This window comes from Pseudomonas sp. GW821-FHT11G12, assembly GCF_058808055.1.
Window position 1 is genome coordinate 294426 of record NZ_JBXARH010000003.1, and the last position, 115343, is coordinate 409768.

The 115343-nt window shown below is 61.7% G+C and carries 102 protein-coding genes and 1 pseudogene (2 of these 103 cut by a window edge); 53 read left to right on the top strand and 50 right to left on the bottom strand.

Going from position 1 to position 115343, the window contains the following annotated elements:
* The 3 genes from mscK to trxC form a co-directional block, all read left to right on the top strand.
* Positions 1 to 54, top strand: the 3' portion of a protein-coding gene (mscK, locus tag AC1RR7_RS12595) for a mechanosensitive channel MscK (RefSeq protein ID WP_493157572.1). The gene continues 3300 nt to the left of window position 1, outside the view; the window shows 54 of its 3354 coding nt (coding positions 3301–3354); the start codon falls outside the window, past its left edge; it ends in the stop codon at positions 52 to 54.
* 48 nt (positions 55 to 102) lie between these two features.
* Positions 103 to 1566: a protein adenylyltransferase SelO gene (gene selO / locus AC1RR7_RS12600; protein WP_493157574.1), complete on the top strand. Its 1464-nt coding sequence runs from the start codon at positions 103 to 105 to the stop codon at positions 1564 to 1566.
* Between the two features lie 81 nt (positions 1567 to 1647).
* On the top strand, positions 1648 to 2082 hold the full coding sequence (gene trxC / locus AC1RR7_RS12605; RefSeq protein WP_064592954.1) for a thioredoxin TrxC: 435 nt from the start codon (positions 1648 to 1650) through the stop codon (positions 2080 to 2082).
* A 44-nt stretch (positions 2083 to 2126) separates the two neighbouring features.
* Here trxC and AC1RR7_RS12610 read toward each other — a convergent pair whose 3' ends face one another.
* Positions 2127 to 2897, bottom strand: coding sequence for a ParA family protein (locus AC1RR7_RS12610; RefSeq protein ID WP_096819891.1), 771 nt, complete (start codon positions 2895 to 2897; stop codon positions 2127 to 2129).
* A 370-nt stretch (positions 2898 to 3267) separates the two neighbouring features.
* Here AC1RR7_RS12610 and AC1RR7_RS12615 point away from each other — a divergent pair, with 370 nt between their 5' ends.
* From AC1RR7_RS12615 to AC1RR7_RS12715, 21 genes are read left to right on the top strand one after another with little or no spacing between them, the layout of a single operon-like run.
* On the top strand, positions 3268 to 3993 hold the full coding sequence (locus AC1RR7_RS12615; protein WP_493157576.1) for a beta-ketoacyl synthase chain length factor: 726 nt from the start codon (positions 3268 to 3270) through the stop codon (positions 3991 to 3993).
* Positions 3969 to 4778, top strand: a complete 810-nt coding sequence (locus AC1RR7_RS12620) for a lysophospholipid acyltransferase family protein (protein ID WP_096819893.1) — start codon at positions 3969 to 3971, stop codon at positions 4776 to 4778. The genes AC1RR7_RS12615 and AC1RR7_RS12620 overlap by 25 nt, the downstream gene beginning before the upstream one ends.
* Entirely contained in the window at positions 4759 to 5019 is a 261-nt protein-coding gene (locus tag AC1RR7_RS12625; RefSeq protein ID WP_085711082.1) for a phosphopantetheine-binding protein, read from the top strand. Before AC1RR7_RS12620 ends, AC1RR7_RS12625 begins: the two co-directional genes overlap by 20 nt.
* Positions 5020 to 5028: 9 nt before the next feature.
* Complete coding sequence (locus tag AC1RR7_RS12630; protein WP_007909503.1) at positions 5029 to 5283, top strand: acyl carrier protein; 255 nt, start codon at positions 5029 to 5031, stop codon at positions 5281 to 5283.
* Positions 5280 to 5825: a COG4648 family protein gene (locus AC1RR7_RS12635; protein ID WP_096819894.1), complete on the top strand. Its 546-nt coding sequence runs from the start codon at positions 5280 to 5282 to the stop codon at positions 5823 to 5825. Before AC1RR7_RS12630 ends, AC1RR7_RS12635 begins: the two co-directional genes overlap by 4 nt.
* The gene (locus tag AC1RR7_RS12640; protein ID WP_493157578.1) at positions 5822 to 7501 is read left to right on the top strand and encodes an ApeI family dehydratase; all 1680 of its coding nucleotides are present in this window, start codon (positions 5822 to 5824) and stop codon (positions 7499 to 7501) included. Before AC1RR7_RS12635 ends, AC1RR7_RS12640 begins: the two co-directional genes overlap by 4 nt.
* Positions 7494 to 8228 carry a glycosyltransferase family 2 protein gene (locus tag AC1RR7_RS12645; RefSeq protein ID WP_493157580.1) on the top strand — a complete coding sequence of 245 codons (735 nt, stop codon included), beginning with the start codon at positions 7494 to 7496 and terminating at the stop codon, positions 8226 to 8228. Before AC1RR7_RS12640 ends, AC1RR7_RS12645 begins: the two co-directional genes overlap by 8 nt.
* Positions 8225 to 9172 carry a lysophospholipid acyltransferase family protein gene (locus AC1RR7_RS12650; protein ID WP_493091262.1) on the top strand — a complete coding sequence of 316 codons (948 nt, stop codon included), beginning with the start codon at positions 8225 to 8227 and terminating at the stop codon, positions 9170 to 9172. Before AC1RR7_RS12645 ends, AC1RR7_RS12650 begins: the two co-directional genes overlap by 4 nt.
* Positions 9153 to 10697, top strand: coding sequence for an HAL/PAL/TAL family ammonia-lyase (locus AC1RR7_RS12655; protein WP_493157582.1), 1545 nt, complete (start codon positions 9153 to 9155; stop codon positions 10695 to 10697). The genes AC1RR7_RS12650 and AC1RR7_RS12655 overlap by 20 nt, the downstream gene beginning before the upstream one ends.
* On the top strand, positions 10690 to 11115 hold the full coding sequence (locus AC1RR7_RS12660; protein WP_011332100.1) for an acyl-CoA thioesterase: 426 nt from the start codon (positions 10690 to 10692) through the stop codon (positions 11113 to 11115). Before AC1RR7_RS12655 ends, AC1RR7_RS12660 begins: the two co-directional genes overlap by 8 nt.
* Positions 11112 to 11714: an outer membrane lipoprotein carrier protein LolA gene (locus tag AC1RR7_RS12665; protein WP_493157584.1), complete on the top strand. Its 603-nt coding sequence runs from the start codon at positions 11112 to 11114 to the stop codon at positions 11712 to 11714. Before AC1RR7_RS12660 ends, AC1RR7_RS12665 begins: the two co-directional genes overlap by 4 nt.
* Positions 11698 to 14037 carry an MMPL family transporter gene (locus AC1RR7_RS12670; protein WP_493157587.1) on the top strand — a complete coding sequence of 780 codons (2340 nt, stop codon included), beginning with the start codon at positions 11698 to 11700 and terminating at the stop codon, positions 14035 to 14037. The genes AC1RR7_RS12665 and AC1RR7_RS12670 overlap by 17 nt, the downstream gene beginning before the upstream one ends.
* The gene (locus AC1RR7_RS12675) at positions 14034 to 15194 is read left to right on the top strand and encodes a cation:proton antiporter (protein ID WP_493157589.1); all 1161 of its coding nucleotides are present in this window, start codon (positions 14034 to 14036) and stop codon (positions 15192 to 15194) included. The genes AC1RR7_RS12670 and AC1RR7_RS12675 overlap by 4 nt, the downstream gene beginning before the upstream one ends.
* On the top strand, positions 15181 to 16428 hold the full coding sequence (locus AC1RR7_RS12680; RefSeq protein ID WP_493157591.1) for an NAD(P)/FAD-dependent oxidoreductase: 1248 nt from the start codon (positions 15181 to 15183) through the stop codon (positions 16426 to 16428). Before AC1RR7_RS12675 ends, AC1RR7_RS12680 begins: the two co-directional genes overlap by 14 nt.
* Positions 16425 to 17150 (top strand): class I SAM-dependent methyltransferase, encoded by a 726-nt coding sequence (locus AC1RR7_RS12685; RefSeq protein WP_493157593.1) that lies wholly within the window; start codon positions 16425 to 16427, stop codon positions 17148 to 17150. The genes AC1RR7_RS12680 and AC1RR7_RS12685 overlap by 4 nt, the downstream gene beginning before the upstream one ends.
* On the top strand, positions 17150 to 17632 hold the full coding sequence (locus AC1RR7_RS12690; RefSeq protein WP_096819905.1) for a hypothetical protein: 483 nt from the start codon (positions 17150 to 17152) through the stop codon (positions 17630 to 17632). Before AC1RR7_RS12685 ends, AC1RR7_RS12690 begins: the two co-directional genes overlap by 1 nt.
* Entirely contained in the window at positions 17629 to 18825 is a 1197-nt protein-coding gene (locus AC1RR7_RS12695) for a beta-ketoacyl-[acyl-carrier-protein] synthase family protein (RefSeq protein ID WP_493157595.1), read from the top strand. Before AC1RR7_RS12690 ends, AC1RR7_RS12695 begins: the two co-directional genes overlap by 4 nt.
* A complete protein-coding gene (locus AC1RR7_RS12700; RefSeq protein WP_493157597.1) occupies positions 18822 to 19286 on the top strand; it encodes a hotdog family protein in 465 nt (154 codons plus the stop codon). Before AC1RR7_RS12695 ends, AC1RR7_RS12700 begins: the two co-directional genes overlap by 4 nt.
* Complete coding sequence (gene fabG / locus AC1RR7_RS12705; RefSeq protein ID WP_192559579.1) at positions 19279 to 20007, top strand: 3-oxoacyl-ACP reductase FabG; 729 nt, start codon at positions 19279 to 19281, stop codon at positions 20005 to 20007. The genes AC1RR7_RS12700 and fabG overlap by 8 nt, the downstream gene beginning before the upstream one ends.
* Positions 20007 to 21242, top strand: a complete 1236-nt coding sequence (locus AC1RR7_RS12710) for a beta-ketoacyl-ACP synthase (RefSeq protein WP_493157599.1) — start codon at positions 20007 to 20009, stop codon at positions 21240 to 21242. The genes fabG and AC1RR7_RS12710 overlap by 1 nt, the downstream gene beginning before the upstream one ends.
* A gap of 20 nt (positions 21243 to 21262) precedes the next feature.
* Complete coding sequence (locus AC1RR7_RS12715; RefSeq protein WP_493157601.1) at positions 21263 to 21706, top strand: excinuclease; 444 nt, start codon at positions 21263 to 21265, stop codon at positions 21704 to 21706.
* Between the two features lie 48 nt (positions 21707 to 21754).
* On the opposite strand, the gene AC1RR7_RS12720 is transcribed toward AC1RR7_RS12715, so the two are convergent.
* Both AC1RR7_RS12720 and AC1RR7_RS12725 read right to left on the bottom strand, forming a co-directional pair.
* Positions 21755 to 22042: an addiction module antidote protein gene (locus tag AC1RR7_RS12720; RefSeq protein WP_011332089.1), complete on the bottom strand. Its 288-nt coding sequence runs from the start codon at positions 22040 to 22042 to the stop codon at positions 21755 to 21757.
* On the bottom strand, positions 22039 to 22344 hold the full coding sequence (locus AC1RR7_RS12725; RefSeq protein WP_102620197.1) for a type II toxin-antitoxin system RelE/ParE family toxin: 306 nt from the start codon (positions 22342 to 22344) through the stop codon (positions 22039 to 22041). Before AC1RR7_RS12725 ends, AC1RR7_RS12720 begins: the two co-directional genes overlap by 4 nt.
* 118 nt (positions 22345 to 22462) lie before the next feature.
* Here AC1RR7_RS12725 and AC1RR7_RS12730 point away from each other — a divergent pair, with 118 nt between their 5' ends.
* Positions 22463 to 22900: an excinuclease gene (locus AC1RR7_RS12730; protein ID WP_096819910.1), complete on the top strand. Its 438-nt coding sequence runs from the start codon at positions 22463 to 22465 to the stop codon at positions 22898 to 22900.
* On the opposite strand, the gene AC1RR7_RS12735 is transcribed toward AC1RR7_RS12730, so the two are convergent.
* Positions 22901 to 23797: a LysR family transcriptional regulator gene (locus AC1RR7_RS12735; protein ID WP_493157603.1), complete on the bottom strand. Its 897-nt coding sequence runs from the start codon at positions 23795 to 23797 to the stop codon at positions 22901 to 22903.
* Positions 23798 to 23914: 117 nt separating this feature from the next.
* On the opposite strand from AC1RR7_RS12735, the gene AC1RR7_RS12740 reads away from it, so the two are divergent.
* Positions 23915 to 25189, top strand: coding sequence for an MFS transporter (locus tag AC1RR7_RS12740; protein ID WP_493157605.1), 1275 nt, complete (start codon positions 23915 to 23917; stop codon positions 25187 to 25189).
* A gap of 57 nt (positions 25190 to 25246) precedes the next feature.
* On the opposite strand, the gene hemE is transcribed toward AC1RR7_RS12740, so the two are convergent.
* The 11 genes from hemE to AC1RR7_RS12795 form a co-directional block, all read right to left on the bottom strand.
* The gene (gene hemE, locus AC1RR7_RS12745; RefSeq protein ID WP_007952372.1) at positions 25247 to 26314 is read right to left on the bottom strand and encodes a uroporphyrinogen decarboxylase; all 1068 of its coding nucleotides are present in this window, start codon (positions 26312 to 26314) and stop codon (positions 25247 to 25249) included.
* A gap of 190 nt (positions 26315 to 26504) precedes the next feature.
* Positions 26505 to 27923 (bottom strand): FAD-dependent oxidoreductase, encoded by a 1419-nt coding sequence (locus tag AC1RR7_RS12750; protein ID WP_007909438.1) that lies wholly within the window; start codon positions 27921 to 27923, stop codon positions 26505 to 26507.
* A gap of 33 nt (positions 27924 to 27956) precedes the next feature.
* Positions 27957 to 32402, bottom strand: coding sequence for a glutamate synthase large subunit (gene gltB / locus AC1RR7_RS12755; RefSeq protein ID WP_493065847.1), 4446 nt, complete (start codon positions 32400 to 32402; stop codon positions 27957 to 27959).
* Between the two features lie 350 nt (positions 32403 to 32752).
* Positions 32753 to 34351 carry an AAA family ATPase gene (locus AC1RR7_RS12760; protein WP_102620200.1) on the bottom strand — a complete coding sequence of 533 codons (1599 nt, stop codon included), beginning with the start codon at positions 34349 to 34351 and terminating at the stop codon, positions 32753 to 32755.
* 10 nt (positions 34352 to 34361) lie between these two features.
* Positions 34362 to 35462 (bottom strand): 3-dehydroquinate synthase, encoded by a 1101-nt coding sequence (gene aroB / locus AC1RR7_RS12765; protein ID WP_096819915.1) that lies wholly within the window; start codon positions 35460 to 35462, stop codon positions 34362 to 34364.
* A gap of 142 nt (positions 35463 to 35604) precedes the next feature.
* The gene (aroK, locus tag AC1RR7_RS12770; protein ID WP_045121685.1) at positions 35605 to 36123 is read right to left on the bottom strand and encodes a shikimate kinase AroK; all 519 of its coding nucleotides are present in this window, start codon (positions 36121 to 36123) and stop codon (positions 35605 to 35607) included.
* Positions 36124 to 36127: 4 nt separating this feature from the next.
* Positions 36128 to 38206, bottom strand: a complete 2079-nt coding sequence (locus tag AC1RR7_RS12775) for a type IV pilus secretin PilQ (RefSeq protein WP_493071402.1) — start codon at positions 38204 to 38206, stop codon at positions 36128 to 36130.
* Positions 38207 to 38219: 13 nt separating this feature from the next.
* Positions 38220 to 38744: a pilus assembly protein PilP gene (locus AC1RR7_RS12780; protein ID WP_096819917.1), complete on the bottom strand. Its 525-nt coding sequence runs from the start codon at positions 38742 to 38744 to the stop codon at positions 38220 to 38222.
* The gene (gene pilO, locus AC1RR7_RS12785) at positions 38741 to 39364 is read right to left on the bottom strand and encodes a type 4a pilus biogenesis protein PilO (protein ID WP_102620203.1); all 624 of its coding nucleotides are present in this window, start codon (positions 39362 to 39364) and stop codon (positions 38741 to 38743) included. The genes AC1RR7_RS12780 and pilO overlap by 4 nt, the downstream gene beginning before the upstream one ends.
* Positions 39361 to 39927 carry a PilN domain-containing protein gene (locus tag AC1RR7_RS12790; RefSeq protein ID WP_192559571.1) on the bottom strand — a complete coding sequence of 189 codons (567 nt, stop codon included), beginning with the start codon at positions 39925 to 39927 and terminating at the stop codon, positions 39361 to 39363. Before AC1RR7_RS12790 ends, pilO begins: the two co-directional genes overlap by 4 nt.
* Positions 39927 to 40991, bottom strand: a complete 1065-nt coding sequence (locus AC1RR7_RS12795; protein WP_096819920.1) for a pilus assembly protein PilM — start codon at positions 40989 to 40991, stop codon at positions 39927 to 39929. Before AC1RR7_RS12795 ends, AC1RR7_RS12790 begins: the two co-directional genes overlap by 1 nt.
* A gap of 219 nt (positions 40992 to 41210) precedes the next feature.
* Between AC1RR7_RS12795 and AC1RR7_RS12800 the strand changes: the two genes are divergently transcribed.
* Positions 41211 to 43655: a penicillin-binding protein 1A gene (locus tag AC1RR7_RS12800; RefSeq protein WP_493157770.1), complete on the top strand. Its 2445-nt coding sequence runs from the start codon at positions 41211 to 41213 to the stop codon at positions 43653 to 43655.
* A gap of 169 nt (positions 43656 to 43824) precedes the next feature.
* On the opposite strand, the gene AC1RR7_RS12805 is transcribed toward AC1RR7_RS12800, so the two are convergent.
* From AC1RR7_RS12805 to rpmE, 3 genes are all read right to left on the bottom strand, one after another.
* Positions 43825 to 45093 (bottom strand): malic enzyme-like NAD(P)-binding protein, encoded by a 1269-nt coding sequence (locus AC1RR7_RS12805; protein ID WP_096819922.1) that lies wholly within the window; start codon positions 45091 to 45093, stop codon positions 43825 to 43827.
* Between the two features lie 183 nt (positions 45094 to 45276).
* Positions 45277 to 46059, bottom strand: coding sequence for a thermonuclease family protein (locus AC1RR7_RS12810; protein WP_493065850.1), 783 nt, complete (start codon positions 46057 to 46059; stop codon positions 45277 to 45279).
* A gap of 41 nt (positions 46060 to 46100) precedes the next feature.
* Positions 46101 to 46319 carry a 50S ribosomal protein L31 gene (rpmE, locus tag AC1RR7_RS12815; RefSeq protein ID WP_007975586.1) on the bottom strand — a complete coding sequence of 73 codons (219 nt, stop codon included), beginning with the start codon at positions 46317 to 46319 and terminating at the stop codon, positions 46101 to 46103.
* A 169-nt stretch (positions 46320 to 46488) separates the two neighbouring features.
* Here rpmE and AC1RR7_RS12820 point away from each other — a divergent pair, with 169 nt between their 5' ends.
* The 10 genes from AC1RR7_RS12820 to AC1RR7_RS12865 all read left to right on the top strand — a co-directional run bounded on the left by AC1RR7_RS12820 (position 46489) and on the right by AC1RR7_RS12865 (position 59285).
* Positions 46489 to 48708, top strand: a complete 2220-nt coding sequence (locus AC1RR7_RS12820) for a primosomal protein N' (protein WP_096819924.1) — start codon at positions 46489 to 46491, stop codon at positions 48706 to 48708.
* A gap of 142 nt (positions 48709 to 48850) precedes the next feature.
* On the top strand, positions 48851 to 50587 hold the full coding sequence (gene argS / locus AC1RR7_RS12825) for an arginine--tRNA ligase (protein ID WP_096819925.1): 1737 nt from the start codon (positions 48851 to 48853) through the stop codon (positions 50585 to 50587).
* Position 50588: 1 nt separating this feature from the next.
* Positions 50589 to 51305, top strand: a complete 717-nt coding sequence (locus AC1RR7_RS12830) for an SPOR domain-containing protein (protein ID WP_096819926.1) — start codon at positions 50589 to 50591, stop codon at positions 51303 to 51305.
* Positions 51306 to 51563: 258 nt separating this feature from the next.
* Complete coding sequence (gene hslV / locus AC1RR7_RS12835) at positions 51564 to 52100, top strand: ATP-dependent protease subunit HslV (protein WP_003220875.1); 537 nt, start codon at positions 51564 to 51566, stop codon at positions 52098 to 52100.
* A gap of 48 nt (positions 52101 to 52148) precedes the next feature.
* On the top strand, positions 52149 to 53486 hold the full coding sequence (hslU, locus tag AC1RR7_RS12840) for an ATP-dependent protease ATPase subunit HslU (RefSeq protein WP_096819927.1): 1338 nt from the start codon (positions 52149 to 52151) through the stop codon (positions 53484 to 53486).
* 76 nt (positions 53487 to 53562) lie between these two features.
* Positions 53563 to 53940, top strand: coding sequence for a gamma-butyrobetaine hydroxylase family protein (locus AC1RR7_RS12845; RefSeq protein ID WP_102620210.1), 378 nt, complete (start codon positions 53563 to 53565; stop codon positions 53938 to 53940).
* Positions 53941 to 54198: 258 nt separating this feature from the next.
* Positions 54199 to 55878 (top strand): class II poly(R)-hydroxyalkanoic acid synthase, encoded by a 1680-nt coding sequence (gene phaC, locus AC1RR7_RS12850; protein ID WP_096819928.1) that lies wholly within the window; start codon positions 54199 to 54201, stop codon positions 55876 to 55878.
* Positions 55879 to 55946: 68 nt separating this feature from the next.
* Complete coding sequence (gene phaZ, locus AC1RR7_RS12855; protein WP_085732561.1) at positions 55947 to 56801, top strand: poly(3-hydroxyalkanoate) depolymerase; 855 nt, start codon at positions 55947 to 55949, stop codon at positions 56799 to 56801.
* A 150-nt stretch (positions 56802 to 56951) separates the two neighbouring features.
* Positions 56952 to 58634 carry a class II poly(R)-hydroxyalkanoic acid synthase gene (gene phaC / locus AC1RR7_RS12860; protein WP_102620212.1) on the top strand — a complete coding sequence of 561 codons (1683 nt, stop codon included), beginning with the start codon at positions 56952 to 56954 and terminating at the stop codon, positions 58632 to 58634.
* A gap of 30 nt (positions 58635 to 58664) precedes the next feature.
* A complete protein-coding gene (locus AC1RR7_RS12865; RefSeq protein WP_096819930.1) occupies positions 58665 to 59285 on the top strand; it encodes a TetR/AcrR family transcriptional regulator in 621 nt (206 codons plus the stop codon).
* 58 nt (positions 59286 to 59343) lie between these two features.
* Here AC1RR7_RS12865 and AC1RR7_RS12870 read toward each other — a convergent pair whose 3' ends face one another.
* From AC1RR7_RS12870 to AC1RR7_RS12880, 3 genes are all read right to left on the bottom strand, one after another.
* A complete protein-coding gene (locus AC1RR7_RS12870; RefSeq protein ID WP_273538711.1) occupies positions 59344 to 60183 on the bottom strand; it encodes a phasin family protein in 840 nt (279 codons plus the stop codon).
* A 10-nt stretch (positions 60184 to 60193) separates the two neighbouring features.
* Positions 60194 to 60616 (bottom strand): phasin family protein, encoded by a 423-nt coding sequence (locus AC1RR7_RS12875; protein WP_096819932.1) that lies wholly within the window; start codon positions 60614 to 60616, stop codon positions 60194 to 60196.
* A 161-nt stretch (positions 60617 to 60777) separates the two neighbouring features.
* A complete protein-coding gene (locus tag AC1RR7_RS12880; RefSeq protein ID WP_085711042.1) occupies positions 60778 to 61053 on the bottom strand; it encodes a polyhydroxyalkanoic acid system family protein in 276 nt (91 codons plus the stop codon).
* Positions 61054 to 61218: 165 nt separating this feature from the next.
* Between AC1RR7_RS12880 and ubiE the strand changes: the two genes are divergently transcribed.
* The 11 genes and pseudogenes from ubiE (at position 61219) to AC1RR7_RS12935 (ending at position 69565) form a co-directional block, all read left to right on the top strand.
* Complete coding sequence (gene ubiE / locus AC1RR7_RS12885) at positions 61219 to 61989, top strand: bifunctional demethylmenaquinone methyltransferase/2-methoxy-6-polyprenyl-1,4-benzoquinol methylase UbiE (protein WP_007952418.1); 771 nt, start codon at positions 61219 to 61221, stop codon at positions 61987 to 61989.
* Positions 61989 to 62612, top strand: a complete 624-nt coding sequence (locus AC1RR7_RS12890; RefSeq protein WP_007952419.1) for a ubiquinone biosynthesis accessory factor UbiJ — start codon at positions 61989 to 61991, stop codon at positions 62610 to 62612. Before ubiE ends, AC1RR7_RS12890 begins: the two co-directional genes overlap by 1 nt.
* Complete coding sequence (ubiB, locus tag AC1RR7_RS12895; protein ID WP_096819933.1) at positions 62609 to 64213, top strand: ubiquinone biosynthesis regulatory protein kinase UbiB; 1605 nt, start codon at positions 62609 to 62611, stop codon at positions 64211 to 64213. The genes AC1RR7_RS12890 and ubiB overlap by 4 nt, the downstream gene beginning before the upstream one ends.
* 80 nt (positions 64214 to 64293) lie before the next feature.
* Positions 64294 to 64695 carry a phosphoribosyl-AMP cyclohydrolase gene (gene hisI, locus AC1RR7_RS12900; RefSeq protein ID WP_007909357.1) on the top strand — a complete coding sequence of 134 codons (402 nt, stop codon included), beginning with the start codon at positions 64294 to 64296 and terminating at the stop codon, positions 64693 to 64695.
* A complete protein-coding gene (locus AC1RR7_RS12905) occupies positions 64688 to 65020 on the top strand; it encodes a phosphoribosyl-ATP diphosphatase (protein WP_007952422.1) in 333 nt (110 codons plus the stop codon). Before hisI ends, AC1RR7_RS12905 begins: the two co-directional genes overlap by 8 nt.
* A gap of 25 nt (positions 65021 to 65045) precedes the next feature.
* Positions 65046 to 65324, top strand: coding sequence for a twin-arginine translocase TatA/TatE family subunit (locus tag AC1RR7_RS12910; protein WP_493157608.1), 279 nt, complete (start codon positions 65046 to 65048; stop codon positions 65322 to 65324).
* Positions 65325 to 65334: 10 nt separating this feature from the next.
* Positions 65335 to 65787 (top strand): Sec-independent protein translocase protein TatB, encoded by a 453-nt coding sequence (gene tatB / locus AC1RR7_RS12915; protein ID WP_192559568.1) that lies wholly within the window; start codon positions 65335 to 65337, stop codon positions 65785 to 65787.
* A 256-nt stretch (positions 65788 to 66043) separates the two neighbouring features.
* Entirely contained in the window at positions 66044 to 66838 is a 795-nt protein-coding gene (gene tatC / locus AC1RR7_RS12920) for a twin-arginine translocase subunit TatC (RefSeq protein ID WP_493157611.1), read from the top strand.
* The gene (locus AC1RR7_RS12925) at positions 66835 to 67542 is read left to right on the top strand and encodes a 16S rRNA (uracil(1498)-N(3))-methyltransferase (protein WP_085711040.1); all 708 of its coding nucleotides are present in this window, start codon (positions 66835 to 66837) and stop codon (positions 67540 to 67542) included. Before tatC ends, AC1RR7_RS12925 begins: the two co-directional genes overlap by 4 nt.
* 223 nt (positions 67543 to 67765) lie before the next feature.
* Positions 67766 to 68710 (top strand): annotated as a pseudogene (locus tag AC1RR7_RS12930) (methyl-accepting chemotaxis protein); the annotation flags it as partial.
* A 141-nt stretch (positions 68711 to 68851) separates the two neighbouring features.
* Positions 68852 to 69565, top strand: a complete 714-nt coding sequence (locus AC1RR7_RS12935; protein ID WP_371858310.1) for a methyl-accepting chemotaxis protein — start codon at positions 68852 to 68854, stop codon at positions 69563 to 69565.
* Positions 69566 to 69640: 75 nt separating this feature from the next.
* Here the strand turns inward: AC1RR7_RS12935 and AC1RR7_RS12940 are convergent, their stop codons facing one another.
* The 20 genes from AC1RR7_RS12940 to hutC all read right to left on the bottom strand — a co-directional run bounded on the left by AC1RR7_RS12940 (position 69641) and on the right by hutC (position 94165).
* Positions 69641 to 70375 (bottom strand): amino acid ABC transporter ATP-binding protein, encoded by a 735-nt coding sequence (locus AC1RR7_RS12940; RefSeq protein ID WP_102620217.1) that lies wholly within the window; start codon positions 70373 to 70375, stop codon positions 69641 to 69643.
* Positions 70368 to 71327, bottom strand: a complete 960-nt coding sequence (locus tag AC1RR7_RS12945; protein WP_096819938.1) for an amino acid ABC transporter permease — start codon at positions 71325 to 71327, stop codon at positions 70368 to 70370. The genes AC1RR7_RS12940 and AC1RR7_RS12945 overlap by 8 nt, the downstream gene beginning before the upstream one ends.
* 156 nt (positions 71328 to 71483) lie before the next feature.
* Entirely contained in the window at positions 71484 to 72281 is a 798-nt protein-coding gene (locus AC1RR7_RS12950; RefSeq protein ID WP_085711037.1) for a transporter substrate-binding domain-containing protein, read from the bottom strand.
* Between the two features lie 207 nt (positions 72282 to 72488).
* On the bottom strand, positions 72489 to 75059 hold the full coding sequence (mdoH, locus tag AC1RR7_RS12955) for a glucans biosynthesis glucosyltransferase MdoH (RefSeq protein ID WP_096819939.1): 2571 nt from the start codon (positions 75057 to 75059) through the stop codon (positions 72489 to 72491).
* On the bottom strand, positions 75052 to 76866 hold the full coding sequence (locus tag AC1RR7_RS12960) for a glucan biosynthesis protein G (RefSeq protein WP_096819956.1): 1815 nt from the start codon (positions 76864 to 76866) through the stop codon (positions 75052 to 75054). The genes mdoH and AC1RR7_RS12960 overlap by 8 nt, the downstream gene beginning before the upstream one ends.
* 321 nt (positions 76867 to 77187) lie before the next feature.
* Positions 77188 to 77625 carry a D-aminoacyl-tRNA deacylase gene (dtd, locus tag AC1RR7_RS12965; protein WP_493157614.1) on the bottom strand — a complete coding sequence of 146 codons (438 nt, stop codon included), beginning with the start codon at positions 77623 to 77625 and terminating at the stop codon, positions 77188 to 77190.
* Positions 77622 to 78593 (bottom strand): prolyl aminopeptidase, encoded by a 972-nt coding sequence (gene pip, locus AC1RR7_RS12970; RefSeq protein ID WP_096819940.1) that lies wholly within the window; start codon positions 78591 to 78593, stop codon positions 77622 to 77624. The genes dtd and pip overlap by 4 nt, the downstream gene beginning before the upstream one ends.
* A 104-nt stretch (positions 78594 to 78697) precedes the next feature.
* Positions 78698 to 79603, bottom strand: a complete 906-nt coding sequence (locus AC1RR7_RS12975; protein WP_493157616.1) for an alpha/beta hydrolase — start codon at positions 79601 to 79603, stop codon at positions 78698 to 78700.
* The gene (locus AC1RR7_RS12980) at positions 79603 to 80550 is read right to left on the bottom strand and encodes a choline ABC transporter substrate-binding protein (RefSeq protein ID WP_493157618.1); all 948 of its coding nucleotides are present in this window, start codon (positions 80548 to 80550) and stop codon (positions 79603 to 79605) included. Before AC1RR7_RS12980 ends, AC1RR7_RS12975 begins: the two co-directional genes overlap by 1 nt.
* 193 nt (positions 80551 to 80743) lie before the next feature.
* A complete protein-coding gene (gene hutG / locus AC1RR7_RS12985) occupies positions 80744 to 81547 on the bottom strand; it encodes an N-formylglutamate deformylase (protein ID WP_493157620.1) in 804 nt (267 codons plus the stop codon).
* A 10-nt stretch (positions 81548 to 81557) separates the two neighbouring features.
* Entirely contained in the window at positions 81558 to 82763 is a 1206-nt protein-coding gene (hutI, locus tag AC1RR7_RS12990) for an imidazolonepropionase (protein ID WP_096819944.1), read from the bottom strand.
* Positions 82764 to 82975: 212 nt separating this feature from the next.
* A complete protein-coding gene (gene hutH / locus AC1RR7_RS12995) occupies positions 82976 to 84508 on the bottom strand; it encodes a histidine ammonia-lyase (protein ID WP_493157622.1) in 1533 nt (510 codons plus the stop codon).
* Positions 84509 to 84625: 117 nt separating this feature from the next.
* Positions 84626 to 86149, bottom strand: a complete 1524-nt coding sequence (gene hutH, locus AC1RR7_RS13000) for a histidine ammonia-lyase (RefSeq protein WP_273540738.1) — start codon at positions 86147 to 86149, stop codon at positions 84626 to 84628.
* 77 nt (positions 86150 to 86226) lie between these two features.
* Positions 86227 to 87057, bottom strand: coding sequence for a quaternary amine ABC transporter ATP-binding protein (locus AC1RR7_RS13005; protein WP_102622793.1), 831 nt, complete (start codon positions 87055 to 87057; stop codon positions 86227 to 86229).
* Positions 87054 to 87905: an ABC transporter permease gene (locus AC1RR7_RS13010; protein WP_096819948.1), complete on the bottom strand. Its 852-nt coding sequence runs from the start codon at positions 87903 to 87905 to the stop codon at positions 87054 to 87056. The genes AC1RR7_RS13005 and AC1RR7_RS13010 overlap by 4 nt, the downstream gene beginning before the upstream one ends.
* A 191-nt stretch (positions 87906 to 88096) precedes the next feature.
* Entirely contained in the window at positions 88097 to 89065 is a 969-nt protein-coding gene (locus tag AC1RR7_RS13015) for an ABC transporter substrate-binding protein (protein WP_493157625.1), read from the bottom strand.
* 70 nt (positions 89066 to 89135) lie between these two features.
* Positions 89136 to 90608, bottom strand: coding sequence for a purine-cytosine permease family protein (locus tag AC1RR7_RS13020; RefSeq protein WP_102622792.1), 1473 nt, complete (start codon positions 90606 to 90608; stop codon positions 89136 to 89138).
* A 77-nt stretch (positions 90609 to 90685) separates the two neighbouring features.
* A complete protein-coding gene (gene hutU / locus AC1RR7_RS13025; RefSeq protein WP_273538988.1) occupies positions 90686 to 92368 on the bottom strand; it encodes a urocanate hydratase in 1683 nt (560 codons plus the stop codon).
* Positions 92369 to 92862: 494 nt separating this feature from the next.
* On the bottom strand, positions 92863 to 93432 hold the full coding sequence (locus tag AC1RR7_RS13030) for a HutD/Ves family protein (RefSeq protein ID WP_096821981.1): 570 nt from the start codon (positions 93430 to 93432) through the stop codon (positions 92863 to 92865).
* 22 nt (positions 93433 to 93454) lie between these two features.
* Positions 93455 to 94165, bottom strand: a complete 711-nt coding sequence (hutC, locus tag AC1RR7_RS13035; RefSeq protein ID WP_173861404.1) for a histidine utilization transcriptional repressor HutC — start codon at positions 94163 to 94165, stop codon at positions 93455 to 93457.
* Positions 94166 to 94310: 145 nt separating this feature from the next.
* Here hutC and AC1RR7_RS13040 point away from each other — a divergent pair, with 145 nt between their 5' ends.
* Positions 94311 to 95675: a formimidoylglutamate deiminase gene (locus AC1RR7_RS13040; protein ID WP_493157627.1), complete on the top strand. Its 1365-nt coding sequence runs from the start codon at positions 94311 to 94313 to the stop codon at positions 95673 to 95675.
* A 48-nt stretch (positions 95676 to 95723) separates the two neighbouring features.
* Here the strand turns inward: AC1RR7_RS13040 and AC1RR7_RS13045 are convergent, their stop codons facing one another.
* Positions 95724 to 96293 carry a lipocalin family protein gene (locus AC1RR7_RS13045; RefSeq protein ID WP_102622652.1) on the bottom strand — a complete coding sequence of 190 codons (570 nt, stop codon included), beginning with the start codon at positions 96291 to 96293 and terminating at the stop codon, positions 95724 to 95726.
* A gap of 31 nt (positions 96294 to 96324) precedes the next feature.
* A complete protein-coding gene (locus AC1RR7_RS13050) occupies positions 96325 to 96579 on the bottom strand; it encodes a hypothetical protein (protein WP_007952486.1) in 255 nt (84 codons plus the stop codon).
* Between the two features lie 283 nt (positions 96580 to 96862).
* Between AC1RR7_RS13050 and AC1RR7_RS13055 the strand changes: the two genes are divergently transcribed.
* Positions 96863 to 98755 carry a methyl-accepting chemotaxis protein gene (locus tag AC1RR7_RS13055; protein ID WP_493071430.1) on the top strand — a complete coding sequence of 631 codons (1893 nt, stop codon included), beginning with the start codon at positions 96863 to 96865 and terminating at the stop codon, positions 98753 to 98755.
* Between the two features lie 62 nt (positions 98756 to 98817).
* On the opposite strand, the gene AC1RR7_RS13060 is transcribed toward AC1RR7_RS13055, so the two are convergent.
* From AC1RR7_RS13060 to AC1RR7_RS13080, 5 genes are all read right to left on the bottom strand, one after another.
* Positions 98818 to 99420, bottom strand: coding sequence for a DUF924 family protein (locus tag AC1RR7_RS13060; RefSeq protein WP_273538995.1), 603 nt, complete (start codon positions 99418 to 99420; stop codon positions 98818 to 98820).
* Positions 99421 to 99423: 3 nt separating this feature from the next.
* Positions 99424 to 100434 carry a class 1 fructose-bisphosphatase gene (locus AC1RR7_RS13065; protein WP_096821975.1) on the bottom strand — a complete coding sequence of 337 codons (1011 nt, stop codon included), beginning with the start codon at positions 100432 to 100434 and terminating at the stop codon, positions 99424 to 99426.
* 195 nt (positions 100435 to 100629) lie between these two features.
* Positions 100630 to 101994, bottom strand: coding sequence for a DUF3999 domain-containing protein (locus tag AC1RR7_RS13070; protein WP_493065861.1), 1365 nt, complete (start codon positions 101992 to 101994; stop codon positions 100630 to 100632).
* Positions 101991 to 105584: a DUF2339 domain-containing protein gene (locus tag AC1RR7_RS13075; RefSeq protein WP_493157630.1), complete on the bottom strand. Its 3594-nt coding sequence runs from the start codon at positions 105582 to 105584 to the stop codon at positions 101991 to 101993. The genes AC1RR7_RS13070 and AC1RR7_RS13075 overlap by 4 nt, the downstream gene beginning before the upstream one ends.
* A 103-nt stretch (positions 105585 to 105687) precedes the next feature.
* Complete coding sequence (locus tag AC1RR7_RS13080; RefSeq protein ID WP_096821972.1) at positions 105688 to 108138, bottom strand: glycogen/starch/alpha-glucan phosphorylase; 2451 nt, start codon at positions 108136 to 108138, stop codon at positions 105688 to 105690.
* Positions 108139 to 108396: 258 nt separating this feature from the next.
* Between AC1RR7_RS13080 and AC1RR7_RS13085 the strand changes: the two genes are divergently transcribed.
* The gene (locus AC1RR7_RS13085) at positions 108397 to 108834 is read left to right on the top strand and encodes a YkgJ family cysteine cluster protein (protein ID WP_025110918.1); all 438 of its coding nucleotides are present in this window, start codon (positions 108397 to 108399) and stop codon (positions 108832 to 108834) included.
* A 277-nt stretch (positions 108835 to 109111) separates the two neighbouring features.
* Here AC1RR7_RS13085 and typA read toward each other — a convergent pair whose 3' ends face one another.
* A complete protein-coding gene (gene typA / locus AC1RR7_RS13090) occupies positions 109112 to 110932 on the bottom strand; it encodes a translational GTPase TypA (protein ID WP_096821971.1) in 1821 nt (606 codons plus the stop codon).
* Between the two features lie 139 nt (positions 110933 to 111071).
* Positions 111072 to 112526: a tRNA uracil 4-sulfurtransferase ThiI gene (gene thiI / locus AC1RR7_RS13095; protein WP_096821970.1), complete on the bottom strand. Its 1455-nt coding sequence runs from the start codon at positions 112524 to 112526 to the stop codon at positions 111072 to 111074.
* A gap of 328 nt (positions 112527 to 112854) precedes the next feature.
* On the opposite strand from thiI, the gene glnA reads away from it, so the two are divergent.
* Both glnA and AC1RR7_RS13105 read left to right on the top strand, forming a co-directional pair.
* On the top strand, positions 112855 to 114261 hold the full coding sequence (gene glnA / locus AC1RR7_RS13100; protein ID WP_085712782.1) for a glutamate--ammonia ligase: 1407 nt from the start codon (positions 112855 to 112857) through the stop codon (positions 114259 to 114261).
* Positions 114262 to 114336: 75 nt separating this feature from the next.
* Positions 114337 to 115343: the 5' portion of a toxin-antitoxin system YwqK family antitoxin gene (locus tag AC1RR7_RS13105; protein ID WP_256580669.1), read on the top strand. Its footprint extends 337 nt past the window's final position; 1007 of the gene's 1344 nt are visible here — the first part of the coding sequence; its start codon is at positions 114337 to 114339; its stop codon lies off the right edge, out of view.

The following is a 115343-nucleotide window of genomic DNA, read 5'->3' on the forward strand; positions in this document are numbered from 1 at the left end:
GTCAGCGGCGAGCAAAAACCGCTGCAAGAGCCGCCGCCCGCCAAACTCGACTAACCCGACTAATCCCAGCAGAATGCTCGGACATTCTGCTGGAGCCGGCCCTTGAAAGCCCTCGACGAACTGACCTTCGACAACCGCTTCGCCCGCCTGGGCGACGCGTTCTCGGCCCATGTGCTGCCTGAACCAATCGACAACCCGCGACTGGTGGTCGCCAGCCCGGCGGCCCTGGCGCTGCTGGATCTGGATCCGGCGACGGCCGACACTCAGGAATTCGCTGAACTGTTCGGCGGCCACAAGTTGTGGGCCGATGCCGAGCCGCGGGCGATGGTCTATTCCGGGCATCAATTCGGCGGCTATACCCCGCAACTGGGCGATGGTCGCGGTCTGCTGCTGGGCGAGGTCTACAACGCGGCCGGCGAGCATTGGGACTTGCACCTCAAGGGCGCCGGGCAGACGCCGTTTTCGCGCATGGGCGACGGTCGTGCGGTGCTGCGTTCGTCGATTCGTGAGTTTCTCGCGTCCGAAGCGCTGTATGCGCTGAACATCCCGTCCTCACGCGCCGCGTGCGTGATCGGTTCCGACACCCCGGTGTGGCGCGAGAAACAGGAACGCGCCGCGATGGTCCTGCGCCTAGCGCCGAGCCACGTGCGTTTCGGCCACTTCGAATATTTCTATTACACCAAGCGTCCCGAGCAGCAGAAACTGCTCGGCGAACACGTGCTGGCGATGCACTTCCCCGAATGCCTGGAACAGCCGGAACCGTATCTGGCGATGTTCCGCGAAATTGTCGAGCGCAACGCCGAACTGATCGCCAAGTGGCAGGCCTACGGTTTCTGCCACGGGGTGATGAACACCGACAACATGTCGATCCTCGGCATCACCTTCGACTTCGGCCCGTTCGCCTTCCTCGACGACTTCGACGCGAACTTCATCTGCAACCACTCCGATGATCAGGGCCGCTACTCGTTCAGCAATCAGGTGCCCGTCGGCCAGTGGAACCTCAGCGCCCTGGCCCAGGCCCTGACGCCGTTCATCAGCGTCGAAGCCCTGCGCGAAACCCTTGGCCTGTACCTGCCGCTGTTCCAGGCCCATTACCTCGACCTGATGCGCCGCCGTCTGGGCTTCACCACCGCCGAGGACGAAGACCAGCAACTGCTGGAGCAACTGCTGCAATTGATGCAGAACAGCGGTGTCGACTACACCTTGTTCTTCCGTCGTCTGGGTGAGGAGTCTGCGGATCAGGCTGTCGCTCGTTTACGCGATGACTTCGTCGATATCCGAGGCTTCGATGCCTGGGGCGAGCGTTACGTCGACCGTGTCGCGCGCGATGGTGCTATTGACCAGGAACAGCGCCGCGCGCGGATGCACGCGGTGAATCCGCTGTACATCCTGCGCAATTACCTGGCGCAGAAGGCGATTGATGCGGCGGAACAGGGTGATTATTCAGAAGTGCGACGCTTGCATGCCGTGTTGAGCAATCCATTCGAGGAACAGCCTGGAATGGAGAGCTATGCCGAGCGACCGCCGGAGTGGGGCAAGCACTTGGAGATCAGTTGTTCGTCCTGAGCGGGAACGACTGAACCTTGATAATCGATCCGTACGGCTCCAGATCAGTCGTACGATCCCGTTTTGTTCATTGAGCCAATCATGACTGACCCACTCCTCATCCCCTGCCCCTCCTGCAACGGCCTCAACCGCATTCCCGCCGAGCGCCTCAACGACCACCCGAAATGCGGACGCTGCAAGTCAGAGGTGCTGTTGAACAAGCCGTTCGAACTCAAGCAAGGCGACTACGCCAGCCAGATCAAAGGCGATCTGCCGTTGCTGGTGGACGTGTGGGCGGACTGGTGCGGGCCGTGCAAGTCGTTTGCACCGGTGTTCGAGCAAGCCGCTGCGCAATTGGCAGGCAAGTGCCGGCTGGCCAAGCTGGACAGCGAGGCCAATCAGCAGTTGTCGGCGCAGTTGGGGATCCGCTCGATTCCGAGCCTGATTCTGTTCAGGAACGGTCGTGAGGTGGCGCGGCAAAGCGGGGCGTTTCCGCTGCCGCAACTGATGGCGTGGCTGCGCAGCCAGGGCATCTAAAACGACACCCTCCAATGTGGGAGCTTGCTCCCACATGGTTTTTTTCAGGCGTCTTCGAGCAGGTTGTGCAGTTCGACGAACTGCTGGGTCAACTTGTGTCGCGGGTCGAGATGGATCAGCGGCGTGCTGGCCTGATGCGATTCGCGCATGCGCACTGAGCTGGCAAGGTAAACCGGCAGCACCGGCAAACCCTCAGCGATCAATTCATCGAGAATCTGCTGCGGCAGGCTGGCCCGGGCCTGGAACTGGTTGACCACGATGCCTTCGACTTCCAGGCCTTCGTTATGGTCGTCCTTCAACTCTTCGATCTCCGACATCAGCCCGTACAGGGCCTGACGGGAAAAGCTATCGCAATCGAAGGGAATCAACACCCGATCAGCAGCAATCAGCGCCGAAACCGCATAGAAATTCAGGGCCGGCGGCGTATCGAGGTAGATGCGATCGTAGTCCTCGCTCAACTCATCGAGCAACTTCCGCAGTTTGTTGATCTTGTGCTTGGCCTCGAGCTTGGGCTGCAAGTCGGCCAGTTCCGCCGTGGCGGTGATGATGTGCAGGTTGTCGAACGGGGTTTCGTAGATATCCGCTTTGTTCTTCTTGGAGAACGGACCCGAAGACAGGGTCTGTTTGAAGAAGTCGGCGATGCCCATCGGAATGTCGTCACCGGTGAGCCCGGTCAGATACTGAGTGGAGTTGGCCTGGGCATCGAGGTCCACCAACAGCGTGCGATAACCCTCGCTGGCGCTGACCGCCGCCAGATTGCAGGCGATGCTGGATTTGCCCACGCCACCTTTCTGATTGAACACCACGCGCCGCATGACAAAACCTCCGTGTATCAAAGAATGACCGAGTGTAGTGGTGCCCGGCCCCGCTTCGCTACCTTCACGGACACGGACTACAGGGTCAGGCGCAAATATCTCAATGGGCACGGCGCAAATGCCGCCATTGACCGCCGATATGCCCGACAGACAATCCCGTCGCAATCCGGATAATGGCCAAGTGACATTTTTTGCCATGTACCCTTCGGTCCATTTCAGCGCGCAAAATGTAACCAGCATTTGCTACACACTCGTCGCACCGGGATAATGCGCGCCACCCGGCGCCAAGCGCCACGCCACTTTCGGCAAGGTCAGCACCTCTGTGGCTTTGGCAGAACCGCGTCAAAAACAGCCCGCAGGGGCGGGATGAATGTCCGTGATCAACTTCAACATCGCCCAATGGCGCGCCTGGGCTCCCGGGCTCGACAGTGTGGACGCCTGGCAAGCCTGGAGCCGACAGCCGGTCGTGCTCCCGAGCAGCGATGCCGCGCCCGATGTGTCGTTCCTTCCCGCCATGCAGCGCCGCCGTCTCAGTCGCCTGGCACGGATGGCCTTCAGTGTCGGCTGGCCACTGGCCGACGGTCGGGAAAACCTGCCGCTGGTCTTCGTGTCCCGCCACGGTGAAACCCCGCGTACGTTCGACATCCTCAGCGACCTGGCCAACGAACAACCGCTGTCACCGACCCAGTTCAGCCTCTCCGTGCACAACGCGATCATCGGCCTGTGGTCGATCATGCGCGGCGAAACCAGCGAGATGACCGCCCTCGCCGCCGCCGGCGACGGCCTCGAACACGGCATGCTGGAAGCCGCCGCCCTGCTGGACGAAGGCGCTCCAGCGGTACTGTTGGTGATCACCGAAGAACAACCGCCCGCCGCCTATTCGGCCTGGATCGATGACGTGCCGTTTCCGTATGCGGTGGGCTTGCTGCTGACCCCCGGTACCGACTGGCGGCTGACCCTGAACAGCGCCCCCGAAGCACTGTCCAAAGCGCAATGGCCCCACGCGCTGAATCTGCTGCAAACCCTGCTCGGCCAGCAAACCCTTTGCCAACATGCCTGGAAAAATCGTGTATGGACCTGGCAACGCAACCCGTAACCGAAAAAAACCGCGACGCCTACTACTGGCGTCTGCTGGCCACCGCCATCAGCTTCGCCCTGTTCGGGCTGGGCGGGCTGTGCCTGCGCCTGCTGGTGTTTCCGCTGCTGGGCTGCCTGCCGGGCGATGCGAAGACCCATCGGGAGCGGGCGCGGCAGACCGTCAGTCGGCTGTTCTGGTTTTTCGTCCGGTTCATGGCCCGCACCGGGGTGCTGACCTACGACATCCAGGGTGCCGAACGCCTTGGCCGTCCGGGGCAGATGATCATCGCCAACCACCCGTCGCTGATCGACGTGGTGTTCCTGATCGGTCTGGTGCGCCACGCCAATTGCGTGGTGAAGAAAAGCCTGTGGGAAAACCCTTTCACCCGTGGCCCGCTGCGCAGCACCGAATACATCAGCAACGACGGCAGCATGGACATGCTCGATGCCGCCGCCGATGCGCTGCGAGACGGGCAGACCCTGATCATTTTCCCGGAGGGCACCCGCACCCAGCCCGGACAGGCACCGGCCTTCCATCGGGGCGCGGCGGCCATCGCACTGCGGGGTGCGAAAATTCTCACCCCGGTGATCATCAAGGTCAGCCCGACTACGCTGACCAAGGCCGAGCCGTGGTATCGCATCCCCTGCCGCCGTGTTCACTTCAGTTTTCGCGTCGGGGCCGATATAGACCCACAGACCTTTGCCGCACAAGGCCCTGCACCGCAGGCCTCGCGCAAGCTCAACGACTTTCTGCACCATTTTTTTATCAAGGAGCTCGCCGAAGATGAGCGATCTGCACCGTGAGATAAAACTGCTGATCATCGACGCCCTGGGCCTCGAAGACATCAGCGTCGACGATATTGGCGACGACCAGACGCTGTTTGGCGAAGGCCTGGGCCTGGATTCGGTCGACGCCCTGGAACTTGGCCTGGCCATCCAGAAAAAGTACGGCATCAAGATCGATGCCGACGCCAAGGACACCCGCAACCATTTCACCAACGTGGCGAGCCTTGCGGCGTTCGTCACGGCAAAACAGGCAGCTTGAGACCGGACCATGCAAACTCGTGACGACATTTTCAACACCCTGCGCGATGCCCTGGTCGAGCTGTTCGAACTGGACCCGGCCCGTGTGAGCCTGGAATCGAACCTGTATCAGGACCTGGAAATCGACAGCATCGACGCGGTCGACCTGATCGACCACATCAAGCGTCAGACCGGCAAGAAAATCGCCGCCGAGGAATTCAAGTCGGTGCGCACCGTCGGCGACGTGGTCGAGGCGGTCTACCGTCTGGTTCAACCGGCCGCATGAGCCGACTGATCGGCCTCGGCCTGCTGCTGGCGGGCCTGTTGTACCCCTTTGCGGTGTATTTCGGCATGGAGCACTTTGCTCCGTGGCAGTTCGGCCTGCTGCTGGGCAGCCTGTGGCTGGCCCGTGCGCTGACCGGCGAGCGCAAGCCCGGCAGCCTGTGGATGGCCTGCGTGGCGATCGTGTTCTGCCTGCTGCTGGCGCTGTTCGACAGCCCGCTGTTACTGCGCTGGTACCCGGTGCTGATCAGCGGCTTCATGTTGATGCTGTTCAGCCTGAGCCTGAAATACGGCCCGCCGATGGTCGAGCGCCTGGCGCGCTTGCGTGAACCGCAGCTGCCACCCGAAGCGATCCGCTACACCCGCCAGGTCACCGTGGCCTGGAGCGTGTTCTTTTTCTGTAACGGCTTGTGCGCGGCCCTGCTGACCCTTTGGGCGCCGCTGCACTGGTGGATGTTGTACACCGGCCTGATCTCCTACGGATTGATCGGCCTGATGTTTGCCATTGAATGGCTGATACGACAACGGGTAAGAGGTCGCCCATGAACTGGATAAAACTTGAGCAACTGTTGCTCAAGGATCTGCCGCAGCGCGCCATCACCGTCGCGCCGGCACTCGATCACGCACACCTGCGCGAACAGGCCCTGAGCCTGGCTGCCGGCCTGCAAGCCAAAGGTGTGCAGCGAATGGCCGTGCACCTGGAAGATGCCGCAGAACTGGCCGTCGCCCTGCTCGGTGCCTGGCGCGCCGGCGTCAGCGTATTGCTGCCTTCGGATCTGCAAGCACAGACTCGCCAGCGCTGGTCGCATGAAGTCGACCTGTGGCTGACCGATCACGCGGACGACGCGCACCTGAGCGATTGGCAGCACACCGCACTGACCGGCGCCGAACTGGATCTCGACCAGTGCCGCCTGAGCCTGTGCACCTCCGGCTCCAGCGGCGAACCCAAGCGCATCGACAAATCCCTGCGGCAACTGGCCAACGAAGTCGAAGCCCTCGAGCAACTGTGGGGCGTGGATCTCGGTGAGGCCTGCATCATCGGCAGCGTCGCCACCCAACACATTTACGGTCTGCTGTTCCGTGTGCTGTGGCCGCTGTGTGCCGGACGCCCGTTTCTGCGCAAGCAACTGGCCTTTCCCGAAGACATGCAGCGCGCCAGTCGCGAGCACCCGGCCTTCGCCTGGGTCGCCAGCCCGGCGCTGCTCAAGCGCATGGGCGACAACCTCGACTGGCCGGCCCTGAGCGCCGTGCGCCGGGTGTTTTCCTCCGGTGGTGCGTTGCCGGCGGATGCCGCGCAAAGCCTGCACCAGCGTTTGCAACAGTGGCCGACGGAAATCCTCGGCAGCTCGGAGACCGGCGGTATCGCCTGGCGTCAGGGCGAGTCGCTGTGGCAGCCGTTCGCCGGGGTCGAGCTGAGCCAGGACGGCGACGGCGCGTTGCTGATCGCCTCGCCGTATTTGCCCTCCGGACATATCGAACACACCGCCGATGCCGCGCGCATCGAGGCCGATGGTCGTTTCGAACTGCTGGGGCGACTGGACCGGATCGTCAAACTGGAAGAAAAGCGTATCTCCCTGCCGATGCTGGAGCAGGCCTTGGTCGCCCACGACTGGGTCGCCGAAGCGCGACTCGGTGTGGTGCAGGAAAACCGTGCGTCTCTCGGTGCCTTGCTGGTGCTCAGCGAATCCGGTCTGTTTGCCCTGCGCGAACACGGCCGGCGCAGCCTCACCGAAACCCTGCGCCGTCACCTCGGCGAGCATTGCGAAGCCCTCGCCCTGCCCCGGCGCTGGCGCTTGCTGCGACAACTGCCGCTGAACACTCAAGGCAAGTTGCCTCAGGCTGACGTCGAAGCCTTGCTGCTGGCACCGCGTCCGAAGGCACCGGAAGTTCTGGAGCAGACCGAAACCGAGGGCGAATGGAGCCTGCAACTGAGCGTGCCGCCGGATCTTGCCTACTTCAGCGGTCACTTCCCCAAGGCCCCGGTATTGCCCGGTGTGGTGCAGGTCGAATGGGCGTTGAACCTCGGTCGGCACCTGTTAAACCTGTCCGGTGCATTCGCCGGGATGGAAGTGCTGAAGTTCCAGCAACTGGTGCGCCCCGGCGATGAAATCCAGTTGCACCTGCGCTTCGACGCCGAACGCGGCAAGCTGTATTTCGCCTATCGCAACGACACCGCGACCTGCTCCAGCGGCCGGATTCTGCTGGGGGCTGGCGATGCATAACCCTTGCGCGGTCATCCCGGTCTACAACCACGAAACCGCGATCACCACGGTGGTCGAGGCCCTGCTCGCCCAAGGCTTGCCGTGCATTCTGGTGGACGACGCCAGCAGCAAATCCTGCGCAGCCGTGCTGGATGTTCTGGCCGAATGCGAGCGGGTGTATCTGGTGCGACTCACCACCAATCAGGGCAAGGGCGGTGCGGTGATGACCGGACTGCGTGAAGCCGCGCGACTGGGTTTCACTCATGCCTTGCAGGTCGATGCCGACGGTCAGCACGACTTGCAGGACGTCAGCCGCTTCGTCGAAGAATCCCGCGCCCATCCGCGTGCGCTGATCTGCGGTTATCCGCTCTATGACGCCAGCGTGCCCAAGGGGCGCCTGTACGCCCGTTACCTCACTCACGTGATGGTGTGGATCAACAGCCTGTCGCTGCAGATCCGTGATTCGATGTGCGGTTTCCGTGTCTATCCGCTGGAGCCGACACTGGCACTGATCGACTCGGCGCGGATCGGCAAGCGCATGGATTTCGACTCGGACATCCTCGTGCGCCTGTCATGGCGCAACCAGCCAATGCGCTGGCTGCAAACCAGCGTGCACTACCCGCTGGACGGCGTGTCGCACTTTAGGATGTTCCACGACAACGTGTTGATTTCGAGCATGCACACGCGCCTGTTCTTCGGCATGTTGCTGCGCTCGCCCGCCATCCTCTGGCGACGGTGGCGCGCATGACGGTCGAGACCGACAAGAAGCACTGGGCCGACCGCGAAGAGCGCGGCAGCTTTCTGCTGATGAAATTTACCGCGTTCGCCGCCAAGGTTCTTGGCCGACGCCTGCTGAGCCCGTTGCTGTACGGCATCGTCCTGTACTTTTTCCTGTTCGGCCGCACAGCCCGGCGCAGTGCCTGGCAGTATCAGCAACGCCTCGCCGACTGGAGCGGCCGACACGAATTGCGCCCAAGCCTGTGGCGGGTGTTCGGCCAGTTCATGGCGTTCGCCGATTCGCTGCTCGACAAGCTCGACGTGTGGAACCGCAAGCTGCGCATCGAGCAGATCGAAATCATCGACCCGGCGCTGTTGCGCGATCAGTTGCGCGGCAGTCGCGGGCAAATGCTGGTGGGCGCGCATCTGGGCAACCTCGAAGTGTGCCGGGCGCTGGCGGAGATCGGCGAAAAGGTCACCATGAACGTTCTGGTGCACACCAAGCACGCCGAACAATTCAATCGCTTGCTGGGCGAGGCCGGGGCGACCAATCTGCGACTGATCCAGGTCAGCGAGCTGGACCCGGTGATCATGCTGCAACTGCACGAACGCCTGGAGCGCGGCGAATGGCTGGCGATTGCCGGCGACCGTGTACCGCTGCACGGCGGGCGCAGCGTAACCGTGGACTTCCTCGGCCATCCGGCGCGATTTCCGCAAGGCCCGTGGCTGCTGGCCGGCTTGCTGAAATGCCCAGTCAATCTGCTGATGTGCCTCAAGCAACCTGACGGACACTATCGCCTGACCCTCGAACCGTTCGCCGATGCCGTGACGTGGACGCGCCGCGAGCGCGAACAGGTCATTCATCAGTGGGCGACCCGCTATGCCGAACGCCTGAGTCACTATTGCCTCGAAGCCCCCAAGCAATGGTTCAACTTTTACCCTTTCTGGAAGACCGATGACGACGCCAACCCATGAGCCGGTAACCTTCGGCGAACGCCCTTTGCGCATCGAAGACGTGCTGGCCCTGGCCAACCGTCAGGCGCCCGTGCAGTTGCAGAGCGACGCCTACTACCGCGAACGCATCGCCAAAGGCGCGCGCTTCCTCGATTCGCTGCTGGACAAGGAAGGCGTGATCTACGGCGTGACCACCGGTTACGGCGACTCCTGCGTGGTCGCGGTGCCGCTGCATCACGTCGAGGCGCTGCCGCGTCATCTTTACACCTTCCACGGCTGCGGACTGGGCAAACTGCTCGACGCCCAGGCCACCCGCGCGGTGCTGGCGGCGCGTTTGCAGTCGCTGTGCCACGGCGTGTCCGGGGTGCGCATCGAACTGCTGGAACGTCTGCATGCCTTCCTCGAACACGACATCCTGCCGCTGATCCCCGAAGAGGGTTCGGTGGGCGCCAGCGGCGATCTGACGCCGCTGTCCTACGTCGCCGCGACCCTGTCCGGCGAGCGTGAAGTGATGTTCCGTGGCGAACGCCGCCAGTCCGCCGATGTGCATCGCGAACTCGGCTGGACGCCACTGGTGCTGCGCCCGAAAGAAGCGCTGGCACTGATGAACGGCACCGCCGTGATGACCGGTCTTGCCTGCCTGGCCTATGCCCGCGCCGATTACCTGCTGCAACTGGCCACCCGCATCACCGCGTTGAACGTGGTGGCGCTGCAAGGCAATCCGGAGCACTTCGACGAGCGCCTGTTCGCCGCCAAGCCACATCCGGGTCAGATGCAGGTTGCCGCGTGGCTGCGCAAGGATCTGGCGATCGACGCGCCGACCGCGCCGCTGCATCGCCTGCAGGATCGCTACTCGCTGCGTTGCGCTCCGCATGTGCTCGGCGTGCTGGCCGACAGCCTGAACTGGCTGCGCTCGTTCATCGAGACCGAACTCAACAGCGCCAACGACAACCCGATCATCGACGCCGAAGCCGAGCGCGTGCTGCACGGCGGGCACTTCTACGGCGGGCATATCGCGTTCGCCATGGACAGCCTGAAAAACCTCGTGGCCAACGTCGCCGACCTGCTCGACCGACAACTCGCGCTGCTGGTGGACGAGCGTTACAACCACGGTTTGCCGAGCAACCTGTCCGGCGCCAGCGCGGATCGGGCGATGCTCAACCACGGCTTCAAGGCTGTGCAGATCGGCGCCAGCGCCTGGACTGCCGAAGCGTTGAAAAACACCATGCCGGCCAGCGTCTTCTCGCGCTCCACCGAATGCCACAACCAGGACAAGGTGAGCATGGGCACCATCGCCGCCCGCGACGCCATTCGTGTGCTGGAGCTGACCGAACAGGTCGCCGCCGCCACGCTGCTCGCGGCCAATCAGGGCGTGTGGCTGCGCAGCCGTGATGAGGACGCGCGACCACTGCCGCCGTCGCTGGCCGCCATGCACGAGCAACTGGCCCAGGACTTCCCGCCGGTGATCGAAGACCGCGCTCTGGAAGGCGAACTGCGCCTGTGCCTGCAACGCATCGCCGAACAACACTGGAGGCTGCATGCGTAGCGCCGGAGTGCTTCACGCCGATACGGAAATCCTCGTGCCGTTCTTTGACGTCGACACCATGCACGTCGTCTGGCACGGCCATTACGTGAAATACCTGGAAGTGGCGCGCTGCGCGTTGCTCGACAAGATCGGCCACAACTACAACCAGATGGTCGACTCGGGCTACGCCTGGCCGGTGATCGACCTGCAATTGCGCTACGTGCGCGGCGCGGTGTTCGGTCAGCGGCTGAACGTGCGCGCCAGCCTGGTGGAATGGGAAAACCGCCTGAAGATTCACTACCTGATCACCGACGCCCAGACCGGCGAACGCCTGACCCGCGCAAGCTCGGTGCAGGTCGCCGTCGAGGTGAGCAGCCGCGAGATGCAACTGGCGTCGCCGAAGGTCTTCACCGATGCCGTGGAAAGGATGCTGCGATGAATGTGTTTCTGAAATCCCTCGGGGCCATGGCGTTGCTGGGGCTGTCGTCGCTGGCCAACGCCTTCGACCTGCAACAGTTGAGCGATCAACTGGCGAAACCGGACGTGATCCACGGCCTGTTCATCCAGGAAAAGCACCTGCGCGCCCTGCCCCAGCCGCTGATCAGCAAGGGCAGCTTTGTCCTCGCCAAAAACCACGGCCTGCTCTGGCTGCTGAAGTCCCCGCTGCAGCAGGACTACCGCATCAGCGCCAAAGGCATTGCCCGTCGTGACCTCAACGGTTGGCAACTGTTGCCCGGCAAGAGCGCCGGCGCCGAACAGAACCGTTTGTTCCTCGCCGTGCTGCAAGGCGACAGCAGCGGCCTGCAACGGGATTTCGAACTGGCCCTGAACGGCGACGCACAAAAGTGGCAACTGACGCTCACCCCGCGTTCGGTGCTGCTCAAGCAAGTGTTCAACCAGATCAATATCACCGGCGGCACACTGGTGAGTACCATCGAACTGCTGGAAACCCAGGGCGACAGCACTGTGCTGCGCATGCAGGACAGCACCGCCGGCCAACCGTTGAGCGACGCGGAGCAACATGACTTTGCCGAGTGAACGCAGGCTGCCCTGGCTGTTCCTGATCCTGCTGCTGGCCGTCGTCGCACTGGGCGCCTGGCAGTGGCGCAACGGCGCACCGCTGTCGGCGAACCTGATGGAGCTGGTGCCCGGCACCCACCCGGACGCCGTCGAACAGCGCGCCGAACAACGCATGCAGGAACCGCTCAATCGGGAAATGCTGGTGCTGGTCGGGCACACCGATCGCCAGCAAGCCGTGGCCATGGCCCAGACTTTGGGCGAGCAATGGCAGGCCAGCGGACTGTTCGAAAAAGTGCAGTGGAACCTGCAGGCCGATCTGCCCGCATTGCGCACGCAATTGCTGCAAGGGCGACTGGCGATGCTCTCGGCCGATGATCGACAGTTGCTGATCGAACACCCGGACGCCTTCATCCAGCAACGGGTGCAGGCGCTGTTCGATCCGTTCACCGGTTTCAGTCTGGTGCCGAGCCAGGACGACTGGCTGGGCCTGACCGGACGCATCCAGAACAACCAGCCGCAGCACGGCGCGGTACAACTGGACATCGGCAGCGGCGCGCTGATTGCCGATGCCGACGGCAAGAGCTGGGTACTGTTGCGCGCGCGCACCACCGGCAACGCCTTCGACATGAACCTGCCGCTGCAAGTCGCCGCGCTGCTGCAACACAGCCGCGAGCAAGCGGCGAAATCCGATGTGCAACTGCTGGCCGCCAGCGGATTGCTCTACGCGGCCAATGGTCAACAACAAGCCTCGCGGGAAATTTCCTGGGTTGGTGGCGGCGCCACCCTCGGCATTCTGTTGTTGCTGTTGCTCGCCTTTCGCCGCTGGCGGGTGTTGCTGGCGTTCATTCCGGTGCTGGTAGGCATGCTGTTCGGCGCGGTGGCTTGCGTGGCGTTGTTCGGGCACCTGCATGTCATGACGCTGGTGCTCGGTTCGAGCCTGATCGGCGTCGCGGTGGATTACCCGCTGCACTATCTGTCCAAGAGCTGGAGCCTCAAACCGTGGCGCAGCTGGCCGGCCTTGCGCCTGACCGTGTCGGGCCTGACCCTGAGCCTGATCACCAGCGCCATCGGCTATCTGGCGCTGGCCTGGACACCGTTCCCGGCCCTGACCCAGATCGCCGTGTTCTCCGCTGCTGGTCTGCTCGGCGCTTACCTGTCCGCGGTGTGCCTGCTGCCGGCGCTGTTGAGCAACGTCGAGTTGCGCCCGGCGCAGTGGCCGCTGCGTCTGGCCGAGCGCATGGTCAGTCTTCGGGAAACGCTGCTGGAACACGTGCGCACACCGATTCTGGCGGCACTGCTGATCGCGTTCTGCGCCGGCGGCCTGGTGCAACTGCAAAGCAAGAACGACATCCGCCAATGGGTCGGCGCGCCGCAGCACCTGACCGATGAGGCGCAGACCATCGCCCGCATCACCGGTTATCAGCCGACCAGCCAGTTCTTCCTTGTGCGCGCAGAAAACCAGCAGCAACTGCTGGAACGCCAGGCAGCCCTGAGCGAGCGGCTGGATCAACTGGTCAACCTCGACAAGTTGCAGGGTTATCTGGCGCTCAACCAATTGGTCAGCCCGCCGAGCCAGCAGCAACAGGTTCGCGAAGCGCTGAACAAATTGCCGCAGTTCTGGCAGCCGCTGCTTGAAGTCGGCGTACCACTGGCAGCGTTACAAACCGAACTGACGCAATTGCAGGCCCTGCCCGCTGAAGACATCGACGCCGCACTCGTCGGCCCGCTCGGCGAGCCCTACCGCACCTTGTGGCTCGGTCCGACCGAGGAAGGTGTGGCCGCGATGGTCAGCCTGCAAGGCCTGAACAATCCGGCGCTGCTGCGGGTGCAGGCACTGGATTTGCCCGGCGTGGAGCTGGTGGATCGCCTCGGTGACTTGAACCGGGTGTTTGCCGAAACCCAGATCAGCGCCGCCGAACTGAAACTCGCTTCCTGCGTGCTGATCGTGCTGGTGCTGATCCTGCCGTTCGGTCTCGGTGGCGCGTTGCGCATTGTTTCCCTGCCACTGCTCGCGGCGCTGTGCAGCCTGGCCAGCCTCGGCTGGCTCGGTCAGCCGCTGACCCTGTTCAGCCTGTTCGGCCTGCTGCTGGTGACGGCGATCAGCGTCGATTACGCGATTCTCATGCGCGAGCAGGTTGGCGGCGCGGCCGTGAGCCTGCTCGGCACTTTGTTGGCGGCGCTGACGACCTGGCTGTCGTTCGGCCTGCTGGCGGTGTCGAGTACGCCGGCGGTGAGCAACTTCGGGTTGTCGGTGAGCCTGGGGCTGGCGTTCAGTTTCATGCTGGCGCCGTGGGCCGGGCGTCATGCCCATGCGGTGACAGTCGCGGAGCCGGCAGCATGATGATCGTGATTTTCTGGCTGATGGCGCTGGCGTTGTTCGCCGTGGCCACCCGTGTCGGTCGATATTTCGGATTGATTCCGATCGTCAGCCAGTTGCTGCTGGCCAGTTTCGTGCTGCCGCTGTTGATGTACGTCTGGATCGAACCGGGCTGGCAGCTCAGCGGTGCCGAACTGATTGCGCCGAGCTGGCTGAAAAATCTCTACAGTCTGAGTTTCGCGCTGTTGCTCGGGCACATTCTCAGCGACGTGATCGACCTGCGCCTGGATCGCCAGAGCGTGAAAATTGCCCTGCCGAGTTTTGCCGTGCCGTTCGCCTGCGGGTTGGCGACGGCGTACTGGCTGCTGCCGGCGCAACCGTGGATCAACTCGCTGGCCATCGGTCTGGTGTTCGCCATCACCGCGATCCCGGTGCTGTACCTGTACCTGCGCCACATTGACTATCCGCCCGCCGCCACCCGGCGTCTGGTACAGACTGCGATCCTGATCGACCTGACCTGCTGGACCCTGTTCGGCCTCGCCCAGGGCAGCCTGCACCTGAGCAGTCTGCTGCTGCCGCTGGGGCTGGCCTGCGTGCCAGTGCTATTGCGCGTGTTCGGTATCCGCCGGCCACTGACTTACAGCCTGGGTTTCTTTGCGCTGTTGGTGCTGGCCGAACACTACAAACTCAATGCGCTGATTTTCGGCATCGGCTATCTGCTGTGCATGGCCGCGCTGAAGGTGCCGTTGGTGCTGCCGCTGCCGGCACGCTGGATGAACCGTTTGCAGACCTGGATCGCGATTCCGCTGATTCTCACCTTCGGCATCGTGCAGATCGATGTGCACAGCGCCCTCGCCAGCCTCGGCCCTGCGCAATGGGCAGCACTGCTGCTGTTGCCGGTCGCCAGCAAAATCGTGGGCAACTGGCTCGGCCTCGGCTGGGCCGGCGCATCGTTCGAAGGCGCCAGCCGCTGGCGCGAAAGTGTGCTGCTGAACATTCGCGGCTTGAGCGAAATCGTCTTCCTCAACTTGCTGTTGCAACAACAACTCATCAGCCCGGCGCTGTACTTTGCGCTGATGCTGATGGGCCTGATCGCGACGCTGCTGCCGGCCTTCATCGGCCTGCACCGGGCGTCACTGAACCCTATTGCCGTACCCAGGAGCTCGCGTGCCAATCGTTGAAATGGAATCCCGTCAGGTCGTGATCATCGGCGCCGGCCCGTCCGGCGCCATCGCCGCCGCGTTGCTCAAGCGCAAGGGCCACGACGTGCTGGTTATCGAGCGCCAGCATTTCCCACGGTTCTCCATCGGCGAAAGCCTGCTCAGCCATTGCCTGGATTTCGTCGAAGAAGCGGGGATGCTTAAAGCGGTGAACGCCGCCGGATTCCAGCGCAAGACCGGCGCGGCATTCGCCTGGGGTGAGCGCTACAGCGCGTTCGATTTCGGCGATACGTTCACCGGCGGCAAACCGACTACCTTCCAGGTACAACGCGCCGACTTCGACAAACTGCTGGCCGATCAAGCGGCGTTGCAAGGCGTGGAAATCCGTTATGGCGACGCCATTGTCAGCGTCGACTTCGAGCGTCCGCATCCGCAACTCGATGTGCGTCGCGAAGACGGCAGCGAATATCGCGTCGAAGCCGATTTCGTTCTCGATGCCAGCGGCTACGGCCGCGTGCTGTCACGCTTGCTGGACCTGGAGGCGCCGTCGAATTTCCCGGTGCGCCAGGCCGTGTTCACCCACGTCGAAGATCACATCGACCACCCGGCCTTCGACCGCGAGAAAATCCTCGTCACCACCCACCCGCAGCATCGCGACATCTGGTTCTGGACGATCCCGTTCAGCAACGGTCGCTGCTCGGTCGGCGTGGTCGCGGCAGCCGAACATTTCGCAGGGCGCGATGCCGACCTCGACGCCTGCCTGCGCGGTTTCATCGCCGAAACCCCGAGTCTGGCCAAGGTACTGAACAACGCCGTGTGGGATACCCCGGCGCGTACCCTCGGCGGTTATGCGGCCAACGTCAAAACCCTGCACGGTCCGGGGTTTGCGCTGCTGGGCAACGCGGCGGAATTTCTCGACCCGGTGTTCTCCTCGGGCGTGACCATCGCCATGCGCTCGGCAAGCATGGCCGCCGGCGTGCTGCACCGGCAGTTGCAGGGCGAAACCGTGGATTGGCAGAGCGAGTTCGCCGAACCGCTCAAGCGCGGCGTCGATACCTTCCGCTGCTATGTCGAGGGCTGGTACGCCGGCACCTTCCAGGACGTGATTTTCCACGAGCAAGGCTCCCCCGAAATCCGTCGCATGATCTGCTCGATCCTCGCCGGCTACGCCTGGGACGAACGCAACCCGTTCGTCAGCGAAGCGCGCCGCCGGCTGAAGACGATTTCCGAACTCTGTGCAAGGGACGACACATGAATTACTTGAGCGACAGCTACGTCGAGGAAACCCGTTTCGGCTTCTGGTTCCTGCGCAGCCACACCTGGCAGCACCATGTGTTGCGCGTGGCGATCAATGATTTGCGCGGCTTGTTCAGTGAAACGCTGCCGGCCAATCCGGTGCTGCTGGATGCAGGCTGCGGTCAGGGAAAATCCTTCGGCCATCTGCGCCAGACCTTCGCGCCACAGCGTTTGATCGGCGTCGATGCCGACCCGCACAGCCTGGAATTGAGCGCTGAGGAAGCGGCGCGCCAGGGCTTCGCCGTCGAGCTGATCGGCAGCGACTGCGCGACATTGAATGTCCCGGATGCGAGCGTCGATCTGCTGTTCTGTCACCAGACCTTCCATCATCTGGTGGAGCAGGAAAAAGCCCTGGCCGAGTTCTACCGGGTGCTCAAGCCGGGCGGTTATCTGCTGTTCGCCGAGTCCACCGAGGCTTACATTGATACATGGGTCATCCGTTGGTTGTTCCGCCATCCGATGCACGTGCAAAAGAGTGCGGCGCAGTATCTGGAGATGATTCGCCAGCAGGGATTCGAGTTCGCCGAGCGGAATGTTTCCTACCCGTATCTATGGTGGAGCCGCTCAAAGGATTTTGGTCTGCTGGAACGTTTTGGCCTGCGCAAACCCAAGCCGTTTGGCCAGCGTGAAGAAACCCTGGTCAACGTCGTGGCGCGCAAACCGCTGGAAGAGGCCGTCTGATGCTGCGTGTTCTGCTGCTCGCCTGCGTCCTGCTGCTGACCGCTTGCGCCAGCCAGGCGCCGCTGCCTGTGGATAACCCTACGCTGCCCTTGCCGCTGCAATTGCACATCGAGCGCCAGCAAGCCGAACAGCGTCAGGACTGGTTGCTGGTGATCCAGCGCGAGGGCCCGGGCATTCGCTGGTCGATGATGGATCCGCTGGGCATCCCCCAGGCCCGTCAGCAACTGATCGACGGACGCTGGCAGGCCGACGGCCTGCTGCCGCCGAATCCGGAAGCCCGGGAGTTGTTCGCCGCGCTACTGTTCGCCCTGACACCGTCCGGCGAACTGTCGCGCAATTACCCCACCGCGCAGCAACACGGCGGGCAACGTTCCTTGCCGGCGCGTTGGGACATCCGTTATGCACAACCGTTGAGCTTCGAATTGAACCTGCCCCAAGGCCCGCAGTATCGGGTTTCTCCTTTAGGTGAATCGACGCCATGACCGCCTACCTCAACGCCCTCGGCGTGATCTGCGCCCTGGGCCGTGACAAGCAAGAAGTCGCCAGTCACCTGTTCGCCGGCGATTGCTCGGGCATGCGCCACGAGTCGGGCTGGGTGCCGGAACGCGAGTTGCCGGTGGCCGCAGTGCACGGTGACCTGGCGCCTGTTCCGCCGCAGATGGCGGCGCACAAGAGCCGCAACAATCAGTTGCTGCTGGAAGCCGCGTTGCAGATTCGCGACGACATCGACGCCGCCATTCAGACCTATGGCCCCGACCGCGTCGGCGTGGTGCTCGGCACCAGCACTTCGGGCATCGACGAGGCCAGCCAGGGTCTGGCGCATTACATTCGCGAACAACAGTTCCCGGCCGATTACGACTATCGGCAACAGGAACTCGGCGCCCCGGCGACGTTCCTCGCCGACTGGCTGCAACTGAGCGGCCCGACCTACGTGATTTCCACCGCGTGCACCTCCAGCGCCCGGGCCCTGATGAGCGCCCGGCGCCTGCTGGATCTAGGGCTGTGCGACGCGGTGCTGTGCGGCGGTGTCGACAGCCTGTGCAAGCTGACCCTCAACGGTTTCTCGTCGCTGGAAGCGGTGTCCGACGAGCGCTGCAATCCGTTCTCGGCCAACCGCAACGGCATCAACATCGGCGAGGCCGCAGTGCTGTTCGTTATGAGCAAACAGCGCGGCGACGGCCCGGCCATTGCCCTGCTGGGCGCTGGCGCCAGCTCCGATGCGCACCATATTTCCGCGCCGGAGCCGTCCGGCCGTGGCGCGTTGCAAGCCATGCAACAGGCGCTGGATCGCGCGCAGCTGCAAGCCACGCAAATCAGTTATCTGAACCTGCACGGCACCGCCACCCAGCACAACGACGCCATGGAAAGCCTGGCCGTTTCCACGCTGTTCCCGCAGGGTGTGGCGTGTTCCTCGACCAAGCCGATGACCGGCCACACCCTCGGTGCTGCCGGCGCACTGGAAGCCGCGTTCTGCTGGCTGAGCCTGAGCGCCGACAACCCCGACCACGCCTTGCCGCCGCACGTCTGGGACGGCCAGGCCGATCCGGACCTGCCAGCGCTGAAGTGGGTGACCGCGAGCGAGCGCCTGGCGTCCATTGCACCCCGCTTCCTGATGAGCAACTCGTTTGCCTTCGGTGGCAATAACGTCAGCCTGATTATCGGAGACGCCCCATGAATGACTGGCCGCTCGCCGAATTGCTGCCCCACGCTGGCGACATGATTCTGATCGACCGGATCCTGAGCTTCGACGACGAGCAGATCCACACCACCCTGACGGTCAAACCCGATGGTTTGTTCAACCTGCCCGACGGCAGCCTGCCGGCGTGGGTCGGCGTCGAGTTGATGGCACAGAGCGTCGCTGCATTCGCTGGCTGCCATGCACGGCAGAAGGGCAATGCGGTGGAGCTGGGCTTTCTGCTCGGCACCCGCAAGTTCGAATGCAATGTCGAGGCGTTTCCGGTCGGTTGTGAACTGACTATCCATGGCATCCGCTCGCTGGAAGACGACAACGGCATGGGCGTGTTCGAATGCCACATCAATGCGCCCGGCATCGAAGCCAGCGCCCGGCTGAACGTGTTCCGCCCGCCGCACGCGGCGCAATATCTTGAACAATTGAAGGAGTCGAACCATGACTGAATTCGTACTGGTCACCGGCTCCAGTCGCGGTATCGGCCGCGCGATTGCCCTGCGTCTGGCCCAGGCTGGCCACGATATCGTCCTGCATTGCCGCAGCGGCGTGGCCGAGGCGCAAGCGGTGAAATCCGAAGTCGAAGCGCTCGGTCGCCATGCGCGCATCCTGCAATTCGACGTCGCCGACCGCGAAACCTGCAAAGCCATCCTCGAAGCCGATGTCGAAGCCCACGGCGCCTATTACGGCGTGGTGCTCAATGCCGGGCTGACCCGCGATGGCGCGTTTCCGGCCCTCAGCGATGACGACTGGGACGTGGTGCTGCGCACCAACCTCGACGGCTTCTACAACGTCCTGCACCCGGTGATGATGCCGATGATCCGCCGCCGCGCCGCCGGTCGCATCGTTTGCATCACCTCGGTCTCGGGGCTGATCGGCAACCGTGGCCAGGTCAACTACAGCGCCTCGAAAGCGGGTGTGATCGGTGCCGCAAAGGCGTTGGCGATCGAACTGGCCAAGCGCAAAATCACGGTGAACTGTGTTGCTCCCGGCCTGATCGATACGGCCATGCTCGATGAAAACGTGCCAGTGGAAGAACTGATGAAAATGATCCCGGCACAACGCATGGGCACGCCGGAAGAAGTGGCCGGTGCGGTGAATTTCCTGATGTCGGCGGAAGCGTCGTACATCACCCGCCAGGTGCTGGCAGTCAACGGAGGCTTGTGCTGATGAAGCGCGTTGTCGTCACCGGCATGGCCGGCATCACCTCGCTGGGCAGCGACTGGGACACCATCGCCGGCAACTTCGCCGCCAACCGCAGCGGTATCCGCCGGATGGACGAGTGGGATCGCTTCAGCGAACTCAACACCCGACTGGCCGGGCCAATCGACGATTTTCTGGTGCCGGCGCACTGGACCCGCAAACAACTGCGCAGCATGGGCCGGGTCTCGCGTCTGGCGGTCGGCGCGGCTGAAAAAGCCTTGGCCGATGCCGGCCTGCTCGGCGACGAAACGATCAAGGACGGCCGTATGGGCGTGGCCTGTGGCTCGTCCACCGGCAGCACCGACGAGATCAAGGCGTTCGGCAACATGCTGCTGAATTCGGTGGCCGAAGGCCTCAACGCCAACTCCTACGTGCGGATGATGCCGCACACCACGGCGGCGAACATCAGCATCTTCTTCGGCCTCACCGGTCGCCTGATCCCGACGTCCAGCGCCTGCACCAGTGGCAGCCAGGGCGTCGGTTATGCCTACGAGGCGATCAAATTCGGTCGTTTGCCGCTGATGCTCGCCGGTGGCGCCGAAGAACTCTGCCCGACCGAAGCCATGGTGTTCGACGCGTTGTACGCCACCAGTTTGAAAAACGATGCGCCGCAAACTTCGCCACGTCCGTATGACAAGGGCCGCGACGGTCTGGTGATCGGCGAAGGCGGCGGCATGCTGGTGCTTGAAGAACTGGAACACGCCCTGGCTCGCGGTGCGCGCATTCACGCCGAAATCGTCGGTTTCGGCAGCAACGCCGACGGCCAGCACACCACTCGTCCCGAGCAAGTCACCATGCGTCGTGCGATGGAGCTGGCACTGGAAGACGCGGGCCTGACGCCTGACGCCATCGGTTACGTGAACGGTCACGGCACGGCCACCGAGCAGGGCGACATCGCCGAAACCCTGGCCACCAGCAGCCTGTTCGGCGAGCGCATGCCGATCAGCTCGCAGAAGAGCTTCCTCGGCCACACCCTGGGTGCCTGCGGTGCGCTGGAGTCCTGGTTCAGCATCGAAATGCTCAACCGCGACTTGTACGTGCACACGCTCAACCTCGACGAAGTCGACCCGCACTGCGGCAAGCTCGATTACCTGCGCGGCGAATTCCGCCAGATGCACCACGATTACGTGATGAACAACAACTTCGCGTTTGGCGGGGTCAACACCTCGCTGATCTTCCGCCGCTGGACGCAACCGAATTAATTCAGGTCAAGGAGACCTCCATGCGTTTGAACAAACTCGCGGCCGCCACCCTGCTGCTCTGCGCCTTGCCCGCCGTCAGCCAGGCCCGTGACACAGCGGTGTACCTGCCGTTCGACAAGGCGGTCGCCGAGGCAACCCGCACCGGCAAGATCGACGGCAGCGTGAAGTTCTATCTGGCGGGCAACGCCCCGGCCGGCAAAGTCACCGTGGTCAGCAGCGGCGCGGTGACCAACAAGAAGACCAACGCCTTCAACAAGTCCGATGAAGTGGCCTGCGAATGGGTCGTGCAGTCAGCCATCATCAGCCTGCACCATGCCGCGAAAAACGCCGGCGCCAACGCCGTGACCAACATCGTCAGCTTCTACAAGAGCAACGAGCGCAAGGATGCGAAGAACTACGAGTGCCACGCGGGCGCGATCATGGCCGGCGTTGCCTTGAAGGGTGATCTGGCGACGGTTCAGTAATCACCAGAAACGACAAAGGGCGCCTTTCGGCGCCCTTTTCAGTTCAGATCATGTGCTGGCATGCAACTTCAGCCCCAGCGCCTTCATGACTTTGAGGATCGTCCCAAACTCAGGATTTACCTCGCCTGACAGTGCGCGATAAAGACTTTCCCTTGATAGCCCAGCATCGCGCGCAACCTGCGTCATGCCACGCGCCCGAGCGATAGTGCCAAGTGCCTTGGCAATAAAAGCCGGGTCGTCACCCGCCTCTTCCATACAGGCGTCCAGATAGTTGGCCATGTCCTCTTCTGTCTTGAGGTACTCGGCTGAGTCCCAACGAGTGAATTGTTCGGTCATGGGTTTTGCTCCTGCCAGGATTCCGCTATGAGCCTGGCTTGCTTGATGTCTCGAGATTGACTGCTCTTGTCTCCACCACAAAGGAGGATGACCAGCTGACGACCTTGCTGCATGAAATAGACCCGATATCCCGGGCCATAGTCAATTCGGGCTTCGCTGATCCCTTCGCCAATGGCTTTGACATCACCGAAATTCCCATCAGCCATGCGATCAATTCGCACCTGAATACGCATCCTGGCGCGACTATCAGCCAGCTTCACAAGCCAGCTCGAGAATGTGGAGCTTCGAAGTATCTCAGTCATGGCTGCAAGTGTAGCCGTTGAGCTACACGCACTCTACATGGACTTCTCTCTGTCCGATATACGGCGTCTACACTCGTCATACCCGTAATTTGCTGCGCGTTACGTCAAGGAGATGACCATGCAAGCAAAAGCCCTGATCGCCGCCGCCCTTTTCAGCCTGCTACCCAGCGCCAGCCATGCCACCAACCTGATGTACATGCCGTTCGAAACCGTGCTGTCGGATGCGATTCGTGCGGGGCGGCTGGATGGCAGTGTGAAGTTCTACCTGATCGGCAATGGACCACTGGGGACTCAACGGATGTTGCAACGCGGGGTGGTCAGCGATCTGAAGACCAACGGCTTCAACAAGAGCGATCACGATTCCTGCGAGTGGGTGTTGCAGTCGAATCTGATTGCGCTGCAGGCCCAGGCCAAGCGCGTCGGAGCCAACGCGGTGACCAATATCGTCAGCTACTACGACCAGCATGTGCGCAAGGATCTGAACACTTACGAATGTCGGGCCGGGGTGTTTGTGACGCGGGTGGCGTTGAAGGGGGATCTGGTGCGGCTGCCCTGATCAACCGGCTTCGACCTTGCGCGTGAGCAGCTCGACGAACGCCTTGGCCATCGGTGATTTCTGATCCTTGCGCTGCACCAGCCACACCGCCGTCACCGCCTCGGAATCCAGCAGCGGCCGATAGACCACGCCATCGATGCGCATCCGCTGATACGAGGCCGGCATGACCGACACGCCCAGGCCCGCCGCCACCAGGCCGATGATCGTCATCGCCTCCCCCGCCTCCTGTGCAAAGTGCGGGCTGAAACCGGCGTCACGGGCCAGGCTGATCAATTGGGAATACAAACCGCTGCCGTAGCTGCGCGGGAAGAACACGAACGGTTCTAGGGCCAGCGCCGAGAGGAACAGCCCCTCTTCAGAGCCCTGCGCCAGCGGATGTTTGGAACTAAGCACGGCCACCAATGGCTCGCGCATCAGCTCAACCACGCTCAGCGAATCCGGCAAACCCAGCGGGCGCATGATGCCGACCTCGATCGATTCGTCCACCAATGCGTCGGCCACCATGGTGCTACTCATCTCCCGCAGATTCAGGTGCACAGCCGGGAAGCGCTGGCGGAAGGAAAATATCGCCTGGGGAATGGTCGAGTTGAACGGCGCCGACGAGGTGAAGCCGATCTTCAGTTCCCCCAGCTCTCCGAGCTGCGCCCGCCGCGCCACGTCCGCCGCTTTGTCGACCTGGGCCAGCACCAACCGCGCCTCTTCCAGAAACAATCGTCCGGCCTCGCTGAGCTCGACCCGACGATTGGTACGCTCGAACAGCCGTGCGCCGACTTCCTGCTCCAGCGCCTGAATCTGCTGGCTCAGCGGTGGCTGGGAGATGCCCAGCACCTGTGCGGCGCGGCCGAAGTGCAGTTCTTCGGCGACGGCGATGAAGTAGCGCAAGTGACGCAATTCCATGGAAACCCCATTAGGTCGTGAAAGCTATCAAACAGGTCGAACAATATATTGGATAGAAACATTAGCCAGCTATATGATTTTTTCATTGCCTGCTGCCCGCGCCCTCCGAGGTCTGATGTGAAAACCGCCGTCGCTCCACTGGCCCATGAAGTCCCGCCCGCTGCGGCGGACGATGTGCTGACCGAACTGCAAGAGATCTACATCGAGAAAGGCACGCCCGCGTTCATGCGCACGGTGCTCGCGCTGTTCAGCGGCGGCTTCGCGACGTTTGCCCTGCTGTACTGCGTGCAGCCGATGATGCCGCTGCTGTCCCAGGAATATTCGATCAACGCGGCGCAGAGCAGCCTGATCCTGTCGGTGGCCACCGGCATGTTGGCCTTCGGTCTGCTGATCACCGGGCCGATTTCCGATCGGGTCGGGCGCAAACCGGTGATGGTCGCCGCACTGTTTGCCGCAGCCCTGTGCACCATCGCCAGTTCGATGATGCCGAGCTGGCACGGCGTGCTGATCATGCGGGCGCTGATCGGGTTGTCGTTGAGCGGTCTGGCGGCGGTTGCAATGACTTACCTCAGCGAGGAAATCCATCCGCAGCACATCGGTCTGGCGATGGGCCTGTACATCGGCGGCAACGCGATTGGCGGGATGAGCGGGCGCTTGATCACCGGCGTACTGATCGACTTCGTCAGCTGGCACACGGCGATGCTGGTGATCGGCGGCCTGGCACTGATTGCGGCAGCGGTGTTCTGGAAGGTCCTGCCGGAGTCGCGCAACTTCCGCTCCCGCTCGCTGCATCCGCGCAGCCTGCTCGACGGCTTCACCATGCACTTTCGCGATGCCGGCCTGCCGCTGCTGTTCCTTGAGGCGTTCGTGCTGATGGGTGCGTTCGTCACGTTGTTCAACTACATCGGCTACCGCCTGCTGGCCGAGCCGTATCACCTGGATCAGGTGTTTGTGGGGTTGTTGTCGGTGGTCTACCTGTCGGGCATCTACAGCTCGGCAAAAATCGGTTCACTGGCCGACAAACTGGGCCGCCGCAAAGTCCTGTGGGCAACCATCGCCCTGATGTTCGCCGGCCTCGCCCTGACGATGTTTACACCGCTGCCTCTGGTGATCATCGGCATGCTGATCTTCACCTTCGGCTTCTTCGCCGCACACTCGGTGGCCAGCAGCTGGATCGGCCGTCGGGCGCTCAAGGCCAAGGGCCAGGCGTCGTCGCTGTACCTGTTCAGCTATTACGCCGGCTCGAGCATCGCCGGGACGGCGGGCGGAGTGTTCTGGCACATGGCGGGATGGAACGGGATAGGCCTGTTCATTGGCGCATTGTTGCTGGTGGCGCTGCTGGTGGCGTTGAAGCTGGCGAAGTTGCCACCGCTGGGCGGCGTCAAAGCCTGATTCACGCCCATAAAAAAAACGCCCGGCATAAGCCGGGCGTTTTTTATTGAGGCACGATCACTCGTGGTACTGCGCCGACAACTCGTGCACCGCGCGCAGGAACGCGCCAGCGTGTTCCGGATCGACTTCAGGCGTGATGCCGTGGCCGAGGTTGAACACGTGGCCGCTACCCTTGCCGTAGCTGGCGAGGATGCGCCCGACTTCGGTGCGGATCGCTTCCGGCTTGGCGTACAGCACGGTCGGGTCCATGTTGCCTTGCAGTGCGACCTTGTCGCCAACGCGGGCGCGGGCGTTGCCGATGTCGCAGGTCCAGTCCAGGCCCAGTGCGTCGGCGCCAGCGTCGGCGATGCTTTCCAGCCACAGGCCGCCGTTCTTGGTGAACAGGATCACCGGCACCTTGCGACCGTCGTGCTCGCGGATCAGGCCGCTGACGATTTTCTTCATGTAGGCCAGGGAGAATTCCTGATACGCCGCCGCCGACAGGTTGCCGCCCCAGGTATCGAAGATCTGCACCGCTTGCGCACCGGCCTGGATCTGGCCGTTCAGGTACGAGGTCACCGACTGCGCCAGCTTGTCCAGCAACAGGTGCATGGCTTGCGGGTTGTCGTAGAGCATCGCCTTGGTCTTGCGGAAGTCTTTCGACGAGCCGCCTTCGACCATGTAAGTGGCGAGGGTCCATGGGCTGCCGGAGAAACCGATCAGCGGCACGCGGCCGTTCAGTTCGCGGCGGATGGTGCTGACCGCGTCCATCACGTACCCAAGGTCTTTGTGCGGATCCGGGATCGGCAGGGCTTCGATGTCGGCCAGGGTGCTGACGACTTTCTTGAAGCGCGGACCTTCACCGGTCTCGAAGTACAGGCCCTGGCCCATGGCATCGGGAATGGTGAGGATGTCGGAGAACAGGATCGCCGCGTCCAGTTGCGGATAGCGGTCGAGAGGTTGCAGCGTGACTTCGCAGGCGAATTCCGGATTCATGCACAGGCTCATGAAATCACCGGCCTGGGCGCGGCTGGCGCGGTATTCCGGCAGGTAGCGGCCGGCCTGGCGCATCATCCACACAGGGGTGACGTCTACGGGTTGCTTGAGCAGGGCGCGGAGGAAACGGTCGTTCTTCAGGGCAGTCATGTCGGCATCCGGAAAAAAAGTGCGGGCATTTTCTCAGAGCGCGACGCAAAAGGCACGGTTGCAGGTCAGCCTTTTGTCTATCGGGTCAATTTGTCGCAATGATTTCGCGGATTTCAGCAACACCCTGAAAACAATGTGGGAGCTGGCAAGCCAGCTCCCACAGGTATTGCGGTGCAGTTTCGAACCGGGTTTAGACGCCCAGGTAGTCGAGGATCCCTTCCGCCGCATTGCGGCCTTCGAAGATCGCCGTCACCACCAGGTCGGAACCGCGCACCATGTCGCCACCGGCGAAGATTTTCGGGTTGCTGGTCTGGTGCTTGTACTGACCTTGCTCAGGCGCAACGACGCGGCCCTGGCTGTCGGTCTGGATCTCGAACTGCTCGAACCACGGCGCCGGGCTCGGGCGGAAACCGAAAGCGATGACCACGGCGTCGGCCGGGATGATCTCTTCGGAGCCCGGGATCGGCTCGGGGCTGCGACGGCCACGGGCGTCCGGTTCGCCGAGACGGGTCTCGACCACTTTCACGCCTTCGACCTTGTCTTCGCCGACGATGGCGATCGGCTGGCGGTTGTAGAGGAATTTCACGCCTTCTTCCTTGGCGTTCTTCACCTCTTTGCGCGAGCCCGGCATGTTCGCTTCGTCACGACGATAAGCACAGGTTACCGACTTGGCGCCCTGGCGGATCGACGTGCGGTTGCAGTCCATCGCCGTGTCGCCACCGCCCAGAACCACAACCTTCTTGCCTTTCATGTCGACGAAATCTTCCGGCGACTTTTCAAAGCCCAGGTTGCGATTGACGTTGGCAATCAGGAAATCCAGCGCGTCATAAACGCCCGGCAGATCCTCACCGGCAAAACCGCCCTTCATGTAGGTGTAGGTGCCCATGCCCATGAACACGGCATCGTATTCGGCGAGCAGTTGCTCCATGGTCACGTCCTTGCCGACCTCGGTGTTGAGGCGGAACTCGATGCCCATGCCGGTGAAGACTTCGCGACGATTGCTCAGCACGGTCTTCTCAAGCTTGAACTCGGGGATGCCGAAGGTCAGCAGACCGCCGATTTCCGGGTTCTTGTCGAACACCACCGGAGTCACGCCGCCGCGCACCAGCACGTCGGCACAACCGAGGCCCGCCGGGCCTGCACCGATGATCGCAACACGTTTGCCGGTCGGTTTGACCTTGGACATGTCCGGGCGCCAGCCCATGGCGAACGCGGTGTCGGTGATGTACTTCTCGACCGAACCGATGGTCACCGCGCCGAAGCCGTCGTTGAGGGTGCAGGCACCCTCGCACAGACGATCCTGCGGGCACACCCGGCCGCAGACTTCCGGCAGGGTGTTGGTCTGGTGCGACAGCTCGGCGGCCTGGAGGATGTTGCCCTCGGCCACCAGTTTCAGCCAGTTCGGAATGAAGTTGTGCACCGGGCACTTCCATTCGCAATACGGGTTGCCGCAACCCAGGCAGCGGTGGGCCTGGTCGGCCGACTGCTGGGGTTTGAACGGTTCGTAGATTTCCACGAACTCTTTCTTGCGTTGACGCAACAGTTTCTTCTTCGGATCTTTGCGCCCGACGTCGATGAACTGGAAGTCGTTATTCAGACGTTCAGCCATTGTTAAAACCTCATCAAACTCTTCAGGCGCATATCACTGCGGGTTGGCACGGGTGCTGGAAAGCAACGACTTCAGGTTGGCAGCCTTCGGCTTGACCAGCCAGAAACGACGCAAGTAGTCATCGAGGTTCTCGGCGAGTTCACGACCCCACTCGCTGTCGGTTTCCGCGACGTACTCGTTCAGCACGTTCTGCAGGTGGCTGCGATAGGCTTCCATCGCCTCGCCGCTGATCCGCTGGATTTCCACCAGTTCGTGGTTGACCCGGTCAACGAAGGTGTTGTCCTGGTCGAGCACGTAGGCGAAACCGCCGGTCATGCCTGAGCCGAAGTTGTAACCGGTCTTGCCCAGGACGCAGACGAAACCACCGGTCATGTACTCGCAGCAGTGATCGCCAGTGCCTTCCACGACCGTGTGGGCACCGGAGTTGCGCACGGCGAAACGCTCGCCTGCGGTGCCGGCGGCGAACAGCTTGCCGCCCGTGGCGCCGTACAGGCAGGTGTTGCCGATGATGGCGCTGTTCTGAGTCTGATAAGCGCTGCCCTTCGGCGGCACGATGACCAGTTTGCCGCCGGTCATGCCTTTGCCGACGTAGTCGTTGGCGTCGCCTTCCAGGTACATGTTCAGACCGCCGGCGTTCCACACGCCGAAGCTCTGACCCGCAGTGCCCTTGAAGCGGAAGGTGACTGGCGCCTTGGCCATGCCCTGATTGCCATGCTTGCGGGCGATTTCGCCGGAGATCCGCGCGCCGATCGAACGGTCGCAGTTGCAGATGTCCAGTTCGAACTCGGCGCCGCTGAGGTCGTTGATCGCCGACGTCGCCATCTCGACCATTTTCTCGGCCAGCAGGCCCTGGTCGAATGGCGGGTTGCGCTCGACGCCGCAGAACTGAGGCTTGTCCGCCGGGATGTGATCGCTGCCCAGCAGCGGCGTCAGATCCAGGTGATGCTGCTTGGCGGTCTGGCCTTCGAGGACTTCCAGCAGATCGGTGCGGCCGATCAGTTCTTCGAGGGAACGCACGCCGAGCTTGGCCAGCCACTCACGGGTTTCTTCGGCGACGTAGGTGAAGAAGTTCACCACCATGTCGACGGTGCCGATGTAGTGATCCTTGCGCAGCTTCTCGTTCTGAGTCGCGACGCCAGTGGCGCAGTTGTTCAGGTGGCAGATCCGCAGGTATTTGCAGCCCAGCGCGATCATCGGCGCGGTACCGAAGCCGAAGCTTTCGGCGCCGAGGATGGCCGCTTTGATTACGTCGAGGCCGGTTTTCAGGCCGCCGTCGGTCTGCACCCGGACCTTGCCGCGCAGGTCGTTGCCGCGCAGGGTCTGGTGGGTTTCGGCCAGGCCGAGTTCCCACGGTGCGCCAGCGTATTTGATCGAGGTCAGCGGCGAAGCACCGGTGCCTCCGTCGTAGCCGGAGATGGTGATCAAGTCCGCATAGGCCTTGGCCACACCGGCGGCGATGGTACCGACGCCCGCTTCAGCCACGAGTTTCACCGAGACCAGCGCCTTCGGGTTGACCTGTTTCAGGTCGAAAATCAGCTGCGACAAGTCTTCGATCGAATAGATGTCGTGGTGCGGCGGTGGCGAAATCAGGGTCACGCCCGGCACTGCGTAACGCAGTTTGGCGATCAGCCCGTTCACTTTACCGCCCGGCAGTTGCCCGCCCTCGCCCGGCTTGGCGCCCTGGGCGACCTTGATCTGCAGCACTTCGGCATTGACCAGGTATTCCGGGGTCACGCCGAAACGACCGGTCGCAACCTGCTTGATTTTCGAGCTCTTGATGGTGCCGTAGCGTGCCGGGTCTTCGCCGCCTTCGCCGGAGTTGGAACGCGCACCCAGGCGGTTCATGGCTTCGGCCAGGGCTTCGTGAGCTTCCGGCGACAGGGCGCCCAGCGAGATACCGGCGGAGTCGAAGCGTTTGAGCACCGATTCCAGCGGCTCGACTTCGCTGATGTCCAGCGGTTTCTCGAGGGTCTTGACCTTGAACAGGTCACGGATCATCGACACCGGACGGTTGTCCACCAGCGAGGTGTATTCCTTGAACTTGGCGTAGTCGCCCTGCTGCACGGCGGCTTGCAGGGTGTTGACCACGTCCGGGTTGTACGCGTGGTATTCGCCACCGTGGACGAACTTCAGCAGACCGCCCTGCTGGATCGGCTTACGCGGACTCCAGGCTTCGGTGGCCAGTGCTTTCTGCTCGGCTTCGATGTCGACGAAACGCGCACCCTTGATGCGGCTCGGCACACCACGGAAGCTCAGCTCGCAAACTTCTTCGGACAGACCAATGGCTTCGAACAACTGCGCACCGCGATAGGACGCAATGGTCGAGATGCCCATCTTCGACAGGATCTTCAGCAGGCCTTTGGTGATGCCTTTGCGGTAGTTCTTGAACACCTCGTAGAGGTCGCCCAGCACTTCACCGGTACGGATCAGGTCGCCCAGCACTTCGTAGGCCAGGAACGGATAGACCGCCGAGGCGCCGAAACCGATCAGCACCGCGAAGTGGTGCGGATCGCGGGCGGTTGCGGTTTCAACGAGGATGTTGGAATCGCAGCGCAGGCCTTTTTCGGTCAGACGGTGGTGTACCGCGCCGGTGGCCATCGAGGCGTGGATCGGCAGTTTGCCCGGCGCGATATGGCGGTCGCTCAGAACGATCTGGGTACGACCGGCGCGCACGGCTTCTTCAGCCTGATCGGCGACGTTGCGGATCGCCGCTTCGAGGCCGACGCTTTCGTCGTAGTTGAGGTCGATGATCTGCCGCTCGAAACCCGGGCGGTCGAGGTTCATCAGCGAGCGCCACTTGGCCGGCGAGATCACTGGCGAGCTGAGGATCACGCGCGAAGCGTGTTCCGGCGATTCCTGGAAGATGTTGCGCTCGGCACCAAGGCAGATTTCCAGCGACATCACGATCGCTTCACGCAGCGGGTCGATCGGCGGGTTGGTCACCTGCGCGAACTGCTGACGGAAATAGTCATACGGCGTGCGCACTCGCTGGGACAGCACGGCCATCGGCGTGTCGTCGCCCATCGAGCCAACGGCCTCATAGCCTTGCTCGCCGAGCGGACGCAGTACCTGATCGCGCTCTTCGAACGTGACCTGATACATCTTCATGTATTGCTTGAGCTGATCGACGTCGTAGAAAGCCGAACCGTGATCGTTGTCTTCCATGGTCGCCTGAATGCGCAGGGCATTCTTGCGCAGCCATTGCTTGTACGGATGACGGGATTTCAGACGGTTGTCGATCGCGTCGGTGTCGAGGATCTGACCGGTTTCGGTGTCCACGGCGAGGATCTGCCCAGGACCGACACGGCCCTTGGCGATGACATCCTGCGGCTGGTAGTTCCAGACGCCGATTTCCGAAGCGACAGTGATGAAACCGTTGGTGGTGGTAACCCAACGCGCCGGACGCAGACCGTTACGGTCGAGCAGGCACACCGCGTAGCGACCATCGGTCATCACCACGCCGGCCGGGCCGTCCCACGGCTCCATGTGCATCGAGTTGTACTCGTAGAACGCACGTAGATCCGGGTCCATGGTTTCGACGTTCTGCCACGCAGGCGGAATGATCATCCGCACGCCACGGAACAGGTCGATGCCACCGGTGACCATCAGTTCGAGCATGTTGTCCATGCTCGAAGAGTCGGAGCCAACGCGGTTCACCAGCGGGCCGAGTTCTTCCAGATCCATCAGATCGTTGCTGAACTTGGTGCGACGGGCCTGGGCCCAGTTGCGGTTACCGGTGATGGTGTTGATCTCGCCGTTGTGAGCGAGGAAGCGGAATGGCTGAGCCAGCGGCCATTTCGGCAGGGTGTTGGTGGAGAAGCGCTGGTGGAACACGCAGATCGCGGTTTGCAGGCGCTGGTCACCCAGGTCCGGATAGAACGCGGCCAGGTCGGCCGGCATCATCAGGCCTTTATAGATGATGGTCTTGTGGGAAAAGCTGCAGATGTAGTGGTCGGTGTCAGCGGCGTTGGCCACAGACGAACGACGACGTGCGCTGAACAGCTTGACCGCCATGTCCTGATCGCTCAGGCCTTCGCCGCCGATGTACACCTGCTCGATCTGCGGCAGGCGCTCAAGGGCGAGGCGGCCGAGGACGCTGGTGTCGATGGGCACTTTGCGCCAGCCGATCAATTGCAGGCCTTCGGCCAGGATCTCGCGGTTCATGTTCTCGCGAGCGGCTTCGGCCTTGGCCGGATCCTGGTTGAAGAAGACCATGCCCACGGCATATTGCTTGGGCAGCTCGACGCTGAAGGCTTCCTGGGCAATCGCGCGCAGGAAGGCGTCAGGCTTTTGAATCAGCAGACCGCAACCGTCACCGGTCTTGCCGTCGGCATTAATCCCACCGCGGTGGGTCATGCAGGTCAGGGCCTCAATGGCCGTTTGCAATAGGGTATGACTGGGTTCGCCCTGCATATGGGCTATCAGGCCGAAACCGCAGTTATCCTTGAATTCATCTGGTTGGTACAGACCTGCTTTCATAGACACTTTCTCACCAGGCTGCCTCTTTTCGAGGCAAATTTCTTTTCAATTCAACCACTTGCATCTCGCGCCGAACGTACGCCGGCTTAGCGGGGGCAAAAGGGTGGTCATTGTACACAGCGACACAGAGGCTCACAAATTTGACGACGAAATGTCGCAAATTCATGTCGCATTTGTGAAAGGTTTAAAGCGATCTGCTGTGCTAGTCAAAACTTTTTTAATTTTGACCGCAACGACTCAAAGACTACTGTGACGCAGACACCACAAGGCACGCGGTCTGTAGAGACGGCGCGCACTTGTAGAGATTTTGAGGTGCTTGGAGAGGCGGCCTGGGTAAGGCCGCCGAATCTTCAGCGAGTTGTTGCCAGTTCCTGTTGGACGCTGGCGACAGTGCGAGGCCAAGGTTTACCAGCCTGAACCTTCGCTGGCAAGGCCTTGATGGCAGAAACGGCCGCATCACGATTGGCAAAGCTGCCATAGGTGATCACGTAGAGTGGCTTGCCGTTGAGGACTTTCTTGAAATAACGGTACTCGCCGCCCTGCTCCTTGACGAAGCTTTGTGCGGCGGCTTCAGAGCTGGTGCCGAGGATCTGCACCACGTAGTTGCCCGGCGCCTGGCCGGCGTACCAGCTGCCGCCAGCGGCTTTGGCGACGGTGACCGGCTTCTCGGCGGCTTTCTCGGCCGGTTTGGCCGCTGCTACAGGCTTGGCCGGCGCTGGAGCAGGCTTGGCGACTGGCGCGGCTGGAGCAGGCACTGGCTTGGCCGTGGCGACCTGAGTCGGTGCCGGTGTCGGTTTGGCCGCAGGGACCGGGACCGGCGTCGGCGCAGGACCGGCAGGCACACCGGCCGGTGGCGCGGTGGTGGTCACGGTTGGCGGCGTATTGCTGGAACCTTCCAGCGGCACACCGTCGTCACCCTCGGTAATCCCGCCCGCCGCTTCGGCCAATGGCTTGCGCATGACCGGTTGCGAATTGCCGACCAGCGGCAACGGCATCGGCTGGGTGTTACCGGCGAACTCCACGTTCGGTGCGCCACCCTGGCCCAATGGCAGCTGTGCCTGTTCATTGGCCGGTGCGCCGGTGGTTGGCGCCTTGTTGCGGCCAGGCATCAGCCAGGCGGCAGCGACCGCCACCACGACGACGGCGGAAATCGCCAATACGTGTTTCTTCGGCATGTTGAACCCCATACTTGGACGCTTGACCGCAGAGCGGCTGGCAATCATGACTTCGATCAGAGCATCGCGAGCGACCTGGTTGATGTTGCCCGGCCAACCCTCGGAGCTTTCGTGAATATCAGAGATCTGATCCGCGGTGAAAAGTTCGACGCCACGGCCCGCGCCTTCGAGCCGCTGGTCGAGATATTCGCGGGTTTCTTCTTCGGTGTACGGCTGCAATTCGATGACGTGGAAGCGCTCTTCCTCAAGGTGCAGCGCCTCAAGCTGAGCAATCAGCGACGACTCACCGAACAGGAACACATGCGGACGGCCTTCCGGTGCGCCGGCACCCAAAGCCATCAGGGCTTCGAGGGCGGACTCGTCGAGCTGCTCGGCATCGTCCACCAGCAGATAGACTTCCTGGCCGGTCAGCGCCAACTGTACGACCTGATCGAGGATCGCTCCGACATCGGCCTGGGCCACGTCCAGCGCCTGGGCGACCTGACGCAGCACACCGGCCGCATCGCCGGCGCCACGGGCGGAGACGACAACACTCTGAACCGACTGCTTGTTGGTGCTGGCAACCAGCGCCTGGCGCAGCAACGTCTTGCCGCTGCCCTGAGGGCCGGTGACCACCAGCAGCAACTGGCTGTAACGCGCCAGGTGGTGCAGTTGACCCAGCACCGGTTTGCGCTGGGCCGGGAAGAATTTGAAGCCCGGGACCCGTGGAGCGAAAGGGTCATGACTTAACTGGAAATGGCCGAGGAACGCCTCGTCGGCATGCAAACTAGTCATCGGAATCTTATTAACCTTTAAGCTGAGCCAGAGCGCGGTAATCCGCTCCCAGCGTGGCCTGTAGAACCTCTTTCGGATAATCGTCGGTCACTACCGCTTCGCCCATCCGGCGCAGCAGCACCAGGCGCAAACGACCGTCGATCACTTTTTTGTCAATTGCCATGTGTTCGAGAAAATCGGCTTCGCTCATTTCTTCAGGCGGCACCACCGGCAGGCCGGCACGCTGGAACAGACGAATCCCGCGATCGCGCTCCTGCTCGCTGATCCAGCCGAGGCGCGCGGACATTTCCATCGCCATTACCGTGCCAGCAGCGACCGCTTCACCGTGCAACCAGACACCATAGCCCATGTGGGTTTCGATAGCGTGGCCGAAGGTGTGGCCGAGGTTGAGCGTGGCGCGTACACCGGTCTCTTTCTCATCGGCGCCGACCACCGCAGCCTTGGCCGCGCAGGAGCGCTCGATGGCATAGGTCAGGGCTTTCTGATCCAGTGCGCGCAGGGCGTCGACATTGTCTTCGAGCCAGGTCAGGAACGGCTCGTCGCAGATCAGGCCGTACTTGATGACTTCGGCCAGACCTGCGGACAGCTCGCGCGCTGGCAGGGTTTTCAGGGACGCCGTATCGATCAGCACCACGTTCGGCTGATAGAAGGCGCCGACCATGTTCTTGCCGAGCGGGTGGTTGATCCCGGTCTTGCCGCCCACCGACGAATCGACCTGGGACAGCAGCGTGGTAGGAATCTGGATGAAATCGACGCCGCGCTGGTAGCAGGCGGCTGCAAAACCGGCCATGTCGCCGATCACACCGCCACCAAGGGCGATGACGGTGGTACGACGATCGTGCCGAGCAGTCAGCAGGCCGTCGAAGATCAGTTGCAGGGTTTCCCAGTTCTTGAAGGCTTCGCCGTCCGGCAGCACCACGGAAACCACCGAGAATTGCGCCAGGCTGCGGGTCAGACGCTCGAGATAGAGCGGCGCAACAGTCTCGTTGGAGATGATTGCCACTTGCCGCCCGTGGATGTGCGGAGCCAGCAATTCAGGCTGATCCAACAGTCCTTCGCCAATATGAATCGGGTAGCTGCGCTCGCCTAGATCGACCTTGAGTGTCTGCATGTGTCCCCACAGTGAAGATGGAAGCAGGCGTCCTGCCTTGAATTATCGGATGTCCCCGGTCTTGAGTGATGTGACGCCGCTTGCATGCGATCGGCCACAACCCTCGACAGGACGCCGAGGATAGCGCATTTCGGGCGGCGCTTTAACGGGGCGGAAGCTGCTGCAGGCGGTCGAGAATATCGAGCACGACCATGCGTGGTGGCCGCTCGTCGGTTTCCACCACCAGATCGGCGATTTCCCGATAAAGCGGATCACGGATCGCCAGCAGGTCGCGCAAGGTTTTCTCGGGATTGGCCGTGCGCAGCAGCGGCCGGTTGCGGTCGCGGGAGGTGCGGCCGACCTGCTGCTCGACGGAGGCGTGCAGATACACCACCCGTCCGCCCTCATGCAGGGCCTTGCGGTTGGCATCGCGCATCACCGCGCCGCCGCCCGTCGCCAGCACCACGCCGTCGAACGCGCACAGCTCGGCGATCATCGCCTGCTCACGATCACGAAAACCGGGCTCGCCTTCCTTGTCGAAGATCCACGGGATATTGGCGCCCGTACGCAGTTCAATTTCCTTGTCGGAATCCTTGAACGGCAGGCGCAGCTCTTTGGCCAGTAATCGGCCGATGGTGCTTTTTCCAGCCCCCATCGGTCCTACAAGAATCAAATTTCGCACAGAATCAACGACTCACAGCAATCGCCTGGTTATTCATGATACGCGGAGTGAGGAATACCAGCAGCTCGGATTTTTTCTCCGAAACCACATCACGCCGGAAAAGGCGGCCAAGATACGGCACATCGCCAAGAAATGGCACCTTATCTACGACCTTGCTTTGAGTATTTGAGAAAACCCCGCCAATCACGATGGTCTCGCCGTCGTTCACCAGCACCTTGGCATTGACCTCGTTTTTCTTGATCGGCGGTACATCCTGCACTTTATTCAGGTAGTCCGGTTCGTCCTTGGTGACCTTCACCTCCATAATGATGCGGTTGTCCGGAGTGATCTGCGGCGTGACCTCCAGCGACAGCGAGGCCTCCTTGAAAGACACCGACGTAGCGCCGCTGGAGCTGGCTTCCTGATACGGAATTTCGGTGCCCTTGAGGATCTTCGCGGTCTCCTTGTCGGAGGTCACGACCTTGGGCTGCGAGACGATTTCACCGTTGCCGGTCTTCTCCATCGCCGTCAACTCAAGGTCCAGCAAGACGTTGTCGGTGATGAACGCAATGCCGATCCCGGACGTGTTGTTGACCGTGCCCATGTCGACGAACGGTGAGTTGGTGCTGGTGCTCCCCGGTGTGCCGATGGTGGTCGACGAGCCGTTGCTGACCCCGGAAGTATTCCAGTTGCCCTTGTTCTGGATCGATCCGCCCCAGCGCACGCCCAGGCTTTTGTCGTAATCGACGTTGGCTTCGACGATCCGCGCCTCGATCATCACCTGACGCACCGGGATATCCAGTTGCGCCACGATCCGCCGCAGCTCGTCGAGGCGATCCTGGGTCTGGTAGGCGATGATGTTGTTGGTGCGCTCATCGACGGTGATCGAACCCCGTTCGTCGACTTTGGCCTCGGCGCTGGTGACCGACTGGAACAGCTTGGCGATGTCCGCAGCCTTGGCGTAATTCACTTGCAGCAGCTCGCGGCGCAGTGGTGCCAGCTCGGCGATCTGTTTCTGCGATTCCAGTTCCTGCCGCTCACGGGCGGCGATTTCATCTGCCGGCGCCACCAGCAACACGTTGCCGACCTTGCGCTTGTCCAGGCCTTTGGTCTTGAGCACCAGATCCAGCGCCTGGTCCCATGGCACGTTTTGCAGGCGCAAGGTGATCCCGCCCTGCACCGTGTCGCTGGCCACCAGGTTGAGGTTGGTGAAATCGGCGATCAGTTGCAGCACCGAACGCACATCGATGTCCTGGAAATTCAACGAAAGCTTTTCACCGCTGTAGCTGTTGCGGTCGGCGTTGCGCTTTTGCAGGTCATCGACGGTCAACGGCCGGATGCTCACGGTCAGCTTGTTGTCGGTCTGGTAAGTGGAATAGTCGAAGGTGCCGCTGGGCTCGACGGTGATGGTCGCGCGATCTCCGCTGACGCCGGCATTGACGAACTGCACCGGGGTGGCGAAATCCTTGACGTCGAGGCGCACCCGCAACGGCTCGGGCAATTGGGTGCGGGCAAAATTGAGGATAATCTTGCCGTCATGTTCCTGGATATCCGGCGCAATGGTCGGGTCGGACAGGTCGATGACGACATTGCCCTCACCCGCCGTGCCACGCTGGAAATCCACACCACGAATGGCCTTGGCCGTCGGCACAAACGTCCGGGCCGGGGCGGCCACCGGCGTGGCGCGCGGAGCCTTGGTGGCAGGTCGCGGCGCAGTAACTTTGCTGCCCTGCCCAACCACCACGAACAGCGTGTTCCCCTCGACCCGGGCGTCATACGGCGCCAGCTGCGTCAGGTTGATGATCAACCGGGTACGGTCGTTGGCCTCGACCACGGTGGCAGTGCGCGCATTTCCGCTACCGAGGTCGCGAGTCTTGCTCGCGAGCTGGCTGGCCACTCCCGGCAGATCCAGAGCAATCCGCGCAGGCGAATCGGTGGTGTAGCCCTTGGGCTGTGGCGGTGGGCCGTCGAACGACAGCTTCAACTCGACGCGATCGCCCGGCAGCGCCGCAACGTCCAGCGTCTTCAGATTGGCCGCTTGAACCATCGGCGACAGCAGCGCTATCCATAGCGAAAAACCGAGGGTGGAGAAAATCCTGTTCATTGTTCGACTTCCACTATGAGTGCTCTTTCAAAGGAATGGTGCGCGGCCGCTCCAGCCAGGCCCCTTCGCCATCGGGAACGATTTCGACCACATCGACCTGGGAGGCGCTGATCGCGACGATGCGCCCGTCGTTGCGCCCCAGGTAATCGCCGACTTTCAGCCGATGCACCCCGCCCGCCCCGCGCAGCAGCGCAAAGGAGCCGGAGGCATTGGCAATCGTGCCGACCATCTCGAATTGCTCGATGTTGAAACCTTCGAGGTACTGCTTGACCCGGTTCGGGTCCGGTTTGACGTTGCGCGAACCATGCTGCTGCCCGGCCAGATCAACCCGCACCTGACGCGAGAACGGGCTGCGCAGGCTGGCGGCGCTGTAGGTGAACGTCGGGTAGGAACGAAAGGTCGGCGTCGGCTCGATCTTGCCCGGCGGCCGCAGGCGCACTTCATTCATGTAGGCGTCGAGATCGCTGAAATCGTTGCCGCCGCAACCGCTCAAGCCCAGCGTCAAGGTCGACAATAGAAGGAAACGGATCGGGCTCATTTTTGCAGCCCCTTGTCGTTGTAGCGGTACGTCTTGGCGAGGATGCTCATGCGCAACTTCGTCCCGCCTTCCGGGTTGGCCGGCGCCAGCTCGAAGTCGTGCAGGGTCACGATCCGCGGCAATCCGGCCACGCCGCTGACGAAGGTGGCGAGGTCGTGATACGCGCCTGTGACGGTGATCTGGATCGGCAATTCGATGTAGAACTGCTGCGTCACCTCCGGCAACAGCTTGATCTCCTCGAATTCAAGACCGCTGCCCAGACCGGTGCGCGTGATGTCTTCCAGCAGCCCCGGCACTTCGGTGTCGCTGGGCAATTGCCGCAGCAGGACGCCGAACGAGTTCTCCATTTCCTTCATCTGCTGGGTGTACAGCTCGAGATTGGCCGCCAGGTGCGCCTTGCTGGTGAACTGCTCCTTGAGCGTGGCCTCCTCCGTACGCTTGAGCTCAAGCTGGTTTTCCATGTCACTGACGAAAAAGTTGTAGCCCAGCGCCAGGACCAGGATCATCAACAGCGCCCCGGCCAGGCCTTTGACGGCCGGCGGCCAGGAGCCGATGTTGCTGGTATCCAGGTCGTTGAAATCGATATTGCGCAGGCTTGCGAACCATTCGGACGGTTTCATTGATCGTCCTCCAGGTTCTTGGGCCGGGTTTGACGGACGGTCAGTTGAAAGACGTTGGCCTGATCCAGTTGCCCGGCCGTGGTCGCCTTGACCTCGTTCAGGCTCGGCGCATCGAACCAGTCGGATGCATCGAGATTGCGCATCAGGTCGGACACCCGATTGTTCGACTCCGCCGCACCGCTGATCGACAGGGTTTTGCCGACCATTTTCACGCTGGTGAAATACACCCCGTCAGGCAGGGTGCGCGCCAGTTGATCGAAAATCCGCCCGCTGACCTGCCGGTTGGCCTGCAGGTCCTGGATGATGCGCATCCGCTCCACCAATTGCTGGCGACGCGCCTTGAGCTCGCTGATCTGCTTGATCCGCTCATCGACCACGGCGATCTGTTTGCCGATGTAATCGTTGCGCGTCTGCTGCCGCTCAATGGCGGTGCTGAAGATCTGCGCAGCAATGAAGACCGCGCCGACCGAACCGACCACCACGCCCGTCAGGGCCAGCAGGAAGCGTTTGCGTCGTTCTTCGCGGCGCTCCTCACGCCAGGGTAAAAGGTTGATCCGCGCCATCAGTCGAAACTCCTGAGCGCGAGCCCGCAGGCAATCATCAGGGCCGGCGCATCACTGGCCAGGGCCCCGGCGTTGACCTTGCTGCTCAAGGCCATGTCGGAAAACGGGTTGGCGACCTGGGTCGGCGTGCCCAGGCGCTCTTCGATCAGCCGATCCAGCCCGGGCACCGACGCCGTACCACCGGCCAGCAGAATGTGGTCGACCGCGTTGTACTGGCCGGAGGCGAAGAAAAATTGCAGGGAACGCGAGACCTGTTGCACCAGCGCCTCGCGAAAGGGCTGCAGGACCTCGCTGACATAATCGTCCGGCAGACCGCCCTGCTTTTTGGCCAGCCCGGCCTGCTCAATGGTCAGGCCATAACGGCGCTGGATTTCCTCGGTCAGCTGGCGTCCGCCAAACAGTTGCTCGCGGGTGTAGATGATCCGGCCGTTGTGCAGGACGCTGAGGGTGGTCATGGTGGCGCCGATATCGACCACCGCAACGGTCAGGCGCTCCTGGGAAGCCGCCAGTTGCGTGGCCAGCAGGCCGAACGAGCGCTCAAGCGCATACGCCTCGACATCCACCACCCGCGCAGTCAGGCCGGCGAGGGCCAGTGCCGCCTCGCGGACTTCGACGTTTTCCTTGCGACAGGCAGCCAGCAGCACATTGACCCGTTCGGGGTTGCGCGGTGAAACGCCCTGGACTTCGAAGTCGATGGCAACTTCGTCCAGCGGATAGGGGATGTATTGATCGGCCTCGATCCTGAGCTGGTTTTCCAGCTCGTCGTCGGACAGCCCGGCGTCCATTTCGATGACCTTGGTGATCACCGCCGAGCCGGCCACCGCCACCGCCACGCTCTTGAGCCCGGTACGCGCCTTGACCAGCACCCGGGACAAGGCGTGCCCGACGCCTTCGAGTTCGGCGATATTCTTCTCGACCACGGCGTTGGCCGGCAACGGCTCCACCGCGTACGCCTCGACCCGGTAGCGCTCACCCTGACGGCTCAGCTCCAGCAGCTTCACCGAAGTGGAGCTGATGTCGATCCCCAGTAACGTGTTGGTCTTTTTGTTGAAGAGTCCTAGCACTACCAATTCCCTATGACTATCCGTGAGTTACGGACTCTGTAATGCGCATTGCGTTCCCTCGCCCCGTCTTGACAGAAGCGCAAATGACGCCCCCAGCGGAAAAGTGCTTATAATGCCCAGCGATTTTTTCCGCTTTTTACTGCCGGCGCGGGCCGTTCTGTGTGTTTCCGGAACCCTGTCGCCCAATTCATTCTTTGCCCTGGATGTCCAAAAGCCTTGATTCGTCTGCTGAAATTCTTCGGTTGGTCCATCGTCGCCGTTTTCTGCGGACTGCTTTTAGGTCTCAGCGGCGCGTTTCTTTACCTTAGTCCGGGTTTGCCATCTGTGGAGGCGCTGAGAAGCATTCAGTTGCAGATTCCGCTCCGGGTGTACAGCAGCGACAACAAGTTGATCGCAGAATTTGGCGAAATGCGCCGCACACCGATCCGTTTCGCCGACATTCCCCCCAATTTCATCAATGCGTTACTAAGTGCTGAAGACGACAACTTCGCCAACCACTATGGCGTCGATCCGAGCAGCCTGATGCGTGCCGCGACCCAACTGGTCAAAAGCGGACACATCCAGTCCGGCGGCAGCACCATCACCATGCAGGTGGCGAAGAACTTCTTCCTGACCAGCGAACGCAGCTTCTCGCGCAAGACCACGGAAATCCTCCTGGCCCTGCAGATCGAACGACAGCTGACCAAGGACGAGATCCTCGAGCTGTACGTGAACAAGATTTATCTGGGCAACCGCGCCTACGGCATCGAGGCGGCGGCGCAGGTGTATTACGGCAAGTCGATTCGCGAGGTCAGCCTGGCGCAGATGGCGATGATCGCCGGCCTGCCGAAAGCCCCTTCGCGCTTCAACCCGCTGGCCAACCCGGCGCGCAGCAAGGAGCGTCGTGACTGGATCCTCGGGCGCATGTACAAGCTCGGCAAGATCACCGAGGCCGACTACACCGCCGCCATCAACGAGCCGTTGAACGCCAGCTACCACGTGCCGACCCCGGAAGTGAACGCGCCGTACATCGCCGAGATGGCCCGCGCCGAAATGGTCGGCCGCTACGGCAGCGACGCCTATACCGAAGGTTTCCGCGTCACCACCACGGTGCCGAGCAACCTGCAGGAAATGGCCAACACCGCGCTGCACGAAGGTTTGATGACCTACGACCAGCGTCACGGCTACCGTGGCCCTGAATCGCGTCTGCCGGGCAAGACCCATGAAGCCTGGGCCACCGAGCTGACCAAGCAGCGCACCATCAGCAGCCTCGAGCCGGCCATCGTCACCCAGGTCGACAAGAACGGCCTGCAAGTGCTGACCCGCACCGGCGAAGAGCACGTGGCGTGGGACACCATGAAATGGGCCCGTCCGTTCCTCAATACCAACAGCATGGGTGCCGCGCCGCGTCAGCCATCGGATGTCGCGCAGGTCGGCGATCTGGTGCGCGTACAGCGCCAGCCGAACAATTCGCTGAAGTTCAGCCAGATTCCGCAGGCCCAGGGCGCGCTGGTGTCGCTGGATCCGCAGAACGGTGCGATCCGTTCGCTGGTCGGCGGTTTCGCCTTCGAGCAGAGCAACTACAACCGTGCAATGCAGGCCAAGCGTCAGCCGGGCTCGAGCTTCAAGCCGTTCGTCTACAGCGCCGCGCTGGATAACGGCTACACCGCCGCCAGCCTGGTCAACGACGCACCGATCGTGTTCGTCGACGAGTACCTGGACAAGGTCTGGCGTCCGAAGAACGACACCAACACCTTCCTCGGCCCGATCCGTCTGCGTGAGGCGCTGTACAAGTCGCGCAACCTGGTTTCGATCCGCTTGCTGCAGGCGATGGGCGTAGGCAAGACCATCGACTACATCACCCGCTTCGGCTTCAACAAACAGGACCTGCCGCCTAACCTGTCCCTGGCGCTGGGCACCGCGACCCTGACGCCAATGGAAATCGCCACCGGCTGGAGCACCTTCGCCAACGGCGGTTTCAAGATCACCCCGTACATCATCGACAAGATCGAAAGCCGCAATGGCGACACGCTGTTCGTCGCCAACCCGCCGACCGTACCGCAGGGCGGCGCAGCCACCGACGGCATCGCGGCACCGGCGACCCAATCGATCACCGTCAACGCAGCACCGACTCCGGGCGAAGCGCCGGGCAGTGCCGCAATGCCGCAAGTGCCGGCAGTCGCCGAGCGCATCGTCGATGGCCGCACCACCTACATCCTCAACAGCATGCTGCAGGACGTGATCAAGCTCGGCACCGGTCGTCGTGCACTGGCCATGGGTCGCAGCGACATCGCGGGTAAAACCGGTACCACCAACGAATCCAAGGATGCGTGGTTCTCCGGTTACAACGCCGATTACGTGACCACGGTCTGGACCGGTTTCGACCAGCCGGAAAGCCTTGGTCGCCGGGAGTTCGGCGGCACCGTGGCGCTGCCGATCTGGATGAACTACATGAGCGCCGCGCTCAAGGACAAGCCGCCGCATGTCCAGCCAGAGCCGGAAGGCATCCTGAGCCTGCGGGTGGATCCGGTCAGCGGCCGCGCGGCCACACCGAGCACACCGGGCGCCTACTTCGAGCTGTTCAAGGCCGAAGACACGCCGCCGCCGGTCAACGAGATCGGCAATGGCACCGCACCGGGCAGCCCGTTGCCGGCGGATGAACAGGCGCCGATAGACTTGTTCTGATCCCGATCCTGATCCGCCAAAAAGCCCCGCCTTCGTGAGAAGTGCGGGGCTTTTTATTGCCTTCAGGATTGGTGCTGGATGAACCGGCCACACCCGACACAAAACCCTCAGGCACAAAAAAGCCCCGACTCTCACGAGCCGGGGCTTTCGGTTGAAGCGCTACAACGACTTAGCCGTTGAACACGTCATCCACGCTTTTCAGCGGGTAGTGCTTCGGATACGGCAGGGTGGCCACACCGGTCTCGATCGCGGCCTTGGCCACGGCGTCGGAGATCAGGGTGATCAGGCGCTTGTCCATTGGCTTCGGAATGATGTACTCACGACCGAATTCCAGCTTGATACCGCCGTAGGCGTCGCACACTTCCTGTGGAACCGGCAGTTTGGCCAGTTCACGCAGGGCGTTGGCAGCAGCCACTTTCATTTCTTCGTTGATGCGCTTGGCGCGAACGTCCAGGGCACCACGGAAGATGAACGGGAAGCCCAGCACGTTGTTGACCTGGTTCGGGTAGTCCGAACGGCCGGTGGCCATGATCACGTCGTTACGGGTGGCGTGGGCCAGTTCCGGGGAGATTTCCGGATCCGGGTTGGAGCACGCGAAGACGATCGGGTTGGCCGCCATGCGCTTGAGTTGCTCGGCGCTCAGCAGGTTCGGGCCCGACAGGCCGACGAATACGTCAGCGCCTTCGATGGCGTCGTCCAGCGTGCGTTTCTCGGTAGCGTGAGCAAACACAGCCTTGTACTGGTTCAGGTCGTCACGGCCAGCGTGGATCACGCCGGTACGGTCGATCATGAAGATGTTCTCGACCTTGGCGCCCATGCTCACCAGCAATTTCATGCAGGAGATAGCGGCAGCGCCGGCGCCCAGGCAGACGATCTTGGCTTCGCCGAGGGTTTTGCCAGCGATTTCCAGGGCGTTGATCATGCCCGCAGCGGTCACGATCGCGGTGCCGTGCTGGTCATCGTGGAATACCGGAATGTCGCACTGCTCGATCAGAGCGCGTTCGATCTCAAAGCACTCAGGTGCCTTGATGTCTTCCAGGTTGATGCCACCGAAGGTGATGGAAATGCGTTTTACGGTGTCGATGAAGGCTTGCGGGCTTTCGGAATCGACTTCGATGTCGAACACGTCGATGCCGGCGAAGCGCTTGAACAGCACGCCTTTACCTTCCATCACTGGCTTGGAAGCCAGTGGGCCGAGGTTACCCAGGCCCAGAATCGCGGTGCCATCGGAAATGACTGCAACCAGGTTGCCCTTGCCGGTGTACTTGTAGGCCAGTTCAGGATCGCGAGCGATCTCGCGCACTGGTTCAGCTACGCCGGGGCTGTAGGCCAGCGACAGGTCGCGGGCGGTAGCAGTGGCCTTGGTGAGCTCGACACTCAGCTTTCCTGGACGAGGATGGGCGTGATATTCGAGAGCGGCAGTTTTCAGATCAGACATTTTGGCATTCCGCTTTTTACTGTTGGACAGACTGGTCAGCGAGGATACGCGCCTCGCAAAGTCCCCACAAGACTGCCCGGTCACCCCTGTCAAGCGCCCTGCCCTACGACTTTGGGCCAAGAGCCACGGCGCACAAGGGCTTGACTGTTCACAATCGACAGAAAAAATGTCTACAATTTTTCTTCAGCGAGACGATTGCAACATCGAAGGATCGGTCAGCGGCAACAACCAGCGGGCCTGACCCGGTTTCAATCCGCCCCGTCGCGAACGGTCGACCACCCAGCCTCGGGCCTCGATCTGCCTGCCCTTCAGCGCTAGCAACGAAGCGTCATCGAAACGATCCAGCAGATTGGGTGCAACGCGCAGTACAAGCTTGTCCTGCAATTCGATCCAGATTCCGCCGCGATTGCGCTGAACCTTGCTCACACGACCGCTGACCACCGCGAAACCCGATCGCTCGATCTGCTCCGCTTTCAGTACAGGTGAGCGCTTCCACAGGCCAAGACCGGCCTGCCGTGCACGTCGTTCGGCAGCCTGCTGGCAATCAACAAGATCGACATTCGGCGCCACCGCGACCTGGAAACCGAGGCCATCGGCGAGCATTTGCGCTTCGAGATTGTCTCCCTTGGCGCTGAAAACATGGGCCAGGGTCCGGCCGTAATGATCTTTGGACTCGGCGCCGAGCAGCAGGCCGACCCGACCGTCGCTCTCTGCGACCAATGCTTCGAGACGCTTGCGCGCCGCTACCGCGAATGGTTCGTCGCTGCGACCCTGCTTGCCGAGCTCAGGGGTGTTGAGCCCGATCATCCGCACGCTGCGCCCGTCGTTCAGGCGCAAGGTGTCGCCGTCGACCACGCGCTGCACGGAGACGCTGGTCAGGCCGGCGGGAGCCGGGCAGAAGGCCTGGGCGCCGGACAGCCAAATCGCGGACACAAAAAAGGCGCCCGCAAGGGACGCCTTTTTCATCAGACCGGAAAAACCGTTGAGGCTTTCCAGAATGAAGGGCCTTAGGCCTTTTTCGCGCCGAAAGCACCGAAACGGTCGGCGAACTTCTGAACGCGACCACCGGTGTCCAGAGTCTTCTGCTTACCGGTGTAGAACGGGTGGCACTCGTTGCAAACGTCGATCGCCAGGGCTTTGCCGAAGGTCGAACGGGTTTCGAACTTGTTGCCGCAGCTGCAGGTAACAGCAACTGCTGGGTATTCTGGATGGATATCAGCTTTCATGGTGTCTTCCTCAGGCTAGCGTGCCGCCACCCAACACTATTGTTGAATACCGCACGTAATTAGGCCGCGGATTCTACCAGACAATGCTAATCACGCAAGCTGTCACTGAGACCGACCGTCTGCTAGGCTCCCGCCCTTCTTCACCGCCCCGCCTATGAGAATCCTCCGCGTGCCCGACGCCATTCTGCGCCTCGCCCTGCCTTCGCCCCTGCGCCGCCTGTTCGACTATCGGGCCCCGGCCGGCGTGCTGCGTTCGCAGTTGCAACCGGGCATGCGCTTGCGGGTGCCGTTCGGCCGGAGGGAAATGATCGGGATTCTGGTGGAAGTCACTGACACCAGTGAAGTGCCGGTGGAGAAGCTCAAACCGGCGCTGGCCCTGCTCGATGCCACGGCGCCGCTGCCGCCAGCACTGTTCAAGCTGTGCCTGTGGACCGCCCAGTATTATCAGCACAGCCTCGGCGACACCTTGAGTTGGGCACTGCCGGTGCTGCTGCGCCAGGGCGAACTGGCCGAGGCCCGCCAGGAACGCTTCTGGTCCGCCGCCCCCGGCGCCAGCCTCGATGACCCGCGCATCGCCCGCGCGCCGCGCCAGCGTGAAGCCCTGGCGACTTTGGCCCAGCACCCTCACGGCGTCGCCCATCAGTTGCTGAGCAAACTGATGCTGAACAAGGACAGCCTCGATCTGCTGCTGGCCAAGGATCTGGTGCAGGTCGAAGTGCGTCGCCATGCCCCCGGCGCACGCCACGAGCACTGGCTGGCGCAGCCGGAGTTGCCGCTCAACAGCGAACAGCGCGCCGCGTATGAAGCGATTCGCGCCGGTTTCGACAGTTATCACGCGTTCCTGCTGGCCGGGGTTACCGGCAGCGGCAAGACCGAAGTCTATTTGCAGCTGATCCGCGAAACCCTCGAAGCCGGCAAGCAGGCGCTGGTGCTGATCCCGGAGATCAACCTCGGCCCGCAAACCCTGGCGCGCTTCGAACAACGCTTCAACGCACGCATCGCCCTGCTGCACTCGGCGGTCAACGACCGCGAGCGGCTCGACGCCTGGCTCGCCGCCCGCGATGGCGAGGCCGACATTATTATCGGCACCCGCTCGGCGCTGTTCACCCCGATGAAGAATCCGGGGCTGATCATCATCGACGAAGAACACGACGGTTCCTATAAACAGCAGGAAGGCCTGCGCTACCACGCACGGGATCTGGCGCTGGTGCGGGCGCGGCAGGAAAACATCCCGATCGTCCTCGGCTCCGCGACGCCATCGCTGGAAAGCCTGCACAACGCCTACACCGGTCGCTACGGACTCCTGCGCCTGAATGAACGGGCCGGCGGCGCCAAGCAGCCACGGTTCCTGCGCCTGGATGTGAAAAGTCGTCCGCTGGACAGCGGCATTTCCGGGCCGATGCAGCAGGCCATCGGCCAGACCCTCGCCGCCGGCCAACAAGTGCTGGTGTTCCTCAACCGCCGGGGTTTTGCGCCGACCCTGCTGTGCCACGATTGCGGCTGGATGTCCGAGTGCCAGCGCTGCGATGCGCGGATGACCGTGCACCAGCGCTATGGCGAACTGCGCTGCCACCACTGCGGTTATGTCGAGCGCGTGCCGCGCCAGTGCCCGAAGTGCAACAAGGTCGATCTGCGGCCGGTGGGCGCCGGCACCGAACGGGCCGAGGAACGGCTGGCGATTCTGTTCCCGGACTATCCGGTACTGCGCGTCGACCGCGACAGCACCTCGCGCAAAGACGCCATGAATCAGTTGTTCGCCACGATCCAGAAAGGCCAGCCATGCATTCTGGTCGGCACTCAAATGTTGGCCAAGGGTCACCACTTCCCCCGGGTCACCCTCGTGTCGATCCTCGACGCCGACGGCGGATTGTTTTCCGGTGACTTCCGCGCCAGCGAGCGCATGGCGCAGTTGATCGTGCAGGTCGCCGGCCGCGCCGGACGGGCGGAAGAACCGGGCAAGGTGATCATTCAGACGCACCTGGCCGACCATCCTTTATTGGTGCAACTGACCGAACAGGGCTACTTCGCCTTCGCCGAACAGGCCCTGAGCGAACGCCGCGCCGCCGGGCTGCCGCCGTTCTCGCATCTGGCGCTGTTGCGCGCCGAAGCCCACAAGCCGGGGCAGGCCGAAGGCTTTCTTGATGAAGCCTGCAGCGAAGCCGAGCGCTTGCTGGCTGAGCAGAACCTGAGTGGCATCGAACTGCTGGGACCGGTGCCGGCACCGATGGAACGTCGGGCCGGACGCTTCCGCGCGCAGCTGCTGTTGCAGGCCACGGCCCGGGCGCCGCTGCACCGGTTGCTGGCGAGCTGGCTGCTGGCGCTGGAGCAGATGCCGAGCGGCCGGGCGGTGCGCTGGTCGCTGGATGTCGATCCGGTGGATCTGTACTGACCGGGCAAAACCGCTCGAATTGTCACCACACATCCACATCCTGCCTGCTAAGGTTGGCAAGCCCGTCTTCGCAACGGATAATGCCCAGTTTTTCCACCCGCGCATCGATGCGCCGCCGCGCTTGCGGTCGAAAGAGAAGACCATGAAAGACACCATTCGCCAGCTGATCCAACAAGCCCTCACCCAACTCGTCAACGAAGGTGTGTTGCCTGAAGGCCTGACGCCGGCGATCCAGGTGGAGAACGCCCGGGACAAGACCCACGGCGACTTCGCCAGCAACATCGCGATGATGCTGGCCAAGCCTGCGGGCATGAAGCCCCGCGACCTGGCAGAGAAAATCATCGCCGCCCTGCCGGCTGACGAGAACGTCACCAAGGCCGAAATCGCCGGCCCCGGCTTCCTCAATTTCTTCCAGAACACTCAAGCGCTGGCCTCGCGCCTCGACGCCGCACTGGCCGACGCTCACGTTGGCGTGCGCAAGGCGGGCCCGGCGCAACGCACCGTGGTCGACCTGTCGGCGCCAAACCTGGCCAAAGAGATGCACGTCGGCCACTTGCGCTCGACCATCATCGGCGACGGCGTGGCCCGTGTGCTCGAATTCCTCGGCGATACCGTGATCCGTCAGAACCACGTTGGCGACTGGGGCACCCAGTTCGGCATGCTGATGGCGTACCTGCAGGAAAACCCGATCACCAGCGACGAGCTGTCGGACCTGGAAAACTTCTACCGCGCCGCCAAGCAGCGCTTCGACGAGTCCCCGGAATTCGCCGACCGCGCCCGTGGCCTGGTGGTCAAGCTGCAGGCCGGCGACGCGGAATGCCTGGCGCTGTGGACCAAGTTCAAGGACATCTCGCTGTCGCACTGCCAGAAGATCTACGAACTGCTCAACGTCAAACTGACCATGGCCGACGTGATGGGCGAAAGCGCCTACAACGACGACCTGATCAACGTGGTCAACGATCTGAAGGCCGCCGGCATGCTGGTCGAAAGCAACGGCGCCCAGTGCGTGTTCCTCGACGAGTTCAAGAACGCCGAAGGCGAGCCGCTGCCGGTGATCATCGTCAAGGCTGACGGCGGCTACCTGTACGCCACCACCGACCTGGCGGCCGTGCGCTACCGCAGCGGCAAACTGAAGGCCGACCGTGCGCTGTACTTCGTCGATCAGCGTCAGGCCCTGCACTTCCAGCAAGTGTTCGCCGTGGCGCGCAAGGCCGGTTTCGTGACCCATCCGATGGAAATGGAACACATGGGCTTCGGCACCATGAACGGCGCCGATGGCCGTCCGTTCAAGACCCGTGATGGTGGCACCGTGAAGCTGATCGATCTGCTGACCGAAGCTCAGGAACGCGCCTACACCCTGGTGAAGGACAAGAATCCGGAGCTGGCCGAAGACGAGCTGCGCAACATCGCCAAAGTCGTGGGCATCGGCGCGGTGAAGTACGCCGACCTGTCGAAGCACCGCACCAGCGACTACAGCTTCAACTTCGACCTGATGCTCAATTTCGAAGGCAACACCGCGCCGTACCTGCTGTACGCCTACACCCGCGTGGCCGGCGTGTTCCGCAAACTGGGCAAGGACTTCAGCGAAGTCGACGGCCAGATCGTTCTCGAAGCGGCGCACGAACAGGAACTGGCGGCCAAACTGGCGCAGTTCGGTGAAGTGCTGAACAACGTCGCGGAAAAGGGCACGCCACACACCCTGTGCACTTACCTGTACGACGTCGCCGGCCTGTTCTCCAGCTTCTACGAGAACTGCCCGATCCTCGCCGCCGACACCCCGGCACAAATGCAGAGCCGTCTGCGCCTTGCCGCGCTGACCGGCCGTACCCTCAAGCAAGGCCTGGAACTGCTCGGCCTGGAAACCCTGGAGCGTATGTAAGTTGGCTGCCAAGAAAAAACCTGCACCCAAGCGTGGCGCCAGCCGTTACCAAGCTCCTGCAAAGCAACCGATCCCGGGTTGGCTGTGGATGGCCATCGGCCTGACGGTCGGCGCGTTCATCGTGTTTCTGATGAAACTGGAGCCGGGCAAGGGCAGCGACACGGTCAAGCGCGAGAAGATCGAGCAACAGCAGCAACAGAAAGCCACCAAGATCGCCGAGGCCAACAAGACCCCGCCGAGCCCGACGCAACCGGTGAAGCCGAAGTACGACTTCTACACCCTGCTGCCGGAATCGGAAGTGATCGTGCCGCCTGACGCCGTGCCGGAGAAAACCCTGCCGACGCCACAGGTGCCGGCGATCCCGACCACGCCGGTGACCCCGGCCGAAGCGGCGAAGATCGACACGGCGCGCGCGCAGGCTGCACTGGCCGGGATTACCCCACCGCCAGCGCCGCCGGTGACCAAGGCTGCGCCGGTGACCAAGTTCTTCCTCCAGGCCGGTTCGTTCCGCAAAGAGGCCGATGCCGACAAGGTGCGCGCGCAGATCATTCTGCTCGGCCAGGCGGTAGCGGTTGAATCCGGGACGGTGAAGGATGAAACCTGGTATCGCGTACTGGTCGGCCCGTTCAGCAACCGCGAACAACTGACCACCGCCCAGAAACAACTGGCGGGCGCAGGGTTCAGCAACCTGTTGTTACAACAACGCCAGAGCCGCTGATACCTCCCCACCGATCGTTCCCACGCTCTGCGTGGGAATGCAGCCCGGGACGCTCCGCGTCCCTTGCCGCAGGGACGCGGAGCGTCCATTGAGGCATTCCCACGCGGAGCGTGGGAACGATCATGTCGTTCTGCGTGGGAACGATCATGTACAAAGCACCGCTCGTCCCCTCTCCCTTCCCGCAGTTGAAATCCTCTCCACCACCCCCATATGAATGGGCATAAGGCATTTTCGCCCCGCAGTGTGGAGACTCTTCCCTTGACCACCATCGTTTCAGTCCGCCGCCACGGCAAAGTCGTCATGGGCGGCGACGGCCAGGTTTCTCTCGGCAACACCGTGATGAAAGGCAACGCGAAGAAAGTTCGTCGCCTGTACCACGGCCAGGTCATCGCCGGTTTCGCCGGTGCCACCGCCGACGCCTTTACCCTGTTCGAACGTTTCGAAGGCCAGCTCGAGAAACATCAGGGCCACCTGATCCGCGCCGCCGTTGAACTCGCAAAAGAATGGCGCACCGACCGCTCCCTGAGCCGCCTCGAAGCCATGCTCGCGGTCGCCAACAAGGACGCCTCCCTGATCATCACCGGCAACGGTGACGTGGTCGAACCGGAAAACGGCCTGATCGCCATGGGTTCCGGTGGCGGTTACGCCCAGGCTGCTGCCAGCGCGCTGCTGAAAAAGACCGATCTGTCGGCCCGCGAAATCGTCGAGACCGCTCTCGGGATCGCCGCCGACATCTGTGTATTCACCAACCACACTCAGACCATTGAGGAGCAGGATCTCGCTGAAGAAGCCTGAGTCGGCCCTGTGCCACGGCTTGTTTCTGCTTGAGGACCGTCAATTATTATGTCCATGACTCCCCGCGAAATCGTCCACGAACTCAATCGCCATATCATCGGCCAGGACGATGCCAAGCGCGCCGTCGCGATTGCCCTGCGCAACCGCTGGCGCCGCATGCAGCTGCCTGAAGAGCTGCGTGTTGAAGTGACCCCGAAGAACATCCTGATGATCGGCCCGACCGGTGTCGGTAAAACCGAGATCGCCCGTCGCCTGGCCAAGCTGGCCAATGCGCCGTTCATCAAAGTCGAAGCGACCAAGTTCACCGAAGTCGGCTACGTCGGCCGCGACGTCGAATCGATCATCCGTGATCTGGCCGATGCCGCGATCAAAATGCTGCGCGAGCAGGAAATGACCCGCGTTCGCCACCGCGCCGAAGACGCTGCCGAGGACCGTATCCTCGACGCCCTGCTGCCGCCGGCACGCATGGGCTTCAGCAACGAAGAAGCGCCGAGCCCGGATTCCAACACCCGCCAGCTGTTCCGCAAGCGCCTGCGCGAAGGTCAGCTGGACGACAAGGAAATCGAGATCGAAGTCGCCGAAATGGCCGGCATCGAGATCGCCACGCCGCCGGGCATGGAAGAGATGACCAACCAGCTTCAGTCCCTGTTCGCCAACATGGGCAAGGGCAAGAAGAAGTCTCGCAAGCTCAAGGTCAAGGAAGCGCTGAAGCTGGTGCGCGATGAAGAAGCCGGTCGCCTGGTCAACGAAGAAGAGTTGAAGGCCAAGGCCCTGGAAGCGGTCGAGCAGCACGGCATCGTGTTCATCGACGAAATCGACAAGGTCGCCAAGCGCGGCAATGTCGGCGGCGCCGATGTGTCCCGTGAAGGCGTACAACGCGACCTGCTGCCGCTGATCGAAGGCTGCACCGTCAACACCAAGCTGGGCATGGTCAAGACCGACCACATCCTGTTCATCGCCTCCGGTGCGTTCCACCTGAGCAAGCCGAGCGACCTGGTGCCGGAGCTGCAAGGCCGTCTGCCGATCCGCGTCGAACTCAAGGCCCTGAGCCCGGAAGACTTCGAGCGCATCCTCAGCGAACCGCACGCCTCGCTCACCGAGCAATACTGCGCGCTGCTGAAGACCGAAGGCCTGAACATCCAGTTCCAGCCTGACGGCATCAAGCGTCTGGCGGAGATCGCCTGGCAGGTCAACGAGAAGACCGAGAACATCGGTGCCCGTCGCCTGCACACGCTGCTCGAGCGCCTGCTGGAAGAGGTGTCGTTCAGTGCCGGCGATCTGGCCAGCGCCCACGACGACAAGGCGATCCTGATCGACGCCGAGTACGTCAACAGCCACCTGGGTGAATTGGCGCAGAACGAAGATCTGTCTCGTTATATCCTGTAAGCCATACTGACAGTGGTCGTGAAACTGTGGGAGCCATCGGCTCCCACAATTTTTTTCACCTGACGGAACGCCGGCAATGACCCAACTCCCCACCGACATCAAACTGCACAAAGCCTCGAAAACCCTGTCGCTCAAATACGCGTCCGGCGAGGAGTACACCCTGCCCGCCGAATTCCTGCGCGTGCATTCGCCCTCCGCCGAGGTCCAGGGCCACGGCAAACCGATCCTGCAATTCGGCAAGCTGCACGTCGGCCTGTCCAAGGTAGAACCGGCCGGTCAGTACGCACTGAAACTGACCTTCGACGACGGTCACGACAGCGGCCTGTTCACCTGGGATTACCTCTACGAACTGGGGCGACGTTATGACGCACTCTGGGCGGATTATCTGGCCGAGCTCAAAGCCGCCGGCAAAACCCGCGACCCGGACGAGTCCGTCGTCAAGCTGATGCTCTAGTCCGCGCCTCGGACTGTTTAGAGGGCATTTTCTAAATTCATCTGTTTGAATGCTCCGCTAAAGCGGCCCGGGATCGGCTGCTTGCGAAAAAAATTAAACTCGGGTAACCAATGGAGCTGGCAAGTTCCCTGCAGTGCTCTACGACTGTAAAGCAGCTATGCAGAATCAACGGTCACCCGAGCAGTAGTACCTGGCATTGGCTGTGGAACTGCACAGCAGAAAACCGGGTACTCGTCTCAGGACAATGGAGCGTCGTAGATGAGTAACAAGAATAACGATGATTTGAAGTACCAAGCCTCGGAAAACACCCTGGGGCTGAATCCTGTCGTTGGGCTTCGCGGAAAGGATCTGCTGGCCTCTGCTCGAATGGTGCTGACCCAGGCCATCAAACAACCGATCCATAGTGTCAAACACGTCACTCATTTCGGCCTCGAATTGAAGAACGTGCTGTTCGGCAAATCAGAACTGCAACCGGCTGGCGATGACCGTCGCTTTGCCGATCCGGCGTGGAGTCAGAACCCGCTGTACAAGCGTTACCTGCAAACCTATCTGGCGTGGCGCAAGGAACTCCATGCCTGGATCGACGACAGCAGCCTCTCGCCCAAGGACATTGCGCGCGGCCACTTCGTGATCAACCTGATGACCGAAGCCATGGCGCCGACCAACACGGCGGCCAACCCGGCGGCGGTCAAACGTTTCTTCGAGACCGGCGGCAAGAGCCTGCTCGACGGCCTCTCGCATCTGGCCAAGGATCTGGTACACAACGGCGGCATGCCGAGCCAGGTCAACATGGGCGCGTTCGAGGTCGGCAAGACCCTGGGCGTGACCGAAGGCGCAGTGGTGTTTCGCAACGACGTGCTGGAGCTGATCCAGTACAAGCCGATCACCGAGCAGGTGCACGAGCGCCCGCTGCTGGTCGTACCGCCGCAGATCAACAAGTTCTATGTATTCGACCTGAGCCCGGACAAGAGCCTGGCGCGCTTCTGCCTGCGCAACAATGTGCAGACCTTCATCGTCAGCTGGCGCAACCCGACCAAGGAACAGCGCGAGTGGGGCCTTTCGACCTACATCGAAGCCCTGAAGGAAGCGGTCGACGTGGTCACCGCGATCACCGGCAGCAAGGACGTCAACATGCTCGGCGCCTGCTCTGGCGGCATCACGTGCACCGCCCTGCTCGGCCACTATGCCGCCACTGGCGAAAACAAGGTCAATGCCCTGACCCTGCTGGTCAGCGTGCTCGACACCACCCTGGACAGCGACGTCGCGCTGTTTGTCGACGAGCAGACCCTGGAAATGGCCAAGCGCCATTCGTATCAGGCCGGCGTGCTCGAAGGCAAAGACATGGCCAAGGTCTTCGCCTGGATGCGTCCCAACGATCTGATCTGGAACTACTGGGTCAACAACTACCTGCTCGGCAACGAGCCGCCGGTGTTCGACATTCTGTTCTGGAACAACGACACCACCCGGTTGCCGGCGGCGTTCCACGGCGACCTGATCGAGATGTTCAAAAACAACCCACTGATCCGCCCCGATGCACTGGAAGTGTGCGGCACGCCGATCGACCTCAAGCAGGTGACCGCCGACATATTCTCGCTGGCCGGCACCAACGACCACATCACCCCGTGGAAGTCCTGCTACAAGTCGGCGCAGCTGTTTGGCGGCAAGGTGGAATTCGTGCTGTCGAGCAGCGGGCATATCCAGAGCATTCTGAACCCGCCGGGCAACCCGAAATCGCGCTACATGACCAGCGACGAAATGACCGCCAATGCCGATGACTGGCAGGAAAACTCGACCAAGCATGCCGACTCCTGGTGGCTGCACTGGCAGGCGTGGCAAGCGGCGCGTTCGGGCGAGCTGAAAAAGGCACCGACGAAACTGGGCAACAAAGCGTATCCGGCAGGCGAAGCATCGCCGGGCACTTACGTACACGAGCGGTAACCGATACACCTCACTCCCTCCGGGGAGTGAGGTGAACACTGAGATTGCGACCCACAGGGCCTTGAAGCATGCCGCAACCGTTCATCTTTCGTACTGTCGAGCTGGATGGCCAGACCATCCGCACGGCGGTTCGCCCCGGCAAGCCTCACTTGACGCCCTTGCTGATTTTCAACGGCATCGGCGCCAACCTGGAGCTGGTGTTTCCTTTTGTCGCGGCGCTGGATCCGGACCTGGAAGTGATCGCCTTCGACGTGCCCGGTGTCGGGGGTTCTTCGACGCCGAGACGGCCGTATCGCTTTCCGGGACTGGCGAAGCTCACTGCACGGATGCTCGACTACCTCGACTACGGACAGGTCAACGTGATCGGCGTGTCCTGGGGTGGCGCGCTGGCGCAACAGTTTGCCTATGACTACCCAGAGCGCTGCAAGAAGCTGGTATTGGCAGCGACAGCGGCGGGCGCGGTGATGGTGCCGGGCAAGCCGAAGGTGCTGTGGATGATGGCCAGTCCACGGCGCTACATCCAGCCGTCCCATGTGATCCGCATCGCCCCGATGATCTACGGCGGCTCGTTCCGCCGCGACCCGACACTCGCCGCCAGCCATGCGGCCAAGGTGCGTTCGGCGGGCAAGCTCGGCTACTACTGGCAACTGTTCGCGGGCCTTGGCTGGACCAGCATTCACTGGCTGCACAAGATCCATCAGCCGACCCTGGTGCTGGCCGGTGACGACGATCCGCTGATCCCGCTGATCAACATGCGCATGCTGGCCTGGCGGATTCCCAACGCCCAGTTGCACATCATCGATGACGGTCATCTGTTCCTGATCACCCGGGCCGAAGCCGTGGCGCCGATCATCATGAAGTTCCTCCAGGAGGAACGTCTTCGTGCAGTGATGCACCCCCACCCGACACCGCTGGGCGGATAACCGGCCCGGTCCGGCTTTCTGGACAGCTCCTTGCAGAGCCTTTTCAAAGTGCGTGGCAGGACGCCGCGCAGGCAACAACCCGCAACAGCGTCTATGGTGTTCTGGTTCGGTGTGTTTGTTTTTGACCTGAAGACGAAGGAGTGTTGAGTCATGCGCGACAAACCAGCGACGGGCGTAGTGCCCAGTCCTGCCGTTTTCATCAATGCACAAAGTGCAATGACCGGCCTGCGTGGCCGCGACCTGATTTCGACGTTGCGCAGCGTAGCCGCCCACGGCCTGCGCAACCCGATTCACAGCGCGAGGCACGCGTTGAAACTCGGTGGCGCGCTCGGACGCGTGCTGCTCGGCGAAACCCTGCACCCGACCAACCCCAATGACAGCCGCTTCGCCGACCCGGCCTGGAGCCTAAACCCGTTCTACCGCCGGAGCCTGCAGGCTTATTTGAGCTGGCAGAAGCAGGTCAAGAGCTGGATCGACGACAGCAGCATGAGCGATGACGATCGCGCCCGTGCGCACTTCGCTTTTTCCCTGATCAACGACGCCGTCGCGCCCTCCAACACGCTGCTCAATCCGCTGGCGGTCAAGGAGCTGTTCAACTCCGGCGGCCACAGCCTGGTGCGTGGGCTGAGCCATCTGTTCGATGACCTGCTGCACAACGACGGCCTGCCGCGCCAGGTGACCAAGCAGGCTTTCGAAGTCGGCAAGACCGTCGCCACCACCACAGGCTCAGTGGTGTTTCGCAACGAAATGCTTGAGCTGATCCAGTACAAGCCGATGAGCGAAAAGCAGTATTCAAAACCGCTGCTGGTGGTGCCGCCACAAATCAACAAGTACTACATTTTCGACCTGAGCCCGAACAACAGCTTCGTCCAGTACGCCCTGAAGAACGGCTTGCAGACCTTCATGATCAGCTGGCGCAACCCGGACGTGCGCCATCGCGAATGGGGCCTGTCGACCTACGTCGAAGCCGTAGAAGAAGCGATGAACATCTGCCGGGCGATCACCGGCGCCCGCGAAGTCAACCTGATGGGCGCCTGCGCCGGAGGGCTGACGATCGCCGCGTTGCAGGGGCACTTGCAGGCCAAGCGGCAACTACGGCGGGTCTCCAGCGCAACCTATCTGGTGAGCCTGCTCGACAGCCAGATCGACTCTCCGGCCACACTGTTCGCCGATGAACAGACCCTCGAAGCGGCCAAGCGCCGCTCCTACCAGAAAGGCGTGCTGGACGGTCGCGACATGGCCAAGGTGTTCGCCTGGATGCGTCCCAACGATCTGATCTGGAGCTACTTCGTCAACAACTACCTGCTGGGCAAGGAGCCGCCGGCGTTCGACATCCTCTACTGGAACAACGACAGCACCCGTCTGCCCGCCGCGTTTCATGGCGATCTGCTGGATTTCTTCAAGCACAACCCGCTGATTCATTCGGGCGGCCTGGAAGTCTGCGGCACGCCGATCGACCTGCAGAAAGTCACGGTCGACAGTTTCAGCGTGGCCGGCATGAACGACCACATCACGCCATGGGACGCGGTGTATCGCTCGACCTTGCTGCTCGGTGGCGAGCGGCGCTTCGTGCTGTCCAACAGCGGCCATGTGCAGAGCATTCTCAACCCGCCGAGCAACCCCAAGGCCAACTTCGTCGAAAACGGCAAGATGAGCAGCGACCCGCGTGCCTGGTACTACGACGCGAAAAAAGTCGACGGCAGCTGGTGGCCGCAGTGGCTGGAATGGGTTCAGCAGCGCTCCGGCACCCTGCGCGAAACCCAGATGGCCCTTGGCAACGCGAACTATCCACCGATGGAGGCGGCGCCCGGCACTTACGTGCGTGTGCGTTGACCAGCCCCAAACGCCCTTTAAGAAGACTGGATGAAAACAAGCGAACGGATCCTCGAATGTGCCCTGCAGTTGTTCAACGAAAAGGGCGAGCCGAACGTCTCCACCATGGAGGTTGCCAATGAAATGGGGATCAGCCCCGGCAACCTCTACTACCACTTTCACGGCAAGGAGCCGCTGATCCTCGGGTTGTTCGAGCGCTTCCAGAACGAACTGGCGCCACTGCTCGACCCGCCCGCGGATGTAGAGCTGGCGCCGGGGGATTACTGGCTGTTCCTGCACTTGATCGTCGAGCGGCTGGCGCAGTACCGGTTCCTGTTCCAGGACCTGTCGAACCTGGCCGGACGCCTGCCGAAACTGGCCAAGGGCATCCGCAACTTTCTCAACGTCCTGAAGCGCACGCTGGCGTCATTGCTGGCGCGATTGAAGGCGTCCGGGCAGTTGGTCAGTGATACCCAGGCGCTGGGGCAACTGGTGGAGCAGATCACCATGACCTTGCTGTTCTCGCTGGACTATCAGCGGATTCTCGATCGCGAGGGGGAAGTGAGGCTGGTGGTGTACCAGATCATGATGCTGGTGGCACCGCACCTGTTGCCGCCGGTGAAAGTGGCGACGGAGCGGATGGCGCTGCAGTACCTCGAAGATCACGAGTGACCGCCCAAACAAAAACGCCCGACCTTCACAGGCCGGGCGTTTTCTTGAGCCCTGAAAATCAGGACTGACTGGTCGGCGTCGACGGAGTCGATGCAACAGTCGGAGCAGGCGCCGGGGTTGGAGCCGAAGCGGAGTTCGACGTACTTGCCAGTGCTGCCGGTGTGGTCACCGGTTTCGGCGCAGCGGCTTTCGGCGCGGCCGGTTTTTTCACTGCTGGTTTTTTCGCCGCAGCCGGTTTGGCGGCAGGCTTGGCAGCGGGTTTGGCGGCAGCAGTTTTCGCTGCTGGCTTGGCCGCTGGTTTTGCAGCAGGTTTCGCGGCGGCCTTGGCGGCAACCGGTTTGGCCGCGGCTTTCGCTGCGGGCTTGGCGGCTGCGGTTTTGGCCGCAGGTTTTGCTGCAGGTTTAGCAGCAGCCTTGGCCAATGGTTTGGCAGCAGGTTTTGCCGCCGGTTTGGCTGCAGCGGTTTTGGCCGCTACAGGCTGGGTCTTCAGGCCGGTGAGCTTTTCAATCTGCTTGGTCAGGGTGTCGACCTTCTTGTGCAGATCCTTCACCTCGTTGCGGCTCGGTACACCCAGGCGCGAAATCGCACTGTTCAGGCGCTTGTCGAAAGCCCCTTCCAGTTGATCCCACGTGCCCAGCGCGCGATCTTTCACGCCGCTGATGCGCGATTTGGCCGAGTTTGCAGAGTCCTTGGCAGCATCGACTGTCTTGCCGACTGCAGCCTTGGTGAGCTTCTCGGCTTTCTCGCCGTCTTTGACCAATGTATCGAAGAGCTTGCTGCCGTCAGTGTCGATCTTCGAGTACACGCCTAAACCAGCCAGCCAGATCTTGCGGGAGTAGTCTTCGACTTTCCCGATCCACGAGCTGCCTTCTTTATCGGTGTTCTTTTTACCAGCCATCCCGTTCTCCTTAAGATTTACGCGCGACGCGTTCGAGCAATGCCGTCAGCTCATCGAGCTTAGCAGAGAGTGCCTCAACGTCATGTTTAGACGGAATGCCGATACGATTCAAGGCACTGGCGACACGCGTGTCGAACGCCTTCTCGACCTTGTCGAGCTGAACTTCGACGCGGCCTTTGAAAGAGCTGACTTCGCTCTTGGCTTCGTCGATCTCGGCATTGGCCGCTTCGAGTTTTTCGGTGACGACTTTTTTGCCTTTCTTTTCAACAGTTTGACCAGCCTTGATCAACTCCTGAAAGTACTCGCTGCCCTCCTGACCGACCTTGGTGTAGGCACCCAGGCCTGCCAGCCAGATCTTGCGGGCATAGGATTTGACGTCGCTCAGAGCAGAAGTCGAGGCGTCGATTTTTTTCTTCAAAATAACTTTGGCCATGGTGCACCTCACGCGCAGAAGGTTTGAGGAACTGCCCGGACGTGTGTCGGGCTCAGGCACAAAGTAGGGAGAAAAATTAGAAACGGCACCCTAACAACTGACATAAAAGGCAGGTGCACCACAAAGAAAAAGAGCAGCCCGAAGCTCCCCCTCTGTTCTGTTCAGACCAGCGCCTTGTCCAGCGCCTTCTCGATCTCGGCTTTGATCATGCCGCTCATGGCCGACATCATCAGGCCCAGTTCCACGTCGACCCGGATCGAATCCTCGGCCACATGCACCGCGCCTTTCACGCCCGAACGCTTGAGGTTCAGGGTGTCACCCGCCCACTGCGGCTCGAGGCCATACTGATCGGACAGTTTCTGCGCCAGCTTGTCGGCTTTCTCGCGGGCAACTTCCTTGCCCAGGCTGTGGGCACGCTCAACACTGATATGGGCCATTGAATGACTCCTGCTTTTTGAATGGGGCTATGAATGCCTGCAACGAATCTTGACCGCCACTGCGGCAAATCGTCCCGAAGGTTGCCCATCTTACCTTTAGCCATTCCAAGACAAAGCATGGCTTGGGGATTAGAATGTCGCGCATTCTCTTTTGGTGACAGCGATATGACTGATCAGCGCAAAGGCAGCGATGCCGAACCCACCACTCACTTCGGCTTCAAAAACGTTCCGGAAAGCCAGAAAGCGGAAAAAGTCGCTGAGGTGTTCCACTCCGTAGCCGCCAAGTACGACCTGATGAACGACCTTCTGTCGGGCGGCATGCACCGTCTGTGGAAGCGCTTCGCAATCGAATTGTCGGGCGTGCGCGCAGGCAACCGCGTGCTGGACATCGCCGGCGGCACGGGCGACCTGACCAAGAAATTCTCGCACCTGGTCGGCCCGACCGGTCAGGTGGTTCTCGCAGACATCAACGAATCCATGCTCAAGGTCGGTCGTGACCGCCTGCTGGATGTCGGCGTGTCGGGCAACGTCGAATTCGTCCAGGCTGACGCTGAAAAACTGCCGTTCCCGGACAACCATTTCGACTGCGTGACCATCGCCTTCGGCCTGCGCAACGTGACGCACAAGGAAGACGCCCTGCGCTCCATGCTGCGCGTACTCAAGCCTGGCGGTCGCCTGCTGGTGCTGGAGTTCTCCAAGCCGACCAACGCGCTGATGTCCAAGGCCTACGACGCCTACTCGTTCGCCTTCATGCCGCTGATGGGCAAGCTGATCACCAACGACTCGGAAAGCTATCGCTATCTGGCCGAGTCGATCCGCATGCACCCAAATCAGGAAACCCTGAAGTCGATGATGGTCGACGCCGGTTTCGACCGTGTGACCTATCACAACATGACCGCAGGCATCGTTGCCCTGCACCGCGGCATCAAACCCTGATGCTGCTGACCGGGCTGCTGGCCAGCGTCGAACTCGGCCTGAACCGCGTGCTGCGTCTCGACAGCACGGCGCTGCCGCGACTGGCGCATCTGACCGGCAAAGTGATTGCCGTGGATTGCCGCAGCCCGGCGCTGCAACTGTTCATCCTGCCGAGCGACGAAGGCCTGATGCTGGCGTCCCACTGGGAAACCGGCGTCGACTGCACCTTGCGCGCCCCGGCCTCGAGCCTGGTGAAACTGGCCCTGAGCAAGGACAAGACGGCGGTGCTGCACGCACCGGAAGTCGAACTCGACGGCGACAGCGGCGTGCTGCTGGAACTGGCGGGCGTGCTGCAGGACCTTGAGCTGGACTGGGAGTACGAACTCTCGCGCTGGCTGGGACCGGTCGCCACGCAACTGGTCGGCGGTCACCTGCGCAGCCGCGCCCGCTGGTATCAACAAGGATTTGCCAGCCTCAACCAGAACCTCGCCGAATACCTGGCCGAAGAATCGCGCACCCTCGTCGGGCAACGCGAAGCCGAAGCCCGTTTCAGCGAACTGGACCGGATCAAACTCGATCTGGAACGTCTCGAGGCGCGCTTCGAGCGCCTTTCCCGATCCCTCGACCCAAGCGATAACGCATGAAGCTGCTCGCCGTCCGCCGTCTGTTGCGCATCCAGCGCGTCGTGATCCGCTACCGCCTCGATGACCTGCTGTTCGATCTGCCATTGCCGTGGTTCCTGCTGGCGCTGCGCTACGCCTTGCCGTGGCGCTGGTTCCCGCGCAAGCCGCTGGACCTGAGCCGTGGCGCACGCCTGCGCCTGGCGTTGCAGGACCTGGGGCCGATCTTCATCAAGTTCGGGCAGATCCTCTCGACCCGCCGCGACCTGCTGCCGGAAGACATCGCCGATGAACTGATGCTGTTGCAGGACCGCGTGCCGCCGTTCGATTCGCAGCTGTCGGTCAAGCTCATCGAAGAACAGCTGGGCAAGAAGATCAGCGAAGTGTTCAGCCGTTTCGACGTCGAGCCGCTGGCCTCGGCCTCGGTCGCGCAGGTGCATGCCGCGCAGTTGAAGACCGGCGAAGAGGTGGTGGTCAAGGTGATCCGCCCGGGCCTGAAGCCGATCATCGCGCAGGATCTGGCGTGGCTGTTCATCCTCGCCCGCGCGGCCGAAAAGGTCTCCGCCGACGCCCGTCTGCTGCACCCGGTGGAAGTGGTCAGCGACTACGAAAAAACCATCTACGACGAACTCGACCTGTTGCGCGAGGCGGCCAACGCCAGCCAGTTGAAGCGCAACTTCGAAGGCTCGCCGCTGCTGTACGTGCCACAAGTCTATTGGGACTGGTGCCGGCCGAAAGTGCTGGTGATGGAGCGTATCTACGGGATTCAGGTGACGGACCTGGCGACCCTCGCCGACCAGCGCACCGACATGAAAATGCTTGCCGAGCGTGGCGTGGAGATCTTCTTCACCCAGGTGTTCCGCGACAGTTTCTTCCACGCCGACATGCACCCGGGCAACATCTTCGTCAGCACCGTCAACCCGTGGAGCCCGCAGTACATTGCGATCGACTGCGGCATCGTCGGCAGCCTGACCCCGGAAGACCAGGATTATCTGGCGCGCAACCTGTTCGCCTTCTTCAAGCGCGACTACCGCCGCGTGGCGCAATTGCACATCGATTCGGGCTGGGTGCCGGCGGAAACCAAGCTCAACGAATTCGAAGCGGCGATCCGTACCGTGTGCGAGCCAATCTTCGAAAAACCGTTAAAAGATATTTCATTTGGCCAGGTGCTGATGCGCCTGTTCCAGACCGCACGCCGCTTCAACATGGAAGTGCAGCCACAGCTCGTATTGCTGCAAAAGACCTTGCTGAACATCGAAGGCCTGGGCCGTCAGCTGTACCCGGACCTGGATCTGTGGAACACCGCGCAGCCGTTCCTCGAACGCTGGATGCGCGAGCGCGTCAGCCCGAAAGCCTTGATCGGCAACGTCCAGAGCCAGTTCGAACAACTGCCGCACCTGGCCAACATGGCCCGCGACCTGCTCGAACGCATGTCCCAGCCCCACGCCAACGATCCACCGCCGCCGTGGCACAAACGCAAGGACGACTGGTTCCTGCGCCTGCTCGGCAGCGCGCATCTGGCAGGCGGCACGATCCTCGCCGCCGGCGGCCCGTTGCACGAACTGGGGCATTGGCCCGCCGGGATCATGGTGGCAGTCGGCTTGTATCTGGTCGTTCGCCGATAGCCAGTTCCGCGATCGGCTGGCACACTGTTTCAACGCCTGAACCCGACTATTGAAGTGTGGGTTCGCTGTCGGAGTCGAAGATGAAAAACTGGCTGGACGAGATCAAGTGGGACGCCGATGGCCTGGTGCCGGCGATTGCCCAGGATCACAAGACCGGACGCGTGCTGATGATGGCCTGGATGAACCGCGAAGCCCTGGAGCTGACCGCCGCGGAAAACCGTGCAATCTACTGGTCACGTTCCCGTGGCAAGCTGTGGCGCAAGGGCGAAGAGTCCGGCCATGTGCAGACCCTGCATGAAATGCGTCTGGACTGCGACGCCGACGTGATCATCCTGATGGTCGAACAGATTGGCGACATCGCTTGCCATACCGGCCGTCAGAGCTGCTTCTACCGCGTCTTCGAAAACGGCGACTGGAAAACGGTCGACCCGGTCCTGAAAGACCCGCACGCTATTTATTCCGCAGGACACAAACATGAGTGACACCCTGACCCGCCTCGCTCAGGTGCTTGAAGAGCGCAAGGGCGCTGCTGCCGACAGCTCGTATGTGGCCAGTCTGTATCACAAGGGCTTGAACAAGATTCTGGAAAAAGTCGGCGAAGAATCGGTCGAAACGATCATTGCCGCCAAGGACGCCGCCGTCAGTGGCGACTGCAGCGACGTGATCTACGAGACCGCCGACCTGTGGTTTCACAGCATGGTCATGCTCGCCCAACTGGGGCAGCATCCGCAGGCTGTACTCGACGAGCTGGATCGTCGCTTCGGTCTGTCCGGACACGTCGAGAAAGCCTCGCGTCCGTCCGCCTGAACAACTATTAGAGAGGAACAGCAACATGGGCATTTTTGACTGGAAACACTGGATCGTCATTCTGGTTGTCGTGGTGCTGGTGTTCGGCACCAAGAAACTGAAAAACCTCGGCACCGACGTCGGCGAGTCGATCAAGGGCTTTCGCAAAGCCATGAACGACGACGAAAAACCGGCCGATCCGACCGTCACGCCTGCGCAACCGGTGCCACCGGTTCAGCCGCAAGCCACCGCTCAGGTCAACCCGCCGCACACCATCGACGTGCAGGCGCAAAAAGTCGAAGAGCCGATCCGCAAAGACGTGTGAGCACTGACTAATGTTTGGTATCAGCTTCTCTGAACTGCTGCTCGTCGGCCTCGTTGCCCTGCTGGTGCTGGGCCCCGAGCGTTTGCCGGGTGCTGCGCGCACCGCCGGCCTGTGGGTCGGGCGGCTGAAGCGCAGCTTCAACGCGATCAAACAGGAAGTTGAACGTGAAATCGGTGCCGACGAAATCCGTCGGCAACTGCACAACGAACACATTCTGTCGCTGGAGCAGGAGGCGCGGAAGATTTTCACGCCTCCGGCTCAGCAGGAGCCGACACCGGTGCCGCCGGTTGCAGAGCAAACGCCAGTGGCTCCCGTTGCGGAACAACCGGCAAGCGTCGAGCACGTTTCTGCCGCCGCCGCTGAAGCTGCGCCGATCATGAAGCCGATTGAACCTGTTGCTCCAGCCGCCGCGCCAACCACGCCGGCCCCTCACGACCCAACATTGCCGCCGCGAGCCCCATGACAAGGGCCTGTCATCGGTCATTTCCTGTGTCGCGTTGTCGTCTGAAAGCGGGCCAGGCAAGGCGTAGTCCGCAGGGAATGTGTTTTACCTTTCCAAGGACTACAACGCGGCCTGGCCCGCTTTCAGGCACAACCCGAAGGGCCGGCCCGTATTTGCGCAGGGCTGCGTTACTCGTTGCTTATTTGAAACGCCAAACTACGCGCCTCGCGCCTTGCCCTGCGCAAATACGGGCTCGGCGCGACACAGGAAATGACCGATGACAGGCCCTAGCCTCCCCGAAAACGACCAGCACATGCCGCTGGTTTCGCACCTCACCGAGTTGCGCACCCGCCTGCTGCGCTGCGTCGCGGCGATCTTCATCATCTTCGCCGGGCTGTTCGCCTTCACCCAGCAGATCTACACCTTCGTCTCGACGCCGCTGCGCAGTTACTTGCCGGCCGGCGCGACGATGATCGCCACCGACGTGTCGTCGCCGTTCCTGACGCCGCTGAAGCTGACGATGATAGTGTCGCTGTTCCTCGCGATCCCGGTGATCCTGCATCAGATCTGGGGCTTCATCGCGCCGGGCCTGTACAAGCACGAGAAGCGTGTCGCAGTGCCATTGCTGATCTCCAGCATCCTGCTGTTCTACACCGGTATGGCATTCGCCTATTACTTCGTGTTCCCGCTGATCTTCAAGTTCTTCGCCTCGGCCACCCCGGCCGGCGTGGAAATGATGACCGACATCACCAGTTACCTCGATTTCGTCATGACGCTGTTCTTTGCCTTCGGCGTGGCGTTCGAAATCCCGGTGGCCGTGGTGCTGCTGGTGTGGATCGGCGTGGTCGACGTCAAATACCTGAAGAAGATCCGCCCGTACGTGATCATCGGCTGCTTCGTGGTCGGCATGATCCTGACTCCGCCGGACATCTTCTCCCAGACCCTGCTGGCCGTGCCGATGTGGATGCTGTTCGAAGTCGGCATCCTGTTCGGCAGCCTGGTCAGCAAGCGCGAGCGCCCGGAAGAAACCGCCGACGATCACAACGACCAGCCGCCAGCGACGCAGCCATGAACCTGCTGCTGCTCGAAGAGGCCGATTTCATTGCGGCCGACCGCGTCGTGCTGCGTGATCGGCGCCTGACCCACATGCAGGAAGTCCACCGCTCGGAAGTCGGCGACAGCCTGCGGGTCGGGCGCATCAACGGGTTGATGGGCTCGGCCGAGCTGCTGCGCCTGGAAGCGGGCGAAGCCGAACTGCGGGTCACCCTCGATCAGCCACCGCCGGCCAAGCTGCCGCTGACCCTGGTACTCGCCCTGCCACGCCCGAAGATGCTGCGTCGGGTGTTCCAGACCGTGGCGACCATGGGTGTGTCGAAGGTGATTCTGGTCAACAGCTATCGCGTCGAGAAGAGCTTCTGGCAAACGCCGTTTCTGGAGCCGGAAGCGATTCGCGAGAATTTGATCCTCGGCCTCGAACAGGCCCGCGATACCGTGCTGCCGGAAATCATCATCGAGAAGCGCTTCAAGCCGTTTGTCGAAGATCGTCTGCCGGCCATCACCGACGGCACCCTCGGCCTGGTCGGCCATCCGGGCAACTTCCCGCCCTGCCCGCGCGCCCTGAGCGAACCGGTGACCCTGGCCATCGGCCCCGAGGGTGGCTGGATTCCCTACGAGATCGACCTGCTGGGCAAATCCGGCCTGCAACCGGTGCAACTCGGCGATCGCATCCTGCGCGTCGAAACCGCCGTCACTGCCCTGCTCGCCCGCCTGTTCTGAACCGCTCTGGCGCCATTCGGCGCCAGACAAATTGCGTTACAGATTGCCATCACTCAGCCGATACAGTCTCCATAAGTCCAATTAGTGGTCCGAGGGGAGTCGTCGCATGTACCGTTGGTTAGCCGAGAATCTTGGAAACGTCAGCGTCAAACGCAAGCTGGGCATCGGTTTCGGCCTGGTGCTGCTGCTGACCCTGTTGATCACCTTCACCGGTTGGACCGGCATGAGCGGCATCATTAGCCGCGGTGACAAACTCGGTTTCATCTCGAGCCTCAACGAGCTGACCAAGGACCTGCGCCTGGCGCGTCTGGACTACGAAATGCGTCGTGGCGAACAAGGCCCGGGCACAGTCAACGACCTGCTCGGCAAACTCGACAGCGGCCTGCAAACCGCTCGCAGCCTGATCGAACAGTCAGCCGACGCGGCGATGGTCGATCAGCAACTGGCCGCCGTTGCCGAATACAAACGCGCCTTCGCCGACATGACCCAGGCCACCGCCCTGCGCGAAGACGCCCGCAGCAAACTCGGCGCCACCGCCGACAATGCCGTGGCCAAGGTTGCCGAAGTCGAGAAATCCATGCTGCAAGGCGACAGCGTTGCCCAGTTCAACGCGGTGATCGACCTCAGCAAGCTGATCCAGCAGGCCCGCTTCCAGGTCCGCGGCTACACCTACAGCGCCAAGGCCGAAGCCGAACAACCGGCCCTCGACGCCATCGACAACGCCCTGAAAAACCTCGAGACCCTGCCGGCCAAACTGCCGGAACAGCACATCGCCAACCTGCAACAGGCTACCGAGTCGCTGAAAGCCTATCGCGCTGCCGTCAGCCAGTTCCGTGATTCGCAGGTTGCCAGCGCCAAGGCGCTGGCCCGCATGTCGGCCCAGGGCGACCTGTTGATGGACATCAGCAAGAAGCTCACCGACTCCCAGACCATCGTGCGTGACACCGATGCCGCCAGCGCCAAGAACCAGTTGCTGATCGCCACCTTGCTGGCCGTGGCCTTCGGCCTGCTCGCCGCCTGGGCGATCACCCGGCAGATCATCATCCCGCTGGAGCAGACCCTGAAAGTCGCCGAGCGCGTGGCCGCTGGCGACCTGACCCACAACCTAATCTCCCAGCGCCGCGACGAACTCGGCCAGTTGCAGCGTTCGATGCAGAGCATGACTCAGGGCCTGCGCGACTTGATCGGCGGGATCAGTGACGGCGTCACTCAGATCGCCAGCGCCGCCGAAGAACTGTCGGCCGTGACCGAGCAGACCAGTGCCGGCGTGAACAATCAGAAAGTCGAGACCGATCAGGTCGCCACCGCCATGAACGAAATGGCTGCCACCGTGCAGGAAGTCGCGCGCAACGCCGAGGAAGCCTCAGAAGCGGCCGTCGCCGCTGACCAACAGGCCCGCGAAGGCGACAAAGTGGTTGGCGAAGCCATCGCCCAGATCGAACGCCTGGCCACTGAAGTCGGCCACTCCACCGAAGCCATGGGCGAACTCAAGCGCGAAAGCGACAAGATCGGCAGCGTCCTCGACGTGATCAAGTCCGTGGCCCAGCAAACCAACCTGCTGGCCCTCAACGCTGCCATCGAAGCGGCCCGCGCCGGTGAAGCCGGACGTGGTTTCGCGGTGGTTGCTGACGAAGTGCGCAGCCTCGCGCAACGCACCCAGAAGTCCACCGAAGAAATCGAAGAGCTGATCGTCGGCCTGCAGAACGGCACCCAGCAAGTGGCGACGATCATGGACAACAGCCGCACGCTGACCCAGAGCAGCGTGGAACTGACCCGTCGTGCCGGTGGCTCGCTGGAAAACATCACGCGCACCGTGTCGGCGATTCAGGCGATGAACCAGCAAATCGCAGCGGCGGCCGAGCAGCAGAGTGCCGTGGCCGAAGAGATCAACCGTAGCGTGCTCAACGTGCGGGATGTATCGGACCAGACGTCGGCGGCGAGTGAAGAGACGGCAGCGTCCAGCGTCGAGCTGGCGCGCCTGGGTACTCACCTGCAAACGTTGGTGGGACGCTTCAAGGTGTAAGTGGATGCCAGAGCGTGGGAACGATCGGTGACAAAAAAATCGCAGCCAATGGCTGCGATTTTTTTTGCCCCGCGCTTAGAGAACCTGGCGCAGGAAAGCCTGGGCCCGCGGATCCTTCGGCGCATCGAAGAACGCCGCCGGCGAGGCGTCTTCCAGCAGTTTGCCGTGATCGAAGAACAGCACCCGATCCGCCACTTCCCGGGCAAAGCCCATTTCGTGGGTCACGCAGACCATGGTCATGCCTTCCACGGCCAGGTTTTTCATCACATCCAGCACTTCACCGACCATCTCCGGGTCGAGGGCCGAGGTCGGCTCATCGAACAGCATGACCTTGGGGTCCATCGCCAGCGCCCGGGCAATCGCCACGCGCTGCTGCTGGCCGCCGGACAGGCGCGAAGGGTATTCGCGGGCCTTCTGAGCAATCCCGACCTTCTCCAGCAACGCCAGGGCCTTGGCCTCGCTTTCCTTCTGGCCACGCTTGCGCACGACTTTCTGCGCCAGGCACAGGTTTTCCAGCACGGTCATGTGCGGGAACAGGTTGAAGTGCTGGAACACCATGCCGACTTCGCGGCGGTAGGCGTTGACGTCGGTTTTCGGGTCGGCCAGTTGCAGGCCGTCGATGCTCACCGAGCCGGAATCGAATTCCTCAAGACCATTGAGGCAACGCAGGAAGGTCGACTTGCCGGAGCCGGACGGACCGATCACCACCAGCACCTCGCCCTTGGCGACGGAAGTGGTGACGTTATCCACAGCCCGGACCACTTGCCCACGGGTGTCGAAGACTTTTACCAGATCGCGGACTTCAATCACTTTGCGCGAGCCTCCGCTCAAGCCGGCTGGCGATTTTCGACAGCGGCAGGTTGATCAACAGGTACAGGCCGGCAACGCAGAACAGGATTTCGAACGGCGAAAACGAGGTGGTGATCACTTCACGACCGCTTTTCAGCAGCTCGGTGATGGCGATCACCGACACCAGCGAGGTGTCTTTCACCAGACTGATGAACTGCCCCGCCAGCGGTGGCAGCACGCGCTTGAAGGCTTGCGGCAACACTACGTGGCGCATCGACTGGCCAGCGCTCAGACCCAGCGAACGGGCGGCTTCATTCTGGCCACGGGCAATCGACTGCACGCCGGAACGGATGATTTCCGCCACGTAGGCGCCGGTGAACAGCGACAGCGCGGCGATCCCGGCGAACTCCCGGGACAGGTTCATCACCGTGCCGATGAAGAAGTAGAAAATGAAGATCTGCACCAGCAGCGGCGTGCCGCGCACCAGTTCGACATAGATCGTCGACAGGTCGCGCAGGGTCGGGTTGCTCGACAGCCGGCACAGCCCGGTCGCCAGACCGATCAACAGGCCCAGCACGCCGGACACCACCGACAGCCAAAGCGTCGTCCACAGGCCCCACAGCAGCGGACCCGCCGCCCAATGTCGGGTAACACCCACGACGTCGCCTTCAGCCACATCGTCGCCCTGGGCGAATTGCAGGCTGTTTTCGTCGACGGTCAGGTGCTGCTCGTCACCGGCATCGTTGCGCAGGGTGACTTGCGCGCTGCCGCCCTTGCGCACCAGTTCGCTGACGGTGGAAATGTCGGTCGCGCGCTGGGTTTCCTCGGCCTGATAGGCGAAGTACTGCGGCACGCGGTTCCAGCGCCATTCGTAGGACATCAGCGACGTGGCGTAATACAGCGCGCCGGCCAGGCCGATCAGCACCAGCACGGTCAGCACGTGCCAGGGCCATTGGGCTTTTTTCTGTTTCATTGAATGTTTCTCTGATTCGCTCGTTCCCACGCTCTGCGTGGGAATGCATCCTGTGACGCTCTGCGTCACGCTTGCGAAGGGACGCGGAGCGTCCCGGGCGGCATTCCCACGCGGACGGTTCGACGCCTCGACGTGGGAACGATCGGCGAGCGGGTGTTATTCCATGTCCTTGAGCCACTCGGTGCTCTTGAACCACTTGTCATGGATGCGATCGTAGGTGCCGTCTTCGTGGATCTGGTGCAGGAAGTTGTTGATGAAGTTGATGCTGTCGTAATCACCCTTCTTCAGGCCGAAGGCCAGCGGCTCGTAGGTGAACGGCTTGTCGAGGAACACCAGTTTGCCGGCACCGACCTTGTTCACCGCGACCACGTTGTACGGCGCATCGTAGATGAAGGCGTCGGCCTTGCCGTTGACCACGTCGAGCACGGCTTCCTGCTCGTTGTCGTAGCCGTGGTACTTGGCCTTGGCGATCAGCTTCTTGGCGACCATTTCACCGGTGGTACCGAGCTTGGAGGTGATGCGGTAGTCGGCGGTGTTCAGGTCTTTATAGGACTTGATGGTGCCTTCCAGTTCCTTGCGGATCAGCAGGGTCTGGCCGACCACGATGAACGGTTCGCTGAAGTTCAGGCGCAGGTTGCGCTCCTGGGTCAGGGTCATGCCGCTGCCGATCATGTCGAACTTGTCGGTCATCAGCGCCGGGATGATGCCGTCGTAACCGGTCGAAACCAGCTCCAGCTTGACGCCCATGGCCTTGGACATGGCTTTGAGGATGTCGACTTCGAAACCGATGATCTCGCCGCGCTTGTTGGTCATTTCGAACGGCATGTAGGTCGGGTCCATGCCGACTTTCAAGGTGCCGCGCTTGACCGCGTCATCGATTGCGCCGGCCTGCGCCGCATTGACTGCAACCAGTGCCGTGACGCCGACCAGCAGCATCGACAGATACTTCTTCATCTTCAAGTCCCCAAAACCATTGCGTTTGCGGCGCGAAAACCGACAGAGGTGGACAAGATTGTCCGGGTGCGCCAATTCGGGGACGGATGCTAACGCACTCGATTTTTTGCACAAGGTTTAATGGACGATTTGTTTAACAATCAAGGGCCGAGCCGAGGGGCTCCTTTATCGAGAACAAAAAAAACCCCGCTTTCGCGGGGTTCTTCATCAGGCCGGTTGCGCCTGCAAGCTCACAGGCTTGAGCGGCAGCAACGGCGCATGGGGGTCGGCTTTCACCGAGGCCCGCCAGGCGTCCAGCCACTCGGCGTGACCTTCGGCCCACACCTGCTCGTGCAGGCGCGCCAGGGCGACCGGGTCGCTCAGCAGTTGCAGGCGATCATGGTTGTTCAGCCCGGCCGGGCCCACCTTGATCGCGTGACGCACACGTTCCTGACGCAGCCACTCGATCGGCTCGGCCTCACCGTGACGCGAGGTCGCCAGCGAGCACGCCAAGGCGTTCTGCTGCGGATCGACCACGGCGCGGACGAAGCCGTCGTTCAGCGCATGCCAGCGGTTTTCGTGGGTGTACTGATCAGTGGCCAGCAGCGCCTGTGGCGGATTGTATTCCTCGGGGATGAGGAACAGGCTCTCGTCACGGGACTTCAGGCCCAGACCCACGCGGCTGGAAATCACCGACACCGGAATCGACAGCATCAGCGAACCGACGATCGGCACCAGCCACCACAGGAAGCTCGGGTTCAGCCAGATCACCAGCAGTGCCCAGAAGAAGCCCAGCAGAGTCTGCGGGCCGTGGCGCTTGACCGCTTCGCTCCATGGCGTGGAGTCGTCGTCACGCTGTGGCGAGTTCCAGGTCGCGGCCCAGCCGAGGAACGCGGCGAGGACGAAACGGGTGTGGAAAATCATCCGCACCGGCGCCAGCAGCATGGAGAACAGCATCTCCAGCAGCATCGACAGGGTCACCTTGAACTTGCCGCCGAACTCTTTCGCGCCCTTGGCCCAGATCAGGATGATGCTCAACAGCTTCGGCAGGAACAGCAGCACGATGGTCGTCGAGAACAGCGCGACCGCTTTATCCGGATGCCATTGCGGCCACAGCGGATAGAGCTGGCGTGGCTCCATGAAATACTGCGGTTCCATCAGCGTGTTGACCGCCAGCAGCGCGGTGGACAGCACCAGGAAGAAGAACCACAACGGTGCCGACAGGTAAGACATCACGCCGGTCAGGAACACCGCACGGTGCACCGGGTGCATGCCTTTTACCAGGAACAGGCGGAAGTTCATCAGGTTGCCGTGGCACCAGCGACGGTCACGCTTGAGTTCGTCGAGCAGGTTCGGCGGCAGTTCTTCGTAGCTGCCCGGCAGATCGTAGGCAATCCACACGCCCCAGCCGGCACGGCGCATCAGCGCAGCTTCAACGAAGTCGTGAGAGAGGATCGCACCGGAGAACGCACCTTTGCCCGGCAACGGCGCCAGGGCGCAGTGGTCGATGAACGGCTTCATGCGGATGATCGCGTTGTGACCCCAGTAGTGGGATTCACCCAGCTGCCAGAAGTGCAGGCCGGCGGTGAACAGCGGACCGTAAACGCGAGTGGCGAACTGCTGCATACGTGCATACAGCGTGTCCATGCCCGAAGCACGCGGCGCGGTCTGGATGATGCCGGCGTCCGGAGTGGCCTCCATCAGGCGCACCAGACTGGTCAGGCACTCGCCGCTCATCACCGAGTCGGCGTCGAGCACGACCATGTACTTGTAGTCACCGCCCCAGCGACGGCAGAAGTCGTCGAGGTTGCCGCTCTTGCGTTTGACGCGACGGCGACGACGGCGATAGAAGATCTTGCCGAAGCCCTTGGCTTCACGGCAGACGTCCAGCCAGGCCTGTTGCTCGGCAACACAGATATCAGTGTCGTTACTGTCGCTGAGCACGAAGAAGTCGAAGCGATCCAGGTCACCCGTGGCCGCCACCGACTCGAACGTCGCACGCAGACCGGCAAACACCCGAGGCACGTCTTCGTTGCAGATCGGCATCACCAGTGCGGTGCGCGCATCTTTCGGAATCGGCTCGTTGCCAGCGCTTTTACCGGAGATCCGGTATTTATCGTGACCGGTGAGCAATTCGAGGAAGCCCATCAGCGCGGTCCAGAAACCGGCCGATACCCAGCAGAACAGAATCCCGAACATGATCAGGATGCTGGTCTGCAGCGCATACGGCAGCACTTGCGTGGCGGTTTGCAGCAGCGGTTGATGCAGGACTTCTTCCAGATCGACGAACGACCAGCCCTGGTACGGCATGATGCCTTTCATGTACCAGCCGGCGACGATGGTCTGGCCGAGCATCAAGATCAGCAAGATGTAGCGACGGATCGAACCGACGGTGCGCCAGCGGGCGGCCGGCAGCACGTTTTCGTCTTTCGGCGGTTGCGGCGGATTGGTCCGGCCGGTCAGGCGGCGCCAGCCACGCACCAGGATATTGGTGCGCCACGGCTCCGGCACGACCTTGGTCCGACGAATCGGTGGCGTGGCCTTGAGACGGACTCGACCGCTGGCGTCCACGCCCAGCATTTCCGCGTCTTCCAGCTCTTCGGCGGTGCTGAGGGTCAGGCGCTTGCCCACCGAAGCCTGGGCGGCTTCGGTCGGCGCGTCGAACGTCGAGGACGACAGGCGTTCATGCAATTCGCTGAAGGACTGGCAGCCCGCGAGTTCCGCGCGCTGCTCGTCGGTCATCGGCAGATGCGCCAGGTACTCGGACAGAGTCTCTGGCTGTACTTGAGAGTTACTCATCGGCAGGCAACTGATAGCTCCAGGTCTCGGTCAGGACTTCTTCAGTCGGTGCCGATTCCGGTGTGGCTGGGGCCGCGTCCGCAGCGGCTGGCTGCTTGGCGTCTTTGTTGGCCTTGTCCTTGGCGTCTGTCGCTGGCTTGGCGTCGGCCTGTTTGGCTTCGGCGGCCTTGGCTTCCTTGTCGGCTTTCTCCTGTTGCTTGGCGGCGACCTTGTCGGCCTTGGCAACCGAGGAGTTGGAAGCCGGCAGCGAGGTCTTGGCCAGATCGGCCGGGACGATGTTCTGCACCAGTGCGGCACGCATCTCGGTCGACTTGCTCGCGTCCTTGATCTTCATCCGCAGGGTCAGGCGCCAGCCCTTGGTTTCAGGGTTGTAGCGCACGCTGTTCTCGACCAGTTCGGCGTTGTCGCCGACGCTGACCTGGCTGCGAACGTCCGCATCCGGGGCCAGGGCCGACAGCGACGGGCCTTCGAAGTCGACCAGATAGGCCACGCTGCCATCCGGCTGACGGATCAGGTTCGATTGCTTGACGTCACCGGTCGAACGCAGGGTCTGCTTGACCCAGGCGCTGTCCGGCGCGTGAATCGCCGCTTCGTCCATGGTCCAGTGCATGCGGTAGGCGAAGTCCAGCGGCTGGCCTGGCTCCGGCAGTTTTTCCGGGTTCCAGAACGCAACGATGTTGTCGTTGGTTTCGTCGGCGGTCGGGATCTCGACCAGATCGACGGTGCCTTTGCCCCAGTCGCCCTTCGGCTCGATCCAGGCGCTTGGACGCTTGTCGTAGCGGTCGTCGAGGTCTTCGTAGTGACTGAAGTCACGGCCACGTTGCAGCAGACCGAAACCGCGCGGGTTTTCGACGCTGAACTGGCTGACAGCCAGGTGTTTCGGGTTGTTCAGCGGGCGCCAGATCCACTCGCCGTTGCCGGCATGGATCGACAGACCGCTGGAGTCGTGCAATTCACGACGGTAGTTGAGCACTTTCGACGGCTGGTTGGCGCCGAACAGGAACATGCTGGTCAGCGGCGCGACGCCGAGCTTGCCAACCTTGTCACGCAGGTACATCTGGCCTTTGACGTCGACGATGGTGTCGCTGCCAGGACGCAGGATCAGACGGTAGGCGCCGGTGGCGCGCGGCGAATCGAGCAGGGCGAAGATCACCAGGTGCTTGTCACCCGGCTTCGGCTGCTGAATCCAGAACTCGCGAAAACGCGGGAATTCTTCGCCGGACGGCAGAGCGGTATCGATCGCCAGGCCACGGGCCGACAGACCGTAGGTGTGACCCTTGCCGACGACGCGGAAGTAGCTCGCGCCCAGCATGGTCATGATTTCGTCTTGCTTGTCAGCCTTGTTGATCGGGTACAGCACACGGAAACCGGCATAGCCCAGCTGTTCGGTGGCCTTTGGATCGAACTGCAGATCGCCGAAATCGAAACGGCTCGGATCGTATTTGATCTCTTCGACGGTGTTCGCGGTGATTTCGTTGATTTTCACCGGCGTATCGAAGTGCATGCCCTGATGATAGAAGGACAGCTTGAACGGGGTCTTCTGGTCGGCCCATTCGGCTTTTTCGGTGCGGAAACGAATCTTCTGGTAGTCCGCGAATTTCATGTCACGGAATTCGTTCGGCAGGTTGCTGCGCGGGGCTTCGAATTTCTGCCCGGCCAGTTCTTTGGCCTTGGCCGACACATCGTCAAGATTGAATGCCCAAAGCTGGCCGGCGCTGAGCAGGCACAGCAGTGCCGAGCCCGCTACCAGAGCGCTGCGCAAGCGTTTGGCAGACAATTTTGCTGCATTACAGGGACTAACAATCACGAGCAACCCTCGCCGAAAACAGATCAATAAACCAACGGCCAGATGAAGTGCCTGTGAGGTTTTCGGTACAAAAATACCGGCCTTGCAGGGCACCCTTGCCAAGTTGGCGAGCATTGTTCCGACTCCGCTGGGTCAAAATGATTCCCCAATCGGATCCGGACAAGTCTCTACCTAAGTCAAAATGGACCAACGAACGCTGATCCCCGTAGCGCGCGATTATCTAGTAGCCCGCGTGACAACGCATCAGGGGTAACAAAGTATTTATCGCGAAAATTCCCTGTTTTCAGCCGAAAAGCCCTTAAAAAGTTGTTTCAAGCACTTTCATGTCTGTAACAGGAAGGTTACCGGGCCATCGTTGACCAGGTGCACCTGCATATCCGCGCCGAATCTACCTGATGCCACAGTGCCATGCATCTGTTTCGCTTTGCTTAATAGATAGTCGAACAATTCCTCGCCCAGGGCCGGAGGGGCAGCGGTCGAGAAACTCGGGCGCAACCCGCTTTTGGTGTCGGCAGCCAGGGTGAACTGAGAGACCAGCAGCAACCCGCCACCCACATCCACCAAGGACAGATTCATCTTGCCCTCGGCGTCACTGAACACTCGATAGTTAAGCAGCTTATGCAGAAGTTTGTCGGCGCTGGCCTGCGTGTCGTCGGGTTCGACCGCCACCAGCACCAGCAACCCCTGATCGACGCTGCCGACCACCTCTCCCGCCACTTCGACCCGCGCGCCTTTCACGCGCTGCAAAAGACCCTTCATGCTTCTTCGGGCGGCAGGTCGAGCAGGCGCCGGGCCATGTTACTGGCGGCACGTACCAGCGCATCGGTGATGCCCGGTTCGGACGCAGCATGACCGGCGTCGCGGATCACCTGCAGCTCGCTGTTCGGCCAGGCCTGATGCAGTTCCCAGGCATTGTCGAGCGGGCAGATCACGTCGTAGCGGCCGTGGATGATCACACCCGGCAGATGGGCGATCTTGCCCATGTCGCGAATCAACTGGTTCGGCTCAAGGAAAGCGTTGTTGGTGAAGTAGTGGCATTCGATCCGCGCAATCGACAAGGCGCGCTGCGGCTCGGAGAAACGGTCGACCACCAGCGGGTTCGGCCGCAGGGTCGCGGTGCGCCCTTCCCAGGTCGACCAGGCTTTGGCCGCGTGCATCTGGGCGATCTGGTCGTTGCCGGTCAGGCGTTTGTGGAAAGCGCTGAGCAAGTCGTCGCGTTCGTCCAGCGGGATCGGCGCGATGTAGTCCTGCCAGTAATCGGGGAACAGACGGCTGGCACCGGCCTGGTAGAACCATTCGATTTCCTGCGGGCGGCAAAGAAAGATCCCACGCAGGATCAGACCATGGACGCGCTCCGGGTGGGTCTGCGCATAAGCCAGCGCCAGGGTCGAACCCCAGGAGCCGCCGAACAGCACCCATTTCTCGATGCCCAGGTGTTTGCGAATGCGCTCGAGGTCTTCGACCAGATCCCAGGTGGTGTTGTTTTCCAGGCTGGCGTGCGGGGTGGAGCGACCGCAACCGCGCTGGTCGAAGGTGACAATGCGATACAGGTTAGGATCGAAGTAGCGACGGCTCTGGGCATCGCACCCGGCACCGGGACCACCGTGGATGAACACCACCGGCAAACCTTCCGGTGAACCGCTTTCGTCGACGTACAGCGTATGGGTGTCGTCGACGGCCAGATCGTGCCGTGCGTGAGGTTTGATCTGCGGAAACAATGTCTGCATTGCGTGCTCCGTAAGGGGTCGAGGTCATCCCTGGGGGGACTTCTATTATTCTGCCGTCCGGCATCATAAACCCGATTTACGTCAATGAGCATGCCCGTGCACTGTCACAATTTGTCAGCCATGAACCCCAGCAGGCTTTCGTAGAGACGATCGACTTCGGCGACCTGATGCCGCGCCCGCAGACAGCCATGCACCAGCCCTTCACCGTAATACAACGCGGCCTCGCCCCCGGCGGCGGCGAGTCGTTCGGCGTAGCGCACCCCGTCGTCGCGCAACGGATCGAACTGCGCCACGGCGATCCAGGCCGGGGGCAATCGGCTGACGTCATCGGCGAGCAACGGCATGGCCCAGGCATTCGGTTGCGTCGAGCCACGCAGGTACAACGCGTGATAACAGTCGACATCGCTGCTGGTCAGTAGTGGCGCATCGGCGCATTCGCTGCGTGACGGCAGATGTTCGTCGCCGCCCAGTCCGGGATAGATCAGCACCTGAGCGCCGGGCAGAGGCTCGCCGGTATCGCGCAAGGCCAGGCACAACGCAGCGGCGAGATTGCCACCGGCGCTGTCGCCGGCCACCAGCATCCGCTCGCGGTCGAAGCCGAACGATCCGTCGCGCAGGGCACGCCAGACACTCAGGCAATCGTCGAACCCGGCGGGAAAGGGATGCTCGGGCGCAAGCCGATAATCAACTGCCACCACCATTGTCCCCAGCGCCATGGCCAGTTCGCAGCAGATGAAATCGTGGGAGTCGAGCCCGCCGACTACCCAACCGCCACCGTGCAGATACACCACACAGGATGGTGACGCAGCAGGCGGGCGATAGGCGCGGACCGGCACCGCGCCCAATCGAAAGTCCTCTACCTCAAGCCCTGCCGGTCGCGGTGGAGTGAACGCCCGGCACATCTCGTCATAGCCCCGGCGCAATCCAGCAAGGCTGCTGTCATCGCTGGCGAAGCTTTCGGTCCTGGCGACAAACGCCGCCATCGCCGGCGACAGTGGATAAGTACCCATCAGTTTTTCAGGCTGGCCTGAACCGTGGCCACGCCATCCTTGCCGTCGAAACTGCTGACACCCGCCAGCCAGCGCTGCAAATCTTCCGGGTGCTCACGCAGCCAGTTCTTTGCCACTTCCTGGGGTGTCTTGCGCTCCATGATCGGCACCATCAACTGGCTTTCCTGAGCGGCGGTGAAGGTCAGGTTCTCCAGCAGTCGATGGACGTTGGGGCAGCGCTCGGCGTAGTCCGGCGAGGTGACGGTGGAAACGGTGGCGGCGCCTTCGTTCGGGCCGTAGACATCATCGCTGCCGGTCAGGTAGGTGATTTTCATGTTGATGTTCATCGGGTGCGGGGTCCAGCCGACGAACACCACGAATTCCTTGCGGTTCACCGCCCGCTGCACGGCGGCGAGCATGCCGGCCTCACCGGATTCGATGATCTTGAAATCCTTCAGACCGAAATGGTTGGTTTCGATCATGGTCTTGATCGTGGTGTTGGCGCCACTGCCGGGCTCGATGCCGTAGATCTTGGCGCCGAGCTGATCCTTGAACTTCGCGATGTCACCAAAGGTTTTCAGCCCCGCCGCCGCGACATAGTCCGGCACTGCCAGCGTCGCCTGAGCGTCGGCCAGGCTTGGCTTGTCCATCACTTTGACTTGATTGGCAGCGAGGAACGGCGCGATGTTCTTGTCCATCGCCGGTTTCCAGTAGCCGAGGAAGATATCCAGACGCTTGTCGCGGATGCCGGCAAAGATGATTTGCTGCACGGCGCTGGTCTGTTTGCTTTCGTAGCCGAGACCATTGAGCAGCACGTCGGCCATGCCGCTGGTGGCGATCACGTCGGTCCAGTTGACCACGCCCATGCGCACGGTTTTGCAGGAAGCATCGTCGGAAGCCATGGCGCCGGCGCTGAGCAGCGCACTGCCGGTGAGGATTAACGCACAACGAGTGAACAGTTTTTTCATGTGGGATCGTCTCGTGCGGCAGCGGGTTATTGTTCGGATCGGTGTCTTCTTGCACCGTGGCCGAAACATTACGCAGCAGACGAGACGGAAAAGCGACCTGTGGCGACCGGGATTTGCACGGTGGCGACTGTTTGGCTACGTCCCTCAGCCAGATCGTTCCCACGCTCCGCGTGGGAACGATCACGACAGAGGGTTACGCGTTGTAGTGCTTTTCGCCCCAGGCGAGCAGCCCTTGCAACAACTCCTTGAGCACCACCCGCGTCGGCTCCGCCAGATCGGCGCGGTAGCGGAACGGTTCGAACTCTTCCATATAGGTGCACTGGCCCAGTTCCAGTTGCACGGCGTGGATGTTCTCGGCCGGGTTGCCGTAGTGACGGGTGATGTGGCCGCCCTTGAAGCGTCCGTTCAGCACATGGCTGTAATCGCCGTGGCGCGCGCAGATCGCTTCCAGTTGCGTGGCCAACTGCGGATCGCAGCTGGCGCCGTTGAAGGTGCCGAGGTTGAAGTCCGGCAGTTTGCCGTCGAACAGGTGCGGGATCACCGAACGGATCGAGTGCGCATCGAATAACAGTACGTAACCGAACTCGGCCTTCAGCCGCGCCAGCTCTTCCTGCAAGGTGCGGTGGTACGGCGTCCAGATCTGTTCCAGGTACGACGCGCGTTCTTCTTTCGACGGTTCCTTGCCTTCCTTGAACAACGGAATGCCATCGAACAGCGTCGCCGGGTACAGGCCCGTGGTGGCGCCCGCGTACAACGGTTTGTCGTCGGACGGCCGGTTCAAGTCGATGACGAACCGCGAGTACTCGGCCGCCAGCGTGCTGGCGCCCAGTTCGGCGGCGAAGTCGTAGAGCTGCGGAATATGCCAGTCGGTGTCCGGCAGGCTTTTCGCGTCCGGGATCAATCCGGCCTCGACCGCCGGGGTCAGGCGCACACCCGCGTGGGGCATGCTGATCAGCAGCGGCACGCGACCTTGTTTGAAGTTCAGAACCTTATCCACAACCGTTCTCCTACAGACTTGATTCAACGCCGTGACGCACGACGCGTTTGTCCAGTTCACCACCGAGCCAGTACGCCAGATCCGCCGGCCGGTCGATGTGCCAGGCGACGAAATCCGCCACCTTGCCGACTTCCAGCGAACCGTGGGTATCGGCCATGCCCAAGGCTTGCGCCGCATGAATCGTGGCGCCGGCCAGGGCTTCTTCCGGGGTCATGCGGAAACAGGTGCAGGCCATGTTCAGCATCAGCCGCAACGACAACGCCGGCGAGGTGCCGGGGTTGAGGTCGCTGGCAATGGCGATTTTCACCTTGTGCTTGCGCAGGGCTTCCATCGGCGGCAACTGGGTTTCACGCAGAAAGTAGAACGCGCCCGGCAACAACACCGCGACAGTGTCGGATTCGGCCATGGCGATGGCGTCGGCTTCGTCCATGAACTCCAGATGATCGGCAGACAATGCGTGATAACGCGCAGCCAGGCTGGAGCCGTGCAGCGACGACAGTTGTTCGGCGTGCAACTTCACCGGCAGGCCGAGTTTTTGCGCGACGATGAACACCCGCTCGACTTGCTCCGGGGAGAACGCCAGGTATTCGCAGAACGCATCCACCGCATCCACCAGGCCTTCGGCGGCCAGCGCTGGAAGCATTTCGGTGCAGATGTGATCGATGTAATCGTCAGCGCGATCCTTGTATTCCGGTGGCAACGCGTGAGCCGCCAGACAGGTGCTGCGCACGCTGATCGGCAATTCGTCGGCAAGGCGGCGGATGACCCGCAGGATCTTGCGCTCGCTGGCCAGGTCGAGGCCGTAGCCGGATTTCATTTCGACCGTGGTCACGCCGTCGCGCATCAGGCTTTTCAGGCGTTTGGCGGCGCTGGCGAACAGTTCGTCTTCCGACGCTTCGCGCGTGGCGCGCACGGTGCTGGCGATGCCGCCGCCGGCCGCTGCGATCTCGGCGTAGCTGACGCCTTGCAGGCGTTTCTCGAACTCACCGCTGCGGTTGCCGCCGAACACGGTGTGGGTGTGGCAGTCGATCAGGCCGGGGGTGACCCACGCGCCTTGCAGATCGTTGACCGCCGGGTATTCGCCCGACGGCAATTGAGTGCGCGGTCCGATCCACTCGATGTGTGCGCCGGACGTCACGATGGCCGCATCCTCGATGATCGAGTAGACGCCTTGCGCCATGGTTGCGACGTGGCAGTGTTGCCAGAGGGTTTTCACTGTGAGCCTCCGTTGGATTCTGTTTGGTGGGCAGCCTTCAAAAGCCCCCTCACCCTAGCCCTCTCCCGGAGGGAGAGGGGACTGACCGTGTTGTTCTTTCGAGGTACATCGACCTGAAAGTTCTGAGTCGATCTCAGGTTTTTAAAACCATAAAGATCGGCTCCCTTTCCCCCTCTCCCCTCTGGGGAGAGGGTTGGGGTGAGGGGTGGCTATTACAGGCTCGACAGCAGTTTCGCCGGAACCAGTTCAGTCAGAATGCGCGAAGCCAGCAGCTCGGTCGCCGCATTGATGTCCGGCGCGAAGAAGCGGTCCTTCTCGTAGAACGGTACTTCGCGACGCAGAATCGCCCGGGCCTTTTCCAGTTTGGTCGAGGTCTTCAGGCCGTTGCGCAGGTCCAGACCTTGCACCGCCGCCAGCCATTCCACCGCGAGAATCCCGCGGGTGTTTTCGGCCATTTCCCATAGACGCTTGCCGGCAGCCGGAGCCATCGACACGTGGTCTTCCTGGTTGGCGGAGGTTGGCAGGCTATCCACCGAATGCGGGTGAGCCAGCGCCTTGTTCTCGCTGGCCAGTGCGGCCGCAGTCACTTGGGCAATCATGAAACCGGAGTTCACCCCGCCATTGGCCACCAGGAACGGCGGCAGTTGCGACATGTGCTTGTCCATCATCAGCGAGATGCGACGTTCGCTCAGCGAACCGATTTCGGCGATGGCCAATGCCATGTTGTCAGCGGCCATGGCCACTGGCTCGGCGTGGAAGTTACCGCCGGAAATCACGTCGCCTTCAACCGCGAATACCAATGGGTTGTCGGATACGGCGTTGGCTTCGATCACCAGCACCTCGGCAGCCTGACGGAACTGAGTCAGGCACGCACCCATGACTTGCGGCTGGCAGCGCAGCGAGTACGGGTCCTGAACCTTTTCGCAATTCTGGTGCGAATCGGACACTTCACTGCGCTCGCCCAGCAGATCGCGGTAAGCAGCAGCGGTGTCAATCTGGCCTTTCTGACCACGGGCGGCGTGGATGCGGGCGTCGAACGGCGAGCGCGAACCGAGCACCGCTTCAACTGTAAGACCACCCAGCGCCAGTGCACCGGCAAACAGGTCTTCACCTTCGAACAGGCCGCGCAGCGCGAATGCGGTAGACACCTGAGTGCCGTTGAGCAGCGCCAGACCTTCCTTCGCCGCCAGTGTCAGCGGGGTCAGACCGGCGACTTTCAGCGCTTCGGTCGCTTCCATCCACTCGCCCTTGTAGCGCGCCTTGCCCTCGCCCAGCAGCACCAGCGACATGTGCGCCAGCGGTGCCAGGTCGCCGGACGCACCGACCGAACCTTTCAACGGAATGTGCGGGTAAACCTCGGCGTTGATCAGGGCGATCAGCGCATCGATCACCACGCGGCGGATGCCAGAGAAACCACGGCTCAGGCTGTTGACCTTGAGCACCATCACCAGACGCACCAGCTCATCGCTGATCGGCTGACCAACGCCAGCGGCGTGGGACAGCACCAGCGAACGCTGGAGGTTTTCCAGGTCTTCGCTGGCGATGCGGGTCGAGGCCAGCAGGCCGAAACCGGTGTTGATGCCGTAGGCAGTGCGGTTCTCGGCGAGGATCTGCTCGACGCAGGCGACGCTGGCTTCGATCTGCGCCGAGGCGCTGTTGTCGAGGGTCAGCTTGACCGGGTTCTGGTAGACGTCACGCAGTTGGGCCAGGCTCAGTTGGCCGGGGATCAGGTTCAGCGCAGTCATTTAAATGCTCCTTTTGAGAGTTTGTTATGAACTACCAGTCGCTCCGGAGCATTCCGTTATCCGTCGCCTCTCGTCTTTTGGACGATCCGCGCCTTGGCACGCTGGTATGGGCAGTTGTCAGTGCAAATTCGGTAGTACGTTGTGCAGCAAATCCGAGTCCTTCAACACGCTCGCGGCAGCGGCGATATCCGGCGCCAGCCAGCGGTCCTGATCGTAGGCCGGGACTTTCTCGCGCAGCAGTCGCCACGCCACATCGGTGCCGGCGCCGAAGCGTTGTTCCTTGAGGAATTCAAAGGCCTGAGCCGCCAGCAGGTACTCGATGGCGAGGATCTGCGTGCAGTTTTCCAGTGCGCGGTGCAGCTTCAGCGCGGCGTTGGTACCCATGCTCAGATGGTCTTCCTGCAGGCCCGAAGTGACGTAGTTGTCGAGCACCGCCGGTTGCGCCAACTGGCGGTTTTCCGCGCACAGCGACGCGGCGACGTATTGCACGATCATCATCCCGGAGTTCACCCCCGGATTGGCCACCAGGAACGCCGGCAGACCGCTGACATGCGGGTTGATCAGGCGATCCAGACGCCGCTCGGCAATCGAGCCGATTTCGGCCATCGCAATCGCCAGCAAATCCGCCGCCAGCGCGACCGATTGACCGTGCGGGTTGGCCTGGGACATCACCCGGAAATTGTCCGGCGTACCCAGCAGCAGCGGGTTGTCGGTGCAGCCGTTAAGTTCGGTTTCGATCTGTTTGATCGCGTGTTCCAGTTGATCGCGCGCAGCGCCGTGCACCTGCGGGATCGAGCGGATGCTCAGCGCATCCTGGGTGCGAATGCCTTTGCTCGTCGCAATCACTTCGCTGCCATCGAGCAGCGCACGCAGATTGACGCCGACCTGCTGCATGCCCGGATGCGGCTTGAGCGCGATGATCTCGGCATCGAACGCGGCGATCTGGCCGCGCTGCGCTTCGAAACTCATGGCACCGACCACGTCCGCCCATTGCACCAGACGCGTGGCATCGGCGATGGCAAGGCAACTGAGACCGGTCATGCACGGCGTGCCATTGACCAGGCACAAACCGTCCTTCGCGCCGAGTTGCACCGGTTGCAGGCCTTCTTCGGCCAGCGCTTGCTGCGCAGAGACAACCTGCCCGCGATAGCTGACATTGCCGACGCCCAGCAGCGCGATACCGATGTGCGCCATGTGGGTCAGGTAACCCACCGAACCCTGCGACGGCACTTGCGGGGTGATGCCGCGATTGAGCAGCGCCAGCAGCGCTTCGACCACTTGCCGATGAATCCCGGATTTGCCGTGGCTGTAATTGCGGATCGCGGCGCACATGATGGCGCGGGTCTGCTCGTCGGCCAGCACCGGGCCGACGCCGCAGGCATGGCTGAGCAAGGTGTTGCGCGACAGCTGGCTGAGTTGTTCGCCCTGCAGCGAGACGTTGGACAAACCGCCCAGCCCGGTATTGACGCCATAAGCACGTTCGCCGCTGGCAACGATGCGCTGGACGATGCCCTGAGCATTTTCGATGCGCGCCCAGGTCTGGGCCGACAGCTCGAGCTGCGCGCCGTGACGGGCTACCGCGACCACATCCTGCCAACGCATCGAGGCGTCGGCGATAACGATTTTTTCAGCCTGGGACATCTAAAACCTCTTTAACCTGATCGTCACGGAATGCATTCCCACGCAGACGGTTCGACGCCTCGACGCGGGAACGAACCTCAAACCACCGCCGCCCGCCGCTGCACGAAGCGGTCGACATACTCATCCGCCGGCGAGTGCAGGATCTCTTTCGGCGTACCGACCTGGATCAGGCGGCCGTCCTTGAGGATCGCGATGCGGTTGCCGATGCGCACAGCCTCGTCGAGGTCGTGGGTGATGAAGACGATGGTCTTGTGCAGGGTCTTTTGCAGCTCCAGCAACTGATCCTGCATCTCCGCGCGGATCAGCGGATCGAGGGCGCTGAACGCTTCGTCCATCAGGATGATGTCGGTATCCGCCGCCAGAGCGCGGGCCAGGCCGACACGCTGGCGCATGCCACCGGAGAGCTGGTGCGGGTATTTGTTTTCGTAGCCTTTGAGGCCCACAGTGTTGATCCAGTGCAGTGCGCGTTCGGCGCACAGCTGCTTGGTCTCGCCGCGCACTTTCAGGCCGTAGGCGACGTTGTCGAGGACGGTCTTGTGCGGCAGCAGGCCGAAGCTCTGGAACACCATGCTGATCTTGTGCCGGCGAAATTCGCGCAGGGCTTCCATGTCGTATTGCAGGATGTCCACGCCGTCCACCAGGATCGCGCCGCTGGTCGGATCGATCAGGCGATTGAAGTGGCGCACCAGCGTGGATTTGCCGGAGCCGGACAGGCCCATGATCACGAAGATCTCGCCGGTGCCGATGCTCAGGGACAAGTCGTTGACCCCGACCACGCAACCGGTTTCGTTCAGCACCTGATCCTTGGTCTTGCCCTGGCCGACCATCGCCAGGGCGTCCTTGGCGCGGTTGCCGAAAATCTTGAAGACGTTTTTGACTTCGATCTTGCTCACGGTTGCGTTGTTCATTTGCTCACCTCATGCCGTGGCCGACCATACGCCTGGGTAATGCGGTCGATGACCACTGCGAGAATCACGATCGCCAGACCGGCTTCAAGACCACGTCCGACGTTGAGGGTCTGAATGCCCACCAGCACATCTTCACCCAGGCCACGGGCGCCGATCATCGAGGCAATCACCACCATCGACAGGGCCATCATGGTGGTCTGGTTGATCCCGGCCATGATGCTCGGCAGGGCCAGCGGCAGTTGCACGCCGAACAGTTGCTGCCAGCGGTTGGCGCCGAAAGCGTTGATGGCTTCCATCACTTCACCGTCAACCTGGCGGATGCCCAGATCGGTCAGACGGATCAGCGGCGGTGCTGCGTAGATCACGGTGGCGAAAATCGCCGGCACCTTGCCCAGGCCGAACAGCATCAGCACCGGGATCAGGTACACGAAGCTGGGCATGGTCTGCATGATGTCGAGCAGCGGCATCAGGATCGAACGCAGGCGATTGCTGCGCGCCGAGAGAATCCCCAGCGGCACACCGATCAGCACCGAGATGACCGTGGCGACCATCATCAGCGCCAGCGTTTGCATCAGTTTGTCCCACAGGCCGACGGCGCCGACCAGGAACAGCAAACCGACGATCACGGCGGTGGTCACGACTTTGCGCGTGGCGTGCCAGGCAACGCCCGCGACGATGGCCAGCATCAACCACCACGGCGCTGCGCGCAGCAGGCCTTCAAGATTGACGATGGCCCACAGCAGGGTGTCGGAGATGTGGCGGAACACGTCGCCGTAGTTGGTGACCAGCGCATCGACCCAACCGTTGACCCAGTCGGCGATGGAAAACGTAAAGCGTTCGGGAAACATAAGAGACTCTCAATCAAGGGGTTTTCGGCACCGCTACACGGTGCCGGAAAGCCTGCCCTTATAAACAAGCCGTTGAAAACGTAGCGAGCGAAGGCAAGACAAGGCGAAAGCAGGCGAGAAAGCGGAGTTGACTTTAGTCAATGAGCATTTCGAGTCTGCTTTCAACGCAGTATTGCCGAGCGCAGTAGTTTTCAAATCGCAGCGTCGATTTTCTTGGCTGCGTCGTCGCTCACCCATTTGTGCCAGACTTCAGGATGTTCCTTCAGGAAGATCTTGGCCAGTTTTGGCGACTCGATCCGCTCCTTGGTCATGCGACCCAGGTTCTGGTTCAACAGGTCGATCGGCAGGTTGACCTTTTCCAGCACGGCCACCAGCTCAGGCGCTTGCTCGTGGAAGGTCTTGGACAGGCCGACCTTGATGGTCACGGTCTTGTCGACACCCGGTTTCTCTTCCAGTTTGACGGCGTCGATCTGACCCATCAGCGGGGTTGGCGACCAGTAGTAGAACAGGATCGGCTCGCCACGCTTGTAGCTCGACAGCACCGCCGCATCCAGCGCCGGGCCGGTGCCCGGGCGGAAGTTGGTGTAGGTGCTTTCCAGGCCATAGCTTTTCAGCATTTCGCTGTTGTCCAGCTCGCAGGTCCAGCCGGCAGGGCAGTTGTAGAAACGGCCCTTGGACGGCTCTTCGGCATCCTTGAAGATTGCCGAGTATTTGCCCAGGTCAGCGATGTTTTTCAGGTCCGGCGCCTTGGCTTCGATCTTGCGCTTGGCATCGCCTTCGATCACGTAGCGCGGCACGTACCAGCCTTCAATCGCACCGACGACCGGCGCGCCGACACCGACGACCTTGCCGGCCTTCTCGGCCTTGTTCCAGACCTCGCTGCGGCCGACCCACTCTTCGGCGAACACTTGAATATCGTTGCTGCTCAGGGCGTTTTCCATGGTGATGGAGTTGCCCGGCAGGCTGTCGGTCTTGCAGTCGTAACCTTTCTCCAACACGACTTGCAGCACGTCGGTCAGCAACATCGCGCTTTCCCAGTTCAGGCCGGCGAATTTCACCGGTTTGCCGGATTCGCACCAGCCGGCAGCCTGAGTGGCGCCGGCACTGGCCAGCAGGCCCATGGACAGCAGTGTGGTCAGCAGGGTCTTGTTCGATTTCATTGTTGTGACGCTCCTAATCATGAGTTGGCTTACGGCAGTCAAGAGGCATCCAGCCCTGTCCACGTCCAAATCAGGCCTGCGCCGCAGCGCGACCGGCCCCGCTTGCTTTAGGTTGTACAACGCTGTTCTGCTCGACCGGCAGAATCAGTTGATCGGGCACGCTGCCGTGCCATTTCTTTGCGCACACGTAGTACAGCGCGGCAGGCAACACCAGGCCGATGATCCACGAGATATCCACATCACCCAGCGCGGCCACCAGCGGACCGGTGTAGAACTTGGTGGAAATGAACGGCAGCTGCACCAGCACACCGAACACGTAGACGCTGATACCGAGGAGGTTCCAGCGGCCGTAGCGACCGTTCGGATCGGCCAGCGCCGGTACGTCATAGCGCTCGCGGGTGATGCAGTAGTAGTCCACCAGGTTGATCGCGCTCCACGGCGTGAAGAACGCCAGCAGGAACAGGATGAAAGACTTGAACGCCCCGAGGAACGAGTGCTGGCCGAGCAGCGCCATCAGCGTCGCCGCACCCACGATGACCAGCACGAACACCAGACGCTGCATGCGCGTTACTTTCAGGTCACCACGGAAACCGCTGATGATGGTCGCGATGCACATGAAGCTGCCGTAGGAGTTCAGGGTGGAGATGGTCACCTTGCCGAACGCGATGCTGAAATACAGCAGCGCAGCGGTGGCACCGGTCCCGCCCAGGCCGACGATGTAAGCCACTTCATGACCGGCGAACTGGCCGTTGGCCGAAGCCGCCGCGAACACGCCGAGGATCATCGCCACCTGCGCGCCAATTACCGAACCGGCACCGGCAGCGAAAAAGGTTTTCACCGAGGAAACCTTGCTCGGCAGGTAGCGCGAATAGTCCGCCACGTAAGGGCCGAAGGCGATCTGCCAGGACGCTGCCAGCGACACCGCCAGCAGGAAACTGCTCCAGCTGAAATGGCGGATTTCCAGAAGTGCGCCGACGTCCACCTGACTCAGCAGACGGCTGAACAGATAAACAAAAGCAATCACGCCAATGGCACTGGCAATACGGCCGATCCAGTGGATCACCCGATAGCCGAGCACCGTGACCACGACGATGACGCTGGCGAAAAGAAGGATGCCGACAGTGTCACTGACACCAAACAACTGGCCCAGCGCCTGGCCCGACAGCACCGTGCCGGTCGCGGTGAAACCCAGGTACATCAGGCACACCAGCACGATCGGAATCGCCGCGCCATAAACCCCGAACTGCACACGACTGGAGATCATCTGCGGCAGACCCAGCTTCGGACCTTGTGCCGCGTGCAGCGCCATGACACCGCCGCCCAGCAGTTGACCGATCAACAGACCGATCAGCGACCAGAACACATCACCGCCCAGCACCACGGCCAAGGCCCCGGTGACGATTGCGGTGATTTGCAGGTTGGCACCCATCCACAGGGTGAACTGACTGAATAGACGACCGTGTCTTTCCGCTTCCGGGATGTAGTCGATCGAACGCTTTTCGATCAACGGTTTGTTGCTTGCACGATCGGTGTTGCCAGCCATGATTCAACCTCTGTGGATTGTTCTGGGTTTTGTTGTATTGGCTTGAGCGGGAGCGAGCATGCTCGCTCCCGCCGTTTTTATTTACCGGTGATCATCGGCAGGTTCAGCCCTTGCTCCTTGGCGCAGTCGATGGCGATCTGGTAACCAGCGTCGGCGTGGCGCATCACACCGGTGCCCGGATCGTTGTGCAGTACGCGAGCGATACGCTCGGCCGCTTCGTCGGTCCCGTCACAGACGATCACCATGCCCGAGTGCTGGGAGAAGCCCATGCCGACGCCGCCACCGTGATGCAACGACACCCAGGTCGCGCCGCTCGCGGTGTTCAGCAGGGCGTTGAGCAGTGGCCAGTCGGAGACGGCATCGGAACCGTCCTGCATCGATTCGGTTTCGCGGTTCGGGCTCGATACCGAGCCGGAGTCGAGGTGGTCGCGACCAATCACGATCGGTGCCGACAGCTCGCCGCGACGGACCATTTCGTTGAACGCCAGGCCGAGCTTGGCGCGTTGGCCCAGGCCGACCCAGCAGATCCGTGCCGGCAGACCCTGGAAGCTGATGCGCTCGCGGGCCATGTCCAGCCAGTTGTGCAGGTGCGCGTCGTCCGGGATCAGTTCCTTGACCTTGGCGTCGGTCTTGTAGATGTCCTGTGGATCACCCGACAGCGCCGCCCAGCGGAACGGGCCGATGCCACGGCAGAACAGCGGACGGATGTAGGCCGGGACGAAGCCCGGGAAGTCGAAGGCGTTTTCCACGCCCTCTTCCTGGGCCATTTGACGGATGTTGTTGCCGTAGTCGAAGGTCGGGATGCCTTGCTTCTGGAAGTCCAGCATCGCTTTGACGTGCACCGCCATCGATTGCTTGGCGGCTTTGATTACAGCGGCCGGTTCGGTCTTGGCGCGGGCGCGGTATTCGTCCCAGGTCCAGCCGGCCGGCAGGTAGCCGTTGAGCGGATCGTGGGCGCTGGTCTGGTCGGTGACCATGTCCGGGCGCACGCCGCGACGAACCAGTTCCGGGAGGATTTCTGCAGCGTTGCCCAGCAGCGCGATGGAGATCGCCTTGCCTTCTTTGGTGTACTTCTCAATGCGTGCCAGGGCGTCGTCGAGGTCTTTGGCCTGCTCGTCGACGTAACGGCTTTTCAGGCGGAAATCGATGCTCACCTGCTGGCATTCAATGTTCAGCGAGCAGGCACCGGCCAGGGTCGCGGCCAGCGGCTGAGCGCCACCCATGCCGCCGAGGCCGGCGGTCAGGACCCAGCGGCCCTTGAGGTTGGAGTTGTAATGCTGGCGACCGGCTTCGACGAAGGTTTCGTAGGTGCCCTGGACGATGCCCTGGCTGCCGATGTAGATCCAGCTGCCGGCGGTCATCTGGCCGTACATGGCCAGGCCCTTGGCGTCGAGTTCGTTGAAGTGTTCCCAGGTCGCCCAGTGCGGCACCAGGTTGGAGTTGGCGATCAGTACGCGCGGCGCATTGCTGTGGGTCTTGAACACGCCGACCGGTTTGCCGGACTGCACCAGCAGGGTTTCGTCGTCGTTCAGGTTGGTCAGGCTTTCGACGATCTTGTCGTAGCACTCCCAGTTGCGCGCAGCGCGGCCGATGCCACCGTAAACCACCAGTTCTTTCGGGTTCTCGGCCACTTCCGGGTCGAGGTTGTTCATCAGCATGCGCAGCGGCGCTTCGGTCAGCCAGCTCTTGGCGGTCAGCTTGTTGCCGCGGGCAGCGCGGATTTCGACATTGCGGAATTTTGTAGGCTTATTGTCAGTCACGAAAAAGACTCCTCAGCGATCAATTCAAACCAACCCTGGCGATGGGCAAGCGGCTTGTGCGCTTCAATGCGCGACAAGCGAATCAGGGACGCTGCGGAGAACCTCTAACGACTCATACGCATACGTCTTTACTTGTACATACAAGCATATGCAATCGAGCGGCCAACTTGTTGGAGGGCTGTTCAACAAAAATGCCGGGCATGGCTGGAGGACGCCTGAATCAAGGGTTGTGGCGTGTATGAATTTTTTCGCGGGGTTGGTTTGAGCAAGCGGGAGGCTGGTTCATGAGCGTGGTTTTGCGCCACGCTGGGGCGTTCGGTAACAAGTTGGTGCGCTGAGGGAAACAGGAATTGAAATGCGAATGTGGCGAGGGAGCTTGCTCCCGCTGGAGACCGAAGGGCTCCCGGTTCTGGCGAATACCAGACCGGGGCCGCTTCGCAGCCCAGCGGGAGCAAGCTCCCTCGCCACAATGTGTTTTCACATGCGCAGATGTATCAGTGTGCAGTCAGTTCGATCACACAGCAGCCCGCGTTGACGGCGATTTCCACCAGACCGGTGTTACCGTCCAGTTGCAGGCAATCATGCCGGCCGAGTTGCGAAGCGCTGTCACCGACCGTCACTTCCAGCAACTCGCTGACGCTGAAGACGAGAACGGTGCCGGCGGAGCTGAAGAATCGTTGCTCGCCATCCAGCCACTGCAAACGCGCGCTGTAACGCTGCGGTGCGTAGATCAGGTTGAAATCGCGGATCGCGCCGCCGAGCAAGGTGCAGGACACCTGGCTTTCGCCGCTGAAGGCAAACGGGTCGAGGGGTAACAGCGGCCGAGTGTCATCACCGTCGACACACAAGGTCATGCCGTCGCCCTGCAACACCGTGATCACCCGCTGATAACCGGTGAACGTCGAGAAGCCGCCGGATTCGGCGATGTCGGCAATCGACAGACGCCAGCCGAAACCGTCGAGACCGGCACCGGCGTCACGGGTGATTTCCTCGGTGCTGCCGCCGCCATTTTTCCACGGCATGCGCGGGTAGCCTTCGGCGCGTAGAACCTTCAACTCGCTCATTTATGCTCTCTATTTATGCTTTTTATTTATGAAACCGACCTTCCAGACGATGACGGGAACCGGGGTGGATCAGGCGCGCTGCCGTCACCGGCTGACGGCCCGACCAGGTGCGACGGCGGATCAGCAGGCACGGCTCGCCTTTTTCGATCTGCAGCAATTTGCATTCGGTCGGCTCGGCGAGGATCGCTTCGACCACATGCTCGCCTTCGGTCAGCGGCGCAACCTGGTTGAGGTAGGCGTAAGGCGTTTGCAGGGTGAAATCCTGCTTGAGGTATTCCGGAGCGACCAGCGCGTTGACGAAGCGGTCTTCGATCTGCACCGGAATATCGTTTTCGTAATGCACGATCAGCGAGTGGAACACCTTCTGCCCTTCGCGCATGTCCAGCGCCAGGGCGCGCTCGGAACCGGCGGCCTCTTCTTCCAGGGTGATCACCTGGCAGGTGTGGCGATGGCCACGGGAGGCGATTTCGTCGGCGATGTTGTGCACCTCGAACAGCGCGGACTGGCTCTTCGGTTCGGCGACGAACGTGCCGACGCCCTGCATGCGCACCAAGAGGCCGTCGGCGGTCATTTCCCGCAGCGCTCGGTTGATGGTCATGCGGCTGAAGCCCAACTGGCTGACCAGCTCGCTTTCCGACGGCACGCGGTAATGCGGCGGCCAGTTACCACTGTCGATCTGCTGGGTGATCATCTGTTTGACGCGGGCGTACAAGGGCGCCGGACTGTCGCCCATGTTCGCGGCCAACGGAGAGACTGGAGGCGGAGTCGGCACGGTGGATCCCTGTTCATTGGATAAGGTTGCTAGCTTGCCGGAGTTTACCGGGCAGGCAAACGTCTGTATATGTATATACAAATAACACACGATGGGGTGCTGAACCATGTCCGCCTTCTTTGCCGAACGCGCGCTGCTGCCTAACGGATGGGCCAACAATGTACGTCTCGAGGTCAGCGCCGAAGGCGTATTGACCCGAATCCAGGCCGATTCCACCGCAGAAGGCGCCGAACGGCTGAGCGGTCCGCTGCTGCCGGGGATGCCGAATCTGCACTCCCACGCGTTCCAGCGAGCGATGGCCGGGCTGGCAGAAGTGGCCGGCAATCCCAATGACAGTTTCTGGACCTGGCGCGATCTGATGTACCGGCTCGTCGGAAAAATCAGCCCGGACCAGCTCGGCGTGATCGCCCGCCAGCTGTACATCGAAATGCTCAAGGCCGGTTACACCTCGGTCGCCGAATTCCATTACGTCCACCACGATCACAACGGTCAGCCATATGCCGATCCGGCCGAGCTAGCGTTGCGTATCAGCCAGGCCGCGAGCTCCGCCGGCATCGGCCTGACGCTGTTGCCGGTGCTCTACAGCCACAGCGGGTTCGGTGGCCAGACACCGAACGAAGGCCAGCGTCGCTTCATCAACAGCACCGAAAATTACCTGAAGCTGCAATCGCGCCTGCAACCGCTGCTGGCTCAGGAAAAGGCTCAGTCGCTGGGATTGTGTTTCCACTCGTTGCGCGCGGTCACCCCACAGCAGGTCAGCGAAGTGCTGGCGGCCAGCGACAAGCAATGCCCGGTGCACATCCACATCGCCGAACAGCAAAAGGAAGTCGACGACTGCCTGAGCTGGAGCGGTCGTCGTCCGCTGCAATGGCTGTACGAGAACACCGACGTCGATCAGCGCTGGTGCCTGGTGCACGCGACCCACGCCAATCCGGAAGAAGTCACGCTGATGGCTAAGAGTCGCGCCATCGCCGGCCTGTGCCTGACCACCGAAGCCAACCTCGGCGACGGGATTTTCCCGGCGGTGGATTTCCTGGCTCAGGGCGGACGCATGGGTATCGGCTCCGACAGCCATGTGTCGTTGAGCGTGGTGGAAGAATTGCGTTGGCTGGAATACGGCCAGCGTCTTCGCGATCAACGACGCAACCGTTTGTACGGCGCGGATCAACCGATGGTCGGCCGCACCTTGTATGACGCGGCGCTGGACGGTGGTGCTCAGGCGCTGGGCCAGCCGATCGGTGCACTGGAAGTCGGCAAACGCGCCGACTGGATTGTGCTCGATGGCAGCGATCCGTATCTGACCACGGCCAGCGGTGACGGGATCCTCAACCGCTGGCTGTTTGCCGGTGGCGACCGTCAGGTGCGTGACGTGCTGGTCAACGGTCAGTGGGTCGTTCGTGACGGGCGACATGCCGGGGAGGAGGACAGCAATCGCGCCTTCACCCAGGTCCTGCGAGACCTTTTGGGCTGACACAAAAAAACCTGTGGAGGGCAACCTCCACAGGTTTTTTGTTGCGCGTCAGTTGGACGTCTTGGCCATCTGTTGATCCGATGCGCGCCAGATCAACCGCGTGGTGTCATAACCCTGCTGACGCGCCTTGCTCAGCAGTTCTTCGCGCACCACACCGTTGACGGTCGGCGTGCGGGACAACAGCCACAGGTAACGTCGGCTCGGGTCGCCAACAATGGCGGTCTTGTAGTCGTCACTGACGTACAGCACCCAGTATTGACCCTTCGCCGAACCCGGAATCAGCCGCGAGAACCAGGTATCAAACTCGACCCACAACTTGTCGGTCTTGCCCGGCACCTGTGGATAAGCCGTGCCCTTGACCTCTTCCCACTGCCAGTCCTTGGTCAGGCAACGGTTGAACACGCCGAGGTTGCCGTCAGGCTGGAGGCTGTAGCGGGCTTCGGATTGCGCACAGTTGCGCTGGAAATACATCGGCAGCCGCGCCAACTCGTACCAGGTGCCCTGGTAACGCTTGAGATTGACGCTGTGGACTGTCTTGGGCGCCAGCGGATCTTCACCGGTCGTGGCGCAGCCGGCCAATACCAGGCCGGCAAAAAGGACAAGCAATAACCGCTTCATTGTTTTTCTCCCGTGGGCGCGTAGCCCCGGTTTACTTCAGGCCTTGGCCGGAAAACATCAACACTTTGTCACCGGCGTACTGCACGCTGATAAAGCTGTTCTTGTCGCCCCAGGTGCAACTGGACATGCCGAGCGCGCCCGAGCAATCGGTGGGCTTGCCGAGCAGCGTCTCCACTTCGGCCTTGGCCATCCCGGCCGAGAGCTTCGAGTAGTTTTCCTGATTGACCTTGCTGCATGCGGCCAACAGCACGCAAAACGACAGAAGGGCGATAGATCGCAGCGACATGGTGTAACTCCTGGAACGGAAGGGGGATGGCATGGCGCCAACCAGAAGCTTAGAAGAGAAAACCCCTGTCTGGTTCCCTGGGCACATGGCTATTTGTTAGCCCGCTCGTCCGGCTTTCATCAGCAAATCAGACACTTTGTAGGGCTATTGAGCATTTCGTCGCCTTTCGCAAAAGTCGCCTAATCTTTGGCGCGCCGCGGTCGAAATAAGAGCAGCGCAAAGCCCCAGAGTGTGGCAAATTGCCGCCCCCTTCTTGACCAGCCCCTTCGCGGTAGCTCACTTAATGACCAGAAACATGAAATTCAGCCACAAGATCTTGTTGGCTGCCGCCCTCGTGGTGGCCGTTGCGTTCGCCTGTTTCATTTTGTTCAACGACTATCGACAACGCGAAGCCCTGCAAACCAGCACCGAAGCGTCAATGCAGGAACTGGGCAGCCTGACCACCAGCAACATCCAGACCTGGCTGGAAAGCCGCATTCAATTGCTGCAATCGATGTCGCAGCAGGTTGTCGCCGACGGCAATGCCCCCGCCAGCCTTAAGCGCATCATCGACCTGCCCGCCTACACCGGCAATTTCCAGCTCAGCTATTTCGGCGGTGCCGACGGCGTGATGTTCTCGGTCCCGGCCGGCAACCGCGCACCGGATTACGACCCGCGCGCCCGTGGCTGGTACAAGGCCGCGAACAGCGCCCAGCAAACCATCGTCACCGAACCGTACATCGCCGCCTCGTCGGGCAAACTGGTGATTACCGTTGCCACCCCGGTGCAGCGCCAGGGCCAGATGATCGGTGTGGCCGGTGCCGACATCGATCTGTCGAGTGTCAGCGCAATCATCAACTCGCTGAACTTCGGCGGCCATGGCCACGCGTTCATCGTCAGTGCCGACGGCAAGATCCTGATCCACCCGGACAGCAAACTGGTACTCAAGACCCTGGCCGAGGCCTATCCCAACGGCGCACCGAAAGTCAGCCCGGGCCTGAAGGAAGTCGAGTTCGACGGCAAGACCCAACTGATCTCCTTCACCCGCGTCAACGGCGTACCGTCGGCCGACTGGTACGTGGGCCTGGTGCTGGACAAGGACACCGCGTTCTCGATGCTCAGCGAGTTCCGCACCTCGGCGCTGATCGCCATGATCATTGCCGTGGTGATCATCATCGCCCTGCTCGGCATGCTGATCCGCGTGCTGATGCAACCGCTGCTGACCATGGGCCGCGCCATGCATGACATCGCCGAAGGCGAAGGCGACCTGACCAAACGCCTGACCATCCACGGCCACGACGAATTCGGCGCGCTGGGCTTGTCGTTCAACCGCTTCGTCGAACGTATCCATACCTCGATCCGCGAAGTGTCCTCGGCCACTGGCCAGGTCAACGAAGTTGCCCTGCGCGTGGTCGCAGCGTCCAACTCGTCGATGTACAACTCTGACCAGCAGGCCTCGCGTACCAACAGCGTGGCCGCCGCGATCAATCAACTCGGCGCCGCCGCCCAGGAAATCGCCCAGAACGCCGCCCTCGCCTCGCAACACTCCAGCGACGCGCGCAGCCTGGCCGAAGACGGCCAGCAGGTTGTGGATAAAACCATCCACGCGATGCAGCAACTGTCGGCGAAGATCAGCGATTCCTGCGGCAACATCGAAACGCTGAACAGCAACACCGTGAACATCGGGCAGATTCTGGAAGTGATCACCAGCATCTCCCAACAGACCAACCTGCTGGCCCTCAACGCCGCCATCGAAGCGGCCCGTGCCGGCGAAGCCGGTCGCGGTTTCGCCGTGGTGGCCGACGAAGTCCGCAACCTGGCGCACCGCACCCAGGATTCGGCGCAGCAAGTGCAGAAAATGATCGAAGAGCTGCAGGTCGGCGCGCGTCAGGCGGTCGGCATCATGACCGAGAGCCAACGAGAGAGCGAAAGCAGCGTCGGCATCGCCAACCAGGCCGGCGAACGCTTGGGCAGCGTGACCCAGCGCATCGGCGAGATCGACGGCATGAACCAGTCGGTGGCGACGGCAACGGAAGAGCAGACGGCCGTGGTCGAGTCGATCAACGTCGACATCAACGAGATCAACACGCTGAACCAGGAAGGTGTGGAAAACTTGCAGGCGACGTTGCGCGCTTGTGCGGATCTTGAGCAGCAGGCTGCGCGGTTGAAGCAGTTGGTAGGCAGCTTCAGGATATAAGGCACTCTCACTGATCTCTTCGCGGGCCTTTCTGCGAAGAGGTCAGTCGTCTTGATGCTGATTCAGAAACTCGACCCCGGCTGCGAAAGAAACGCCAGCTCCTCAGCCGTAGACACCCGCCCCAACACCGCATTGCGATGCGGAAACCGCCCAAACCGCGCAATCACCCGCTGATGCCGCTCGGCATAATCCAGGTTGTCGGCAAACACCCCGCGCTCCGCCTCCGGCTGTTCGGCCACCAGTTCGATGAATCGCGAGACCGCTTCATTCTGCACCGCGAGGTTTTCGCAGTGTTCGAAGACGAGGTAGATGAAGAGTCGCTGGATCGGCTTCAACTGCCGATCGAAATCCGCCGCGATGCCTTGGGCAACCAGCTTCTGTGCCCGTAGATCACCAGAGAAAGCTTTGGGAGTATCGCGAAAGATCATTCGCGGGAGTTGATCGAGCAGCAGCACCACCGCCAGCCAACCTTCGGGACGTTGCGTCCACTCGGTCAATTCGCCAGCGAGGGCCTGATCGACAAAGACCCCGAAACGCTCACGCGCTTCGAGGTCCTGGCTGTCTTTCTTGCCGAACCACAACTTGCCCTGTTGCGCCGTCACTTCAGTGGCTGACTCGGAATGACCGAACCACCAATCGAGCAACGGCTGCCAGGGCGCGGTCATGGTTTATTCCTTGTGGTAAGCCGTGGCGCGAGCGACTTCTTCTTTCGAGCCGAGGAACACCGCTACGCGCTGGTGCAGGCCTTCAGGCTGAATGTCGAGGATGCGCTGGTGACCGTCGGTGGAAGCGCCGCCCGCCTGTTCCACCAGGAACGACATCGGGTTGGCTTCGTACATCAGGCGCAGTTTGCCCGGTTTGGACGGCTCGCGGCTGTCGCGCGGGTACATGAACAGACCGCCACGGGTCAGGATGCGGTGCACGTCGGCAACCATCGCCGCGACCCAGCGCATGTTGTAGTTCTTTTTCAGCGGGCCTTCTTCACCGGCCAGCAGTTCCGAAACGTAGCGCTGTACCGGGGCTTCCCAGTGACGCTGGTTGGACATGTTGATGGCGAATTCCTGGGTGCTTTCAGGAATGGTGATGTCTTCGTGGGTCAGGACGAAGCTGCCCATTTCGCGGTCCAGGGTGAAGCCTTTCACGCCGTGGCCCAGGGTCAGCACCAGCATGGTTTGCGGACCGTAGATGGCATAACCGGCGGCCACTTGCTGAGTGCCTGGCTGCAGGAAGGCCTTTTCATTCAAAGGCTCGTTCTGGCTCAGGTATTCGTTCGGGCAACGCAGTACCGAGAAGATGGTGCCGACCGGCGCGTTGATGTCGATGTTCGACGAACCGTCCAGTGGGTCGAATACCAGCAGGTAGGCGCCTTTCGGGTATTTGCCCGGGATCTGGTAGGCGTTGTCCATTTCCTCGGACGCCATGCCGGCCAGGTGACCGCCCCATTCGTTGGCTTCGAGCAGAATTTCGTTCGACAGCACGTCGAGCTTCTTCTGCACTTCACCTTGCACGTTTTCAGTGCCCATGCTGCCCAGAACGCCGCCCAGGGCGCCTTTGGACACGGCGTGGCTGATCTCCTTGCAGGCACGCGCCACCACTTCGATCAGGAAGCGCAGATCGGCAGGAGTGTTGTTGCTGCGGGTCTGCTCAATCAAATAGCGACTCAGGGTAACGCGGGACATGGACGGCTCCGGTGGAATGGGGGGCTAAAAACCCGCGCAGTTTACAGGGAGTCTGAAACCGTAGCGAGCAATGACGCCCGGTAACGTGCGTCGGGTGCAATTCCTGCTATCAGACGTGATCGAACCGAGAGAGTTCATGCACCGGATTCAGCGTAGTTGGAAACCCGACGGGTGTAGAGGCCACACCCGTCATATTCAGGACTTGGCCGGCGGCTTGCGCAGCAGACTGAAGGCCATCGCGGCCAGAAACAGCACACTGAGCAGCAACACCGCCCACAGGCCGAATTTCTTCCAGTTGGTGTCGGTTGTGGCTGCCGAGGTGGCCGTCGAAGTCTGGCTCGTCACCGCCTCACCCTGCACCGTCGCCTTGCCAAGTGTGGCCAGTTTCTCCGGTTTGAAGTCAGGGATCAGGGTCGAGAGCGGCAAGTTCGCAGTTCTCACCGTCGGATTGCCCAGCGCCAGGCTGTAGGGCCCGTCGCCGCGGGCGAGGAAGATCACCTGGGTGGCGCGCACCGCGTACTTGACGCTCGGCGCCTGCTCGCCGAGACCGCCGCCGCGTTCGTCGACCGTCAGTTTCAACTGCTGGACGGTCTGCCCGTAGAGCTGCAATTCGTTCTGCACCACGTCCTGGCCATTCTGGGTCAGGCGATAGAGCAAGCCGCTGCTCAACGGCTGCCACGGCAGACTGGTTTCGCGGCGCCCCGAGAGCGTCACCGGCGCCAGGCTGTTGGGTTGCTTCAGCTCGACCTGGACCCGCTCGATATTCAGCCCCATCGGCAACTGCCAGGTGTACTCCCCGGCCTTGGTGCTGCTGCCGGCCAGCGCTGGCGACCAGACGAGCGGCAGCGGCAGGTTTTGCGGGTCGCTGCTTTTCAACTGCGCCGACGTCAGGGTCGGGGCCGCATTGGGCGAATCCCACAACAGACGCAGATAGCGCGCCGATTGCCCCGGCAACGCGACTTCGTGCTGCTCGATGCGCTCATCGGAAAAGGTCAGGCGCGCGACCTGGCCTTCGCCCCAGGCTTGCCAGTGCTGCAAGTCGTCGCTGGCCTCGATGCTGAAACGCTGGAAGCCGTCGCGCTCGCTGGTCCAGTCGAGGATCAGTTGCTGCAACGGCGCCTTGATCGCGCTGGCATCGAGCAGCCAGCCGCGCAGCACCTCTTCCCCCGCTTCCAGTTGGCTGGATGGCTGCACTTCCACCAGCGTGCCGGTAGTCGTGGACTGCACCCGCACACTCGGCGCGCGCTCAGTGGCATCCGCCGAGTTGTACAGCGGGAACCACTTCACCGTGTTCAACTGGCCGTCGTCGCGGGTCTGCGCTGATTCCCGGGCCAGCGCATACGCCTGGGGCTCTCCGGCGGCGTTGAACACCCGCAGGTCGCTGAGATCGGTCTGACGCGCCTGCAACTGCACGCTCAGCGGCAGTTCGAGGCGATACCACGGGCCTGCGCCACTGACCGACAACGGCACCTGTGCGGCGAAGTCCGCCGGTTTTTCCTGGGCGCCGGCCGTCATGGCCACGCCCAGCAACAGCCACCCCAGATTAAGCTTGCGACTCAAGACGACACTCCTTCGGTTTCCGGGGCCGGTTTGTCCGCCTCCGGTGCAGCTTCGACGCGTTTGGGCGGCAGCGGCGCGAAGTAGCCCACCACCAGCAGCAACACGCCGACGCCGATAAACGAGACGATCCGGGCCAGCCCGCCACGGTTGCTCAGTTCGACAAAAATCAATTTGGCCACCACCAGCGCAATCAGCGCCGCACCGATCAGCCACACTTCGCGGCGATGACGCAGATGCCCGCCGATCATCAGCCCGAGCGCCATCAGCGTCCAGACGATGGACAACCCGGCCTGCACCAGCATCGACTCAAGCAACAGGTCCAGCTCGAACGGAATCCCCGCCCAATGGTGCGCGGCGCGGGTCACCATCGCGGTGCAGAACGCGAACAGCGAAACACCGGCGATCAGTTGCGAGGCGTGAGCGGCGTAATCCTTGCGGATCGACAGCTCGGTGACCGCGCTGCGTGACCAGACATAGACGCTGAACAACGCGATCAACAGGCCCAGCTCCAATGGGTTGATCAGCGGCACGTAAGGCAGCGGTTCGGCGTTGCCGTCGCTCACTCCATTCGCCAGCCAGAACCAGACAAGCATCAACACCGCCAGCGGCGCCGCCGCGTACAAGCGGTACTCGCGAGGGAACGCTGCCACCGGCCACGGCCAGTTGCGCGGCGCGGCCATCAGCAACAGATAGACACTCGGCAGAATCGCCCAGCCCAGCCAGCGCCAGGCGTTGTATTGCTCGGACAACAGCAGCAGGCCGTAGCGCAACTCCAGCGCCAGCACGCCGATCAGCAGCCAGCAACCGAGCACATGCGCCGTGCTCAAGGCCCGCGCCGGCAACATCGGCGCCAGACGCCGCAGGCTGAAGAAATGCACCGCAAACACTGCTGCCCACGCCAGCCAGCCGAAGTTGGCCGCCGGGTGATAACGCGAGTGCCACGCAGCGAGCAACACCAGCCCGGCTGCCGGTATCAGCAAGGTGCAGAGCAAACCAAGCGAAGGCCATTTCAAACGCAATGCCAACAGCGCCCACAATGCGACGCTCAGCGCGGCGACCAGCAGCAACAGCGTTGCCTGCAAATTCAGCGGCGCAAAACGCAGCACTTCGCTGACCCACGCCAGCGCCCACCAACCGGCGCCCCACACCAGCAACACTTCGGACAGTCGCTGCAAACTCAGCACATCGAACGCGGAAGCGTGATTGCCCAGTTGCAGGCGCCACGCCCCGATCATCGCCGCCAGACCCAGCACCAGCGGCGTCCAGAACCCGCCATGAGCCAGCGGTCGCAGACCTTCGCTGGACAGCGGCCCGAGCAGCTCGGGACCGGCTAGCAAAAACGCCGCGCCGCCGATCAGTTGCAACAGCAGACCGAAGACAAAACTCACGCGCTGCTTGAGGTACAGACTGAGCCAGATGATCAGCAACCCACTGGCCGCCCACACGGCGCTCGCGGTTTGCCACGGCAGGACGAACAACACCGCCAGATTGATCAGCACCAACCCCGCCAGCAGCACCACCGACAAACCGCGCAACAGACGAACATCGTTGCGCACCATCTCGTCGCGCGCCGCCAGCAGCATGCCGGCGATCAACGCCAGACCGATCAGCGAGGCGCTGAGCAAACCGCTCCAACCGGCGCTGAACACGGCCGCCGAATTCTCGCCCGCCCCTTGCAGGCGCAACAGGAACAACGCACCACCCAGCAACTGCACGGCAAACGCGGTGAACAGGAACGTGCGCGATTGCAGGCGCAAACCGACGAACAAGGTCACCAGCCCGGCCAGCGCCCAACTGATCGCCGTACCGTGGGTGAAGAAAAACAGCGGCGCCAGCAGATAGAGGAACGTCAGACCGAGACTCGCCAATACCGGCAAGCCCTGCCGCTCCCAAGCCGAGGTGTATTCCGCCGGGGCTTTGCGCAACTGATAGAAACTGAACAGCAGCGCAATGCCGAGCATCAGCGCGCCCAGCGGTGCACCGTCGAGCAGGCTGCTTTCGCCGACACGCAACTGGCTGAGAAACGCCAGCGCCGAACCGAGTTGCAGCAGCAATGCGAAGGCCCGGGCAAACGGCCGGTGCTGACGCAGGCCGAGCCAGAAAATCCCCGCGCCCTCCACTGCCCAGGCAGCAGATGTCCAGCGCGCATCCAGCCCCAGTGGAATCGCCAGGCTGGCGAAAATCACCCCCAGCGCCAGGCAAGTCTCGCCCAGCAACAACGCCCGGCCGCCCATCAGCACCCGAGCGAGCGTCATGTAAATCATGCCCAGTGCCAACGCGCTGAACGCGGCGGCGAACTCCAGATGCTGCACCAGCGCGAATTGCAGACCGAAACCCACCAGCGGCGGGCCGAACAGCATCGTGCCGTCGACGTAGTCACCCTTGCGCGCCGACCAATTCAGCAGCGCCTCGCGATCGTTCTCTGCCGGGGCGTCCGGCATGTCCAGCAACTTGCGTCGGGCGAACAGCAGGCCGATGGCCAGGTACATCAGGAAGAACAGAATCAGGAACGGCTCGGTACTCCACAGCAGTTCCGGCGCATACGAACGCAGCCCCCAGGCGAAACCGATGCCGAAGGTGCCGGCGAAACCGATCAGGTTGAGCAAGCGCCAAGCCTTGAACCAGGCGATGGCCAGGATGCCGGCGTTGAGCAGCGCGAAATAACTGAACAACGCGACATGATTACCGGCGCCGGTGGAGGTCAGGATCGGCGCGGCAAAACCGCCCAAGGCCGCAACGCAGGCCAGGGCGAGGGAGTCCTGGGTGATGGCCAGAATGGCCGAGAACACCGTCACCGCTACCAGCAATCCCAGTGCAGCGGACGGATCGAGCAGCGGGTGCAGACGCATCGCCGCAAACACCGTCAGGTACAACACCGCGATCCCGGTGCCTTGCAGCATCAAGGCATAGCTCGTGTTGCGATGGCGCAACCACCAGCCCAGCGCCAGCAACCCCAGTGCTGCTGCCGCGACTCCGGCATAGCGCATTTCGATCGGCACCACCATGCCTTCGGTGGCGTAGCGCAGCAGGAAAGCCAGACCGAAAAACAACAGCACCACGCCGACCCGCAACACGGTGTTGCCACCGAACAGCCAGTTGCGCGCAGCGCTGATGCCGCGCTCGATAAGGTTCGGGCCACGGGGTTCAGCGGGTTGCTGCGGTTCGGGAAGGTCGGCAGTAACGGCGTCCAGACGCCAGACATCAGCCGGCAGCGGCTGACTAGCTTCGCTGGCGACGGCAGAGAGAGGTTCGAGTTCGGGCGGCAGCTCCCAGACCAGTTCGGGGGCCGGCGCTTCTTCGACGATATCGACGGGCTCGACCAAAGGCTCGGGGGCCGGCTCTACGCCTGGCGCCGGCACCGCGTGAGAAGGCGAACCCTCCAGCAGATACAGACGCTGCGCGACGCCCTGCAAAGCCACCTTCGCCTGTTCAAGTTGCTGCTGTTGCTCCGCCACCTGCGAGCCGAGCCGCATGATGCGGATCGTCTGCCCGATTGCCAGGCCCAGCAACGCGCCCAATAGCGCAGAACTGAACGATTCGTCGAGCAGCCAACCGAGCAGCAGCCCGATCAACATGAACATCCATTGCATGGTCGATATCCCTGAGCAGCCCCGAAGCGGGGCCGAACCAGGGCTCAGTATATCGGCCCGGCCCAACAAGCGTGGGGGCCGGGCGCACATTTGTCGCTAAAAGTTACTCCAGTGCCTTCCAGATATCCGTGGCGTACTCGCGAATCGTCCGGTCGGAGGAGAACCAGCCCATCCGCGACGTGTTCAACACCGCCGAGCGCCACCACTTGTTGGAATCGTGCCAGAGCGCATCGACGCGCATTTGCGCCTCCCAGTAAGAGTCGAAATCGGCGCAGACCAGGAAGCGGTCGTAATCCACCAGCGAATCGATCAGCCCGGTGTAGCGCGACGTGTCGTCCGGTGAAAACACCCCGCCGCGAATCGCCTGCAATACATCGTTCAAACGATGGGAGGCGGCGATATCCGGCACCGCGCTGAACTCGTGGTTCTGCTTGCGCGCTTCGACCTGCTGGGCGCTCAGGCCGAAAATGAACATGTGTTCGGCACCGATGCGCTCGCACATTTCCACGTTGGCGCCGTCGAGGGTGCCGATGGTCAGCGCGCCATTGAGGCCGAACTTCATGTTGCTGGTGCCCGAGGCTTCGAAACCGGCGGTGGAGATCTGCTCCGACAAGTCCGCAGCCGGAATGATGCTTTCCGCCAGGCTGACGTTGTAGTTGGGCAGGAACACCACTTTCAGCAGGCCGCGCACGGTTGGATCGTTATTCACCACGCGGGCGATGTCGTTGGTCAGCTTGATGATCAGCTTGGCCTGGTGATAACTGGCTGCCGCTTTGCCGGCGAAGATTTTCACCCGTGGCACCCAGTCGATTTCCGGCTCGGCGCGAATCGCCTGATACAGCGCGACGGTGTGCATCAGGTTGAGCAACTGGCGTTTGTATTCGTGGATCCGCTTGACCTGCACGTCGAACATCGCCGCCGGGTTGACCGCGATCCCCAGCCGCTCGTGGATCAGATAAGCGAGGGCCTTTTTGCTGTGCAGCCGTTGTTCGGCGAAGGCTTTGCGGAAGGCGGGTTTCTCGGCGAAAGGCTCAAGATCGAGCAGACGCTGTTCGGGGTTATCCAAAACGTCCGGGCCGAGGGAATCGACCAGCATCGATGTCAGCTCCGGGTTGGCCTGGTACAGCCAGCGGCGGAAGGTGATGCCGTTGGTCTTGTTGTTGATCCGCTCCGGGTAGAGCTTGTGCAGTTCGGCGAACACGGTCTTGCGCATCAGTTGCGTGTGCAGCCCGGATACGCCATTGACACTGTGCGAGCCAAGGAACGCAAGGTTACCCATGCGCACCCGGCGGCCATTGTCTTCTTCAATCAGCGACACCGCGCGCAACACGTCGAAATCATGGATGCCCTTGGCCCGCAGCGAATCGATGTGCTGGGCATTGATCAGGTAAATGATCTGCATGTGCCGGGGCAACATTCGTTCCATCAGGCCCACCGGCCAGGTTTCAAGGGCTTCGGGCAGCAGCGTGTGGTTTGTGTACGAGAGCGTGTCGACGGTGACTTGCCACGCCGCATCCCAGGCCACGTCGTAGACGTCCACCAGTTGGCGCATCAGTTCGGCGACGGCGATCGAGGGGTGAGTATCGTTGAGCTGGATCGCCGCGTGATCACCCAGGGTCAGCACCGAGGTGTGCATGTTGCGATGACGGCGCAGCAGGTCCTGAAGCGAGGCGGCGACGAAGAAGTATTCCTGACGCAGGCGCAATTCCTGGCCGGCCTCAGTGCTGTCCGCCGGATAAAGGACGCGGGAGATGCTTTCGGCCCGGGCCACTTCGGCGACGGCGCCCAGGTGGTCACCCGCGTTGAAGCGCTCCAGGTGCAAATCTTCCATGGCCCGGGCCCGCCACAGGCGCAAGGTGTTGACGCTCGCCCCGCGCCAGCCGACCACCGGGGTGTCGTAGGCAATCGCCCGCACGGTTTCCGCCGGGTGCCAGACCTGTTTGCTCTTGCCGCTGACATCGGTGACGGTCTCGACGCTGCCGCCAAATCCGATGGAATACACAACCTCCGGCCGCTCGAACTCCCACGGGTTGCCGAAATCCAGCCAGTGCTCGGTCTGTTCCTGCTGCCAGCCATCGACAATGGCCTGACGGAACAACCCGTGTTCGTATCGGATGCCGTAACCATGACCGGCGATGCCGAGGGTCGACATGCTTTCCATGAAGCACGCTGCCAGCCGTCCGAGGCCACCGTTGCCCAGTGCAGCGTCGGGTTCCAGCAGGCGGATGCGCTCCAGATCCACGCCCAGTTCGGTCAATGCTTCACGGGCGACGTCGAGCAGACCGAGATTGCTCAAACTGTCGTACAGCAAACGGCCGATGAGGAATTCCAGCGAGAGGTAATACACCCGCTTCTGACCTTTGCGGTAGATCTGCCGGGTGTGGTCCATCCAGTGCTCGACCATGTGATCGCGCGCAGCCAGGGCGATGGCTTCGAACCAGTCATGGTCAAAGGCGTGATCCGGGTCTTTGCCCACCGCGTAGGTGAGTTTGGTCAGGACGGCGTCGCGGAATGCGGCCACCTCTGCTTCGCGAACTAGTGGTTCTTGAGTCATCGATAGGACCTCGAGCGAGCGGGGAATTGTCAGAGCCTAGACGGTCTGACCGACGGTGTTGGCTCTGGTTCGGCAGTTTTTCCTGAGAGTGAACGTTCGTCCGGCACTACCCTGGCGAATGCCTGAATGAATGCAGGGGCCGTGCCGAATTGCCGACCTTGGTCGCGGCATGAATAAAAAATCTGGCGAAAGGTTGTTCAAAAATCCACCAGTCCCGGTATGATCGCGCGCCCTGATGCACATGCCTGGTAAACCCCGATGATGAAGCCCAACCTGATCGCCGCAGCCGAGATCGACCGTCTCGATACCTGGGCCAAATATTCGGCCCCGATGTGCGGTTCGTGCATGTCCAGCTGCTGCACGCTGCCGGTCGAGGTCAAGATCAAGGATCTGGTGCGCATCGGTGTGGTCGACGAATTCGAACTGGGCGACCCGCCGAAGAACATCGCCAAGCGCCTGCAAAAGGAAGGCCTGGTGGAGCGCTTCAACCAGAAGTCGGGGATCTTCACCCTGCAGCGCATGAGCAACAACGATTGCTACTACCTGGATCGTAAGAGCCGGCTGTGCACCATTTATGACAAGCGCCCGGACACCTGCCGCAACCACCCGAAAATCGGTCCGCGTCCGGGGTATTGCGCGTACAAGCCGAAGGAAGTGGAGCGGGTGCAGAATTTCCGGGCGATTGAGAAGTTCTAAAAGCCGACCCTCACCCCAGCCCTCTCCCGGAGGGAGAGGGAGCCGACCGTGGTGTCTTGCGTCATACATCGACCTGAAAAATCGAGTCGATTATGGACTCGGTAACGCCAGATCAGGTCGGTGTAAATCTTAAGCATCCCCCAATCGGTTCCCTCTCCCCCCGGGAGAGGGCTAGGGTGAGGGGCTCTTGATCTTCAAGGCCCATTCACATTTCCCCGGACAAACAAAAACGCCCCCGGTCTCTCGACCGGGGGCGTTTTTTTAAGCCTGGGCTAAATTACGCCTTGGCTTTCTTGGCAGCGCGGGTACGCTCGCTTTCGTCCAGGATCTTCTTGCGAAGACGGATGGACTTAGGAGTGACTTCGCACAGCTCGTCTTCCTGGATGTATTCCAGAGCCTGTTCCAGGGTGAAGCGAACAGGTGGAACCAGAGCGATGGTTTCGTCTTTACCCGAAGCACGCATGTTGTCGAGCTTCTTGCCTTTGGTCGGGTTTACACCCAGGTCGTTGTCGCGGGAGTTCTGACCAACGATCTGACCGTTGTAGATCTCCTGACCGTGTTCTACGAACAGCTTGCCACGAGCCTGCAGGGTTTCCAGGGAGTAGGTCAGCGCCTTGCCGGTTTCAACCGAAACCAGAACGCCGTTCTGACGGCCGGACATGTGGCCCGACTTCACTGGAGCGTAACGATCGAAGATCGAGGTCAGGATGCCAGCACCGTTGGTCAGGGTCAGGAACTGGTTACGGAAACCGATCAGACCGCGAGCAGGGATGTTGTATTCCAGACGAACACGGCCCTTGCCATCCGGCACCATGTTGCTCAGGTCGCCTTTACGCAGACCCATCTCTTCCATGACCTTGCCCTGCGATTCTTCAGGGATGTCGATGGTTACGTTTTCGAACGGTTCCTGCTTCACGCCGTCAACTTCACGGATGATCACTTCAGGACGGCCCAGGGCCAGCTCGAAGCCTTCGCGACGCATGGTTTCGATCAGTACCGAGAGGTGCAGCTCACCACGGCCGGAAACCTTGAACTTGTCAGCCGAGTCGCCTTCTTCAACGCGCAGTGCAACGTTGTACAGCAGCTCTTTGTCCAGACGATCCTTGATGTTACGGGAGGTCACGAACTTGCCTTCTTTACCGCAGAATGGCGAGTCGTTTACCTGGAAGGTCATGGAAACGGTTGGCTCGTCAACGGTCAGAGGCTTCATCGCCTCGACGGTGTTGATGTCGCACAGGGTGTCGGAGATGAACAGCTCGTCGAAACCGCTGATGCAGACGATGTCGCCGGCAGCTGCTTCTTCAACGTCGATGCGGTGCAGACCGTGGTGACCCATCAGCTTCAGGATACGGCCGTTGCGGCGCTTGCCGTTGGCGTCGATAGCGACAACCGGAGTGTTCGGCTTGACGCGACCACGAGCGATACGGCCAACACCGATAACACCCAGGAAGCTGTTGTAGTCCAGAGCGGAGATCTGCATCTGGAACGGGCCGTCACGGTCAACAGCAGGCGCTGGAACGTGGTCGACTACCGCTTGGTACAGCGGGGTCATGTCTTCCGCCATGGCGGTGTGGTCCAGACCGGCGATGCCGTTCAGGGCCGAAGCGTAAACAACCTGGAAGTCCAGTTGTTCTTCGGTAGCGCCCAGGTTGTCGAACAGATCGAAGATCTGGTCCAGAACCCAGTCAGGACGCGCGCCCGGACGGTCAACCTTGTTGATGACCACGATTGGACGCAGGCCGGCTTCGAAAGCCTTCTTGGTCACGAAACGGGTTTGCGGCATAGGGCCGTCTTGAGCGTCGACCAGCAGCAGCACGGAGTCAACCATGGACATTACGCGCTCAACTTCGCCGCCGAAGTCGGCGTGGCCCGGGGTGTCCACGATGTTGATGTGGTAGCCGTTCCAGTTGATGGCGGTGTTTTTCGCCAGAATGGTAATGCCGCGCTCTTTTTCCTGGTCGTTGGAGTCCATCACGCGCTCGTCGTTGAGCTCGTTGCGCTCCAGAGTGCCGGATTGACGCAGGAGTTTGTCTACCAGGGTGGTTTTACCATGGTCAACGTGGGCAATGATGGCGATGTTGCGTAGATTTTCGATCACTTGTGTATCTCGATCAGAGGATTCGGTTTGCTGACAAGTCTTGGCAGCGATTAGCAGTAGTGTCCGGCATGGCCGTTACAGCTTGACGGCGGTGTCGGGGGGCCGGTGACGCAGGCCACAGGCAAACAGCCCCGGGCACTTAGCTCGGTCGATAAACGCGCACATTGGCATGCCCCTCACTGAGCAAATGGTGAGCATGCAGGCGACTCATCACGCCTTTGTCGCAATACAGCAGGTACTGGCGAGTCGGATCCAGCTCCTTGAAACGAGCGTTCACTGCGTAGAACGGCATCGTCTGTACTTCTATGCCCTCGAGCTCCAGCGGCTCATCCTCGGCGGCATCCGGGTGACGGATGTCGATGACGATCTGGCCGGCCAGTGCTTCGCTGACTTCTTCGATTTGCAAATCCTGGCCCAATTCGTCGATCACCCGATCGATCGGCACCAGTCTGGCGTTTGCGAGCGCACGCTCAAGCACCGCCATGTCGAATTCCTGCTCTTCGTGCTCAACGCGACCACGCTTGGCGGCGGTCTTCGGATTGACCGAAATGACCCCGCAGTACTCCGGCATGTGCCGGGCGAAATCGGCGGTGCCGATCTCGTTGGCCGTGTCGATGATGTCCTGCTTGTGGGCGACGATCAGCGGACGCAGGACCAGTTTGTCGGTCACGCAGTCGATCACCGACAGGTTCGGCAGCGTCTGGCTCGACACCTGGGAGATCGCCTCGCCGGTGACCAGCGCATCAATGTGCAGACGCTCGGCGATGGCCGAGGATGCGCGCAACATCATACGCTTCAATACGACGCCCATATGACTGTTATCGACTTTGCCGAGAATTTCGCCCAACACTTCTTCGAACGGAACACTGACAAATAGCACGCGTTGCGAGCTGCCGTACTTCTTCCAGATGAAATGCGCGACTTCCATCACGCCCAATTCGTGGGCACGACCGCCCAGATTGAAGAAGCAGAAGTGCGCCATCAGGCCGCGACGCATGATCTGGTAGGCGGCAACCGTCGAGTCAAAGCCGCCGGACATCAATACCAGCGTCTGCTCCAGCGCACCGAGCGGGTAGCCGCCGATGCCATTGTGCTGGCTGTGGATCACAAACAACCGTTTGTCGCGAACTTCGATGCGGACTTCGATTTCCGGCTGTTTCAAGTCGATTCCGGCAGCACCGCACTCACGGCGCAGCTTGCTGCCGACGTATTTTTCGACGTCCATCGAGCTGAACGCATGCTTGCCCGCACGTTTGCAGCGCACCGAGAAAATCTTCCCGGCCAGTGCATCGCCGTAGTGCTCTTTGCACTTCTCGGTGATGTCGTCGAAGTCGCCCAGCGGGTACTCGTCGATCTGCAGAAAGTGCGCGATGCCCGGCATGCAGGTTAGGCGCTCGCCCATCTCTTTCAGGGCCTTGGGGTCGGTAACGCGGGTTTCCAGCTCGAGATTGTCCCACACACCGTTCACCACCACGGCCGGGTCCAGGTCGCGGAGCACGGTGCGGATGTTCTTGGCCAGCTGGCGGATGAATTTCGTCCGGACAGGTCGGCTTTTGATGGTGATCTCGGGGAAGACTTTTACGATTAGTTTCATGAAAACAGCGCGCGCAGGGCCAGCCGAAAAAGGGGGGCGCGGATTATAGCGGAAATTGCTCAAGGTTTAACCAGTTAATGTGCAGAAGGTTTTGCATGCACCAAAACGGGTCATTTTCGACTTAAAGCGCTACATTAAAGGGCGAGATTTTCACCCTTTATGCGCTTCGCACCTTTATAAGCGTGAATTTGGGGCAAAAAACCCATGCTGGGGCACTGGCATGCAATTTGCTCCCTTGTGAGGCAGGTTGCCTTGGCAGAGTATTCGCGCCGGCATCACCAACATTTAAGGGCATCCACTACCAGCCCTAAGCCACCCGGAGGACACTATGTCGAAGTCGGTTCAACTCATCAAAGATCATGACGTCAAGTGGATTGATCTGCGCTTCACGGACACCAAAGGCACTCAGCACCACGTGACCATGCCGGCTCGCGATGCGCTGGAAGACGACTTCTTCGAAGTTGGCAAGATGTTCGACGGTTCCTCCATCGCTGGCTGGAAAGGCATCGAAGCCTCCGACATGATCCTGCTGCCGGACGACGAAACCGCCGTTCTCGACCCGTTCACCGAAGAGCCGACCCTGATCCTGGTCTGCGACATCATCGAACCGTCGACCATGCAAGGCTACGATCGCGACCCGCGCGCCATCGCCCACCGTGCCGAGGAATACCTGAAGACCACCGGTATCGGTGACACCGTATTCGCCGGTCCAGAGCCTGAGTTCTTCATCTTCGACGAAGTGAAGTTCAAGTCCGACATCTCCGGCTCGATGTTCAAGATCTACTCCGAGCAAGGCTCGTGGATGTCCGACCAGGACGTGGAAGGCGGCAACAAAGGCCACCGTCCAGGCGTGAAAGGCGGTTACTTCCCGGTTCCGCCGTTCGACCACGACCACGAAATCCGTACCGCCATGTGCAACGCACTGGAAGAGATGGGTCAGACCGTTGAAGTTCACCACCACGAAGTGGCAACTGCCGGTCAAAACGAAATTGGTGTCAAGTTCAACACCCTGGTGAAGAAAGCTGACGAAGTTCAGACTCTGAAATACGTTGTACACAACGTGGCCGATGCCTATGGCCGCACCGCGACCTTCATGCCGAAGCCTCTGTACGGCGATAACGGTTCGGGTATGCACGTTCACATGTCCATCGCCAAAGATGGCAAGAACACCTTCGCTGGCGAAGGCTATGCCGGCCTGTCCGAAACCGCCCTGTACTTCATCGGCGGTATCATCAAGCACGGTAAGGCCCTGAACGGCTTCACCAACCCGGCCACCAACTCCTACAAGCGTCTGGTGCCAGGTTTCGAAGCTCCGGTGATGCTGGCCTACTCGGCTCGCAACCGTTCCGCCTCGATCCGTATTCCTTACGTCAACAGCCCACGTGGCCGTCGTATCGAAGCACGTTTCCCGGATCCGGCTGCCAACCCATACCTGGCTTTCGCAGCGCTGCTGATGGCTGGTCTGGACGGTATCCAGAACAAGATCCACCCAGGCGATGCTGCTGACAAAAACCTGTACGACCTGCCGCCTGAAGAGGCGAAAGAGATCCCGCAAGTTTGCGGCAGCCTGAAAGAAGCCCTGGAAGAGCTGGACAAGGGCCGCGCGTTCCTGACCAAGGGCGGCGTGTTCTCCGACGACTTCATCGATGCCTACATCGCGCTGAAATCCGAAGAAGAAATCAAGGTTCGCACCTTCGTACACCCACTGGAATATGAGCTGTACTACAGCTGCTGATCCGGTAGCGCTGCACTACGCGGCGTGACAAAAGAGAGGCCTCCTTCGGGAGGCCTTTTTTGTGCCCGCTCATCCATGGATAATCCGCCGCTTTCGCGCCATGACCGGCGCCTTGACGAAGGGATTCGCATGAAGTGGTTACGGGCTATCGCCCTGATGGCCGGCCTCGCCTGCTCGACAGCTGGCGCTGCCGAGTTCTATGAAGACAAGCCGCTGGCTCACCCGCTGATCCAGGGCTTGCAAGAAAGCTCGACGACCCTTGCGTTCATCAAGGAAGCGAACGGCGTCAAAGGCTATTACTGCCGTTGCGAGACACCGGGCGAACGTCCGCAATTGCTTGATGACTTCGGCCAGGCGAGTATCGAGTCGGTTTTTCTCATGTCGCTCGACAGTGAGGACCCCACTCGTTTCGTGCTTTTTCGGCAAAGCGACGGCTACAGGATCTACGCCTACAAGTACAACGACAACGATCACCTCTATAGCCGTGTAACGCGACTGCAGCCAGCGCTGGACCGTATCACTCAAGGCCGCAAGCAGCTCGACGCCCTGACCATCAAGAAGGCGCTGAGCCAGATCACCCCGCTCAACTACAGCCTCCTCCTTGAAGAGTCCGGTGTGCCGGAATTCGACCAGCTCGATCTCAGCCAAGGGAAACTGGTGAGCTATTACAGCCAGTACTACGACCCACTGAGCAACCCGACGCCAGATGACGAGCCGTACTTTTTCAAGAAGACCTACCAGGAAAAAGACGGCCGGTTTCTCACCGTGACCTTCTGGCGCTGGCTCGACAAGACCCTCGTCGAGGGTAACCGCACGCTCTACAACTATCGGGTGAGGCGTATTGCCTGGGAAACCGAACCGACGAGATTCACTGGCGGCGAAGACGGCCAATCGGTGTCTTATGATTCCGTATCGATCTCGGCCCAAGGGGCCTACAAGCAAGGCGTGCGTATCGGTCCGTGGTCGTCTTCCAAAGACGAAAAATATTCGGAGTCCGGTAATTTCGTAGAGGGCAAACGAGAGGGGCAATGGACGCTGTACCAGGATGGGCAAACACTGGAGGGCGAATTCCACAATGATTT

Coding starts and splice junctions, on each gene's coding strand:
- thiI (WP_096821970.1), bottom strand. CDS start 112,526: ATGAAACTAATCGTAAAAGTCTTCCCCGAGATCACCATCAAAAGCCGA.
- AC1RR7_RS12645 (WP_493157580.1), top strand. CDS start 7,494: ATGCATAACCCTTGCGCGGTCATCCCGGTCTACAACCACGAAACCGCG.
- AC1RR7_RS12750 (WP_007909438.1), bottom strand. CDS start 27,923: ATGGCTGAACGTCTGAATAACGACTTCCAGTTCATCGACGTCGGGCGC.
- hisI (WP_007909357.1), top strand. CDS start 64,294: ATGAAAAACTGGCTGGACGAGATCAAGTGGGACGCCGATGGCCTGGTG.
- hemE (WP_007952372.1), bottom strand. CDS start 26,314: ATGACTGCCCTGAAGAACGACCGTTTCCTCCGCGCCCTGCTCAAGCAA.
- AC1RR7_RS12865 (WP_096819930.1), top strand. CDS start 58,665: ATGAAAACAAGCGAACGGATCCTCGAATGTGCCCTGCAGTTGTTCAAC.
- AC1RR7_RS12610 (WP_096819891.1), bottom strand. CDS start 2,897: ATGCGGCGCGTGGTGTTCAATCAGAAAGGTGGCGTGGGCAAATCCAGC.
- AC1RR7_RS12685 (WP_493157593.1), top strand. CDS start 16,425: ATGAATTACTTGAGCGACAGCTACGTCGAGGAAACCCGTTTCGGCTTC.
- gltB (WP_493065847.1), bottom strand. CDS start 32,402: ATGAAAGCAGGTCTGTACCAACCAGATGAATTCAAGGATAACTGCGGT.
- AC1RR7_RS13065 (WP_096821975.1), bottom strand. CDS start 100,434: ATGTCCCGCGTTACCCTGAGTCGCTATTTGATTGAGCAGACCCGCAGC.
- AC1RR7_RS12625 (WP_085711082.1), top strand. CDS start 4,759: ATGAGCGATCTGCACCGTGAGATAAAACTGCTGATCATCGACGCCCTG.
- AC1RR7_RS12650 (WP_493091262.1), top strand. CDS start 8,225: ATGACGGTCGAGACCGACAAGAAGCACTGGGCCGACCGCGAAGAGCGC.
- AC1RR7_RS12635 (WP_096819894.1), top strand. CDS start 5,280: ATGAGCCGACTGATCGGCCTCGGCCTGCTGCTGGCGGGCCTGTTGTAC.
- AC1RR7_RS12780 (WP_096819917.1), bottom strand. CDS start 38,744: ATGAGCCCGATCCGTTTCCTTCTATTGTCGACCTTGACGCTGGGCTTG.
- AC1RR7_RS13010 (WP_096819948.1), bottom strand. CDS start 87,905: ATGTTTCCCGAACGCTTTACGTTTTCCATCGCCGACTGGGTCAACGGT.
- AC1RR7_RS13045 (WP_102622652.1), bottom strand. CDS start 96,293: ATGAAGCGGTTATTGCTTGTCCTTTTTGCCGGCCTGGTATTGGCCGGC.
- AC1RR7_RS12615 (WP_493157576.1), top strand. CDS start 3,268: ATGTCCGTGATCAACTTCAACATCGCCCAATGGCGCGCCTGGGCTCCC.
- ubiE (WP_007952418.1), top strand. CDS start 61,219: ATGACTGATCAGCGCAAAGGCAGCGATGCCGAACCCACCACTCACTTC.
- AC1RR7_RS12690 (WP_096819905.1), top strand. CDS start 17,150: ATGCTGCGTGTTCTGCTGCTCGCCTGCGTCCTGCTGCTGACCGCTTGC.
- AC1RR7_RS12660 (WP_011332100.1), top strand. CDS start 10,690: ATGCGTAGCGCCGGAGTGCTTCACGCCGATACGGAAATCCTCGTGCCG.
- AC1RR7_RS12760 (WP_102620200.1), bottom strand. CDS start 34,351: ATGACTAGTTTGCATGCCGACGAGGCGTTCCTCGGCCATTTCCAGTTA.
- AC1RR7_RS13085 (WP_025110918.1), top strand. CDS start 108,397: ATGATGAAGCCCAACCTGATCGCCGCAGCCGAGATCGACCGTCTCGAT.
- AC1RR7_RS13015 (WP_493157625.1), bottom strand. CDS start 89,065: ATGAAATCGAACAAGACCCTGCTGACCACACTGCTGTCCATGGGCCTG.
- rpmE (WP_007975586.1), bottom strand. CDS start 46,319: ATGAAAGCTGATATCCATCCAGAATACCCAGCAGTTGCTGTTACCTGC.
- pip (WP_096819940.1), bottom strand. CDS start 78,593: ATGCAGACATTGTTTCCGCAGATCAAACCTCACGCACGGCACGATCTG.
- hslU (WP_096819927.1), top strand. CDS start 52,149: ATGTCCATGACTCCCCGCGAAATCGTCCACGAACTCAATCGCCATATC.
- AC1RR7_RS12775 (WP_493071402.1), bottom strand. CDS start 38,206: ATGAACAGGATTTTCTCCACCCTCGGTTTTTCGCTATGGATAGCGCTG.
- AC1RR7_RS12875 (WP_096819932.1), bottom strand. CDS start 60,616: ATGGCCAAAGTTATTTTGAAGAAAAAAATCGACGCCTCGACTTCTGCT.
- glnA (WP_085712782.1), top strand. CDS start 112,855: ATGTCGAAGTCGGTTCAACTCATCAAAGATCATGACGTCAAGTGGATT.
- AC1RR7_RS12715 (WP_493157601.1), top strand. CDS start 21,263: ATGCGTTTGAACAAACTCGCGGCCGCCACCCTGCTGCTCTGCGCCTTG.
- ubiB (WP_096819933.1), top strand. CDS start 62,609: ATGAAGCTGCTCGCCGTCCGCCGTCTGTTGCGCATCCAGCGCGTCGTG.
- AC1RR7_RS12710 (WP_493157599.1), top strand. CDS start 20,007: ATGAAGCGCGTTGTCGTCACCGGCATGGCCGGCATCACCTCGCTGGGC.
- AC1RR7_RS12805 (WP_096819922.1), bottom strand. CDS start 45,093: ATGTCTGATCTGAAAACTGCCGCTCTCGAATATCACGCCCATCCTCGT.
- AC1RR7_RS12695 (WP_493157595.1), top strand. CDS start 17,629: ATGACCGCCTACCTCAACGCCCTCGGCGTGATCTGCGCCCTGGGCCGT.
- phaZ (WP_085732561.1), top strand. CDS start 55,947: ATGCCGCAACCGTTCATCTTTCGTACTGTCGAGCTGGATGGCCAGACC.
- AC1RR7_RS12980 (WP_493157618.1), bottom strand. CDS start 80,550: ATGAAAAAACTGTTCACTCGTTGTGCGTTAATCCTCACCGGCAGTGCG.
- argS (WP_096819925.1), top strand. CDS start 48,851: ATGAAAGACACCATTCGCCAGCTGATCCAACAAGCCCTCACCCAACTC.
- mdoH (WP_096819939.1), bottom strand. CDS start 75,059: ATGAGTAACTCTCAAGTACAGCCAGAGACTCTGTCCGAGTACCTGGCG.
- AC1RR7_RS12870 (WP_273538711.1), bottom strand. CDS start 60,183: ATGGCTGGTAAAAAGAACACCGATAAAGAAGGCAGCTCGTGGATCGGG.
- AC1RR7_RS12735 (WP_493157603.1), bottom strand. CDS start 23,797: ATGGAATTGCGTCACTTGCGCTACTTCATCGCCGTCGCCGAAGAACTG.
- AC1RR7_RS12655 (WP_493157582.1), top strand. CDS start 9,153: ATGACGACGCCAACCCATGAGCCGGTAACCTTCGGCGAACGCCCTTTG.
- pilO (WP_102620203.1), bottom strand. CDS start 39,364: ATGAAACCGTCCGAATGGTTCGCAAGCCTGCGCAATATCGATTTCAAC.
- AC1RR7_RS12890 (WP_007952419.1), top strand. CDS start 61,989: ATGCTGCTGACCGGGCTGCTGGCCAGCGTCGAACTCGGCCTGAACCGC.
- AC1RR7_RS12640 (WP_493157578.1), top strand. CDS start 5,822: ATGAACTGGATAAAACTTGAGCAACTGTTGCTCAAGGATCTGCCGCAG.
- AC1RR7_RS12630 (WP_007909503.1), top strand. CDS start 5,029: ATGCAAACTCGTGACGACATTTTCAACACCCTGCGCGATGCCCTGGTC.
- tatB (WP_192559568.1), top strand. CDS start 65,335: ATGTTTGGTATCAGCTTCTCTGAACTGCTGCTCGTCGGCCTCGTTGCC.
- AC1RR7_RS12675 (WP_493157589.1), top strand. CDS start 14,034: ATGATGATCGTGATTTTCTGGCTGATGGCGCTGGCGTTGTTCGCCGTG.
- AC1RR7_RS12880 (WP_085711042.1), bottom strand. CDS start 61,053: ATGGCCCATATCAGTGTTGAGCGTGCCCACAGCCTGGGCAAGGAAGTT.
- AC1RR7_RS12925 (WP_085711040.1), top strand. CDS start 66,835: ATGAACCTGCTGCTGCTCGAAGAGGCCGATTTCATTGCGGCCGACCGC.
- AC1RR7_RS12950 (WP_085711037.1), bottom strand. CDS start 72,281: ATGAAGAAGTATCTGTCGATGCTGCTGGTCGGCGTCACGGCACTGGTT.
- hutC (WP_173861404.1), bottom strand. CDS start 94,165: ATGGGCGACAGTCCGGCGCCCTTGTACGCCCGCGTCAAACAGATGATC.
- AC1RR7_RS12700 (WP_493157597.1), top strand. CDS start 18,822: ATGAATGACTGGCCGCTCGCCGAATTGCTGCCCCACGCTGGCGACATG.
- hutH (WP_273540738.1), bottom strand. CDS start 86,149: ATGTCCCAGGCTGAAAAAATCGTTATCGCCGACGCCTCGATGCGTTGG.
- AC1RR7_RS13050 (WP_007952486.1), bottom strand. CDS start 96,579: ATGTCGCTGCGATCTATCGCCCTTCTGTCGTTTTGCGTGCTGTTGGCC.
- AC1RR7_RS12620 (WP_096819893.1), top strand. CDS start 3,969: ATGGACCTGGCAACGCAACCCGTAACCGAAAAAAACCGCGACGCCTAC.
- fabG (WP_192559579.1), top strand. CDS start 19,279: ATGACTGAATTCGTACTGGTCACCGGCTCCAGTCGCGGTATCGGCCGC.
- AC1RR7_RS13005 (WP_102622793.1), bottom strand. CDS start 87,057: ATGAACAACGCAACCGTGAGCAAGATCGAAGTCAAAAACGTCTTCAAG.
- AC1RR7_RS13075 (WP_493157630.1), bottom strand. CDS start 105,584: ATGCAATGGATGTTCATGTTGATCGGGCTGCTGCTCGGTTGGCTGCTC.
- AC1RR7_RS12730 (WP_096819910.1), top strand. CDS start 22,463: ATGCAAGCAAAAGCCCTGATCGCCGCCGCCCTTTTCAGCCTGCTACCC.
- AC1RR7_RS13030 (WP_096821981.1), bottom strand. CDS start 93,432: ATGAGCGAGTTGAAGGTTCTACGCGCCGAAGGCTACCCGCGCATGCCG.
- AC1RR7_RS12720 (WP_011332089.1), bottom strand. CDS start 22,042: ATGACCGAACAATTCACTCGTTGGGACTCAGCCGAGTACCTCAAGACA.
- AC1RR7_RS12790 (WP_192559571.1), bottom strand. CDS start 39,927: ATGGCGCGGATCAACCTTTTACCCTGGCGTGAGGAGCGCCGCGAAGAA.
- AC1RR7_RS13040 (WP_493157627.1), top strand. CDS start 94,311: ATGTCCGCCTTCTTTGCCGAACGCGCGCTGCTGCCTAACGGATGGGCC.
- tatC (WP_493157611.1), top strand. CDS start 66,044: ATGACAGGCCCTAGCCTCCCCGAAAACGACCAGCACATGCCGCTGGTT.
- AC1RR7_RS12665 (WP_493157584.1), top strand. CDS start 11,112: ATGAATGTGTTTCTGAAATCCCTCGGGGCCATGGCGTTGCTGGGGCTG.
- phaC (WP_102620212.1), top strand. CDS start 56,952: ATGCGCGACAAACCAGCGACGGGCGTAGTGCCCAGTCCTGCCGTTTTC.
- aroB (WP_096819915.1), bottom strand. CDS start 35,462: ATGCAGACACTCAAGGTCGATCTAGGCGAGCGCAGCTACCCGATTCAT.
- AC1RR7_RS13055 (WP_493071430.1), top strand. CDS start 96,863: ATGACCAGAAACATGAAATTCAGCCACAAGATCTTGTTGGCTGCCGCC.
- AC1RR7_RS13080 (WP_096821972.1), bottom strand. CDS start 108,138: ATGACTCAAGAACCACTAGTTCGCGAAGCAGAGGTGGCCGCATTCCGC.
- AC1RR7_RS12975 (WP_493157616.1), bottom strand. CDS start 79,603: ATGGGTACTTATCCACTGTCGCCGGCGATGGCGGCGTTTGTCGCCAGG.
- phaC (WP_096819928.1), top strand. CDS start 54,199: ATGAGTAACAAGAATAACGATGATTTGAAGTACCAAGCCTCGGAAAAC.
- AC1RR7_RS12905 (WP_007952422.1), top strand. CDS start 64,688: ATGAGTGACACCCTGACCCGCCTCGCTCAGGTGCTTGAAGAGCGCAAG.
- AC1RR7_RS13020 (WP_102622792.1), bottom strand. CDS start 90,608: ATGGCTGGCAACACCGATCGTGCAAGCAACAAACCGTTGATCGAAAAG.
- AC1RR7_RS13060 (WP_273538995.1), bottom strand. CDS start 99,420: ATGACCGCGCCCTGGCAGCCGTTGCTCGATTGGTGGTTCGGTCATTCC.
- AC1RR7_RS12935 (WP_371858310.1), top strand. CDS start 68,852: ATGAACGAAATGGCTGCCACCGTGCAGGAAGTCGCGCGCAACGCCGAG.
- AC1RR7_RS12810 (WP_493065850.1), bottom strand. CDS start 46,059: ATGAAAAAGGCGTCCCTTGCGGGCGCCTTTTTTGTGTCCGCGATTTGG.
- hutH (WP_493157622.1), bottom strand. CDS start 84,508: ATGACTGCGCTGAACCTGATCCCCGGCCAACTGAGCCTGGCCCAACTG.
- AC1RR7_RS12945 (WP_096819938.1), bottom strand. CDS start 71,327: ATGAAACAGAAAAAAGCCCAATGGCCCTGGCACGTGCTGACCGTGCTG.
- AC1RR7_RS12845 (WP_102620210.1), top strand. CDS start 53,563: ATGACCCAACTCCCCACCGACATCAAACTGCACAAAGCCTCGAAAACC.
- AC1RR7_RS12670 (WP_493157587.1), top strand. CDS start 11,698: ATGACTTTGCCGAGTGAACGCAGGCTGCCCTGGCTGTTCCTGATCCTG.
- dtd (WP_493157614.1), bottom strand. CDS start 77,625: ATGAAGGGTCTTTTGCAGCGCGTGAAAGGCGCGCGGGTCGAAGTGGCG.
- AC1RR7_RS12725 (WP_102620197.1), bottom strand. CDS start 22,344: ATGACTGAGATACTTCGAAGCTCCACATTCTCGAGCTGGCTTGTGAAG.
- AC1RR7_RS12910 (WP_493157608.1), top strand. CDS start 65,046: ATGGGCATTTTTGACTGGAAACACTGGATCGTCATTCTGGTTGTCGTG.
- trxC (WP_064592954.1), top strand. CDS start 1,648: ATGACTGACCCACTCCTCATCCCCTGCCCCTCCTGCAACGGCCTCAAC.